At 67.6% G+C, this 110,893-nt stretch carries 113 protein-coding genes and 1 tRNA gene (1 of these 114 cut by a window edge); 55 read left to right on the top strand and 59 right to left on the bottom strand.

What is annotated here, in order from left to right:
* Positions 1-835, bottom strand: partial view of an MFS transporter gene (locus FFS08_RS01960; RefSeq protein WP_137862853.1) — the 5' portion only. It extends 341 nt beyond the left edge of the window; the window shows 835 of its 1,176 coding nt (coding positions 1-835); it begins with the start codon at positions 833-835; the stop codon falls past the left edge of the window.
* Here FFS08_RS01960 and FFS08_RS01965 point away from each other — a divergent pair.
* Both FFS08_RS01965 and FFS08_RS01970 read left to right on the top strand, forming a co-directional pair.
* Complete coding sequence (locus FFS08_RS01965) at positions 834-1,487, top strand: hypothetical protein (RefSeq protein ID WP_137862852.1); 654 nt, start codon at positions 834-836, stop codon at positions 1,485-1,487. The two genes, FFS08_RS01960 and FFS08_RS01965, sit on opposite strands and share 2 nt — an antisense overlap.
* Positions 1,484-2,761 (top strand): MFS transporter, encoded by a 1,278-nt coding sequence (locus FFS08_RS01970; protein WP_137862851.1) that lies wholly within the window; start codon positions 1,484-1,486, stop codon positions 2,759-2,761. The genes FFS08_RS01965 and FFS08_RS01970 overlap by 4 nt, the downstream gene beginning before the upstream one ends.
* 153 nt (positions 2,762-2,914) lie before the next feature.
* Here the strand turns inward: FFS08_RS01970 and FFS08_RS01975 are convergent, their stop codons facing one another.
* The 3 genes from FFS08_RS01975 to FFS08_RS01985 are packed head-to-tail and all read right to left on the bottom strand — an operon-like array spanning position 2,915 to position 5,243.
* Positions 2,915-3,562, bottom strand: coding sequence for a phytanoyl-CoA dioxygenase family protein (locus tag FFS08_RS01975; RefSeq protein ID WP_137862850.1), 648 nt, complete (start codon positions 3,560-3,562; stop codon positions 2,915-2,917).
* Between the two features lie 2 nt (positions 3,563-3,564).
* Positions 3,565-4,494: an electron transfer flavoprotein subunit alpha/FixB family protein gene (locus tag FFS08_RS01980; RefSeq protein ID WP_137862849.1), complete on the bottom strand. Its 930-nt coding sequence runs from the start codon at positions 4,492-4,494 to the stop codon at positions 3,565-3,567.
* Complete coding sequence (locus FFS08_RS01985) at positions 4,491-5,243, bottom strand: electron transfer flavoprotein subunit beta/FixA family protein (RefSeq protein ID WP_137862848.1); 753 nt, start codon at positions 5,241-5,243, stop codon at positions 4,491-4,493. Before FFS08_RS01985 ends, FFS08_RS01980 begins: the two co-directional genes overlap by 4 nt.
* A 44-nt stretch (positions 5,244-5,287) precedes the next feature.
* Between FFS08_RS01985 and FFS08_RS01990 the strand changes: the two genes are divergently transcribed.
* Entirely contained in the window at positions 5,288-5,866 is a 579-nt protein-coding gene (locus tag FFS08_RS01990; RefSeq protein WP_137871805.1) for a hypothetical protein, read from the top strand.
* A gap of 43 nt (positions 5,867-5,909) precedes the next feature.
* Here the strand turns inward: FFS08_RS01990 and sucC are convergent, their stop codons facing one another.
* Complete coding sequence (gene sucC / locus FFS08_RS01995) at positions 5,910-7,112, bottom strand: ADP-forming succinate--CoA ligase subunit beta (protein ID WP_086127765.1); 1,203 nt, start codon at positions 7,110-7,112, stop codon at positions 5,910-5,912.
* A 336-nt stretch (positions 7,113-7,448) separates the two neighbouring features.
* Here sucC and FFS08_RS02000 point away from each other — a divergent pair, with 336 nt between their 5' ends.
* Genes FFS08_RS02000 through FFS08_RS02010 form a run of 3 tightly spaced genes read left to right on the top strand, consistent with a single transcriptional unit; the run spans position 7,449 to position 10,593 of the window.
* On the top strand, positions 7,449-7,949 hold the full coding sequence (locus FFS08_RS02000; RefSeq protein WP_137862846.1) for a sterol desaturase family protein: 501 nt from the start codon (positions 7,449-7,451) through the stop codon (positions 7,947-7,949).
* 34 nt (positions 7,950-7,983) lie between these two features.
* Positions 7,984-8,418, top strand: coding sequence for a peptide-methionine (R)-S-oxide reductase MsrB (msrB, locus tag FFS08_RS02005; protein WP_137862912.1), 435 nt, complete (start codon positions 7,984-7,986; stop codon positions 8,416-8,418).
* 42 nt (positions 8,419-8,460) lie between these two features.
* Complete coding sequence (locus tag FFS08_RS02010; RefSeq protein ID WP_137862845.1) at positions 8,461-10,593, top strand: transglycosylase domain-containing protein; 2,133 nt, start codon at positions 8,461-8,463, stop codon at positions 10,591-10,593.
* A 105-nt stretch (positions 10,594-10,698) separates the two neighbouring features.
* Here FFS08_RS02010 and FFS08_RS02015 read toward each other — a convergent pair whose 3' ends face one another.
* From FFS08_RS02015 to FFS08_RS02025, 3 genes are read right to left on the bottom strand one after another with little or no spacing between them, the layout of a single operon-like run.
* Positions 10,699-11,373, bottom strand: coding sequence for a M48 family metallopeptidase (locus tag FFS08_RS02015; RefSeq protein ID WP_249341091.1), 675 nt, complete (start codon positions 11,371-11,373; stop codon positions 10,699-10,701).
* Positions 11,370-11,804 (bottom strand): YcgN family cysteine cluster protein, encoded by a 435-nt coding sequence (locus FFS08_RS02020; protein WP_171012443.1) that lies wholly within the window; start codon positions 11,802-11,804, stop codon positions 11,370-11,372. The genes FFS08_RS02015 and FFS08_RS02020 overlap by 4 nt, the downstream gene beginning before the upstream one ends.
* On the bottom strand, positions 11,801-12,382 hold the full coding sequence (locus tag FFS08_RS02025) for an SCO family protein (protein ID WP_249341321.1): 582 nt from the start codon (positions 12,380-12,382) through the stop codon (positions 11,801-11,803). Before FFS08_RS02025 ends, FFS08_RS02020 begins: the two co-directional genes overlap by 4 nt.
* 68 nt (positions 12,383-12,450) lie before the next feature.
* Between FFS08_RS02025 and FFS08_RS02030 the strand changes: the two genes are divergently transcribed.
* The gene (locus FFS08_RS02030; protein WP_137862842.1) at positions 12,451-13,065 is read left to right on the top strand and encodes an ankyrin repeat domain-containing protein; all 615 of its coding nucleotides are present in this window, start codon (positions 12,451-12,453) and stop codon (positions 13,063-13,065) included.
* Here FFS08_RS02030 and FFS08_RS02035 read toward each other — a convergent pair.
* The 11 genes from FFS08_RS02035 to FFS08_RS02085 all read right to left on the bottom strand — a co-directional run bounded on the left by FFS08_RS02035 (position 13,062) and on the right by FFS08_RS02085 (position 19,936).
* Positions 13,062-13,559, bottom strand: coding sequence for an MmcB family DNA repair protein (locus FFS08_RS02035; RefSeq protein WP_137862841.1), 498 nt, complete (start codon positions 13,557-13,559; stop codon positions 13,062-13,064). The two genes, FFS08_RS02030 and FFS08_RS02035, sit on opposite strands and share 4 nt — an antisense overlap.
* A 92-nt stretch (positions 13,560-13,651) precedes the next feature.
* A complete protein-coding gene (locus FFS08_RS02040; RefSeq protein ID WP_137862840.1) occupies positions 13,652-14,299 on the bottom strand; it encodes a cell wall hydrolase in 648 nt (215 codons plus the stop codon).
* 157 nt (positions 14,300-14,456) lie between these two features.
* Entirely contained in the window at positions 14,457-14,795 is a 339-nt protein-coding gene (locus FFS08_RS02045; protein ID WP_137862839.1) for a DUF1491 family protein, read from the bottom strand.
* Positions 14,795-15,259: a PaaI family thioesterase gene (locus tag FFS08_RS02050; RefSeq protein ID WP_249341090.1), complete on the bottom strand. Its 465-nt coding sequence runs from the start codon at positions 15,257-15,259 to the stop codon at positions 14,795-14,797. The genes FFS08_RS02045 and FFS08_RS02050 overlap by 1 nt, the downstream gene beginning before the upstream one ends.
* Positions 15,246-15,713, bottom strand: a complete 468-nt coding sequence (locus FFS08_RS02055) for a PTS sugar transporter subunit IIA (protein ID WP_137862838.1) — start codon at positions 15,711-15,713, stop codon at positions 15,246-15,248. The genes FFS08_RS02050 and FFS08_RS02055 overlap by 14 nt, the downstream gene beginning before the upstream one ends.
* A gap of 45 nt (positions 15,714-15,758) precedes the next feature.
* Positions 15,759-16,346: a ribosome hibernation-promoting factor, HPF/YfiA family gene (gene hpf, locus FFS08_RS02060; protein WP_086127777.1), complete on the bottom strand. Its 588-nt coding sequence runs from the start codon at positions 16,344-16,346 to the stop codon at positions 15,759-15,761.
* A gap of 76 nt (positions 16,347-16,422) precedes the next feature.
* The gene (gene dnaQ, locus FFS08_RS02065) at positions 16,423-17,115 is read right to left on the bottom strand and encodes a DNA polymerase III subunit epsilon (RefSeq protein WP_137862837.1); all 693 of its coding nucleotides are present in this window, start codon (positions 17,113-17,115) and stop codon (positions 16,423-16,425) included.
* Between the two features lie 7 nt (positions 17,116-17,122).
* The gene (gene coaE, locus FFS08_RS02070) at positions 17,123-17,716 is read right to left on the bottom strand and encodes a dephospho-CoA kinase (protein ID WP_137862836.1); all 594 of its coding nucleotides are present in this window, start codon (positions 17,714-17,716) and stop codon (positions 17,123-17,125) included.
* Positions 17,713-18,525 (bottom strand): shikimate dehydrogenase, encoded by an 813-nt coding sequence (aroE, locus tag FFS08_RS02075; protein ID WP_137862835.1) that lies wholly within the window; start codon positions 18,523-18,525, stop codon positions 17,713-17,715. The genes coaE and aroE overlap by 4 nt, the downstream gene beginning before the upstream one ends.
* Positions 18,522-19,118, bottom strand: coding sequence for a Maf family protein (locus FFS08_RS02080; RefSeq protein ID WP_137862834.1), 597 nt, complete (start codon positions 19,116-19,118; stop codon positions 18,522-18,524). The genes aroE and FFS08_RS02080 overlap by 4 nt, the downstream gene beginning before the upstream one ends.
* The gene (locus tag FFS08_RS02085; protein WP_137862833.1) at positions 19,115-19,936 is read right to left on the bottom strand and encodes a pyruvate, water dikinase regulatory protein; all 822 of its coding nucleotides are present in this window, start codon (positions 19,934-19,936) and stop codon (positions 19,115-19,117) included. Before FFS08_RS02085 ends, FFS08_RS02080 begins: the two co-directional genes overlap by 4 nt.
* Before the next feature lie 305 nt (positions 19,937-20,241).
* Here FFS08_RS02085 and hemE point away from each other — a divergent pair, with 305 nt between their 5' ends.
* The 4 genes from hemE (at position 20,242) to FFS08_RS02105 (ending at position 24,077) form a co-directional block, all read left to right on the top strand.
* The gene (gene hemE, locus FFS08_RS02090; RefSeq protein WP_137862832.1) at positions 20,242-21,267 is read left to right on the top strand and encodes a uroporphyrinogen decarboxylase; all 1,026 of its coding nucleotides are present in this window, start codon (positions 20,242-20,244) and stop codon (positions 21,265-21,267) included.
* Between the two features lie 25 nt (positions 21,268-21,292).
* The gene (locus FFS08_RS02095; protein WP_137862831.1) at positions 21,293-21,745 is read left to right on the top strand and encodes a CopD family protein; all 453 of its coding nucleotides are present in this window, start codon (positions 21,293-21,295) and stop codon (positions 21,743-21,745) included.
* Positions 21,746-21,972: 227 nt separating this feature from the next.
* On the top strand, positions 21,973-23,229 hold the full coding sequence (rho, locus tag FFS08_RS02100; RefSeq protein WP_137862830.1) for a transcription termination factor Rho: 1,257 nt from the start codon (positions 21,973-21,975) through the stop codon (positions 23,227-23,229).
* Between the two features lie 146 nt (positions 23,230-23,375).
* Complete coding sequence (locus tag FFS08_RS02105) at positions 23,376-24,077, top strand: TerC family protein (RefSeq protein WP_137862829.1); 702 nt, start codon at positions 23,376-23,378, stop codon at positions 24,075-24,077.
* Positions 24,078-24,249: 172 nt separating this feature from the next.
* On the opposite strand, the gene FFS08_RS02110 is transcribed toward FFS08_RS02105, so the two are convergent.
* Positions 24,250-24,951: a dienelactone hydrolase family protein gene (locus tag FFS08_RS02110; RefSeq protein ID WP_137862828.1), complete on the bottom strand. Its 702-nt coding sequence runs from the start codon at positions 24,949-24,951 to the stop codon at positions 24,250-24,252.
* Between the two features lie 259 nt (positions 24,952-25,210).
* Here FFS08_RS02110 and FFS08_RS02115 point away from each other — a divergent pair, with 259 nt between their 5' ends.
* The 6 genes from FFS08_RS02115 to FFS08_RS02140 are packed head-to-tail and all read left to right on the top strand — an operon-like array spanning position 25,211 to position 30,900.
* Positions 25,211-25,450, top strand: a complete 240-nt coding sequence (locus FFS08_RS02115; RefSeq protein WP_137862827.1) for a DUF6489 family protein — start codon at positions 25,211-25,213, stop codon at positions 25,448-25,450.
* Entirely contained in the window at positions 25,450-26,733 is a 1,284-nt protein-coding gene (gene mnmE / locus FFS08_RS02120; protein WP_137862826.1) for a tRNA uridine-5-carboxymethylaminomethyl(34) synthesis GTPase MnmE, read from the top strand. The genes FFS08_RS02115 and mnmE overlap by 1 nt, the downstream gene beginning before the upstream one ends.
* Before the next feature lie 57 nt (positions 26,734-26,790).
* Positions 26,791-28,623: a tRNA uridine-5-carboxymethylaminomethyl(34) synthesis enzyme MnmG gene (gene mnmG / locus FFS08_RS02125; protein WP_137862825.1), complete on the top strand. Its 1,833-nt coding sequence runs from the start codon at positions 26,791-26,793 to the stop codon at positions 28,621-28,623.
* The gene (rsmG, locus tag FFS08_RS02130; protein ID WP_137862824.1) at positions 28,620-29,243 is read left to right on the top strand and encodes a 16S rRNA (guanine(527)-N(7))-methyltransferase RsmG; all 624 of its coding nucleotides are present in this window, start codon (positions 28,620-28,622) and stop codon (positions 29,241-29,243) included. The genes mnmG and rsmG overlap by 4 nt, the downstream gene beginning before the upstream one ends.
* The gene (locus FFS08_RS02135; RefSeq protein ID WP_137862823.1) at positions 29,240-30,022 is read left to right on the top strand and encodes a ParA family protein; all 783 of its coding nucleotides are present in this window, start codon (positions 29,240-29,242) and stop codon (positions 30,020-30,022) included. Before rsmG ends, FFS08_RS02135 begins: the two co-directional genes overlap by 4 nt.
* On the top strand, positions 30,019-30,900 hold the full coding sequence (locus FFS08_RS02140) for a ParB/RepB/Spo0J family partition protein (protein ID WP_137862822.1): 882 nt from the start codon (positions 30,019-30,021) through the stop codon (positions 30,898-30,900). Before FFS08_RS02135 ends, FFS08_RS02140 begins: the two co-directional genes overlap by 4 nt.
* Positions 30,901-31,018: 118 nt before the next feature.
* On the opposite strand, the gene holA is transcribed toward FFS08_RS02140, so the two are convergent.
* The 4 genes from holA to FFS08_RS02160 all read right to left on the bottom strand — a co-directional run bounded on the left by holA (position 31,019) and on the right by FFS08_RS02160 (position 35,552).
* A complete protein-coding gene (holA, locus tag FFS08_RS02145) occupies positions 31,019-32,035 on the bottom strand; it encodes a DNA polymerase III subunit delta (protein WP_137862821.1) in 1,017 nt (338 codons plus the stop codon).
* The gene (gene lptE / locus FFS08_RS02150) at positions 32,032-32,535 is read right to left on the bottom strand and encodes an LPS assembly lipoprotein LptE (RefSeq protein ID WP_137862820.1); all 504 of its coding nucleotides are present in this window, start codon (positions 32,533-32,535) and stop codon (positions 32,032-32,034) included. The genes holA and lptE overlap by 4 nt, the downstream gene beginning before the upstream one ends.
* Complete coding sequence (gene leuS / locus FFS08_RS02155) at positions 32,532-35,024, bottom strand: leucine--tRNA ligase (RefSeq protein ID WP_502701997.1); 2,493 nt, start codon at positions 35,022-35,024, stop codon at positions 32,532-32,534. Before leuS ends, lptE begins: the two co-directional genes overlap by 4 nt.
* Before the next feature lie 90 nt (positions 35,025-35,114).
* Positions 35,115-35,552 (bottom strand): DUF3576 domain-containing protein, encoded by a 438-nt coding sequence (locus tag FFS08_RS02160; protein WP_137862818.1) that lies wholly within the window; start codon positions 35,550-35,552, stop codon positions 35,115-35,117.
* A 220-nt stretch (positions 35,553-35,772) separates the two neighbouring features.
* On the opposite strand from FFS08_RS02160, the gene FFS08_RS02165 reads away from it, so the two are divergent.
* Positions 35,773-36,510 (top strand): hypothetical protein, encoded by a 738-nt coding sequence (locus tag FFS08_RS02165; RefSeq protein ID WP_171012426.1) that lies wholly within the window; start codon positions 35,773-35,775, stop codon positions 36,508-36,510.
* Between the two features lie 42 nt (positions 36,511-36,552).
* Here the strand turns inward: FFS08_RS02165 and FFS08_RS02170 are convergent, their stop codons facing one another.
* Entirely contained in the window at positions 36,553-37,044 is a 492-nt protein-coding gene (locus tag FFS08_RS02170; RefSeq protein WP_249341089.1) for a thiamine phosphate synthase, read from the bottom strand.
* Positions 37,045-37,102: 58 nt separating this feature from the next.
* Between FFS08_RS02170 and FFS08_RS02175 the strand changes: the two genes are divergently transcribed.
* Together FFS08_RS02175 and FFS08_RS02180 are read left to right on the top strand one after the other, a co-directional pair.
* A complete protein-coding gene (locus FFS08_RS02175) occupies positions 37,103-37,771 on the top strand; it encodes a YggS family pyridoxal phosphate-dependent enzyme (protein WP_137862816.1) in 669 nt (222 codons plus the stop codon).
* Positions 37,768-38,430: an HAD family hydrolase gene (locus FFS08_RS02180; RefSeq protein WP_137862815.1), complete on the top strand. Its 663-nt coding sequence runs from the start codon at positions 37,768-37,770 to the stop codon at positions 38,428-38,430. Before FFS08_RS02175 ends, FFS08_RS02180 begins: the two co-directional genes overlap by 4 nt.
* Before the next feature lie 25 nt (positions 38,431-38,455).
* Here the strand turns inward: FFS08_RS02180 and FFS08_RS02185 are convergent, their stop codons facing one another.
* The 6 genes from FFS08_RS02185 to FFS08_RS02210 all read right to left on the bottom strand — a co-directional run bounded on the left by FFS08_RS02185 (position 38,456) and on the right by FFS08_RS02210 (position 44,709).
* A complete protein-coding gene (locus FFS08_RS02185) occupies positions 38,456-38,896 on the bottom strand; it encodes a 3'-5' exoribonuclease (protein ID WP_137862814.1) in 441 nt (146 codons plus the stop codon).
* Entirely contained in the window at positions 38,896-39,687 is a 792-nt protein-coding gene (locus tag FFS08_RS02190) for a hypothetical protein (RefSeq protein WP_137862813.1), read from the bottom strand. Before FFS08_RS02190 ends, FFS08_RS02185 begins: the two co-directional genes overlap by 1 nt.
* Positions 39,638-40,681 carry a GTP cyclohydrolase II gene (gene ribA / locus FFS08_RS02195; protein WP_137862812.1) on the bottom strand — a complete coding sequence of 348 codons (1,044 nt, stop codon included), beginning with the start codon at positions 40,679-40,681 and terminating at the stop codon, positions 39,638-39,640. Before ribA ends, FFS08_RS02190 begins: the two co-directional genes overlap by 50 nt.
* On the bottom strand, positions 40,678-41,460 hold the full coding sequence (locus tag FFS08_RS02200; RefSeq protein WP_137862811.1) for an exodeoxyribonuclease III: 783 nt from the start codon (positions 41,458-41,460) through the stop codon (positions 40,678-40,680). Before FFS08_RS02200 ends, ribA begins: the two co-directional genes overlap by 4 nt.
* Before the next feature lie 224 nt (positions 41,461-41,684).
* Positions 41,685-42,299 (bottom strand): LolA family protein, encoded by a 615-nt coding sequence (locus tag FFS08_RS02205; protein ID WP_137862810.1) that lies wholly within the window; start codon positions 42,297-42,299, stop codon positions 41,685-41,687.
* Positions 42,300-42,387: 88 nt separating this feature from the next.
* Positions 42,388-44,709: a DNA translocase FtsK gene (locus FFS08_RS02210; protein WP_137862809.1), complete on the bottom strand. Its 2,322-nt coding sequence runs from the start codon at positions 44,707-44,709 to the stop codon at positions 42,388-42,390.
* A gap of 309 nt (positions 44,710-45,018) precedes the next feature.
* Here FFS08_RS02210 and FFS08_RS02215 point away from each other — a divergent pair, with 309 nt between their 5' ends.
* On the top strand, positions 45,019-46,236 hold the full coding sequence (locus FFS08_RS02215) for a UbiH/UbiF/VisC/COQ6 family ubiquinone biosynthesis hydroxylase (RefSeq protein WP_137862808.1): 1,218 nt from the start codon (positions 45,019-45,021) through the stop codon (positions 46,234-46,236).
* A 97-nt stretch (positions 46,237-46,333) separates the two neighbouring features.
* The gene (locus tag FFS08_RS02220; RefSeq protein WP_137862807.1) at positions 46,334-46,630 is read left to right on the top strand and encodes a GIY-YIG nuclease family protein; all 297 of its coding nucleotides are present in this window, start codon (positions 46,334-46,336) and stop codon (positions 46,628-46,630) included.
* 68 nt (positions 46,631-46,698) lie between these two features.
* Here FFS08_RS02220 and FFS08_RS02225 read toward each other — a convergent pair whose 3' ends face one another.
* Together FFS08_RS02225 and FFS08_RS02230 are read right to left on the bottom strand one after the other, a co-directional pair.
* Positions 46,699-47,322 (bottom strand): LON peptidase substrate-binding domain-containing protein, encoded by a 624-nt coding sequence (locus FFS08_RS02225; protein ID WP_137862908.1) that lies wholly within the window; start codon positions 47,320-47,322, stop codon positions 46,699-46,701.
* A complete protein-coding gene (locus FFS08_RS02230) occupies positions 47,319-48,221 on the bottom strand; it encodes a tetratricopeptide repeat protein (RefSeq protein WP_137862806.1) in 903 nt (300 codons plus the stop codon). Before FFS08_RS02230 ends, FFS08_RS02225 begins: the two co-directional genes overlap by 4 nt.
* 174 nt (positions 48,222-48,395) lie before the next feature.
* Between FFS08_RS02230 and FFS08_RS02235 the strand changes: the two genes are divergently transcribed.
* The 4 genes from FFS08_RS02235 (at position 48,396) to FFS08_RS02250 (ending at position 53,129) form a co-directional block, all read left to right on the top strand.
* Positions 48,396-48,470 (top strand) — tRNA-Gly (locus FFS08_RS02235).
* A gap of 135 nt (positions 48,471-48,605) precedes the next feature.
* Positions 48,606-49,031: a DUF2147 domain-containing protein gene (locus tag FFS08_RS02240; RefSeq protein ID WP_137862805.1), complete on the top strand. Its 426-nt coding sequence runs from the start codon at positions 48,606-48,608 to the stop codon at positions 49,029-49,031.
* 60 nt (positions 49,032-49,091) lie between these two features.
* The gene (locus FFS08_RS02245) at positions 49,092-49,889 is read left to right on the top strand and encodes a DUF72 domain-containing protein (protein WP_137862804.1); all 798 of its coding nucleotides are present in this window, start codon (positions 49,092-49,094) and stop codon (positions 49,887-49,889) included.
* A 282-nt stretch (positions 49,890-50,171) separates the two neighbouring features.
* The gene (locus FFS08_RS02250; protein ID WP_137862803.1) at positions 50,172-53,129 is read left to right on the top strand and encodes a TonB-dependent receptor domain-containing protein; all 2,958 of its coding nucleotides are present in this window, start codon (positions 50,172-50,174) and stop codon (positions 53,127-53,129) included.
* Positions 53,130-53,190: 61 nt separating this feature from the next.
* Here FFS08_RS02250 and FFS08_RS02255 read toward each other — a convergent pair whose 3' ends face one another.
* The 6 genes from FFS08_RS02255 to hemC all read right to left on the bottom strand — a co-directional run bounded on the left by FFS08_RS02255 (position 53,191) and on the right by hemC (position 58,556).
* A complete protein-coding gene (locus FFS08_RS02255; protein ID WP_137862802.1) occupies positions 53,191-54,300 on the bottom strand; it encodes a CaiB/BaiF CoA transferase family protein in 1,110 nt (369 codons plus the stop codon).
* Entirely contained in the window at positions 54,297-54,815 is a 519-nt protein-coding gene (locus FFS08_RS02260) for a GNAT family N-acetyltransferase (protein ID WP_137862801.1), read from the bottom strand. Before FFS08_RS02260 ends, FFS08_RS02255 begins: the two co-directional genes overlap by 4 nt.
* Entirely contained in the window at positions 54,815-55,999 is a 1,185-nt protein-coding gene (locus tag FFS08_RS02265) for an acyl-CoA dehydrogenase (RefSeq protein ID WP_137862800.1), read from the bottom strand. Before FFS08_RS02265 ends, FFS08_RS02260 begins: the two co-directional genes overlap by 1 nt.
* A 114-nt stretch (positions 56,000-56,113) precedes the next feature.
* On the bottom strand, positions 56,114-56,944 hold the full coding sequence (locus tag FFS08_RS23355) for a hypothetical protein (protein ID WP_171012427.1): 831 nt from the start codon (positions 56,942-56,944) through the stop codon (positions 56,114-56,116).
* 32 nt (positions 56,945-56,976) lie between these two features.
* Positions 56,977-57,645: a uroporphyrinogen-III synthase gene (locus FFS08_RS02275; RefSeq protein ID WP_137862799.1), complete on the bottom strand. Its 669-nt coding sequence runs from the start codon at positions 57,643-57,645 to the stop codon at positions 56,977-56,979.
* Positions 57,642-58,556 (bottom strand): hydroxymethylbilane synthase, encoded by a 915-nt coding sequence (hemC, locus tag FFS08_RS02280; protein WP_137862798.1) that lies wholly within the window; start codon positions 58,554-58,556, stop codon positions 57,642-57,644. The genes FFS08_RS02275 and hemC overlap by 4 nt, the downstream gene beginning before the upstream one ends.
* 216 nt (positions 58,557-58,772) lie before the next feature.
* Between hemC and tsaD the strand changes: the two genes are divergently transcribed.
* The 3 genes from tsaD to FFS08_RS02295 are packed head-to-tail and all read left to right on the top strand — an operon-like array spanning position 58,773 to position 61,308.
* Positions 58,773-59,798 carry a tRNA (adenosine(37)-N6)-threonylcarbamoyltransferase complex transferase subunit TsaD gene (gene tsaD, locus FFS08_RS02285; RefSeq protein WP_137862797.1) on the top strand — a complete coding sequence of 342 codons (1,026 nt, stop codon included), beginning with the start codon at positions 58,773-58,775 and terminating at the stop codon, positions 59,796-59,798.
* A complete protein-coding gene (locus tag FFS08_RS02290) occupies positions 59,795-60,775 on the top strand; it encodes an NAD(P)H-dependent glycerol-3-phosphate dehydrogenase (RefSeq protein ID WP_137862796.1) in 981 nt (326 codons plus the stop codon). The genes tsaD and FFS08_RS02290 overlap by 4 nt, the downstream gene beginning before the upstream one ends.
* A complete protein-coding gene (locus tag FFS08_RS02295) occupies positions 60,772-61,308 on the top strand; it encodes a DUF1697 domain-containing protein (RefSeq protein ID WP_137862795.1) in 537 nt (178 codons plus the stop codon). Before FFS08_RS02290 ends, FFS08_RS02295 begins: the two co-directional genes overlap by 4 nt.
* Here the strand turns inward: FFS08_RS02295 and FFS08_RS02300 are convergent.
* Entirely contained in the window at positions 61,305-61,457 is a 153-nt protein-coding gene (locus tag FFS08_RS02300) for a DUF1674 domain-containing protein (RefSeq protein ID WP_137862794.1), read from the bottom strand. The genes FFS08_RS02295 and FFS08_RS02300 overlap by 4 nt on opposite strands.
* Positions 61,458-61,492: 35 nt before the next feature.
* Between FFS08_RS02300 and FFS08_RS02305 the strand changes: the two genes are divergently transcribed.
* The 5 genes from FFS08_RS02305 to purH all read left to right on the top strand — a co-directional run bounded on the left by FFS08_RS02305 (position 61,493) and on the right by purH (position 67,182).
* Positions 61,493-62,776, top strand: coding sequence for an RsmB/NOP family class I SAM-dependent RNA methyltransferase (locus FFS08_RS02305; RefSeq protein ID WP_249341088.1), 1,284 nt, complete (start codon positions 61,493-61,495; stop codon positions 62,774-62,776).
* A gap of 37 nt (positions 62,777-62,813) precedes the next feature.
* Positions 62,814-63,470, top strand: a complete 657-nt coding sequence (gene rpe, locus FFS08_RS02310) for a ribulose-phosphate 3-epimerase (RefSeq protein ID WP_137862793.1) — start codon at positions 62,814-62,816, stop codon at positions 63,468-63,470.
* Entirely contained in the window at positions 63,467-65,200 is a 1,734-nt protein-coding gene (locus FFS08_RS02315) for a heparinase II/III family protein (RefSeq protein WP_137862792.1), read from the top strand. The genes rpe and FFS08_RS02315 overlap by 4 nt, the downstream gene beginning before the upstream one ends.
* 35 nt (positions 65,201-65,235) lie before the next feature.
* Positions 65,236-65,442: a hypothetical protein gene (locus tag FFS08_RS02320; protein ID WP_137862791.1), complete on the top strand. Its 207-nt coding sequence runs from the start codon at positions 65,236-65,238 to the stop codon at positions 65,440-65,442.
* A 168-nt stretch (positions 65,443-65,610) separates the two neighbouring features.
* Entirely contained in the window at positions 65,611-67,182 is a 1,572-nt protein-coding gene (gene purH / locus FFS08_RS02325) for a bifunctional phosphoribosylaminoimidazolecarboxamide formyltransferase/IMP cyclohydrolase (RefSeq protein ID WP_137862790.1), read from the top strand.
* Between the two features lie 94 nt (positions 67,183-67,276).
* Here the strand turns inward: purH and FFS08_RS02330 are convergent, their stop codons facing one another.
* The 7 genes from FFS08_RS02330 to nadB all read right to left on the bottom strand — a co-directional run bounded on the left by FFS08_RS02330 (position 67,277) and on the right by nadB (position 77,351).
* Positions 67,277-68,806, bottom strand: a complete 1,530-nt coding sequence (locus FFS08_RS02330) for a lipopolysaccharide biosynthesis protein (protein WP_249341087.1) — start codon at positions 68,804-68,806, stop codon at positions 67,277-67,279.
* Positions 68,803-71,571, bottom strand: a complete 2,769-nt coding sequence (gene polA, locus FFS08_RS02335) for a DNA polymerase I (protein ID WP_137862789.1) — start codon at positions 71,569-71,571, stop codon at positions 68,803-68,805. The genes FFS08_RS02330 and polA overlap by 4 nt, the downstream gene beginning before the upstream one ends.
* A 43-nt stretch (positions 71,572-71,614) precedes the next feature.
* Positions 71,615-72,217, bottom strand: coding sequence for a hypothetical protein (locus FFS08_RS02340; RefSeq protein ID WP_137862788.1), 603 nt, complete (start codon positions 72,215-72,217; stop codon positions 71,615-71,617).
* Between the two features lie 63 nt (positions 72,218-72,280).
* The gene (locus FFS08_RS02345; protein WP_137862787.1) at positions 72,281-72,973 is read right to left on the bottom strand and encodes a 2OG-Fe(II) oxygenase; all 693 of its coding nucleotides are present in this window, start codon (positions 72,971-72,973) and stop codon (positions 72,281-72,283) included.
* A gap of 54 nt (positions 72,974-73,027) precedes the next feature.
* Positions 73,028-74,128, bottom strand: a complete 1,101-nt coding sequence (locus tag FFS08_RS02350) for a serine hydrolase (RefSeq protein WP_249341086.1) — start codon at positions 74,126-74,128, stop codon at positions 73,028-73,030.
* A 188-nt stretch (positions 74,129-74,316) separates the two neighbouring features.
* Positions 74,317-75,723 (bottom strand): glycosyltransferase family protein, encoded by a 1,407-nt coding sequence (locus FFS08_RS02355; protein ID WP_171012428.1) that lies wholly within the window; start codon positions 75,721-75,723, stop codon positions 74,317-74,319.
* Positions 75,724-75,746: 23 nt separating this feature from the next.
* A complete protein-coding gene (gene nadB, locus FFS08_RS02360; protein WP_137862785.1) occupies positions 75,747-77,351 on the bottom strand; it encodes an L-aspartate oxidase in 1,605 nt (534 codons plus the stop codon).
* A gap of 78 nt (positions 77,352-77,429) precedes the next feature.
* On the opposite strand from nadB, the gene FFS08_RS02365 reads away from it, so the two are divergent.
* A complete protein-coding gene (locus FFS08_RS02365) occupies positions 77,430-78,338 on the top strand; it encodes a CE1 family esterase (protein ID WP_249341085.1) in 909 nt (302 codons plus the stop codon).
* A gap of 159 nt (positions 78,339-78,497) precedes the next feature.
* Here FFS08_RS02365 and FFS08_RS02370 read toward each other — a convergent pair whose 3' ends face one another.
* Positions 78,498-79,421: an ABC transporter ATP-binding protein gene (locus FFS08_RS02370; RefSeq protein WP_137862784.1), complete on the bottom strand. Its 924-nt coding sequence runs from the start codon at positions 79,419-79,421 to the stop codon at positions 78,498-78,500.
* A gap of 48 nt (positions 79,422-79,469) precedes the next feature.
* On the bottom strand, positions 79,470-80,519 hold the full coding sequence (locus FFS08_RS02375; RefSeq protein ID WP_171012429.1) for a sensor histidine kinase: 1,050 nt from the start codon (positions 80,517-80,519) through the stop codon (positions 79,470-79,472).
* A gap of 142 nt (positions 80,520-80,661) precedes the next feature.
* Between FFS08_RS02375 and FFS08_RS02380 the strand changes: the two genes are divergently transcribed.
* The gene (locus FFS08_RS02380; RefSeq protein ID WP_137862782.1) at positions 80,662-80,895 is read left to right on the top strand and encodes a zinc-finger domain-containing protein; all 234 of its coding nucleotides are present in this window, start codon (positions 80,662-80,664) and stop codon (positions 80,893-80,895) included.
* On the opposite strand, the gene FFS08_RS02385 is transcribed toward FFS08_RS02380, so the two are convergent.
* Complete coding sequence (locus FFS08_RS02385) at positions 80,892-81,977, bottom strand: sensor histidine kinase (RefSeq protein ID WP_137862780.1); 1,086 nt, start codon at positions 81,975-81,977, stop codon at positions 80,892-80,894. The genes FFS08_RS02380 and FFS08_RS02385 overlap by 4 nt on opposite strands.
* A 74-nt stretch (positions 81,978-82,051) precedes the next feature.
* On the opposite strand from FFS08_RS02385, the gene tldD reads away from it, so the two are divergent.
* Both tldD and FFS08_RS02395 read left to right on the top strand, forming a co-directional pair.
* On the top strand, positions 82,052-83,473 hold the full coding sequence (tldD, locus tag FFS08_RS02390) for a metalloprotease TldD (protein WP_137862778.1): 1,422 nt from the start codon (positions 82,052-82,054) through the stop codon (positions 83,471-83,473).
* Between the two features lie 270 nt (positions 83,474-83,743).
* Positions 83,744-83,959 (top strand): hypothetical protein, encoded by a 216-nt coding sequence (locus tag FFS08_RS02395; RefSeq protein WP_137862776.1) that lies wholly within the window; start codon positions 83,744-83,746, stop codon positions 83,957-83,959.
* A 347-nt stretch (positions 83,960-84,306) separates the two neighbouring features.
* On the opposite strand, the gene FFS08_RS24180 is transcribed toward FFS08_RS02395, so the two are convergent.
* The 3 genes from FFS08_RS24180 to FFS08_RS23360 all read right to left on the bottom strand — a co-directional run bounded on the left by FFS08_RS24180 (position 84,307) and on the right by FFS08_RS23360 (position 90,143).
* Positions 84,307-84,549 carry a transposase gene (locus FFS08_RS24180; protein ID WP_137862774.1) on the bottom strand — a complete coding sequence of 81 codons (243 nt, stop codon included), beginning with the start codon at positions 84,547-84,549 and terminating at the stop codon, positions 84,307-84,309.
* A gap of 440 nt (positions 84,550-84,989) precedes the next feature.
* Positions 84,990-89,369, bottom strand: coding sequence for an RHS repeat-associated core domain-containing protein (locus FFS08_RS02405; RefSeq protein WP_137862773.1), 4,380 nt, complete (start codon positions 89,367-89,369; stop codon positions 84,990-84,992).
* 174 nt (positions 89,370-89,543) lie between these two features.
* A complete protein-coding gene (locus FFS08_RS23360; RefSeq protein WP_171012432.1) occupies positions 89,544-90,143 on the bottom strand; it encodes an Ig-like domain-containing protein in 600 nt (199 codons plus the stop codon).
* A gap of 353 nt (positions 90,144-90,496) precedes the next feature.
* Between FFS08_RS23360 and FFS08_RS02415 the strand changes: the two genes are divergently transcribed.
* The 3 genes from FFS08_RS02415 to FFS08_RS02425 all read left to right on the top strand — a co-directional run bounded on the left by FFS08_RS02415 (position 90,497) and on the right by FFS08_RS02425 (position 92,075).
* Complete coding sequence (locus tag FFS08_RS02415) at positions 90,497-90,811, top strand: CPBP family glutamic-type intramembrane protease (RefSeq protein WP_137871806.1); 315 nt, start codon at positions 90,497-90,499, stop codon at positions 90,809-90,811.
* A 9-nt stretch (positions 90,812-90,820) separates the two neighbouring features.
* Positions 90,821-91,756, top strand: coding sequence for a DUF5996 family protein (locus tag FFS08_RS02420; RefSeq protein WP_137865040.1), 936 nt, complete (start codon positions 90,821-90,823; stop codon positions 91,754-91,756).
* 118 nt (positions 91,757-91,874) lie between these two features.
* Positions 91,875-92,075 (top strand): putative signal transducing protein, encoded by a 201-nt coding sequence (locus tag FFS08_RS02425; protein ID WP_137865039.1) that lies wholly within the window; start codon positions 91,875-91,877, stop codon positions 92,073-92,075.
* A 1-nt stretch (position 92,076) separates the two neighbouring features.
* Here FFS08_RS02425 and FFS08_RS02430 read toward each other — a convergent pair whose 3' ends face one another.
* Positions 92,077-92,511, bottom strand: a complete 435-nt coding sequence (locus FFS08_RS02430; RefSeq protein WP_212741941.1) for a hypothetical protein — start codon at positions 92,509-92,511, stop codon at positions 92,077-92,079.
* Between the two features lie 188 nt (positions 92,512-92,699).
* Positions 92,700-93,299 (bottom strand): TetR/AcrR family transcriptional regulator, encoded by a 600-nt coding sequence (locus FFS08_RS02435; protein WP_137865037.1) that lies wholly within the window; start codon positions 93,297-93,299, stop codon positions 92,700-92,702.
* A 60-nt stretch (positions 93,300-93,359) separates the two neighbouring features.
* Here FFS08_RS02435 and FFS08_RS02440 point away from each other — a divergent pair, with 60 nt between their 5' ends.
* The 5 genes from FFS08_RS02440 (at position 93,360) to FFS08_RS02460 (ending at position 98,323) form a co-directional block, all read left to right on the top strand.
* Positions 93,360-93,974, top strand: coding sequence for a glutathione binding-like protein (locus FFS08_RS02440; protein ID WP_137865036.1), 615 nt, complete (start codon positions 93,360-93,362; stop codon positions 93,972-93,974).
* Between the two features lie 123 nt (positions 93,975-94,097).
* A complete protein-coding gene (gene crtY / locus FFS08_RS02445) occupies positions 94,098-95,261 on the top strand; it encodes a lycopene beta-cyclase CrtY (protein ID WP_137865035.1) in 1,164 nt (387 codons plus the stop codon).
* The gene (locus FFS08_RS02450; protein ID WP_171012433.1) at positions 95,258-96,736 is read left to right on the top strand and encodes a phytoene desaturase; all 1,479 of its coding nucleotides are present in this window, start codon (positions 95,258-95,260) and stop codon (positions 96,734-96,736) included. Before crtY ends, FFS08_RS02450 begins: the two co-directional genes overlap by 4 nt.
* A gap of 64 nt (positions 96,737-96,800) precedes the next feature.
* Positions 96,801-97,382, top strand: a complete 582-nt coding sequence (locus FFS08_RS02455) for an LOG family protein (RefSeq protein WP_137865033.1) — start codon at positions 96,801-96,803, stop codon at positions 97,380-97,382.
* Entirely contained in the window at positions 97,379-98,323 is a 945-nt protein-coding gene (locus FFS08_RS02460; RefSeq protein ID WP_137865032.1) for a phytoene/squalene synthase family protein, read from the top strand. The genes FFS08_RS02455 and FFS08_RS02460 overlap by 4 nt, the downstream gene beginning before the upstream one ends.
* Here FFS08_RS02460 and FFS08_RS02465 read toward each other — a convergent pair.
* On the bottom strand, positions 98,320-98,559 hold the full coding sequence (locus tag FFS08_RS02465) for a hypothetical protein (protein ID WP_137865031.1): 240 nt from the start codon (positions 98,557-98,559) through the stop codon (positions 98,320-98,322). The two genes, FFS08_RS02460 and FFS08_RS02465, sit on opposite strands and share 4 nt — an antisense overlap.
* A gap of 82 nt (positions 98,560-98,641) precedes the next feature.
* On the opposite strand from FFS08_RS02465, the gene FFS08_RS02470 reads away from it, so the two are divergent.
* Complete coding sequence (locus FFS08_RS02470; RefSeq protein WP_249341289.1) at positions 98,642-100,468, top strand: ABCB family ABC transporter ATP-binding protein/permease; 1,827 nt, start codon at positions 98,642-98,644, stop codon at positions 100,466-100,468.
* A gap of 5 nt (positions 100,469-100,473) precedes the next feature.
* Entirely contained in the window at positions 100,474-101,394 is a 921-nt protein-coding gene (locus FFS08_RS02475; RefSeq protein ID WP_137865030.1) for an alpha/beta fold hydrolase, read from the top strand.
* A 47-nt stretch (positions 101,395-101,441) separates the two neighbouring features.
* Here the strand turns inward: FFS08_RS02475 and FFS08_RS02480 are convergent, their stop codons facing one another.
* A complete protein-coding gene (locus FFS08_RS02480; protein WP_137871807.1) occupies positions 101,442-102,902 on the bottom strand; it encodes a helicase HerA domain-containing protein in 1,461 nt (486 codons plus the stop codon).
* 158 nt (positions 102,903-103,060) lie between these two features.
* On the opposite strand from FFS08_RS02480, the gene recQ reads away from it, so the two are divergent.
* Genes recQ through FFS08_RS02515 form a run of 7 tightly spaced genes read left to right on the top strand, consistent with a single transcriptional unit; the run spans position 103,061 to position 108,799 of the window.
* Positions 103,061-104,830: a DNA helicase RecQ gene (recQ, locus tag FFS08_RS02485; protein ID WP_137861931.1), complete on the top strand. Its 1,770-nt coding sequence runs from the start codon at positions 103,061-103,063 to the stop codon at positions 104,828-104,830.
* On the top strand, positions 104,827-105,315 hold the full coding sequence (locus FFS08_RS02490; RefSeq protein ID WP_137861930.1) for a hypothetical protein: 489 nt from the start codon (positions 104,827-104,829) through the stop codon (positions 105,313-105,315). The genes recQ and FFS08_RS02490 overlap by 4 nt, the downstream gene beginning before the upstream one ends.
* Positions 105,312-105,746, top strand: coding sequence for a protein tyrosine phosphatase family protein (locus FFS08_RS02495; protein ID WP_137861929.1), 435 nt, complete (start codon positions 105,312-105,314; stop codon positions 105,744-105,746). Before FFS08_RS02490 ends, FFS08_RS02495 begins: the two co-directional genes overlap by 4 nt.
* Positions 105,743-106,102, top strand: a complete 360-nt coding sequence (locus tag FFS08_RS02500; RefSeq protein ID WP_137861928.1) for a hypothetical protein — start codon at positions 105,743-105,745, stop codon at positions 106,100-106,102. The genes FFS08_RS02495 and FFS08_RS02500 overlap by 4 nt, the downstream gene beginning before the upstream one ends.
* A 20-nt stretch (positions 106,103-106,122) precedes the next feature.
* Positions 106,123-107,094 (top strand): sterol desaturase family protein, encoded by a 972-nt coding sequence (locus FFS08_RS02505; protein WP_137861927.1) that lies wholly within the window; start codon positions 106,123-106,125, stop codon positions 107,092-107,094.
* Complete coding sequence (locus FFS08_RS02510; protein WP_137861926.1) at positions 107,028-108,605, top strand: GMC family oxidoreductase; 1,578 nt, start codon at positions 107,028-107,030, stop codon at positions 108,603-108,605. The genes FFS08_RS02505 and FFS08_RS02510 overlap by 67 nt, the downstream gene beginning before the upstream one ends.
* A complete protein-coding gene (locus FFS08_RS02515; RefSeq protein ID WP_137861925.1) occupies positions 108,602-108,799 on the top strand; it encodes a hypothetical protein in 198 nt (65 codons plus the stop codon). The genes FFS08_RS02510 and FFS08_RS02515 overlap by 4 nt, the downstream gene beginning before the upstream one ends.
* Positions 108,800-108,899: 100 nt before the next feature.
* On the opposite strand, the gene FFS08_RS02520 is transcribed toward FFS08_RS02515, so the two are convergent.
* Both FFS08_RS02520 and FFS08_RS02525 read right to left on the bottom strand, forming a co-directional pair.
* A complete protein-coding gene (locus FFS08_RS02520; RefSeq protein WP_137861924.1) occupies positions 108,900-110,318 on the bottom strand; it encodes an ammonium transporter in 1,419 nt (472 codons plus the stop codon).
* A 14-nt stretch (positions 110,319-110,332) separates the two neighbouring features.
* Positions 110,333-110,671 (bottom strand): P-II family nitrogen regulator, encoded by a 339-nt coding sequence (locus FFS08_RS02525; RefSeq protein ID WP_086127851.1) that lies wholly within the window; start codon positions 110,669-110,671, stop codon positions 110,333-110,335.
* Positions 110,672-110,893: the final 222 nt, after the last annotated feature.

Genomic DNA, 110,893 nt, shown 5'->3' on the forward strand with positions numbered 1-110,893 from the left:
CGGCCGCGGTGGGCATCAGCGCGCGATCGGCGAACTTCGGCACGATGATGCTGCCGAGCGTCGCGCCCATGCCGAACACCGCGAGGACGAGGGGGATCATGCCCGCCGGCGCCCCGGTCACCTCGAGCATGGTCGAGGCGACATAGGTATAGACGCAGAACATGCCGCCAAAGCCGATCGCGCTGATGCCGAGCGTGAGCCACACCTGGCCATTGGCGAGCGCGCCGAGCTCCTTGAGCGGGCTCGCGCCATGTTGGGGCGAGTCGCGCGGCGCGAGCGCCGCGACCAGCGCCACCGTCGCCAGCGCAAGCGCGCCGACCACCACGAAGCCCCAGCGCCAGCCCAGCGCCTGGCCCAGCCAGTTGGCGAGCGGCACGCCGAGGATCGTCGCCACGGTGAGCCCCAGCATCATCCGCCCGACCGCCTGGGACCGCTTGTTGACCGGCACCAGCGAAGCGGCGACCAGCGCGGCGATGCCGAAATAGGCGCCATGCGGGAGCCCGGACAGGAAGCGGAACAGCAGCAACCAGTGATAGTCGGGCGCGAGCGCGCTCAGCGTGTTGAACAGCGCGAATCCAGTCATCAGCAGGATCAGCGTCAGCCGGCGCGAGAGCTTCGCTGCCGCCACCGCGATCAGCGGCGCCCCGACGACCACGCCGAGCGCATAGGCGCTGATGACATGGCCGGCGCTGGGCACGTCGATCTTCAGCCCCTCCGCCATGTACGGCACCAGGCTCATCGTCGCGAATTCGGTGGTGCCGATCGCGAAGCCGCCCATCGCCAGCGCGAAATGGACGAGGCCGACATTGTGGGTGCGGGGAGCGGGGCCGTGCATGCGCCTCAAGTGCGTATGCTGCACTGCAGCGTCAACCCCCGGCGCGCGCATCCCGGGTTGCGCCGCCCGCACGGCCACCGCCCTTCCCGGCGCCACGGCGATCGCCTATCCTGTCGCCATGCTCGCCGCCGCCATGTTCCTGCTCGCCGCGCCGGACGCCTGCCCTTCGGACTGGCGCCTGCTCTTCGTCAACGGCCCCCAGGGGGAGGATGTCGCGGGCAGCCGCGCGGCGCTGATCGCGGCGGCGCGCCGCGGCAGCCCGTTGCGGGTCGGCTGGGGCGAAGCGGCCAGGGACGGCAGCTGGTCGGTCGAGGAATTCTCCAATGTCGGCTTCACCAACATCATGGGCGGCCGCGACCTGGTCGTGCAGCTGGAGCCGGCGATGATCCAGAACGATTATCTCGACGCGAAACAGGCCACGCTTCGGGCCGAGCCGCTGGAATGGCGGGCGATCATGTCGACCGACGGGCGCTTCGACGCGCAGATGACCGTCCCCGCCACGGGCAAGCTGTTCCGCACGCTGCGCCAGCGCACGCGGATCCATTGGTACGCGCTTGCACCCGATCCGAAATGTGATGCACGCGAAGCAGTGAACTCGGCACCCCCCGGCCGCGCGAACATCCTGGTCGAAAGCATCAAGCCGGTCGAATGACCGGGCCCGATCCCGCTGGCCCGGAGGCCGGGCCGGAGAGCGCGCCGCATGCCGGATATGCGCGCGGCACCCCGGGCTATCGGCGGCTGACGCTCGCCATGTTGTTCGCGGGCTTCTCGACCTTCTCGCTCCTCTATTCCGCCCAACCGCTGCTGCCGCTGTTCGCCGCCGAGTTCCGCCTCAGCGCGGAAGCGGCGAGCCTCGCCATCTCGCTCGCCACCGGGCCGCTGGCCGTGGCGATCGTCATTGCCGGGATGCTTTCGGACAAGCTCGGCCGCCGCCCCTTGATGGTATTCGCGATGTTCGGCGCGGGGCTGCTCACCACGCTGACCGGGCTGGCGCCGGGCTGGGGCACGCTGCTGGCGTTGCGGCTGCTCACCGGCATCGCGCTGGCCGGAATGCCCGCCGTCGCCATGGCCTATGTCAGCGAGGAGGTGGAACCGCACTCCGTGGGGCCGGCAATGGGTCTCTACATCGCCGGCAGCGCGATCGGCGGCATGGCCGGGCGGCTGGGGGTGAGCCTGCTCACCGAGCTGATCGACTGGCGCTGGGGCCTGATCGGCGTCGGGCTGGTCGGCCTGGCGATGGCCGAGGGCTTTCGCCGCCTCGCCCCGCCCTCGCGCCGCTTCGTGCCGCAGGTCGTGCACCCGGGCGCGGTGCTGGCGGCAGGGCGTGACCTGTTCAGGGACCGGGCGATGCCCTTGCTCTATGCCGAAGCGTTCCTGCTGATGGGCGTGTTCGTCACCATCTACAATTATGTCGGCTTCCGCCTGGTCGCGCCGCCCTTCACCCTCGGCCATGCGGCGATCGGCGCGATCTTCCTGCTCTATCTGCTCGGGTCGGGGAGCTCGGCCTGGTTCGGGCATCTGGCCGAGAGGCGCGGACGGCGGCTGATCTTCTGGATCCCCACCGCAATGCTGCTGATCGGCACCGCGATGACTGCCTCGCTCTCGCTGGCGCTGGTGGTGGCCGGCATCGGCGTCGTCACCATCGGCTTTTTCGGCGCCCACTCGATCGCGTCCAGCTGGGTCGGAAGGCGAGCGCGGGCGAGCCGGGGGCAGGCGGCGGCCTTCTACCTGTTCTTCTATTATCTCGGGTCGAGCGTGCTCGGATCGGCGGGCGGAATCGCCTGGACCGGCTGGGGCTGGAACGGGGTGGCGCTCTTTTGCGGGGTGCTGACGCTGGCGGCGCTGGCGATCGCCGCGAAGCTGGCGACGGTGCCGCCGCTGCCGATCCCCGAAGCGACTCCGCCACGGGCGATGGGCGCGGATTGAGCCCGGCCGATCAGCGGAAATGCGACCAGGCGACCAGCACGCAGAGGAACGCGAGCAGCACCAACAGGACCCGGAAGGGAAGCAGGAGCAGCAGATCGGACCGATCGAACATCGCGCGAGGATGCGGCGATCCTCGCGAGCACACAATACGCCTTACAGGCCGAGCCATTCCAGCCCCGGGGGCAGGGCCTGCGCCGAGAAATCCACTTGCAGCACCCGCCGATGCCCCGCGCCGCCGCTTGCGGCGGAAGCATGGACGATCGGCGTGGCGTAGAGCCAGACATCGCCCGCATCGGCGAGGCAGCACGCGGTGCCGCAGCGTTCGACCACTGCCGCGAGCTCGCTCTCCGGGATGCGGCCCAGCCGGTGCGAGCCCGGCGCGATCAGCAGCGGCGCATTGTCCCGGGGCACCGGATCGAGATGGATCCGCATCGTCCGCATCGCCTCGATCAGCGCGAAGGGCGGTTCCACGTGGAGCAGCCCCTGCTTGACCGACCAGGGGCCGAAGCCGGGGATATCGGCGCGCGCCCGCACCGCGATCGTCCGGTCCTGATGCCAGCCAAGCGCCCAGTTGGCGCCCGGGCTCTTGTCGAACAGGATCGCGCGGACCGGCCGCATGCCGCGAACCGGCGCCCCGAGCGTCGCGGTGCCGAGCAGTTCGGCCAGGCCCGGCACGCCGTGCAGCCGGATTCCCGCGCGGTCGGCGGGCTGGTTCACGGCCAGCGCCGACAGCGCATCGAGAAAAGGGGCGGCCGCACCGGCAAGGTGCACCGCCCCCTCTTCGTCCAGCGAAAGCGCCAAGATCAGAGCTTCTCGGTCAGCTCCGGCACGATCTTGAACAGGTCGCCGACCAGGCCGATGTCCGCCACCTGGAAGATCGGGGCGTCCTCATCCTTGTTGATCGCGATGATCGTCTTCGAGTCCTTCATGCCGGCGAGGTGCTGGATCGCACCCGAGATGCCGATCGCGACATAGACTTCGGGAGCGACGATCTTGCCGGTCTGGCCGACCTGATAGTCGTTCGGGGCATAGCCCGCGTCGACGGCGGCGCGCGAGGCGCCGACCGCGGCGCCGAGCTTGTCCGCCAGCGGATCGATCTGCGCGTGGAACTGCTCCGACGAGCCGAGCGCGCGGCCGCCCGAGACGATGACCTTGGCACTGGTCAGCTCCGGGCGCTCCGACTTGGCGATCTCCGCGCCCGCGAAGGTGGAGAGACCCTTGTCGCCCTCGCCCGCCACGGCCTCGATCGTGCCGGAGCCGCCGGTAGCCGCCGCCTTGGGGAAGGCCGTGCCGCGCACGGTGATCACCAGCTTCTTGTCGCTGGTCTGCACGGTGGCGATCGCGTTGCCGGCATAGATCGGGCGCGTAAAGGTGTCCGCGCCTTCGACCGAGAGGATGTCCGAGATCTGCATCACGTCAAGCGCGGCAGCCACACGCGGCGCGATGTTCTTGCCCGTGGTGGTTGCCGGGAACAGGACCGCATCATGCGTGTCCATCAGCTTGACGATCAGCGGCGCGACATTCTCGGCCAGGAAATGCGCATAGGCGGCGTCATCGGCGACATGGACCTTGCCCACGCCCTCGATCGCCGCCGCCGCCTGGGCGACGCCGCCGACGCCCTGGCCGGCGACGAGGAGATGGACCTCGCCCAGCTTCGCCGCGGCGGTCACTGCCGAAAGCGTGGCGTCCTTGAGGTTCTGATTGTCGTGCTCGACCCAAACCAGCGTCTTCATTTCGCCACTCCCAGCGCCTTGAGCTTCTCGACCAGCTCGTCGACCGAGCCCACCTTGATGCCCGCCGAGCGCTTGGCCGGCTCGACGACCTTCAGCGTCTTGAGGCGCGGCGCGGCGTCGACGCCGTAATCCGCAACGGTCTTCTTCGCGACCGGCTTGGACTTGGCCTTCATGATGTTCGGCAGCGTGGCATAGCGCGGCTCGTTGAGACGCAGATCGGTGGTGACGATCGCCGGCAGCTTGAGGTCCACCGTCTCGAGGCCGCCATCGACTTCGCGCGTGACCTGCACGCCGCTGCCGCCCAGCTCGACCTTCGAGGCGAAGGTACCCTGGGGCCAGCCGAGCAGCGCACCCAGCATCTGGCCGGTCTGGTTCGAATCGTCGTCGATCGCCTGCTTGCCCAGGATGATCAATCCGGGCTGCTCTTCCTCGGCGACCTTGGCCAGCAGCTTGGCCACGGCCAGGGGCTCGATCTCGTCATCGGTCTGGATCAGGATCGCCCGGTCGGCGCCCATGGCGCGCGCGGTGAGCAGCACGTCCGACTCCGCCTTGGCGACGCCGATGGTCACCACCACCACCTCGGTCGCCGCACCCTTTTCCTTCAGGCGCACGGCTTCCTCGATCGCGATCTCGTCGAACGGGTTCATGCTCATCTTGACGTTGGCGAGGTCGACCCCCGTCCCGTCCGCCTTCACCCGCGGCTTTACGTTGTAGTCAAGCACGCGCTTGACCGGCACCAGCACTTTCATCGAAATCCTCTCCGTCGCTGGAAGATCGGCAATGCTGATCGCTAATGCCCGAGAATCAATTCAAGTCCAGCCCCAAAGCGCTTTCAGCATACCCGATCATCGAAAATGCCGCGCATATCGCCTTGTTACGGAGGCGCGACGAGTTCACCACGAATTCAGGAAGGAACCTGCAATTTCGTGAAGGAAGGAGAGGAGATATGGGGAAATATGCTTTTGCGATAGCGATGCTGGTGACCGGCGGCATTGCGATGCCGGCTATCGCGCAAGAGGCGCCCATGACGGCCAAGGAAAAGGCGGCCAAGCCCAAGACCGGTACGATTTCCGGAATGCCGGGCGCCGCATCGGCGAGCTATGCACGTTGCGGCTCGGGCACCGGAGCGGCGAAGCCGACCGCCGGGCCCGAGGGGGCCTGCCCGGCCACGGATGCCGTGGCGGACGAGCATCGGACCTATACCGGCGACCGCCGCAACGACGGCGCCCCGACCGCGGCAGTCGAAGCTGCACCGGCGGCGGGGGCAACCATGCCCTCGCGCTTGTCGATGACGCCGACCACGATCAAGGCGGTCGCGCCGGCAGCGCCGCAGTTGCTCAAGAAGAGCATCAACGAGAAGGGCGTCAAGTAAACCGACGAGCGGGCCGCATCCGCGGCCCGCTTGCCGATCGGCGTCAGGCGGCGACCTTCTGCACTTCGGCGACGATCTTCTTCGCCGCATCGCCCAGGTCGTTCGCGGGAACGATGGCCAGGCCCGAATTGGCGAGGATGTCCTTGCCCTGCTGCACGTTGGTGCCCTCGAGGCGGACGACCAGCGGCACCGAGAGATTCACTTCCTTCGCCGCGGCGACGATGCCCTCGGCGATGATGTCGCAGCGCATGATGCCGCCGAAGATGTTGACCAGGATGCCCTTCACGGCCGGATCGCTCAGGATGATCTTGAACGCCGCGGTCACCTTCTCCTTGTTGGCGCCGCCGCCGACGTCGAGGAAATTGGCCGGGAACATGCCGTTGAGCTTGATGATGTCCATCGTCGCCATCGCCAGTCCGGCGCCGTTGACCATGCAGCCGATGTCGCCGTCGAGCTTGATATAGGCGAGGTCATACTTCGAGGCCTCGAGCTCCATCGGATCCTCTTCGCTCTCGTCGCGCAGCTCGGCCAGGTCCTTGTGGCGGAACATCGCGTTCGAATCGAAGCCGACCTTGGCGTCGAGGACGAGCAGGTTGCCCTGCTCGGTCAGCGCGAGCGGGTTGACTTCGATCTGGGCGGCGTCGGTGCCCTGGAAGGCGGCGAAGAGCGACGCAGCGACCTTGGCGGCCTGCTTGCCCTGGTCGCCGGTCAGGCCCAGCGCGGCGGCGACGGCGCGGCCGTGGTGCGGCATGAAGCCGGTCGCCGGATCGACGTCGAAGGTATGGATCTTCTCGGGAGTCGAATGCGCGACTTCCTCGATGTCCATGCCGCCCTCGGTCGAGACGACGAAGGCGATGCGGCCGGTCACGCGGTCGACGAGGAGCGCCAGGTAGAATTCCTTGGCGATGTCGGCGCCGTCGGTGATGTAGAGGCGGTTGACCTGCTTGCCATGCTCGCCGGTCTGGATCGTCACCAGCGTGTTGCCGAGCATCTCGTGCGCGGCTTCGCGGACCTCGGCCTCGCTGCGGGCGAGGCGGACGCCGCCCTTGGCCTCGGGCGGGAGTTCCTTGAACTTGCCCTTGCCGCGGCCACCGGCGTGGATCTGCGCCTTCACGACATAGAGCGGCCCGGGCAGCTTGTTCATCGCCTCGACCGCCTGCTCGACGGTGAAGGCTGCATAGCCGGCGGCGATCGGCGCACCGAACTTCGCGAGCAGTTCCTTGGCCTGATATTCGTGGATGTTCATGGGGAGCGCGCCCTCGTCATTTGTGGCGGGAAGGGGTTTGCGCGAGCCTTAAGCACGGCGCGCGCGCGAATCCAAATCTTTTCGGCGTAAATGCGATTGAGACGTAATCGCAATATGCCGATGGCGGGCCTTTGATGAGCAAGCCATTGTCCTTCCTGGGCACTCCGATTCCATGCCGTCGGGCGGCGAGCATCGGAAAGGGGCGCCAGCGCTGCGCGTGCGGCACGGCAGGCCCTGGACGAGGCCGGGGCGACCGGACGAGAGCGCGCCCGCCGAGTCGACATCCGACTCGCATCCCGGGCTGACGGAACGGTCGCGAGCGCCTATCTAACCGCCATGTCCCCCTGGATCGGCCTTGTCCTGTTCCTCGCCGCCATTGCCGCGATGGAGGGATTCGCCTGGGCGATGCACCGCTGGGTCATGCACGGGCCCGGCTGGTTCCTCCATCGGAGCCACCACCGGGCACGCACCGGCTGGTTCGAGCTCAACGACCTTTATGCCATACTCTTCGCGGTTCCTTCGATCGTGCTCCTCTATGGCGGGGTGCAGGGAGGATGGTGGCCGGGCTTCGCCTGGATCGGCGCCGGAATCGCCGGCTATGGCGCGATCTATTTCGGCTTCCACGACGTGATCGTCCACCAGCGGGTGCGCCATCGCTACGTCCCGCGATCCCGCTACATGAAGCGGATCGTCCAGGCACACCGGCTGCACCATGCAGTGGAATCCAGACATGGCGCGGTCAGCTTCGGCTTTCTCTGGGCGCCGCCCGCCGAAGAATTGAAGCGCCGGCTCAAGGCCGACGCTGGTTTGACCCGCTTCCGCGCCAACCCGGATTGACGCGGCCCCCGGCGCCGGACACATGCTTCGCACCATGGAGCATCTGAACCTCTCCGAGTCCGAGTGGCGCAAGCGCCTGACCCCGGAACAGTTTCACGTGCTGCGCGAAGCCGGCACCGAGCGGGCCTTTTCCGGCCGCTACACCGACAACAAGGCCGACGGCCTGTATCTGTGCGCCGGCTGCAAGCTCGAGCTGTTCGACAGCGCCGACAAGTTCGACTCGGGATCGGGCTGGCCGAGCTTCACGCGCCCGATCGATCCGGAAAACGTCACCGAGCATGCCGATACCAGCCATGGCATGCGCCGCGTCGAGCTGCGGTGCGCGCGCTGCGACGGCCATCAGGGCCATGTCTTTCCCGACGGGCCGCCGCCGACGGGCCTGCGCTACTGCATCAACTCCGCCGGCCTCGATTTCCGTTCACGTGGTGGCAACCAGAATGCCGCTACGAGCGAACCGAGCGGCGCCTGATCCTTGTGAGCAGGCCGAATAGGGCTTAATCGCACTCCCCCGATGCCATCGAAGAACCTGCCAGCCGTGATCCGCACGCCCAAATGGCGTGACCTCTCCTTTTGGAAGCGAATCGCTTTCTGGTTGCTGGTGAGCGGCGGCAGCCTCGCGCTGCTCGCCTTCATCGCACTCCTCATCGCAGTCTATTCGACCAAGTCGACGCTGCCGAGCTTCGACGAGCTCAAATCCTCGCCCAACGGCCAGATGATCCGCGTCCATGCGGCGGACGGCACCGTGCTGGTGTCGCTCGGGCCGAGCTATGGCGAATGGATCAAGTCCGACAAGATCCCGCAGGTGATGAAGGACGCGATCATCGCCACCGAGGATCGCCGCTTCGAATCGCACTGGGGCGTCGATCCCGTCGGCGTCGCCCGCATATTCTGGCGCGCCAAGCAGCTGCACGACGAGGGCCGGCGCCTGCAGGGCGGCTCGACCATCACCCAGCAGGTGGCGCGCACCATCTTCCTGTCGAACAAGTACGACCTGGGCCGCAAGGTGCGCGAAGGCGTGATCGCGCTGGCGATGGAGCGGAAATTCTCGAAGGACGAGATCCTCGAGCTCTATCTCAACAAGGTCTATTTCGGCGGCGGCGCCTATGGCATCGATGCCGCGAGCCGAAAGTTCTTCGGCCATCCCGCCACCAATCTGAGCCTGGCCGAGGCGGCGGTGATCGCCGGCCTGGTCAAGGCGCCTTCGCATTATTCGCCCACCGCCGATGCCGAGGCCGCGATCGGCCGTGCCAGCGTGGTGCTCGACCTGATGGCGGAGACCGGCAAGATCACGCAGAGCCAGGCCAAGGCCACCGATCCGCGCACCGTGGCGCTCGCCCCCGAGCCCCAGCAGAACAGCGTGCGCTATTTCACCGATTGGGCGCTGCCCCAGCTCGAGGTGCTGATCGACGAGACCGAGGCGCCGCTCGAAGTGTGGACCACGCTCGACCTGTCGATGCAGCGCGCCGCCGACGATGCGATCCGCGCCAATGCGCCCAAGAATGCCCAGGGCGCGCTGGTCAGCCTCGATCGCGACGGCGCCGTGCGCGCGATGGTGGGCGGCAAGGACTATGTGGCGTCGATCTACAATCGCGCGACTCAGGCGACCCGGCAGCCGGGCTCGGCGTTCAAGCTGTTCGTCTACCTGACCGCACTGGAAGCCGGCCACAAGCCCGACGACATGGTCGTCGACGAGCCGGTGACGATCGCCGGCTGGAGTCCCCGCAACAGCTCGGGCGCGTTCCGCGGCGAGATGAACCTGCGCACCGCCTTCGCCTATTCGGTCAACACGATCGCGGCGAAGCTGGGCCAGGAAGTCGGCTTCGGCGCGATCGCCGACATGGCCCGTCGCTTCGGCATCACCACCCCGGTCGACACGCATCCGGCAATGGTGCTCGGCACGTCGGACGTGCGGCTGATCGACATGACCCGCGCCTTCGCCTCGGTGGCGAACAAGGGCGTGGCGGTGACGCCCTATGGCATCACGCGCGTGACGGCGAACGGCGCGGTGATCTACCAGCACGAAGTGGATACCAGCCACGTCCTGGTCGCGCCCTATGTCGCGGCGCAGATGACCGACCTGATGCAGACTGCGGTGGCCACCGGTACCGGCCGCGCCGCGCAGATCGGCCGCCCGGTCGCGGGCAAGACCGGCACCACCACGTCGAACAAGGACGGCTGGTTCGTCGGCTTCTCCTCCGGCCTCACCACCGGCGTGTGGATGGGCCGCGACGACGCCAAGGTCGTCCCCGGCCTGCAGGGCGGCACCGCCCCGGCGCGCGCCTTTCACGACTTCATGGTCAAGGCAGTGGCCAAGCGCCCGGTCGAGCAGTTCGACACGCAGGTGACGCTGCCCGAATATCAGCTCGACGAAGAGAATGCGGCCTATGCCGAGCCCGACAACGGCCTGTTCGTCGATCCGGACGGCAATCCGCTGCCCGAAGACCAGCAGCCGCGCGGCGACGGCACCGAGCAGGCCCAGCCCCCGCATGGCCAGGACGAGCAGCTCGACCAGGACTGGATCGACCGGATGACCGGCCGCAGGCCTGCCCCCGCACAGCGCGATCAGCGCGATGCGCCGCGCGACGTCCCGCGGCAGCCAAGCCCGCCGCCAAGGGGCGACGCGCCACGCGGGGAACCGCAATAGGCGCCTGCTGAAGCCCCTCCCGGAAAGGGAGGGGGTGGGGGGATGCACGCGCTGCGGCCTCGACGCGCCGGCGCTTCGATATCGGCTGGACGATCAGGAGAAGCGTTACCGGCCGTACCAGTGCAGCGCCGCGCCGTTGCGCCTGAGCCAGGCGCGTGCCCGCTCCGGATCGCCTTCGTAAAGCTCCGCCACCACGCGGTGAAACGCCGGCGAATGGTTCATGTGAATCCGGTGCGCCACTTCATGCGCCACGGTCGAGCGCCGCACATGGCTCGGCGCCAGCAGCAGCCGCCAGCTGTAGCGGATCTGGCCCGAGGAAGCGCAGCTTCCCCAGCGCCCGCGCGGATCGCCGATCGAGACCTTGGTTACCGTCACCCCCGCGCGCTCGGCATATTCCGCCGTCTCCTCGCTCAGCAGGTCGAGCGCCGCCTGGCGCAGCCAGCGTTCGATGCGCCGCTCCAGCCCCTCGCGCGGGCCACCGCAGAGCAGCCGGTCGCCCGCCAGCCGCGGCGTTCGGCCGGCGCCGGGCGCGGGCCACATGATCTCCACCTCGGCATCGCCGAGCGGGATGCGCTCCCCCGGTGCGAAGGGCCGCGCCTCGGGCATCTTCGCCTGTTGCGCCGCGATCCAGCCCTGCTGCGTGCGGGCCCAGTCCATGCCCTTCTTGAGCGAAGCGCGCGGCGGCAGCGTGAGCTTCACCTTGCCCGAACGCGGATCGACCGAGAGCCGCATCCGCCGCGCCCGGGCGTGACGGACCACCTCGATCTCCGGTTCGCTCAAAGCTCGCGGTCCACCAGGTGATGCTCGAAATCCACCACGTCGTCCTCGCTCACCGTCCAGCCGCGAGTCGACTGACCGGCCGCATGGACCGCTTCCGGATCACCGCTCACCAGATAATGCCAGTCGGGCAGGGGCTTGCCCTCGCCGCGCAGGCGATAGGCGCAGGTGGAGGGCAGCCATTCGATGTCGCGGACGTTGCGCGCAGTCAGCCGCACGCATTCGGGGACATAGGCATGGCGGTGCTTATAGTCGGAGCAGCGCCCCATCCGCCGGTCGAGCAGGCGGCAGGCGACATTGGTCGCCATCAGCTCGCCGGTCTCCTCGTCCTCGAGCTTGTGGATGCAGCATTTGCCGCAGCCGTCGCAAAGGGCTTCCCATTGCGCCCGGTCGAGCTTTTCCAGCGGCAGGTCTTCCCAGAATTTCCCGGTCATCTCACCCAATGGTCGAGCTGCTCCACCACGGCCGCAGCATCCTTTTCGATCGGCAGCGACGTGATCGGCTTGCCGTCCTTGCCCATCAGATAGGCAATCTGGCTGTGCCCTACCAGATAGGCACCGTTCGGGCCGGGCGCTTCCTTCTTCGCATAGACCGCATATTGCTTCTCCACCGCCGCAATCGCCGCCGGGCTGCCGGTGAGGCCGACGATGCGATCGTCGAAGTTGCGCACGAACTCGCCCACCACCCCGGGCGTGTCGCGCTCGGGATCGACGGTGATGAAGATCGGCACGATCTGCGCGGCCTTGGCCGGCGCCTGCTTGTCGAGCGTCTTCATCGCCTGGCCGATCTTGAGCATGTCGTTCGGGCAGATGTCCGGACAATAGGTGTAGCCGAAATAGACGATGCGATACTTGCCGGCGAAATCGCCGTCGCGCACGGGCTTGCCGTTCGGATCGGTCAGCGTGAAGGGGCCGCCGATCCGGGCGCCGGCGAGCGGCGGCTCGCCCGGGGCGCCGCTGCAGCCCGAGACGATCAGTAGCAAAGGCACAAGGGCCTGAAATATCCTGCTCATGGTATCCCCAGCCATGATCTGATAGTCCGGGGGTTGCAAGCACTGCCGCTATGGGGTTTGGGCAAGACATGACCGTTCGCGTATTGGGTGCCGCCGGCGCCGCCCTGCTGATGCTCGCCGCCGTGCCGGCATCGGCCCAGCAATTCTCCGACAGCTATAATTTCCTCCAGGCCATCCGCGAGACGGACGGCGCGAAGGTGAACAAGTATCTGGAGAACAAGGCGCTCCGCATCGTCAACACCAAGGACCGCTCAACCGGCGAGGGCGCGCTCCACATCGTGGTGAAGCGCAGCGATTCGACCTATTTGCGCGTGCTGCTCCAACAGGACGACATCAATCCGAACCTGCAGGACGGTCGCGGCAACACGCCGCTGATCATCGCGGCCGAGCGTGGCTGGGGCGAAGGCGTGGGGATCCTGCTCAAATATGGTGCCAATGTGAACACGGCCAACGCCAGCGGCGAAACGCCGCTGATCCGCGCCGTCCAGGTCCATGACATCGAAGTCGTCCGCCAGCTCCTTACCGCGGGCGCCAATCCGGACCGCACCGACAACGTCACCGGCAAGTCGGCCCGCGATTATGCCCGGGACGAAACCCGCTACCCGCAGATCGCCAAGCTGCTGGCCGAAGCGCCCAAGGGCGGCAAGTCGAGCGGCGCGGCTCCGGCGGGCCCGAAGCTCTAGAAAGCCGCTTCCGCGTCAGGATCGAGGATCTGGATGACTCGGCGCGCGGCGCGCCGGGCAAAGGCCAGCGTGCTCTTGCGGCGCGTCGGCGCGGGCAGGGGAAAGGTCGCCGCCTCGCGCATCACCGCGGCATCGTAGCGATCCGCGACGATCAGCCCGGCGCGCGCGGGCAGGAATCCTTCCTGCTCGAACGGCCTGAGATCGAACCCGGCGGGCACCGCCCAGAAGAAACGGTCGCAATGGGCGAGATAATCGGTCCATTTGCCGTCGCCGAGCAGATCGGCACGCGACACCTTGATCTCGACGATGACGATGTTGCCGCGCGAATCGATCGCCATCAGATCGGCACGGCGCCCGTTCTCCAGCGGCACCTCCGCAAGCGCGACGCAATCGTGGCGAAGCAGCAGCCGCGTGACGCCGCGGGCGACGTCGGCGGCGATCAGGGGCCCATCGGGCAGCGGGTCTTCCGGAATCGAAACGGCCGGGGAAGTCATCCCCGGCCGTCTAGAACATTAAGCGAACACTGGGAACCCCGCGACTCGCCTATTCTGGATTTCGGAACCGGGCCGGTGCCGCCAGTCCGCTATCAACGATAAAAGACATGGTTGCCCACGGAGCCCACACGCGCGCGCTTCCAGCTGGGCTTCACATAGCGGGCATGGAAATACAGCGCTTCGGGCACCGGCGAATCCCACTGGTCCTTCATCGCGACCTGGGCCACGGCGAGCGCCTTCTTCCACTGGCCATTGGCCGGCGGAGTCGGCAGCTTGCCGCCGCGAACGAAGGAGAACTGGCCGCGCTGCGTCACCACACCGCAGACCGAGCGCGGGAAGCGGCCCGATTCGGTGCGGTTGAGGATCACGTCCGCCACGGCGAGCTGGCCGGCAAGCGGCTCGCTCTTCGCTTCGTAATAGACGCTCACGGCAAGGCAGTTGAGCTCGCTGTCGAGCGACGCGGGCGCATCCTGCGCAGCCACGGCTTCGGAAAGCGAATCGAAATCTTCGTCGTCCGGATCCGCATTGGGGATCGGCTGGACGATCTCGGTCTTTTCCTGGATCGGAGTCGGCGCGGCCTGCGGGGCCGGCGCTGGAACCTGCTGGAGGTTCTGGACGTTGACCTGCTGAACCGGCGCATCCTGCGGGTTCATGGTCACATCGAGCGTGGCGGCATTCGCAAGTGCGCCAGCGCAAAAAGTCACGGCCGCGAAGCCCGCGGCGCGATGGATGAACTTCATTAGGCTTCGTTGCTGTGCGGTTGGTGCGCGGCCGGCCCGTTTTCTTTATTGGACCGCCGGGCTTCCCCCCCGACTGCGTAACCGACCGACTTCACACCCCGGTAGGCACAACGCGATTGATAATAGGCGCCGCCTTTCGCCGTCCATGTCCTACATGTCAATTCATCGCGATCGTTTCAGCGGCGAAGCGTTCCGCATCCGCGATGTCCAGTTCGACTACCCAGAGGTCGGAATCGCGCTCGCGGCGACGGCGCCAATAGGCGGTGACCTCGCCCTCATCGGCGAATTCGCGTGGGCACGACGCGACCAGCGCGGGCGTTCCGTCAGGCCCGAGACCACGCTCGGCGAAGCGCGGATTGCCGCCGCGCTCGACCAGCAGGAGCAGGATCGCACCGGCAGTCGCATCGCCCCTGGCCAGCACCATCGCGCCGCCGCCGGCGCCCTCGGCACGGCGGATCAGCGCATTGACCAGCACGCCGGTGGCGATCCGCGCCATCAGCCCTGACGATATCCGGGAAGCGAGGCGAGCGGGATGCGCGAGCGCATGAAGGTGCCCGTGCCGCGCGCCGCTTCCTCACCGGTCGCATCGATCAGCCGCGCCTCGGCGACGAACACGCGCCGCTGCCCGCTGACCCAGCGCCCCTCCGCCACCACCGGCCCGGGGCCGAGCGGCTTGGTGAGCAGCAGGTTGAACTGCGTGGTCAGCACGAAGCGATCGGTGACGAGGCTGTTCACCGCATAGAAGGCGGCATCGTCGAGCATCTTGAAATAGCTCGTGCCGTGCGCCGCGCCGGCGGCGTGGAAATAACGTTCGTCGATCGTGAAACGGATGCGCGCGACACCGGCTTCCGGAATCTCGAGCACGGACTCGAACAGCCGATTGATCGGCGCCGCGGCATAGAGGGATTCGAGCGCACGGAAATGCGCCTTCGCCCCGATGGGCTCCTCAGGCTGCGTCACGCGCCTCCACGCCCGCGAGCAGCGCATAGAGCGCATCGCGCGATCCGGCGCCGCGCAGCTTGGCGGCGATCGCCTTGTCGCGCAGGCAGCGCGAGACGCAGGCTAGCGCCTTCAGATGCTCGGCACCCGCGCCCACCGGCGAGAGCAGCATGAAGACGAGATCGACGGGCAACTCGTCCACCGCGCCGAAATCGACCGGCTTCTCCAGTCGCACGAACACGCCGCAGACGCGGCGGATCGCATCCAGCTTGCCGTGCGGAATGGCGATGCCGGCGCCGAAGCCGGTCGAACCCAGCTTCTCGCGCTCGGCGAGGGTTTCGGAAACGGCACGCGCGTCGAGGCCATAAGCCTCGGCCGCGGCGGCACCCAGCGCCGTGAAGAGCGCCTTCTTGCTGGCAGCGCTCACGCCGGAGAGCACTGCCTCCGGCACGAGCAAGTCACTGATGGTCGTCATCGATATTCCAGTTGAGGTCCGCCCCCCGGGGGCCTGCCTTAATACTCAGGCGGCGCGATTGGGTTCCACCCATCCGATCGTCCCGTCGCCGCGCCGATAGACCATGTTATGGGCCCCTGTCGCGCTATTTCGGAAGAGCAGCGCATTGGTATTCCGCAGGTCGAGCATCATGACTGCATCCGAAACCGTGGCATCGGGCACGTCGACTCGGGTCTCCGCGATGATCAGCGGCGCATCTACCGGCTCGTCTTCGTCCACTGTTTCCTGGAAGAGCGTGTAGCCGGCATTGTTGTCATAGGCGCCATTCTCGGCGAACGCGTTGACCACGCCGTTCTGGCGATCCTTCAGCCGGCGCGTATAGCGGCGCAGCTGCTTGTCGATCCGATCGGCCGCGCCGTCGAACGCGCCATGCGCCTCCATGCCCTTGTTCGTCGCCTTGAGGACGAGGCCCTGGGTGACGTGCATCACGATGTCGCAGGTGAACCCGTTGTCGTGCGGCCCCTTGCCGAAGGTCGCCTGGGACGAGATCGCGCGCGAGAAATATTTGCCCGCAATCCCCTGGAGCCGTTCGTTGACCTGCGCCTTGAGCGCGGCGCCGGTCTCGACCTGATGCCCAGAAACCCGGATGTCCATTGTTCACCTCCACTTTGTACCGAGGACCCTGGCTGGTGCGGGTCCGAACCGATCGACCGCCGGCAAATGCCGGGAGTCAACTGGCCGGGGCGACGCCCCAGAGCGGGTCCTCCATCTTAGAGAGAAAGGCCGCGTGGCGTTCGAGTTCCGCCGCGCTGGCCGTAAATTGGCGCGCCGGGCGCGCATGCACGCGCGCCGGCGCCTCGGCCGCGGTCTCGCGCGCCGCCGGCGCGTCCACGGCCAAGCCGAGCGTGATCTGCCGCCCGCCGGTGAGCTCGACATAGACCTGGGCCAGCAGCGAAGCGTCGATCAGCGCGCCGTGCAGCGTGCGCTGGGTGAGGTCGATGCCGTAGCGGGTGCAGAGCGCGTCAAGCGTATGCTTGGCGCCGGGATGCTTGACGCGGGCGATCGCCAGCGTGTCGACCATGCGGCCCAAGTCGACGATCGGCCGGCCGTTGCGCGTCAGCTCGCCATTGATGAAGCCGAAGTCGAAATTGGCGTTGTGCGCGATCATCGGGCTGTCGCCGATGAATTCCAGCATGTCCTCGACCACGTCCGCGAACAGCGGCTTGTCGGAGAGGAACACGTCCGACAGGCCGTGGACGTTGAACGCCTCGATCGGCATCGGGCGCTGGGGATTGATATAGGCGTGGTAGGTGCGGCCGGTCATCACCCGGTTGACCAGCTCGACGCACCCGATCTCGACCAGCCGGTCACCACCCGAGAAGCTGAGCCCGGTGGTTTCGGTGTCGAACACGATTTCACGCATGGGAACCTTATCCTCCCACGCGGCCCGCTAGGCAAGCGATGACATCACGGACCACCGCGCGCGTCTCCCCGATCGGCACGCCGGTGGGGATCACGAAATCGGCGCGCGCGCGCTTCTCCGAGTCGGGCAGCTGACGGGCGAGAATCGCTTCGAATCGCTCCGGGGTCATGCCGGGGCGGGCAAGCACGCGCTCGCGCTGCACCTCGGCGGGCGCTGAGACCACGGCAATCCTGTCGACATGGCGCCACCCGCCTGCCTCGAACAACAGGGGCACGTCGAGCACCACCAGCGGCGCATCGCGATTCGCCTGGAGAAACGCCTCCCGCTTCGTGGCCACGGCGGGGTGCAGGATCGCTTCCAGCCGGGCAAAGGCGGTGGGATCGGCCATCACGGCCTCGCGCAGCAGCGTGCGATTCACGCCGAGCTCGCTGGTGGTATCCGGGAACGCCGCCTCGATCGCCGCGACCGCCGCGCCGTCCGGCCCCTGGAGCTTGTGGACTTCGACATCGGCATCGAACACCGGCACGCCGCTTTCTGCGAACATCGCCGCCACGGTCGACTTGCCCATGCCGATCGACCCGGTGAGGCCCAAGGTGATCATGACGTCAACAGAAGCTCGCGCAGCTCCATGTCGCGGTCGCGCGGCGGCTCGGCGCCGAAGAACAGCTCAAAGGCGAGCGCAGCCTGGCCGACCAGCATCTCGAGCCCGTCCACCGTGTCAAGCTCGCGGTCGCGCGCCTGGGCGAGCAGGCCGGTCTCGAGCGGCGCATAGACTGCGTCATAGACCACCGCGTCCTCAGGCAATGGCGACAGGTCAATCGCGAGCGGCGGCTGGCCCACCATGCCGAGCGGGCTGGCATTCACCAGCAGCGCTGCCGGCGGCAGCTTGGCAGCGAGCGGCAGCGCCTCGCCCTTGATCCCGAAGCCCGACAACAGCGCCGCGCCCTTCAGCACGTTGCGGTTGAGCAGGGTCACGCGCCCGATTCCGACCTTGGACAGCGCGAACAGGATCGCCCGCGCCGCGCCGCCAGCACCGATCACCACTGCATGCTTGCCGTCGAGGTCCAGGCCGGCGATCGGAGCATAGAAGCCGCCGGCATCGGTGTTGGTGCCGACCAGCGCGCCGTCCTCCGCCCGCACCACCGTGTTGATCGCGCCGATCGACTGGCGGATGCCACCGCGATCCTCGACGAACTCGAGCGCGGCCTGTTTGTGAGGCAGGGTGATGTTGCAGCCGCGCCAGTCGGGATCCGCCCGGCGCGATTCGAAATAGCCGGCCAGTTCCTCGGGCTTCACGTGCGCGCGGCGATATTCGGCCGCGATGCCGAGCTGGGCCAGCCAGAAGCCATGGATCAGCGGCGACTTGGACTGGGCGATGGGGTCGCCGATCACTTCGGCATAGACTGTCATGACGTCAATATCCCCCGGATGCGCAGATAGTCGAGGATCGGCAGCAACGGCATGCCGAGGATGGTGAACTGGCTGCCCTCCGTCCGGTTGAACAGCTGGACGCCGGGCCCCTCGATCCGGAAACAGCCGACACAGCCGGCAATCGCCGGCCATTCGATGTCGAGATACTCCGCGATGAACGTCTCGGAGAGCGGGCGGACGTGCAGCCGCGCGCGATCGACATGGCGCCACACCGCGCGGCCGCCCTCGGCGATCACCGCGGCGCTGTAGATATCGTGGGTCCGGCCCGACATGCGGCGCAGATGATCCGCCGCCTGCTCACGGCTCTCCGGCTTGTCGAGCAGCGATCCGTCCCCAAGCGCAACCAGCGAGTCGCCGCCCAGCACCAGCGCCGCCGGTACCAGGCCCGAGACCTTCAATGCCTTGAGTTCGGCCAGTGCATCGGCAAGATCGCGCGGGGATATGCCGCCGGCGATCAGCGATTCCTTCGCCGAAGCCTCGTCGACCTGCGCCGCCACGGCCGCATGCGGCACGCCGGCGGCATCGAGCATCGCCCGGCGCGAGGCGCTTTGCGAAGCGAGTACGAACTTCATGGTTTTCCCTTTTCGAGCGTCCGCTCGTTGCAGAGCTGAATGATCGCCGCGGCAGTCTCCTCGATCGAGCGGCGCGTCACGTCGATTACCGGCCAGCCATTGTCGGCGAACATCCGCCGCGCATAGGCGACTTCGCGCGACACCGAGTCCTGGTCGACATAGCTCGTCTCGGGCGCCTGGTTCAGCGAGAGCAGCCGGTTGCGGCGGATCTGGATCAGCCGGTCGGCGCTGGTGGTGAGGCCGACGATCAGCGGATGCTTCAAGTCGAACAGCTCGGGCGGCGGCGGCGATTCGACCACGATCGGGATGTTCGCGGTCTTATAGCCGCGGTTCGCCAGATAGATCGATGTCGGCGTCTTGGACGAGCGGGAGACGCCGGCGAGGAGGATGTCGGCCTCCTCCCAATCCTCCGCGAGCAGCCCGTCGTCATGCGCGATCGTGAACTGGATCGCGTCGACGCGCGCGAAATAGGCGGCGTCCAGGGTATGCTGGCGGCCCGGCCGCGCCTTCGCTTCCTGGCCGAGCAGGTTGGAGAGCGCGTGGTTGACCGGATCGAGCGGCGCGATCGCCGGCAGTCCCATGGCCCGGCAACGGCTCTCCAGCGTGCGGCGGATCTCCGGGTTCACCAGCGTGTAGAGCACCAGCCCGGGATTCTGCGCGATCTCCTGCAGGATCCGTTCGAGATGCGGCTCGCTGCGCACCATCGGCCAGAAATGGCGCAGCGTCTCCACATCGTCATATTGGGCGAGTGCCGCCTTGGCGATGTTCTCCAGCGTCTCGCCGGTGGAATCGGAAAGGAGGTGGAGGTGGAGCCGCATTCAGGCCGTGGGTGAATCTGTGGAGAACATGGCGCACAGCCACTAGCGCAACCCGCCGCACGAACCAATCGGGTCAGTTCGATGACTCCCGCTGGTGATTCGTCCACATGCCCGTCCCCAGCTTGTGATTCCGATCCACAGCCTGTTGAAAACGGGGACAGTGCCGGCGAATCCGGAGACTCCCGAGAGGCTGCCGGAGTCAATCTGTTGGCAAGTTGCGGACGAATGCATAAGCCCCGGTTTTCACGCGCCAACAGACTCCAACAATTCCTAGATTCTCTTTTAATAGTTTTAGGACCGAGGCCCTGACCGCTCCCCGAACCAAGAAGCTGCTCGAGACGCTGAAAGGCGTTCGACAGGAGATTCCGCCCGTGTGGCTCATGCGCCAGGCCGGCCGCTACCTCCCCGAATATCGCGCGCTCCGAGCCGAGAAGGGCGGCTTCCTCGAACTGGCGCTCGACCCGTACGCCGCCGCCGAGATCACGCTCCAGCCGATCCGCCGCTTCGGCATGGACGGTGCGATCCTGTTCTCCGACATATTGATGGTGCCGATGGCGCTGGGCCAGAAACTCTGGTTCGAAGCCGGCGAGGGACCACGCCTGGCGCCGACGATGACGACCCGCCAGGTCCTGGATGCCCTTGAATCGCGTCCTGAGGCCCTGGAGCCCATATATGAGACCGTCCGGCAGGTACGGGCCACCCTCGATCCCGGAGTGACCTTCCTGGGCTTCGCAGGCAGTCCCTGGACCGTCGCCACCTATATGATCGCCGGACAGGGGAGCCGCGAGCAGGCGGAGGCGCGCCGGCTCGCCCATGCGGATCCCGGACTCATGCAGGCGCTGGTCGATCGCATCGTCGATTGCACGATCGACTATCTGAAGGCGCAGATCGATGCCGGCGTCGAGGCCGTGCAATTGTTCGACAGCTGGGCGGGCAGCCTCTCGCCCGAACAGTTCGAGCGCTGGGTGATCGCGCCGACTGCCCGGATCGCGGCCGCGGTGAAGGGCCGGGCGCCGGTGATCGGCTTCCCCAAGGGCGCCGGCGGCAAGCTTCCCGCCTATGCGCGCGAGACCGGGGTCGATGCGATCGGGCTCGACGAGACGGTCGATCCCGCCTGGGCCGACGCCGTGCTGCCCGGCGGGTTGCCGGTGCAGGGCAATCTCGATCCGCTGGCGTTGATCGCCGGAGGCGAGACGCTCGACCGCGCGATCGACCGGATCCTTTTGGCCTTTCCAAGCCGGCCGCATGTGTTCAATCTCGGCCACGGGATCCAGCAGGACACGCCGATTGCGCATGTCGAGCAGTTGCTGGCACGGATCAGGAGGCGCTGATGGCGGCCCGCGAGCGGAGGCGAGCATGACTGGATTCCTGGGCGGCGCCTATCTCTGGGTCAAGGCGTTCCACATCATCTTCGTGATCTTCTGGATGGCCGGCCTGTTCCTGCTGCCGCGCTATCTCGTCCATCACCAGGAGGCGCTCGGCACGCCCGAAGCCGCGGCCTGGGCGAAGCGCGAGGTGCTGCTGCGCCGGATGATCCTCACGCCTTCGATCGTCGTCGTCTGGCTGCTCGGCCTGGCGCTCGCCGCCAATCTCGGGCTGTTCGAGGGCGGGTCCGGCCTGGGCTGGTTGCACGCCAAGCTACTGATCGTACTGCTGCTTTCCGGATTCCACGGGTGGGCGGTCGCCTATTCGAAGAAGCTCGCCAAGGGGCAGGGCGGCATCCCCGCGCGGCGGCTGCGCATGCTTGGCGAGTTGCCCGCGCTGGCGGTAATCCTGATCGTCATCCTCGCGGTCGTGAAGCCTTTCTGACACTTTGCGTAACATAGTTGCGCAAGCTATCCGCCTCCCGCAAGATGAGGCTTGCCGCAAAAGCGCATCCCAGACCGCGGAGACCGGTTGACTTGGGTCAGGGCCACACCTAATTCGGCGTTGTGGCCTGGGTCACCGGACCATCCCTCCTCCAAGCATCGTTATTCGCGCGCGACCGTACCGCCGACCGACGCTCTCCCCAAGCAATCCAGACACCCGGACTCCAAATGCACCTCAAGGACCTCAAGAAGAAAGCCCCCGCCGAACTGGTCTCGATGGCCGAGGAGCTCGGTGTCGAGAGCGCTTCGACTTTGCGCAAGCAGGATCTGCTCTTCGCGATCCTCAAGGCACAGGCCGAGCAGGGCGACCAGATCATGGGCGAGGGCACGATCGAAGTGCTGCCCGACGGCTTCGGCTTCCTGCGTAGCCCCGAGGCGAACTATCTCGCCGGCCCCGACGACATCTATGTCTCGCCCAACCAGGTGCGCAAGTTCGGCCTGCGCACCGGCGACACGGTGGAAGGCGAGATTCGCGCGCCGAAGGACGGCGAGCGCTATTTCGCCCTGACCCGGCTGGTCTCGGTCAATTTCGACGATCCCGATGCGGTTCGCCACCGCGTCAATTTCGACAATCTCACCCCGCTCTATCCCGAGCAGAAGCTGACGCTCGACAGCCTCGATCCGACGATCAAGGACAAGTCGGCGCGCGTGATCGACATCGTCGCACCCCAGGGCAAGGGCCAGCGCGCGCTGATCGTCGCGCCGCCTCGCGTCGGCAAGACCGTGCTGCTCCAGAACATCGCCAAGGCGATCACCGACAATCATCCCGAGGTCTTCCTCATCGTGCTGCTCATCGACGAGCGTCCCGAGGAAGTCACCGACATGCAGCGCTCGGTGAAGGGCGAAGTGATCAGCTCGACTTTCGACGAGCCGGCCCAGCGCCACGTCCAGGTCTCCGAAATGGTGATCGAGAAGGCCAAGCGCCTGGTCGAGCACAAGAAGGACGTGGTGATCCTGCTCGATTCGATCACGCGCCTCGGCCGTGCCTACAACACCGTGGTTCCATCCTCGGGCAAAGTGCTGACCGGCGGTGTCGATGCCAATGCGCTGCAGCGCCCCAAGCGCTTCTTCGGCGCCGCACGCAACATCGAAGAGGGCGGCTCGCTCTCGATCATCGCCACGGCGCTGATCGACACCGGCAGCCGCATGGACGAAGTCATCTTCGAAGAGTTCAAGGGCACCGGCAACTCGGAAATCGTCCTCGACCGGAAGGTGGCCGACAAGCGCATCTTCCCGGCGCTCGATGTCGGCAAGTCGGGCACTCGCAAGGAAGAATTGCTCGTCGACAAGTCCAAGCTCACCAAGATGTGGGTGCTGCGCCGGATCCTGATGCAGATGGGCACCGTCGATGCGATGGAGTTCCTGCTCGACAAGATGAAGGATTCGAAGACCAACGAGGACTTCTTCGACTCGATGAATCAGTAATCTCTGCCTTTCCCTTGCGGGGAAGGGATCGGAATCGGGTGAAGGCCTGGCGATATCGCCGGGCCTTTTCCATGTCGCCTGAACGTCATCGCTCCCGCGGAATACATGCATCTTGCATGCGGCTCCGGGCACGCTAGGGCTTAACCATGCTCGACATGCTCCTTAGCGCCGCCGCAACGGGTCTCGGTTCTCCGGCCGATATCTGGCAGCACATCCTGGCCGATTTCTCGAACCTGGGCGATCCGTCCGCGCTCGCTGCCTTCGGCTCTGTGCTGATGATCGACCTGGTGCTGGCGGGCGACAATGCGATCGTCGTCGGCGCGCTCGCCGCGGGCTTGCCGGCGGACCAGCGCAAGAAAGTGATCCTGATCGGTATCGGCGCGGCGCTCCTCCTGCGCATCCTGTTCGCGCTGATCGTCAGCTGGCTGATGGGAATCGTCGGGCTGATCTTCGCGGGTGGGCTGTTGCTGCTCTGGGTGAGCTGGAAGTTCTGGCGCGAGATCCGCGAAGGCGGGCCGCATGCCGACGAAGTCGAATCGGGCCTGAAGCCGGCCAGGAGCTTCGCCGCCGCCGCCTGGGCAGTCGCGGTCGCCGATGTCTCGATGAGCCTCGACAATGTCCTCGCCGTTGCAGGCGCGGCGCGCCAGCATCCTGGTATCCTGGTCGTCGGCCTGCTGCTCTCGGTGGCGCTGATGGGTATCGCTGCCAACCTGATCGCCAAGCTGATCAACCGCTATCCGTGGATCGCCTATCTCGGCCTCATCGTCATCGTCTTCGTCGCCTTCCGGATGATCTATGAGGGCTGGGTGGGGACGCATGAGACGCCGGGGATCGTCAGCTTCTTCTAAGGGGTTCGGGGGATCGGCCTCGATGTCGATGGCGTCCCCCTGACGGACCAGCCATGGCATGCTTGTCTGTTCGAGCCGCAGGAAGCATGGGTTCATTCGAGACGAGGGCAGGCACCTCCCCAATGTGCCGAGGAAGACATGTAGCCTTCCTCAGCACATGTATTTCAAGTCGTTACCCCAGATTCTTCGCAAAGAACTCTGCTGTCCGGCCATCCGCCAGCTTGGCTGATTCGTCCGAGCGGCGCTTGCCGAAGGTGTCGGCAAAGCCGTGATCCTCGCCGGGATAGTCGAACAGCGTCACCTTGGGGTGATCGTCCAGCCCGGCGTGCATCGCCGCCTGTGTTTCCGGGCCGACGAAATGATCGGCCTGCGGGATGTGGAGAAGTACCGGGTGGGCGATGCCGTGCTTCTCGCCGAGCAGATTGTCGATGCCCACGCCGTAATAGCCGACGCTTGCATCGCTGTCGGTGCGCGTCGCGGTCATGAATGCCAGGCGGCCGCCCAGGCAGAAGCCGACCACGCCGACCTTGCCGCCATCGCCGAGCAGCGCCCGGGCGCGCCTGATCGTTGCTTCGATGTCGCGGATGCCGGCGTCCTGGTTGAATTTGCCCATCAGTCCGAGCGCCTGCTGGAATTGTTCGGGCACGTCTGGATCGAGCTGGATGCCGGGCTCCAATCGCCAGAACAGGTCGGGTGCGAGGCTGAGATAGCCCTTGGCTGCCCAGTCGTCGCACTTCCGGCGGATGCCGGGGTTCACTCCGAAAATCTCCTGGATCACGATAATTGCAGCGCGCGGCGCGCCTTCGGGATGGGCGACATAGGCCTGGAAGCTGCCGCTCCCGTCGATCGTCTCGATGTTGATCATCTCGCTCATGACAATGTCCTTCCGGCATGGCGCCGCTCGTGATCGAGCAGCCAGGATTTGGTCTTGGGTCCGTCAGTTCCCGGTCCACGTGGCATGAGCGGGGACGGCTCCCCGTCGAACCAGGCGTGCCCGGATCCGGATCGCGATCGGCACGGCTTCGTCGCCTTCGATCCGAACGGGGCGATGGGCGTTGCGATCACGGCATGGTCGCGCGCATACATGGATTCGAACTAGCAGCCGCAGTGCTGCCCGCGCAACGGAGACGGCCATGAAGATCAATGTCGAGGTGGATTGCACCCCCGAGGAAGCGCGTCGCGCCATGGGGCTGCCGGACCTCGCCCCGGTGCACGAGCGCTATGTCGCGATGATGGTGGATGCGATCGACAAGCAGGGTAGCCCCGAAGCGTTCAGGGCGATGCTGCAAAGCTGGGCGCCGATGAGCGAGGCCGGCATGGGCTTCTGGCGCGCGATGTTCGATGCCGGAACCGGGGGCAAGACCGAGAAGTAATGGATACGATCTACGCGGTATCGAGCGGCGCGCTTCCCGCCGCGATCGCCGTGCTGCGCGTGAGCGGATCGCGGGCCTTCGAACTGGTGCGCGATCTCGCCGGCGACGTTCCGGAGCCGCGCCGGGCCGCGGTGCGGGCGCTCCGCGATCCTGCCGACGGCAATTTGCTCGATCGCGCGATCATACTCTGCTTCCCGGGCCCGCGGAGCGCGACGGGGGAGGATCTTGCCGAATTTCACCTCCATGGCGGCCGCGCCGTGGTCCGGGCAGTCGAGGCGGTCCTGGCTGCCCGGCCGGGCCTCCGATCGGCCGAGCCCGGCGAGTTCACCCGCCGCGCGCTGTTGCACGGCCGGATCGATCTGAGCGAGGCGGAGGGGCTGGGCGACCTGCTGATGGCCGAGACCGAGGCGCAGCGCCGGTCCGCGATCCGATCCGCCGAAGGGGCGGTGCGCCGGGCGGTGCAAGGCTGGACGGATCGGCTGCTGATGCTTGCCGCACGCGTCGAGGCCGAGCTCGATCATAGCGATGAGGACGACGTGGCCGATGCCGCACTGCTTCCGGCGATCCGGTCGGACGCCGCGGCGCTGGCGACGGATATCGAGATAGTGGCGGATCGACCGCCGGTAGAGCGGTTGCGGGACGGGATCCGCGTGGTGCTTGCCGGCCCGCCCAATGCGGGCAAGTCGTCGTTGCTCAACGTGCTGGCCGGGCGGGACGCCGCCATCGTCTCCCCGATTTCCGGCACCACGCGCGACCGGATCGAAGCGCCGATCGTGCGCGGCGGAATCGCCTGGCTGCTGATCGATACGGCCGGTTTGGCGGCATCGCCAGGCGACGAGATCGAAGCGATCGGCATCGCTCGCGCCCAGGCGGCGCAGGCCGAGGCAGATATTCTGCTCTGGCTCGGAGACGAGACGCCGCCGAAACACGATCGCCTCCTTTGGCTCAATCCACGCGCCGACTTGCCGGAGCGCGCAGCCGGCGCCGACCGGGTGTCGCTATCATCGCTTACCGGCGAGGGGGTGGAGGTGCTGTGGGGTGCGATGGCCGCGCTTGCCGCCGGCATGCTTCCGCCGCCCGATCAGATGGCGCTCAACACCCGTCAGCGCGTGCTCTCGCAAGGCGCAGCTGCTGCGTTGCGCGCTGCCGCGCAGGAGAGCGACTTGCTCCTGATCGCGGAGCAGCTGCGCAGCGCCATGCGTGCCTTTGATGCGATCACGGGGCGCGCAGATGTCGAGGCGATGCTGGACGCGCTGTTCGGTCGCTTCTGCATCGGCAAATAGCCTGTTCCACGTGGAACGCTTTTGACGTGGCGGCGTGCTTTCTGTAGCGCGCGGTCAATGGATTTCGACGTCATCGTCATCGGCGGCGGGCATGCCGGCACCGAAGCGGCTGCCGCTTCGGCCCGCCGCGGCGCGCGAACGGCGCTGCTCAGCTTCGATCTCACGAAGCTGGGGGCGATGTCGTGCAACCCGGCGATCGGTGGGCTGGGCAAGGGCCATCTGGTGCGCGAAGTCGACGCTTTCGATGGGCTGATGGGCCGTGCCACCGACGCGGCGGGCATCCATTATCGCATGCTCAACCGGTCGAAGGGCACCGCGGTGCAGGGCCCGCGCGTCCAGGCGGATCGAGTCCGCTATGCGTCCGCGATCCAGAAGATGCTGGCCCAGCAGCCTGACCTCCAGCTTGTGGCAGGGGAAGCCGAAGCATTAGAGCTGGCGAACGGAGCGGTTGCCGGCGTCCGCCTCGCCGATGGTACGCTGCTGTCCTGCCATGCGGTGGTGCTTGCCACCGGCACGTTCCTGGGCGGCCGCATCTTCCGTGGCGAGGAGCGGGAGACCGGCGGCCGCGTGGGGGAGGGCTCCGCAATCCGCCTCGCCGAGCAGTTGCGCGCGCTCGACCTGCCCATGGCGCGGCTCAAGACCGGCACGCCGCCGCGCCTCGATGGCCGGACAATCGACTGGGCCCGGATCGAAGAGCAGCCTTCGGACGCCGATCCCTGGACCATGTCGCCGCTCACGCCGCGCCGGACGCTGCCCCAGCTCCATTGCGGCGTCACGCGTACCACCCATGCCACGCATGACGCGATCCGCGCGGGGCTGGATCGGTCGCCATTGTTTACCGGTGCGATCGATGCGCAGGGCCCGCGCTATTGCCCCTCGATCGAGGACAAGATCCACCGCTTCGGCGATCGCGACGGCCATCAGATCTTCCTCGAGCCCGAGGGTCTCGATACGCACCTGATCTACCCGAACGGCATGTCGACTTCGCTGCCGGTCGATGTGCAGGTCGCGATGGTCACTTCGATCCCCGGGCTCGAACGCGCCGTGATCGTTACCCCGGGTTACGCCGTCGAATATGACCATATCGATCCACGCGTGCTCGACGCCGGGCTGGGGTTGCCGGCGATTCCGGGCCTGTGGTGCGCCGGACAGATCAACGGCACCACCGGCTATGAGGAAGCGGCGGGGCAGGGCCTTGTCGCCGGGCTCAACGCCGCCGCGCACGCGTGCGGGCTCGCGCCGCTGATCCTTGATCGCGCTACCTCCTACCTGGGCGTCATGGTCGACGATCTCGTCCTGCAGGGCGTCACCGAGCCGTATCGTATGCTTACGGCCCGCGCCGAGTTCCGGCTGCGGTTGCGCGCCGACAATGCCGGCACGCGCCTCGGAGCGATTGCCGCCGGTCTGGGATGCCTGAGCGCCCAGCGGCTTGCCTGGCTCGCTGCGCGCGAACGGGGCCGGGCGGCGCTCGATCGGGCGTTCGCCGCGGAGCGAACGGCCAGCATGCTGCGCAGCCGCGGTGCGCCCGTCGCGCAGGATGGCGCTCGCCGTCCGGCGCGCGAATGGCTGCGCTTCCCCGGCGTCGAGCTCGAGCATCTCGGTGTCCAGCCCGAAGCCGATCCGACGCTGCTCGCCGAATATGTCGAGGATGCCCGCTATGCCCCCTATCTCGAGCGCCAGGAGGCCGAAGTGGCCCAGCTGCGCGCCAATGATGCCGTGAAGCTACCCTTGGACCTGGATTTTGCCGCCATTGCCGGGCTCTCGAACGAAATGGTCGAGAAGCTCGCGGCTTCGCGCCCGCCCACCATCGGCGCGGCGGCGCGTATCCGCGGCATTACGCCTGCGGCGCTCTCAGCGATCCTCCTGCACGCGAAACGGCGCGCCGCATGACCGAAGACGACGCCCGAGACTGGATCGAGAATCGCTTCGGTGTTCCACGTGGAACGCTGCTGGAGCGCTTCGGGGCGATCCTGCGCGAAGAATCAGCCCGGCAGAACCTGATCTCCGCTGCGTCCTTCGAGGCGCTCTGGACGCGCCACTTCGTCGATTCGGCCCAACTCATCCCGCTCGCCGAGGAAGCCGGGGAGGGCGTCTGGCTCGACATCGGCACGGGCGCCGGCATGCCGGGCCTGGTCGTCGCATTGCTGATCGATCGCCCGGTGGTGATGGTGGAGCCTCGCATTCGCCGCGTCGAGTTTCTCCGCGCTGCCGCCCAGGCGCTCGGTATTGCCGACCGGGCCATTGTCGAGCATTGCAAGGTCGAGACCTGCAAGCCGAAGCACAGGGCCGCGATCATTTCCGCTCGCGCCGTCGCGGCGCTGCCCGATTTGTTCCGCTCTGCGGCCCATTGCGCCGAATCATCCACAATCTGGTTGCTGCCAAAGGGGCGAAGCGCGCAATCGGAGGTGGAAGCGGCGCGTGCGAAATGGCAGGGTGCGTTTCACGTGGAACCCAGCATCACGCAGCCGGAATCGGGTATCGTGGTCGCGCGAAAGGTACGCCCCAGATGATCTGCATCGCAATCGCCAACCAGAAGGGTGGAGTGGGTAAGACCACCACGGCGATCAATGTCGGCACGGCGCTCGCCGCGACCGGTCAGCGCGTGCTGCTGATCGACTTCGATCCGCAGGGCAATGCCTCGACCGGCCTGGGGATCACCCGTGCCGAGCGCGAGCATTCGAGCTATGATCTGCTCGTCAGCGACGTGAACCTGGAGGACGTCGCCACCTCCACCAAGGTGCCGGGGCTCGATATCGTCCCGGCGACGCAGGACCTGTCGGGCGCCGAGATCGAATTGATCGAGTTCGAGGCGCGCACCCATCGGCTCGACGCGGCGATCGCGCGCCACCATGCCAATCGCTGGGACGTGATCCTGATCGATTGCCCGCCCTCGCTCGGCCTGTTGACGATCAACGCGATGGTGGCCGCGCACGCACTGCTGGTGCCGCTGCAGTGCGAGTTCTTCGCGCTCGAGGGGCTAAGCCAGCTGCTCAGCACGGTCGAGCGGATCCGCAGCCGCTTCAATCCCGGCCTGTCGATTCTCGGCGTGGTTCTGACCATGTATGATCGCCGCAACCGCCTGACCGATCAGGTTTCGGACGATGTCCGCGCGGTGCTCGGCCGTGTCGTGTTCGACACGGTGATTCCGCGCAACGTCCGCCTGTCCGAAGCACCGAGCCACGGTCTGCCGGCGCTGATCTACGATCACCGCTGCCCTGGTTCGGAAGCCTATATCGCGCTCGCCCGCGAAGTGATTGATCGCCTGCCCAAGCTCAAGAAGGCCGCATGACCGACGCCAATCGCAAGCCCCGCCCCGGCCTTGGCCGCGGGCTCTCCGCCCTGCTGGGCGATGCCGTTCCCGAATCGCCGGTGACGGGAACGCCCGAAGCGGGATCGGGCGTGCGGATGCTGCCGGTCAGCTCGCTGGTGCCGCACCCGGACCAGCCGCGCCGCCATTTCGACGAGGATGCGCTCGAGGAGCTGGCCCAGTCGCTCAAGCAGCGTGGCCTGATCCAGCCGATCGTCGTTCGCCCGACGGGCCATAATTACCAGATCGTCGCCGGGGAGCGCCGCTGGCGCGCGGCGCAGCGCGCGCGGCTTCACGAAGTTCCGGTCATTGTCCGCGATTTCGACGATGCCCAGACCATGGAAATCGCGCTGGTCGAGAATATCCAGCGCCAGGATCTCAACGCGATCGAAGAGGCTGAGGCCTATGCCCGACTGATCCGCGAGTTCGGGCACAGCCAGGAGGCGCTGGGCAAGCTTGTCCACAAGTCGCGCAGCCATATCGCGAATTTGCTCCGCCTGCTGGACCTGCCCGAGGGCGTGCGCCAGATGGTGCTGGTCGGCGATATCGACATGGGCCATGCCCGCGCGCTGATCGGCGCGCCCGACGCGGAGAAGCTTGCCCGCGACGTCGCGACCAAGGGCCTGTCGGTGCGCGAGACCGAGAAGCTCGCGCGGCATGCCAAGCCGGGATCGAAGCGCAAGGCCGATCCCAAGATCCGCGATGCCGATATCATGGCGCTCGAGCACCAGCTGGGCGACGTACTCGGCCTCAACGTGAAGATTGCGCACAGTGCCAAGGGGGGCACGCTGACGCTCTCCTATTCGACGCTCGACCAGCTCGACATGGTATGCCAGCGGCTGAGCGGCGAGCGGATCTGAGCCGATCTTCCTCCCGGGAAAGGGAGGGGCCTGGCGATACCGCCGGTATCGGGCCCGGCCAGCATCGACACTCTCCCGGCATTTGCTTCGGGGCCGCCATTTGCTTTGGGGAAGGTGGCTAGCTCTTCGCGCGTGCCGCCTGGCGGGCAATCGTCACCGCTTCGGCTTCGGCGAGCACTTCACCGGCGCTGCCGGAATGCATCATCGCGCGTTCGGCCTCGCGCACCCGATCGATCGCACGCGCGAGCTGCACACCGTTCCAGCGGCGCAGCGCGCGGCCGGTCGCGGCTTTTTCTCGGAAGAAAACACGATGTTTCTCAAGAACTTCGTCCATATCGCCGCCGCGATCCAGGTCGATCCGCATCTCGGCCATGGCTTGCAGTCGCCGGGCGAGCTGGCGCATCAGCGGCACGCCGATGCCTTCGCCCAGCCGGGCGAGCTCGGTGCCGATATCGCCGACGCGCCCGTCGACCACGGCCGTGATCGCATCGCTCAGGTCGGAATCGCCGAGGTCGGCGCCGATCGCATCAAGTGCCGCGCCATCGGCGTCCTTGGGCCGATCCGGCGCGGCGTCGAGATAGAGCGCCAGCTTCTCGACCTCGCGTGCCAGGATCGCGCGGTCGCCTCCGGTGGCGAGCGCGAGCCGTTGCGGCACGTCGCCGGTGAGCCGGAGGCCATGCTCGCGCGCGACATTGGCGGCGAGGCGGGTCGCGTCGATGCCCTCGGGCACGTAACAGGCATGGGCATAGGCATTCTGTGCGGCGATCACCGATTTGACGAGCTTGCCGCTTGCCTTGAGCCCGGGGCCGATCGCCACCACCGGATTGCCGGCGCGCTCCGCGTTCAGCAGCAGCCCGATCGCTTCCGCGGCGCCTTCCTCCACGCCGAGCACGCGCACGAAGCGCACGCCGCCGAACAGCGAGAGCGATGCCGCCTCGTCGGCGAGCCGGCCGGGCTGCTCGCGCAGGGCCTTCATGTCCAGGTCGATCCGCTCGGCATCGGGGCCGAGCGCCTGGCCCAGCCTGGCGGAGAGATCTGCGGCGCCGGCTTCGTCGGGGCCATGGAACAGATAGAGCCGCGTGTCGGGGTTGAGCTTCTCGATCGCGGCGCGAATCTGCGTCGCGTTGGCCTTCACTGGCTGCCCGTCCCGGGCGCGGCCTGCGCATAGCGGGCGACGCGGGCGACGATCTGGTCGGCGACGATGCCCGAAAGCCGTTCGAGTGCGCTCTTTTCGGCCGCGATCGTGGCATATTCACTGCCGACCACGTCGATGCCGGCGTCGGAGCCGGCGGTGGCGTCGAGCACGACATTGCCGTTGCTCAGGTCGATCAGCCGGTAGCGTGCCCGCAGCGTCCGCCGCTCGCGCGCAACCGAATCGTCGCGCCCCACACCCAGGCCCGCAATCTGATCGTCCAGCGTCACTTCGAGCCGGAAGCGGGCAGGGGCGTCGTTATGGTCGAGCCGGTCCTTGAGTGCATTGGCCACCAGCCAGCCCGACTGGCCCTGGATCGGCGCCACCTCGACGGCGGAAAGCGTGGAGCGCACCGGGCCGTCGGGCCCGCCGCCATAGAGAGGGCGGAGGCCGCAGCCAGAAAGGGCGAGCGCGGCGGCGGCGAGGAGCGCTATCCGCTTCATGCGACGATATTCACCAGACGATCGGGCACGACGATCACCTTCCTCGGTTGCTTGCCTTCGAGCGATCGAACGATCTTGTCGCTGGCAAGTGCCGCGGCTTCGATCACATCCTTGGCCGCGCCCTTCGGCATTAGCAGCGTATCGCGCAGCTTGCCATTCACCTGGACGGCGATCGTCACTTCGTCGTCGACGAGCAGCGCCGGATCCACGGCGGGCCATTCGGCATCGGCGATCAGGCCCGGATTGCCCATGGCGGCCCAGGCTTCCTCGGCGATGTGCGGCACCATCGGCGCGACGATGCGTGCAAGCGTACGGATCGCATGCGTTCTGGACGCCGAAGGTTGCGCCTTCTCGATCGCGCCGACCAGCTCATAGAGCTTGGCGACCGATTTGTTGAACGCCAGCGCCTCCACATCCTCGGCCACGCCAGCGATGGTGCGGTGCAGGCGCTTGTCGAGTTCCTTGTCCTCGCCCGCGCCGGCTTCGCCGTCCGAAAGGCTCTCGAACAGCCGCCAGAGACGATTCACGAAGCGCCAGGCGCCTTCGATGCCGCTCTCGCTCCACTCAAGATCGCGCTCGGGCGGGCTGTCGGAGAGCATGAACCAGCGCGTGGCGTCGGCGCCATATTGGTCGACGATCTCGGTCGGATCGACGGTGTTCTTCTTCGACTTCGACATCTTCTCGATGCGGCCGACGATCACGTCCGCGCCCGTCTCGGTCAGATAGGCCGTGCCGTCGCCGCGGCGCGAGATCTGGGAGGGCTCGAAATAGGCCTTCCGCTCCAGCCCGTCATGCTCTTCCATCTGATAGTAGCTGGCGTGCGTCACCATGCCCTGGGTGAACAGCCCGGCGAACGGCTCGGCCACGTCGAGCTTGCCGATATGGCGCAGCGCCCGGGTGAAGAAGCGCGCATAGAGCAGGTGCAGGATCGCGTGCTCGACGCCGCCGATATACTGGCCGACCGGCAGCCATTGTTCGGCAATGGTCTTGTCGAACGGCCGGTCGGCGGGCTGGCTGGCGAAGCGGATGAAATACCAGGAGGAATCGACGAAGGTGTCGAGCGTGTCGGTCTCGCGCCGGGCGGGGGCGCCGCATTTCGGGCAGTCGACATGCTTCCAGCTCGGGTGCCGGTCGAGCGGGTTGCCGGGGATGTCGAACGACACGTCCTCGGGCAGGGTGATCGGGAGCGATTCGCGCGGGGCGGGGACCACGCCGCAGCCCTCGCAATGGATGATCGGGATCGGCGTGCCCCAATAACGCTGGCGGCTCACGCCCCAGTCGCGCAGGCGCCATACCGTCTGGCCCTTGCCCCAGCCGCCATCCTCGGCGCGCTGGATCACCGCGCGCTTGGCGTCGGCGACGTCCATCCCGTCGAGGAAGTGCGAGTTCACCAGCGTGCCCGGGCCGGTATAGGCCTCGGCATCGTGGAATTCGGGCGCGGTCTTGTCGCCTTCCGAGACGACGCGACGGATCGGGAGCGCATATTTGCTCGCGAACTCGAAGTCGCGCTGGTCGTGCGCGGGCACGCCGAACACGGCGCCGGTGCCATAGTCCATCAGCACGAAATTGGCGATGTAGACCGGGACTTTCCAAGTAGAATCAAAGGGATGCGTGGCGGTGAGGCCGGTATCGAAGCCCAGCTTCTCCTGCGTCTCCAGCTCGGCCGCGGTGGTGCCGCCCTGTTTGCACCGCTCGATGAACGTGCGAACTTCGGGGTTCGAAGCGGCCAGTTTCTGCGCGATCGGATGGTCCGCGGCCACCGCGATGAAGCTCGCCCCGAAAATGGTGTCGGGCCGAGTCGTGTAGACTTCGATGCTGTCGCCGTCCGAAAGCGTCCAGTCGAACTGCAGGCCCTCGGACTTGCCGATCCAGTTCTCCTGCATCAGCTTCACCTTGTCCGGCCAATGCTCGAGCGCCTGGACGCCGGTCAGCAGGTCGTCGGCGAATTCGGTGATCTTGAGGAACCATTGGCTGAGCTTGCGCCGCTCGACCAACGCGCCCGAACGCCAGCCGCGCCCGTCGATCACTTGCTCGTTGGCGAGCACGGTCATGTCGACCGGGTCCCAGTTGACTGCCGATTCCTTGCGATAGACCAGGCCATTCTCGAAGAAATCGAGGAAGATGGCCTGTTCGTGGCCATAATAGTCCGGCTCGCAGGTGGCGAGCTCGCGGGTCCAGTCGAGCGCGAAGCCCAGGCGCTTCAGCTGTGCCTTCATCGTCGCGATATTGGCGCGGGTCCAGCTGCCGGGATGGACCTTCTTCTCCATCGCGGCATTCTCGGCGGGCATGCCGAACGCGTCCCAGCCCATCGGGTGGAGCACTTCCATGCCCCGCATCCGCCGGAAGCGCGCAAGCACGTCGCCCATCGTGTAGTTGCGGACATGGCCCATATGGATGCGCCCCGAAGGATAGGGGAACATCTCGAGGACAAAGCTTTTGGGCTTGGGCGAATCGTCACGCGCGGCGAAGGTGCGGTTCTCTTCCCACACTTTCTGCCACGCAGCGTCCGCCTTCAACGGGTTGAAGCGCGACAAGTCAGTTCCTGCAAGTTTGGCGCGGTGCTGGACCGCGGCTTGGCATCAATCGGTGGCGACCGCGGCGCGGCGCAGGTCGCGGGCGCGGGTGAGGATGATGTCCTCGAGCTTCTGCACCGTCGCGGCCTGGACCGGCGCAGCGACCCAGGCGCCGCCCCGGTTGACTTCACGCAGTGCCGCGACGCGGAGCGCATCGGCGCGCAGATCCTGGTCGAGGATCGTCACGGTCACCTTCATCCGCTCGGTCTGGACATTGGGGTTGACGTACCAGTCGGTCACGATCACGCCGCCGTTCGAGTCCGTCTGGAGCAGCGGCATGAAGCTCAGCGTGTCGAGGCTGGCGCGCCACAGATAGGAATTGACGCCGATCGTGGTGATCTTCGAAGCGGCGAGATCGGCCCCGGGGCGCTTGTTATGACCGCCGCACGCGGTGATCGAAAGAGCGAGCGACCCCAGGATCGCGGTGCGCAACAGGCGGTTCATCGTCACATTCCTACCAGGCGAGAAAAGTCGGGGAGCATCTATAGTGGCGCATGTGGCGGGAGCAAGGCGGGAAGCATGAGCCGATTCGCGCGGTGCGAATGCGGATGGTTAACGGCTTCGCAAGCGGATTCTGTGGGTCTGGTGCAACACCGTCACGAAATTTGTGCCACCGGTGGAACCTTGGTTCCGAATCATGGTAGGCGACATCATCTAAGGATGCATGACGATGCGAGTCGGACGGACGAGAACGGGAATTGCACTGGGAGCGCTCTGCGCTGCCGGTCTCCTGCTCGCGCCGGCGATTCAGGCGCAGACCAATAGAGCCGATCGCATCGTTCCGGCCAAGCGTGCGGCGGTGCCGGCACGCGCCGGCATCGGCATCTTCACGCCCGCCGCGGCGGATCCCAAGCTCGCCGCGGTACTCGCCCGTTCGGGCCTGCCCGAGGGCAGCTTCCGTTTCACGCCGGCCGAAGCGCGCGGTACCAGCCGCGGCGTCACTGTCGCGGTCCGTGCGAGCTCGAGCCGTGCGATGCGCAGCCGCGATGTGACGCACGAAGCCGTTGCGACGGCCGCGCCGTTCAATCTGGCGCCGATCTCGTACAATCTCGGCGTCTCGGTCGGCTGGAAGCGTCTCGCCGTCTCGGGTGACGTCACGCGCGTCGAGCTGGTCGATCAGCCGGGCAGCCGCGAGCGCGCCGATATCGGGATCAGCTACACGGGCAAGCGCCTTACCGGCCGGCTGAGCGCGTCGGCGGATCGGCCGCTGGCCAACACGCCGGTGCTGATCGGCGACAAGCCGAGCTATTCCATCGACGTGGGCGGCAGCTATTCGCTCACGCGCAATCTCGATGTGACGGCGGGCGTCCGCTATCGCAGCGAGGAAGATCGCCTGCCCAAGCTCAACGAGAGCCGCCGCGACAGCCAGGCTGTCTATGTGGGCACTGCCTTCCGCTTCTGACGCCGCGAGCGTCGATCCGATGCGCGCCGGCATTTCCGGCGACTAGCCTTTCGCCTTCGTCCAGGCGTCTATCGCTGCCCAGCCGTGAATCCCGAGCCGTTCGAGGCTCCTGGCCTTGCGCGCGTCCATCCCGCCCAGTGCGATCATCGGCACGTCGAGCCCGCGTATCAGGGATCCGAAGCGCGCCCGGCCAAGCGCCGGCGCGCCGGGATGCGAGCGCGTCGGGAAGACCGGAGAGACGAACAGTGCCTGGGCGCCCGCTCGCAATGCCGCGATCGCCTCGCGGCGGTCATGCGCGGGGGCGGTGCGGATTCCCCGGCCGCGCCGCCCGTGCACGCCCGATTCGCCGCGCATCGGCTGCCCGCCGGCACGCACCAGCACCAGCCCGCGCCGCCGTGCCACCTTCAGCACCTGTGCGAAAAGGGCCCGGCGCTCGGTCGGAGTCAGGCCATGGTGCCGGAACACCACGCCGCCGCCGCGCGGCAGCCGTTCCAGCGCGTCCCACAGCGCGTCGCCCATGCGTTCGTCGGTCATCAGCCAAAGGCGCGGGAGGGGGTGGCGGTGGCGCATCGCCCTGCCTATAGCGCGAGCCATGCCGATAGACGAAGCCAGCCAGCGCCTTGCCGATGTGCGCGCCCGAATCGTGCGGGCCGCGAAGACCGCCGGACGCGCCGCCGACGCGGTGACGCTGATCGCCATCTCGAAGACGCACGATGCCGGGACGATCGCGCCGCTGATCGCCGCCGGCCAGCGCGTGTTCGGCGAGAATCGCGTGCAGGAAGCCGAAGGCAAATGGCCGAAGTTGCGCGAGGCGACTTCCGGCATCGCGCTCCACCTGGTCGGCCAGCTCCAGTCGAACAAGGCCGAGGACGCCGTCGCGCTGTTCGATGCGATTCATTCGGTCGACCGCCCGTCGCTGGTCCAGGCGCTCGCCAGGGCGATGGACAAGGCGGGCAAGCGCCCGGCCTGCTTCCTCCAGGTCAATATCGGCGACGAGGAGCAGAAGGGCGGCTGTGCCGTGGCTGAGCTTCCTGCGCTGCTGGCCGAGGCGCGTGCCGCCGATCTCCCCGTCCAGGGGCTGATGTGCGTGCCCCCGCTCGATCTCGAGGCCGCTCCCTATTTCGCGCTGCTCGCCAAGATCGCGCGCGACCATGGCCTGGGCGGGCTCTCCATGGGCATGTCGGGCGATTTCGAGACGGCAGTGACGATCGGCGCGACGCATGTCCGCGTCGGCACGGCCCTGTTCGGAGCGCGCGCGTGAAGTACGATGCCATATTGTTCGATTTCGACGGCGTGCTGCTGGAAAGCGAAGCGGCGGGCAACCGGCAGATCGCGGCCTATCTGACCAGCATCGGCCATCCGACCACGCCCGAGGATTCGATGGCGAACTTCATGGGGCTGTCGGGGACGGACTTTCTCGGTGCGATCGAGCGCTGGATCGGCCGTGCGATCCCCGAGGGCTTCCACGCCGCCCGTGCCGAAGAGGATGCGCGCGTGCTGGCGGAGGGCCTCCCCGCGGTTGCCGGCGCGATCCGCTTCGTCGAGGAACTGCCCGCCGACCTCGCGCGCGCGATCGCCTCTTCCAGCAGCACCGAATGGATCGACCGGCATTTGCGGCATCTTGGCGTCCGCGCCGCGTTCGGCGACCATATCTATAGCGGCCGCGAGCATGTGACGCGCGGCAAGCCGGCGCCCGATCTCTATCTCCATGCCGCCGCGGCGATCGGCGTGCCGATCGAACGCTGCGTGATCCTGGAGGATTCCCCGGTCGGCGTCACCGGCGCAGTCGCTTCGGGAGCGGAGGTGATCGGCCTGTGCGCCGGCTCGCACTGTGCGCCCGATCATGCCGAGCGCCTGCGCGCGCTGGGGGTGCAGCTGATCGCGCATGATTTCGACGAAGTCGCCCGGCTGATCGCCTGACTCCGCACCGGCAGCGCGATTCGCCCTAGAGTTCCTTCGCTTCCCGGGCGAGCAGATAGTTCCGCAACGCTATCGCATCGGCGAGCGCATTGTGCGGGCGGCTGCTCGCCGCCGCGCTGTCGAAGCCCAGGGGGTCGCACAGCTCGAAGCGGATGCGGTCGATCGGATGGCGGTGTCCCGGCGTCGCGATCAGCAAAGTCGCGGCATGGGCGATGTCCTCGGGCCAGTCGGCGACCAGCACCGGATCGGGATCGTCGCCCAGATAGGCGGCGAACGCCCGGCTCATCTCCGCGCGCGGGATCGGCACGGTATCGAGCGCGGGCAGGACATGCTCGGCCACCCAGGGAGTCGGATCGGGGCAGCGGAGCGCCTGGTAGAAGGGCGCCCCGCCATCCTCGGGCACCAGCGCCAGCGAAATCAGCGGCCCGCCAAAGCCGTTGAACTCGGTATCGAGGAAGTAGCGCATCAGAATTTCCGCTCGAGTTCGGCCAGCGCGGTGCCAAGGAGCCATCGATCTTCCCCGGCGACTCGCGCCAGGGCGGATTCCAGAAGCGCCCTCGTCTCTCCGGACCGTAGCAGCTGGGCGAGCGCCCGCCGCTCGATCACGTCCACGCCATTCCAGAATGGTCCGCGCACCTCGCCGTGCCGATGAAGCTGCCTTCCCTCCCGCTGGATGAACAGTGCGAGCTGAAGCGCGGCATTGGGCGAAGCTTCGGTGCACCAGGCCTCGAACAGCGGCGCTAGCGGCTCACCCAGGGTGATGAGCGCCGCCAGCCACAGGTTCGCTTGCTCGTCTTCTTCCGGATGCCGGGCCCGCGAGACCATGAACGCCGCGTGGAAGAAGCCCAGGACGGTGCGCTGCTGATCGGCCGGCCAGTCGCGCCAGCCCGCCATGGCGAGCTTGTCGGCCATGATCACGGGTTCCGCGCCCAGCCAGCCGGCGCGCGCAACCGAAAGCTCCAGGATCCGCGGCAGGAAATGGCGATATGCGCGCGCGTCGCCCATCGTGGTCATCGCCCAGCCCGAATAGGGACCGATCTGCTCGTCGCCGAGCCGCCGCAAGGGGGAGGCGGTCAGCGTGCGCAGGGTCGCGTCGGCGTCCCGCAGCGGCGATGCCTCCAGCTTTTGTGGAGCCGGAACATCCGCAAAGGCACGATACGCTTCCTCGATGGCATTGCGGAGGGCGGCTTCGGCTGCGGACATGCGCCTAGAACTGGTGCCCCGTCCGGTCGCGCTTGGTGGCGAGATAGCGGGCATTGTGCGGATTGGGCGGCAGGAAGTGCTGCACGCGCTCGGCCACCCCGATCCCCGCCGCTTCCAGCGACGCCACCTTGTCCGGATTGTTGGTCAGCAGGCGCACCCGGTGCTGGCCGAGCAGCGACAGCATCTTCGCCGCCGTGGCGAAGTTGCGTGCGTCCACTGCGAAACCGAGCCGGGTATTGGCATCGACCGTGTCGAAGCCCTGGTCCTGCAGCGCATAGGCGCGCAGCTTGTTGATCAGCCCGATCCCGCGCCCTTCCTGGCGGAGATAGAGCAGGATTCCCCAGCCGCTTTCCCGAATCGCGCGAATCGCCGCCTGAAGCTGCGGCCCGCAATCGCATTTGAGGCTGCCCAGCACGTCGCCGGTCAGGCATTCGCTGTGCAGGCGGACGAGCGGCGGCTGGCCGTTCGGCTCGCCGATCAGCAGCGCGACATGCTCGCCGGGCATCTCGTCGGTGCGGAAGGCGACGATCTCGCTGTCCTCGGCGTCCGCCACCGGCAGCCGCGCACGCGCGACGATGCGCAGGCGATCGGCATCCTCGTGCGCATCGATATCGGCGGGCGAGATCGCTTCCTCGCCGGCGGCACGGCGGACGAAGAAGGCCGGCAGCAGCCCGGCGATCCGGGCGAGGCGCAGGGCTGCGGCGGCCAGCCCGGGCTCGGCCAGCGGAAGTGCGCGGAACGGGCCCTTCAACGGCGTGGCGAGATCGAATTGCGGATCGGCCAGCGCCGTGGCGGTGTCGAAATCGAGCCAGGGCGCACGCTCGACCAGCACCGGGGCGTCCGGCGTGGCGGCATCGCGCTGGTTGGCGAGCTTGAGCGTGGCGGCGCGCCCGGCGGAAAGCAGCAGGTCGGCCCGGCCGGCCTGGTCGAACGCCGCCAGCCGCGGCGCATCGGCGGTCTCCACCGCGAGCAGGGCGAGATCGCCGATCGCGATCGGCCAGCCCCGGCGCAGCGCGTCGACGGCGCGGGCGGCGGCCTGCGCACTCAAAGGTCGAACTCGGTGATGATGGGGACGTGATCGGAAGGCTTGAGCCAGGAGCGGCAGGGTTCGCACACCTTGTGGCTGGTCGCCTTGGCGGCGACGTCGCGGCTTGCCCACATGTGATCGAGGCGGCGTCCGCGATCCGATGCCGCCCAGTCCTTCGCCCGGTAGCTCCACCAGCTGTAATAGCGCGCCGGGGCGGGGATGAAATGGCGGCCGAGATCGATCCAGTCGTTCGCCGCCTGCAACCGGGCGAGTGTCTCCACTTCGATCGGTGTGTGGCTGACCACGTCCAGCAGTTGCTTGTGGCTCCACACGTCGCTCTCCAGCGGCGCGACGTTGAAATCGCCGGTCAGGATCGAAGGGACGTCCAGTTCCTGGGACCAGCGGATCATCCGCTCGAGGAAATCGAGCTTCTGGCCGAATTTCGGGTTCACCTCCCGATCGGGAACATCGCCGCCGGCGGGGACGTAGACATTCTCCAGCCGCACGCCGCCCGGCAGCCGCACGCCAACGTGCCGGGCCTCGCCATTTGCCTGCCAGTCGAACCGGTCGTCCTCCACCACCGGCACGCGGGCGATGATCGCCACGCCGTGATGCATGCGCTGGCCGTGCTTGATGACATGGTCATAGCCCAGGGCGCGGAAGGGCGCCTCGGGGAAATCCCCGTCGATCACCTTGGTTTCCTGGAGGCAGAGGATGTCCGGCGCTTCCTCGCGCAGGAACTGCTCGACGATCTCGATGCGGAAGCGGACGGAGTTGATGTTCCAGGAAGCGATCTTCATCGGGCGGGATTTAGGGGGTGTTTCGCCTCCGCACCAGTGGGGGGCGCCAGACAAGGAAAGGCCCTCGCTCCGGGGGCAATGGAACGAGGGCCGACCTAGCGTTCGTCACGCAGGCGGGGTGTGAAGATCCCGAGCAACAGGGGGAAAATCCCGGGTACGCCCTCACATCCGCAAGACAGGTTCTAGGCTGGTCAACCTGTCGCCAGCATGAACGATGTTCAGCTTCAGCGGGGGCCCTGGCGGCGCGGATCGTTCCAGCGGAACGCTCCGTCGCTGATGTTGGTGTTGAACTGCTGGTTCGACAGGCGGATCGTCGTGCGGTTGTTCTGCGAATCGAGTGCCACCCAGCCCTGGAGCATCAGCCCGCCCGGCGCGGCGGCGTTCTTCTGGAAGACCAGCGTGATGCGGCCATATTCGGGGTGATCCGAATCATGCACTTCCACCGAGACGAGCTGGTCGCTCCCGGTGGGGATCACCTTGGCAAACCTGGCGATGTCCTTCTTGGGATTGAGCAGCACGGCGAGCGGCGAGTTGCCGATCGGCCAGCGCTCGACTTGGCGCACCTGATAGTCGATGAAATAGAGGCTGCGGCCGTCCGCCACGATCAGCTGGGGCACGCCCTTCTGATATTGGAAGCGGATCTTGCCGGGGCGCTTCAGCGTCATCGTGCCGGTGAGCGTGCGGTCGTTGCGATCGGTCTGCGCGAAGTCGGCAGTCATCGAGCTTACCGCTTCGAGATGCTGCTGCACCTGGGCGAGCACATCGGCCGGCGCAGGTGCCGCCGAGACCAGGGCCGGCGCTGCAAGGGCGAGGCTGAGGGCGAGGGGCCGTGCAAACACGTGTGATTCTCCGAAATTGCGGCCGAATGCCCTGGCGGGGCGGGCTTGAATGTCCCCTGAACCCGCCAGATGCAGTTTCCGATCCCGTCTAGAGCTGTCGGCCGTCGGTATCCATCAGCACTTCGCGCCGGCCGACATGATCGGGGCGCGAGACGAGTTCGTCCTTTTCCATGCGCTCGATCAGCCGGGCGGCGCTGTTGTAGCCGACGCGCAGCTGGCGCTGCAGCCAGGAGGTCGAGGCCTTCTGGCTCTCCGCCACCAGCTGGATCGCGCGGCGATAGAGCTGATCCTCCGGCGAATCGTCGCCCTCCGGCGCGCCGTCGAGGCTGAACCCGCCATCCTCGGGCTCCTCGGTGACGGCGGAGATGTATTCGGGCGTCCCCTGCGATCGCCAATGATCGGCCACTGCCTGCACTTCGTCGTCGCTGACGAAGGGGCCGTGGACGCGGACGATCTGCTTGCCGCCGGGCATGTAGAGCATGTCGCCCTTGCCCAGCAGCTGCTCGGCGCCCTGCTCGCCCAGGATGGTGCGCGAATCGATCTTGCTGGCGACGTAGAAGGAGAGGCGGGTCGGCAGGTTCGCCTTGATCACGCCGGTGATGACGTCGACCGAGGGGCGCTGCGTCGCCATGATCAGGTGGATGCCCGCCGCGCGCGCCTTCTGCGCCAGGCGCTGGATCAGGAATTCCACTTCCTTGCCGGCGGTCATCATCAGGTCGGCGAGCTCGTCGACGATCACCACGATCTGCGGCAGCGGATTGAGGTCGAGCGCCTCCTCCTCGTAGATCGGCTTGCCGGTGTCGGGGTCGTAGCCGACCTGCACCTTGCGGCCGAGCTTCTGGCCCTTCGCTTTCGCCTGACGCACCTTGTCGTTGAACGAAGCGAGGCTGCGGACATTGGCGTGCGCCATCATCCGGTAGCGGTCCTCCATCTGCTCGACTGCCCATTTGAGCGCGCGCACCGCCTTGGCCGGCTCGGTCACCACGTCGGCGAGCAGATGGGGGATGTCCTTGTACATGCTCAGCTCGAGCATCTTGGGATCGATCATGATCATCCGGCACTGCTCGGGCGTGAGCCGGTAGAGCAGCGAGAGGATCATGCAGTTGAGGCCCACCGACTTGCCCGAGCCGGTGGTGCCGGCGACGAGCAGGTGCGGCATCGGCGCCAGGTCGGCGATCACCGGATCGCCGGCGATGTTCTTGCCCAGCACCAGCGGCAGCGTCGCGCCCTGGTCCTCGAAGGCCTGGCTGGCGACCAGTTCGTGCAGGTTGACCGATTCGCGCGCCGCATTGGGCAGCTCGATGCCGATCACGCTGCGCCCGGGGATGGTCGCGATGCGTGCCGAAGTGGCGGACATGTTGCGCGCCACGTCGTCGGCGAGCTGGATCACCCGGCTCGCCTTGATGCCCGCGGCGGGCTCGAGCTCGTACATGGTGACGACCGGCCCCGGCCGCACTTCGACGATCTGGCCCTTCACGTTGAAATCGTCGAGCACGCTTTCGAGCAGCCGGGCGTTGCGCTCCAGCGCCGCCTTGTCGATCCCGGCATTCTTGTTGACCGGCGGTGCCTTGAGCAGCTCGATCGAGGGCAGCTGATAGCTGTCCTTGAAGTCGAGGCTGGTCTGGGTCGGCGGCTTGGTCCGCGCAGGCGAGGGGGTGAGGTTGCGGTCGGCGATCACCGGGCCGGGGCGGTTGTCGGGCACCACCGTCTTGCGCGGCTCCCGGCCCTCGCGGATCTTCGGCTCGGCGAAGTCGCGGCTTTCCTTCTCGGGCGCGCCGAGCAGCGGCGCCTTGGCCGGTCCCTTGAGGCTGGGGATGCTCGGCAGGCTCACGCGCTCGGGCAGGGAGAAATCGAGGCTGCGCCACCAGATGAACAGGCCGATCAGCCCGCAGACCAGGCCCAGGCCGCGCCCCGCCCACCAGCCGATCGCCGGATCGCCCGCAAGGCCGATCAGCCAGTTGAACAGCCCGGCGATGCTCAGGCCCGCCACGCCGCCCCAGCCGCCGGTGAGCGAGAGCACCGCGTCCGACGAGAAGAAGGCGAGCGCCGTGGCGACGAAGATCACGCCGATGCCGACGCCGCGGAACATCGTTCCCCAATTGCCCGTCGGCCGATCCTTGAGCAGGCGATAGGCGACGATCAGCCCGATCGGCAGGAACAGCCACACGGCGGGGCCGAGCAGCGCATAGAGCAGGTCGGCGATCCACGCGCCGGGCTCGCCCATCCAGTTGCGCGCGGGGCCGGCCGCCGCCGTGTTGAGCGACGGATCGGTCGGTCGATAGCTGCCCAGCGCCACGCCGAGCGCCAGTACGCCCAGGAACAGGGCGGCTCCGCCGATCACCGCGCCGCTGCGGCGCGCGCCGGCCTTCATCGTCTCGCGCCAAAGCGGCGCCTGTGCCCGGGACGCCATGCCCAGCCTCCAGATTTTCAGGGGTGCGGCCCGGTTAATCGCGCGGCGGGACTCCGCCGTCAAGCGTTCCCGCCACGTTCCACCGCATTGCCGCCAATCCTTCCCAATCGCCTCGACATGGGCCTTTCGGTTCCCCGGCGCAGACCGGGGCCCGGTCTCGACGCAATTGGTTGGGACGGTCAAACCTCTCGAACGGCATCGCAGCTGGGCCCCGGCCTGCGCCGGAACCGTGGGAATGTCGGCGCGGGCGTTGGGCGATCGTGGCTTGGTGGGGATGACGGAGCCTGTTCCACGCGCTACGGCACGCACATGGATCGCGCAGATGTCCTCATCCTCGGCGGCGGGCTGGTCGGCTCGGCGCTGGCCACCGCGCTCGCTGCGCACGGCATTTCCTCGATTGTGGTCGATCCCGCCGATCCGGCGGAGATCCTCGCCGCCCGGCACGACGGCCGCGCCTCGGCGATCGCCAGCGCGCCGATGCGCATGTTCGAGGCGATCGGCGTCGCGTCGCGCCTGGCGGGCAAGGGCTGCCCGATCGCCGGCATCCGCGTCTCGGACGGGCTCGATCCCGGCAAGCTCGATTTCGCACCCGGCGAAGGCGAGGGTGCGCTCGGCCACATGTTCGAGAACCGCATCCTGCGCACCGCCCTGTACGAAGCGGCGGTCGCCGCGCCGCTGGCGGACGTGCGGATGCAGACCCGCGCGCTGCGCGTGGAGCGGGGCGAATTCGGCGTCTCCGCCCTGCTCGACGATGGCACCACCGTCCACGCCCAGTTGCTGGTGGGGGCCGAGGGCCGCAATTCCCCGACTCGCGAAGCCGCCGGGCTCAACACCGCGCGCTGGAGCTACGACCATGCCGCGATGGTCGCCACGCTCGGCCATGCGCGCAGCCACGAGAACATCGCCTTCGAGATCTTCTATCCCACCGGCCCCTTCGCGATCCTGCCGCTGCCCGACGACGAGAATGGCCATCGCTCGGCGGTGGTGTGGACGGTTCATGCCCGCGATGCCGCCGGCATGATGAAGATCTCCGAGCGCGCCTATCTGGCCGAGGCGGAGAAGCGCATGGGCGGGTTCCTGGGCAAGCTCGGTCCGCTCACCGCGCGCTTCAGCCATCCGCTGGGCTTCCATCATGCCGCCTGGATCACCGCCGACCGGCTCGCGCTGGTCGGCGATGCGGCGCATGGCATCCATCCGATCGCCGGGCAGGGCGTGAACGTCGGCTTTCGCGACGTCGCCACGCTGGTCGAGGTGCTGGTCGACGGCAGGCGGCTGGGGCTCGACATGGGCGATCCGCAGCTGCTCGCGCGCTACCAGCGCTGGCGCGGGCTCGACACTTTCATGGTCGCCGCCGCCACCGACGGGCTCACGCGCCTGTTCGGCATCCCCGGCAAGACCGCGAGCGCGGTCCGTCGCTTCGGCCTTTCGGCGGTGGACAGGCTGCCGCCGCTCAAGCACTGGTTCATGGCCGAGGCGCGGGGCGAGAGCGGCGACGTGCCGAAGCTGCTCCAGGGGATGACGGCTTAAGTTGAGAACGCACCAAATATCTGATTTCCATGAGCCCCCAACCTAGCCCTCCGGGTTCCCCGGCGAAGGCCGGGGCCCAGTTGCGGAGGAGCCTGAAATGGAAAGACGCGGCTTCCTCTACATCATGGCGAATCGCCGTAACGGCACAATTTATCTGGGCGTCACGTCCGATCTGCCGAAGCGTGCTTGGGAACATCGCAACGGTGCCGTTCCCGGGTTCGCTCGCGAACATGGCTGCAAGTTGCTGGTCTGGTACCAGGCCTATGAAAGCCTCGACGCGGCGCGCCACCGCGAGCTGCAGATGAAGAAGTGGCAACGAGCGTGGAAGTTGCGCGAGATCGAGGGGCTCAACCCCGAATGGGAGGACCTGTTCGAGCACCTCGCGCCGTCTTGACTGGGTTGCGACTGGGCCCCGGCCTTCGCCGGGGAACACGTAGCGACTCCATGGCTGTTGCCGCGCCCCTATTGCAGCGTGCCCGCCTCATCCCCGTCGTGGCGGCCGAAGAACTGCATCAGCTGGACGATCAGCTCCGATCGCTCGGCGAGCGTGTCGGCTTCCAGCAGCGCCTGTTTCGAAGCCACGTCGAACGGCGCGATCTGGGCGATGCCGTTGACCAGCGATTCGTCGTCGAGCCGGCTCACCGCCTCCCAGTCGACCGCATAGCCCAGCCCTTCGGCGAAGCGCCGCGATTCGATCTCCAGCGCGGCGCGCTCGGCCATGGCGAGCACTTCGATGTCGCCGGCCTGCTCCAGCGCGGCCTCGACCTGGCGGAACGGCGTCGTGACGTCGAGCTCGCGCACCACGGTGAAGCGCGCCAGCCCCTCCAGCACGATGTCGAAGCGCCCGTCGTCCAGCGCCTCGACCTCGGCGATGCGGCCGACACAGCCGATCGCGAACAGCGGCGGCGAATCGCCCGAGGCGCGGGGCTGGATCATCCCGATCCGCCGGTCGCGCACGAGCGCGTCCGAGACCATCGCCCGGTAGCGCGGCTCGAAGATGTGCAGCGGCAGATGCATGCGCGGGAAAAGCAACGCGCCGCCCAGCGGAAACACCGAGAGGCGCGTTATCGGCCCGCCCGGAATCATCCGAACAGGATCGCCGAAAGCCTGCGGCGCTGCATGGCGACCCATGGGTCTTCCAGGCCCACTGCCTCGAACAGCTTGAGCAGGCGCTGGCGTGCCGCGCCTTCGTTCCAGTCGCGATCGTCGCGAATCATGCCGAGCAGCGTCGCGGCCGCGGCTTCATGGTCGCCCTTCGCCATCTGGCCGCCCGCCAGCTCGTAGCGCGCGTCCATGTCGCCGGTCGCCGCCAGCGCCTCGATGCGGCTCAGATCGTCCACCGGCCTGGCTTCCCTGGCCAGCGCGATCGCGGCGCGGGCCTGCTCTATCTCGGCGCCCTTGGCGTCCTCGGGCAGCGTGGCGAGCATCGCCTCGGCTTCGTCGACCCGTCCCAGCGCCAGGAGCGCCCGCGCGCGGCCGGCGATGATCTGGGAGTGGTCGGGCGCCAGATCGGCGATCTGCTCGAAAAGCGCGAGCGCGTGCTCGGCTTCGCCTTCGGCCAGCGCCTGCTCGGCCATCGCGATCAACGGGGCGAGCTCGGCCTCCGCCTGCGATTCGGCGCTCTGCACCGGAATCTGGCGGAGGATCTGGTCGAGCATCGTGCGCAGCTGCGATTCGGTGCGTGCCGAGGAAAGGTCGGCGACCAGCTGGCCCTGGAACATGGCATAGACGGTCGGGATCGAGCGGACCTGGAACTGGTTCGCGATGAACTGGTTCGCGTCGACATCGACCTTGGCGAGAATCACGCCCTTGCCGGCATAGTCGGCGGCGACCTTCTCGAGGATCGGTGCCAGCGCCTTGCAGGGGCCGCACCATTCCGCCCAGAAATCGATGATGACCAGGCTGGTCATCGAGGGCTCGACGACGTCGCGGCGGAATGCGTCGACGGCTTCCTTCTCCGCGGGGGTGAGTCCTAGCGTGGCCAAGGCGGGTGCTCCTGAAAAGATGCTTCGTGGTTCGCGGCGATATGTGGGCTTTCGCGCGTCAGGCGCCAAGCCTTTAAAAAAGTTGCGCGCATGGGGTTGCCGACCCCCAAAGCCGGTGCTAGTGGCCGCGCCTCACCCGCCCGGTGCGCTGATCGCCCGGGCCAAAACGCCAGAGCGGGCGTAGCTCAGGGGTAGAGCACGACCTTGCCAAGGTCGGGGTCGAGGGTTCGAATCCCTTCGCCCGCTCCAGCGTTTCCTGCCGGATTTCCGGCACTCTCCAGGAAACCGGGACCGCCTCGGCCATCGCCGATTAAGCAGGTTCGCGCCCGCCCGCCGGCGCTCACTTCAGCGCGGGTACAGGTTTCAACTCCGACAAGCGGCACCATGTTCGGTAGGTTCCTCGGGGCGATTCTGCCCGCGCTCGCATTTTCTTCGGCGTTCGCCGTGCCTGCATCGGCGGCCGCCTCATCGGACGTGCCGATCGCCAGCGTGTGGCGCAATCCCGACAACAGCGTCCATGTCCGCATCGATCAATGCGGCGGCGCGATCTGCGGGACGGTCACCTGGGCAAACGAAGAGGCGATCGCCGACGCCCGGAGCGGCGGCACCGAACAACTGGTCGGCACCCGCCTGTTCCGCGATCTCAAGCCCGCCGGCCCCGGCAAGTGGAGCGGCAAGGTCTTCGTGCCGGATCTCCGCCAGACCTTCTCGGGCACGCTCCAGTTCCAGGACGGCGACAAGATGGTCGGCAGGGGCTGCGTGCTGTTCGGGATCATCTGCAAGTCGCAGACCTGGTCACGGGTGCGCTGACCCGTTTTGGCCGCAGCCTTCGGACTGGCGGTGCGGCACGGAGCCGCTAGGGTCGGGCGCATGAGCACGGCACCCATTCGAGTCGGCATCGGCGGCTGGACCTTCGAGCCCTGGCGCGGGACTTTCTATCCGCAGGGACTCAGCCAGAAGAAGGAGTTGGAATACGCCTCGCGCCAGCTGACTGCGATCGAGATCAACGGCACCTATTATTCCAGCTTCAAGCCGGCGACGTTCGAGGGCTGGGCGAAGACCGTGCCCGACGGCTTCGTCTTTGCAGTGAAAGGCTCGCGCTTCTGCACCAATCGCAAGGTGCTGGCCGATGCCGGCGAATCGGTGGCGAAGTTCGTCGGCCAGGGCGTGGTGGCGCTGGGGGACCGGCTGGGGCCGCTGATGTGGCAGTTCATGGCCACCAAGAAATTCGATGCCGTCGATTTCGGCGCCTTTCTCGATCTGCTGCCGCGCACGCACGAGGGCGTGACGCTGCGCCACGCCGTGCAGGTCCGCCACGAGAGCTTCGCGGTTCCGGAATTCGTCGCGCTGTGCCGCAAGGCCGGCGTCGCGATCGTCTATGCCGATTCGCCGCAATATCCCGCGATCGCCGACGTGACTGGCGACTTCGTCTATGCCCGGCTCGAGGCGGGCGAGGACGACAATCCCTTCTGCTATCCCGAAGCCGCGCTTCCGCGCTGGACCGCGGCGGCCAGGACCTGGGCCTCGGGCGGGCGGCCGGAGGGCCTGCCCTATGTCGAGGACCAGGACCCGCCGACGGTGCTACGCGAAACCTTCCTATTCTTCATCCATGGCGGCAAGGTGCGGGCACCCGCCGCGGCGCGGGAACTGATCCGTCGAATCGGTTAGCGCATCCGGACGCGCACCACCGATCCGGTGGCGAGATCCTCCGAATCGGACGTAATCTGAGAGGTTCCGACACAAGTTTGCAGTCTTGCAACTTGGCAGACACATATCAGTAAAGATGCGTGCCTTTCGGGATACAGACCCAAATCAAAAGCTGATCCCGTATCTTCGGTGCTTTACGCGCGAATCCGCCGCTCTCATCCCGATGCAAGCACTTGCTGTTCAGGCATGTGCCGGCTCACACCCTGCGCAATATTTGCGCGGGGCAGGTAGGAAAAGGGTATCATGTTCACGCGTAACATCGCTCGCACGCTTCGTGCGGGGACCGCGCTCTCGGCGCTGTCCCTGGCCACCAGCCTCCTCGCCGTCCCCGCCTTCGCGCAGGACACCGCCCCCACCTCCACGCCCACTCCCAGCCAGGGCCAGGCCGCGCCGGCCGAGGACGCCGAGATCGTCGTCACCGGTTCGCTGTTCGCGACCCGCGTCACAACGTCGCCGGTGACCACCGTCACCGCGGAATCGCTCGACCAGCGCGGCATCAGCACCGTTCAGGATGGTCTGCAGCGCCTTGCCGCCAATAACGGGCCCACGCTCACCAACAGCTTCTCCGCCAATGGCGCGTTCGCCGGCGGCGCGTCGGGCATCTCGCTGCGCGGCCTGACGACCAATTCGACGCTGGTGCTGTTCGACGGCCTGCGCGCGGCCTATTATCCGCTCGCCGACGACGCGACCCGCAACTTCGTCGATCTCAACACCATTCCCGACGACATCGTCGACCGAGTCGAAGTGCTGAAGGACGGTGCGTCGTCGAGCTACGGCGCCGATGCGATCGCGGGCGTGGTGAACATCATCACCAAGCGCAGCTTCACCGGCCTCTCCGCCCGGGCCGAGGCCGGCGTCTCGCAGGACGGCATCGCGGCGACCCAGCGCCTCTCGGTCACCGCCGGTACCGGCGACCTCGATCGCGACGGGTTCAACGCCTATATCAGCGGCTTCTACTATCACGCCGATGCAGTCAGCACCCGCGACCTGCCCTATCCGTTCAACTCGGACGACCAGACCGGGATCGGCGGGCCGAACAACCTGATCAACGGCGACAATTTCGGGACGACTTCCGCCGGCTCGAACCTCTATGTCGCGCCGGGCTCGGGCGGCCGCTACCAGCTGCTCGGCGGCGGCTGCGCCAATGGCACGCTGATCCAGACCACGGCGGCGCAGCAGGCGGCCAGTGGCCTGGTGCCCACGTCGATGTGCCAGCAGGACATGACCAATCGCTACGGCGTGGTCGCGCCGCAGATCGACCGTTTCGGCGTGACGGCACATGTCGCCAAGACGTTCGGCGATTCGACCGAGGCCTATCTGGAGCTCAACTTCCAGCAGTCGCGCAGCCAATATTCGGGGCTGCCGTCGTCGATCTACGCCAATGCGCCGGCGGGCATCTATTATCCGCCCTATTCGACCCGCGGCAGCGGCCCGAGCTTCGCGCCGGGTTCGGGGGCGCTGACGCTCCCGGTCTATGTCTGCGCCGCGCGCGTGAATTGCACCGCGGCCAACGGCACGCTCAACCCGAACAATCCGTTCGCGGCTTCGGGCCAGACGGCGCTGCTGATCGGCGGCATGCCCAACATCACCCGCTATGACGAGACGCGCAGCCGCGTGTATCGCGCCGCCGCGGGCATCAAGGGCAGCTTCGGCGACGACTGGAACTACAAGATCGACGCGACGGCGATGCACACGGATCTGCGCCGTACGTCCAGCGGCTATATCTATATCCAGCACCTGCTCGACGTGATCGCCGACGGTACGTATAATTTCGTCAATCCCTCGGCCAACAGCGCGGCGATACAGAACTATCTGGCGCCGACGCTCAACACCGATGCGTCGTCGGATCTCTATCAGGTCCAGGCGAGCGTGAGCAAAGCGCTGTTCCAGCTTCCGGGCGGTCCGGTCCAGCTCGCGGTGGGCGGCTCGCTCTTCTACGAAGCGGTCGATTCGCCCTCGGCGAACAGCGACATCAACGGGCCGACCCAGCGTTACTTCACGATCAACGCGTTCGGCACCGAGGGGCACCGCACGGTCACCTCGGCGTTCGGCGAGCTGAGCGTGCCGGTGTTCGAGTTCCTCGAGCTCAACGCGTCGGGCCGCTACGACCATTATTCGACCGGCCAGAGCAATTTCTCGCCGAAGGTCGGCGCGAAGATCAAGCCCTTCGAGATGCTGACGCTGCGCGGCAACTGGTCCCGCGGTTTCCGCATCCCCAGCTTCGGCGAGGCGAACGCGTTGCCGACCACGGGCTATGTCACCAACTCGGCCGGCCTGTTCAACGATGCGTATCTGGCGCAATATGGTTGCTCGGTCGCGACCTTCAGCACCGCCTGCCCGCAATATCTGCGCACGGCGAGCTATGGCCAGACCACGCTCGCCTCGCCCGACCTGAAGCCGGAGAAGTCGCGCAGCATCACGCTGGGCGCCGTCTTCCAGCCGATCCGCAACGTCTCGCTGAGCGTCGACTATTTCAACATCAAGAAGACCGACGCGATCACGTCGCTTTCCTCCGGGCTGGCGCTTCAGGCCTATTATGCCGGCAATCCGATCCCGGCCGGCTACACGATCATCCCCGACGCGGCGGATCCGGCCCACCCGGGGGCGCTGCCGCGCGTGGCCTATGTCCAGTCGCACTATGTCAACGCCAACACGCAAAAGGCGGAAGGCATCGACTTCGCCGCGAACGGACGTTTCCGCTTCGGTGACGTGACCTGGACGAGCAATCTCGACGCGACGCTCATGCTCGAGCTCAGCACCACGCTGCCCGACGGCACGCGCCAGACCTATGTCGATACGCTCGGCAACTTCAACCTGACGGCGGGCACCGGCACGTTCCGCTGGCGGGGCAGCTGGATGAACAGCTTCGCGATCGGCGACTATGCCCTTACCGGCACGGTCAACTACACGTCGGGCTATAATCTCTCGGCGATGGACCAGGGCAATGCGTATGAGGATTGCGGCCTGGCGCCGTCGCCCGCGTACACGGGCTGCCGAGTGAAGAGCTACATCACGTTCGACCTGAACGCGACCGCCAAGGTCGCGGACCGGTTCACCATCTATGCGAACGTGCTCAACCTGTTCGATCGCCTGCCAGGCGTCGATCCGGTCACCTATGGCGCGTATCTCTACAATCCGGTCCAGGCCGGCGACAATATCTATGGCCGCCGCTTCACCGTGGGTGCCAAGGTCAACTTCTGATCCTGCCGGGGATCAGCAAGGGGGCGGTTCCGCGAGGAGCCGCCCCTTTTCCGTGGCGCGCCTATCGCGGGCGCCGGGGGCTCGCCTTGTCGGCGGCCATGCGCTCGCCGTCGATCATGATCGGCGCGGCGATGCCCGGCACGCCCTCCGGCGCGATCCGCATCCCGCGCGCCACCACCTGCGGATCCGCGAAGACTTCGTCGACCCGGTTGATCGGCCCCGCCGGCACGCCCTCGGCCTCCAGCGCCTCGTAGAGGTCCGCCTTCGCCCATTGCCGGATCGCCGCCTCGAGCGGCGGGATCAGCGCCGCGCGGTTGACCACGCGCTGGGGATTGGTCGCGAAGCGCGGATCGGCGCAATAGTCGAGCCCCAGCACCCCGCACAGCTTGCGGAACTGCGAATCATTGCCCACCGCGATGATCAGCTCGCCGTCCCGCGCCTGGAACGCCTGATAGGGCACCAGATTGGCGTGGCCGTTGCCCATCCGGTGCGGCACCTTGCCCGATGCCATCCAATTGAGCGCCTGGTTGGCGAGCACGCCCACCTGGGTGTCGAGCAGCGCCATGTCGATATGCGCGCCCGCGCCGGTCACGTCGCGCCGCCGCAGCGCCGCGAGGATCGCCACCGCCGAATAGACGCCGGTGAAGATGTCGGCATAGGCGATGCCGGCCTTTTGCGGCGCACCGTCGGGCTCGCCGGTCAGCGACATGAAGCCGCCCATGCCCTGGATGATGAAGTCATAGCCGGCGCGCGGCGCATAGGGCCCGGTCTGGCCGAAGCCGGTGATCGAGCAGACGATCAGCCGGGGATGGCGCGCCCGCAGCGACGCCGCGTCGAGCCCGTATTTCACCAGCCCGCCGACCTTGTAGTTCTCGATCACCACATCGGCGTCCGCCACCAGCGCATGCACCGCCGCCTGTCCCTCGGGCGTGGCGATGTCGATCGCCCGGCTCTCCTTGCCGCGATTGCAGGCGTGGAAATAGGCAGCGTCGCGATTTTCGCCCTCGGCATCGTGGAGGAAGGGCGGCCCCCAATGCCGGGTGTCGTCGCCTTCGCCCGGCCGTTCGATCTTCACCACTTCGGCGCCCAGATCGGCGAGCAGCTGCCCGCACCAGGGCCCGGCGAGGATCCGCGCCAGCTCAACGACCCTGATTCCGGCCAGCGGCTTCATGGACGATGGATCTCGTAGATCAGATGCGGCTTCATCTCGCCCGCCATCATCCGGTCGACCGTGCCTGGCCGCGCCACGCCGCCGATCTTCTCCATTGCCCGGCGCGAGCGCAGATTCCCCACGCCCACGGTGAACACTGCGGTGCGCACGAACCGATGGATGTGCGCCAGCATCAGCCGCTTGATCTCGCGATTATAGACGCCGCCCCAATAGGCGCGGGCCAGATAGGTCCAGCCGATCTCGATCTCGTCGGCCGCTTCGTCCCAATTGTCGAAGCGCGACGAGCCGATCACCGTGCCGGTCGCCCGGTCGAGGATGGTCAGCGCCCCGCCGCTGGCGATGCCGGCGTCGAAATAGGCGCGGAACACCGGTTCCTGCCACCGGTCATGCGCCGGATGCACTTCCCAGACGAGCGGATCGGAGGCGACTGCGTACAGCGCCTCCCAGTCCGCCGGCGTGCTGGGGCGCAGCACCACCAGCGCGCTTTCCAGCACCGGCTGCCGTTCGGGCGCCATCAGAACGCCGCGATCCCGGTGATCGCGCGGCCCAGGATCAGGCCATGGACGTCATGGGTGCCTTCATAGGTGTTGACGGTCTCGAGGTTGATCGCGTGGCGCATCACATGGAATTCGGCCGAGATGCCGTTGCCGCCATGCATGTCGCGCGCGACCCGGGCGATGTCGAGCGCCTTGCCGCAATTGTTGCGCTTGATGATGCTGATCGCTTCCGGAGCGAGTATCCCCTCGTCGAACATCCGGCCCGCGCGCAGCGCCGCCTGGAGCCCGAGCGCGATCTCGGTCTGCATGTTGGCGAGCTTGAGCTGCACCAGCTGGTTCGCCGCCAGCGGCTTGCCGAACTGGGCGCGGTCGAGCGTATATTGCCGGGCGGCGTGCATGCAGGCCTCGGCCGCGCCCATGCTGCCCCAGGCGATGCCGTAGCGCGCGCGGTTGAGGCAGCCGAACGGCCCCTTCAGTCCCTGCACCTCGGGCAGCAGCGCATCCTCGCTCACTTCCACCCCGTCCATCACGATCTCGCCGGTGATGCTGGCGCGCAGCGAGAGCTTGCCCTCGATCTTCGGCGCCGACAGTCCCTTCATGCCCTTTTCCAGCACGAAGCCCTTGATGCCGCCGCCATGCGCCTCGCTCTTCGCCCAGACGACGAACACGTCGGCGATCGGCGAATTGGTGATCCACATCTTGGAGCCGGTCAGGCGATAGCCGCCGTCGATCTTCGCCGCGCGGGTGCGCATGCCGCCGGGATCGGAGCCGGCATCGGGCTCGGTCAGGCCGAAACAGCCCACCCATTCGCCGGTGGCGAGCCTGGGGAGATATTTCCGCTTCTGCGCCTCGGTGCCATAGGCGTTGATCGGGTGCATCACGAGCGAGCTCTGCACCGACATCGCCGAGCGATAGCCCGAATCGACGCGCTCCACTTCGCGCGCGACCAGCCCGTAGGAGACATAGCCCAGCCCGGCACCGCCATAGGCTTCGGGGATCGTCGCGCCGAGCAGGCCCAGCGCGCCCATCTCGGCCATGATCTCGCGGTCGAACCGCTCCTCCAGATAGGCGCTGGTGACGCGCGGCAGCAGCTCGCCCTGCGCATAGTCGCGCGCGGCGCTCTGGACCATCCGCTCCTCGTCGGTCAGCTGCGCATCGAGCCCGAAGGGGTCCGACCAGTCGAACCGGCCCATCTCTGCCATTTCCTCGTCCTTCTCTCGTCGGCCCGGCCAGGGCCGGGCGTTGCTCCGCCGTCCCGCTTAACGGCTCCGGTTCCGGGCGCGCGTCGGGATGGCGGCATGGGGTATGCGGTGCGGCTATCCCGTCTGCCGGGCGGCCGGCGGCACGTCCATCGCGGCGCGCTCGATCTCGGCGAGCCCGGCACGGGCTGCGACATAGCGGCGGGCGGCGCCGGTCCAGCTCTCGGCGACCGCGACGCCGGGCATATGGGCGACTTCGGCGAGCGCCGCCTCGACATCGCCGCGGTCGAGCGCGCGGCGGGCGCGGCGCAGCCGCTCGGCGGGCAGCGGGCTCGGCGTGTCGGCCTGGCGCAGGACCACCAGGTCGCCCAGCATCCGGCGCACCCGGTTCCACAGGCTGTCGTTCGGATCGCTGGCAAGGCGCGGGCCCAGCGTGTCGAGCGCCAGCCGCAGGTCCTCGAGCGTAACCGGCTGGGCGGCGGCGCGCAGGATCGCGGCGACGGCGTCGCCGTCATGCTCGCCGAAACGCTGCTTGAGCTGGCCCTCGAGCGGCCCCAGCGGCTGGCCGCGCTCGAGCGCACGGCGCGTCGCGAGGACGATCATCATCCGCTCCGCCCGCGTCGCATAGGAAGCGGCGTTGCGCGCGCTGCCATCGGCGTCGCGCAGGCGCAGCTCGATCTGATCGAGCTTGCCGGCCAGCTGCGTCTCGCGGGCGCTGAGCGTGGCGAGGTCGGTGCCAGGCGGCAGCGCCGGGATCGCCGGCTGCGCGCTGGCGCTGGGAGAGGGCAGGGGCACCGGCGCGGGCGCGCGCGGCGAAAGGCCGCCGGCCAGCCCGACGGCAGCGATGGTCACGCCGATGCCGCCGGCGAAGGCGATCGTGCCGATCAGGCTGGCGCTGCGCCACCAGGGCACGCGCGGCGCCGCGGGCGCGAAGGTCTCGTCGCTCATGGGGCCCTTAATCGCCGCGCGGCCCGGCCCGGTCAATCGGCGAGCTGCACGGCGAGGGCGATCAGCGTGTCCGCCTGCATGTCCGCGGCGATCTCGACGCGGCGCCAGCCCGGGCCGGCCGCGGCGGCCGCGCGGGCGCTGATCGCGGCGATGCCGATGGTCGCGCGGCGCTCGGGCGGCACCAGCTCGGCGAGCCGGGCGCCGGCCCGGGCGGACTGGACGAGCGCGATCGCGCCGTCCAGTCGCGCCGCCTGTCCGGGGGCGACAGCCAGTGGCTCGCTGGCATAGACAGTGATCGCCTGGGTGACGATGCCGCCGGCGTCGAGCATCCGCGCACGGCCGCCGAGCAGCAGCGCCCGGTGCACGCCCATGGCTTCGGCGGCGGCCAACAGCGCGGCTGCGTCCCCGGTGCCGGCATGGGCGATGGCGAAGCCGGCGCGCCGCGCCGCCTCGGCGGTCACGCCGCCCACCGCATGCACCGGCAGGCCGCGCAGCGCCGCCAGCTGCGGCCCGCCATGGCGCAGGGCATTGGCGCTGGTCAGCAGCAGCGCGTCGAATGCCAGGGGATCGGGCGCGCGCCAGGCGACCGGCCCGGCGGCGAACAGGGGCAGGCGGATCGCCGTCCGCCCGGCCGCTTCGATCGCCGCGGCGGTCGCGCCGTTGCCGGGCTCGGGCCGGAGCACGGCGATCGGGCGGCTCACCCCTCGAACAATCGGCGCACCGCCGCCGGCGCGCGCGCCAGCAGGTCGCGGGCGAGCGCGGCGGGCAGCGCATGGTCGAGCGGCGCGCCTTCGATCGCGCCATGGACATGGGCGGCGCCGTCTTCCGAAAGCAGCTCGGCCTCGAGCGTCAGGATGCCGCCCGCGATCGTCGCCAGCGCGGCGACGGGCGAGTGGCAGCCGGCCTTGAGCGCCGCCAGCAGCGCGCGCTCGGCGGCGATGCAGCCATGGGTCTCGACATGGTCGATCGCGCGCAGCAGCTCGCGGGCACGGGCATCGTCGGCGCGGACCTCGATGCCCACGGCGCCCTGGGCTGGTGCGGGCAGGAGGATGTTGGTGGGGATCGGCGCGCCGACGTCATGACGGCCGAGCCGGATCAGCCCGGCGGCGGCGAGCAGGGTCGCATCGGCCTCGCCCTGCGCCAGCCTGGCCAGCCGGGTGTCGACATTGCCGCGGAACAGCACGGTCGACAGGTCGGGGCGCAGCCGCCGGATCTGCGCGGCCCGGCGCGGCGAACTGGTGCCCAGCACGCCGCCCTGCGGGATCGCCGCGATCGACGGGGCGCCGACCAGCCGGTCGCGCACATCGGCGCGGGGCAGCATCGCGGCGATGGCGATCATATCGGGACGCAAGGTCTCGACATCCTTCATCGAATGGACCGAAGCGTCGATCTCGCCGGCGAGCAGCGCGCGGTCGAGCTCCTTGGTCCACAGCGCCTTGCCGCCGATCTCGGCGAGCGGGCGGTCCTGCACCTTGTCGCCGGTGGTGCGGATCACGACGATCTCGAAGTCGGTCGCGGGCCGCTTGTGCGCGGCGGCGAGCGCGTCGCGCACCATCTCCGCCTGTGTCAGCGCGAGCGGCGAGCCCCGGGTACCCAGTTTGAAAACGGCCATGTCCGCTGCCTTACCGGCTTGGTCGCCGCTTGTCGAAGCGGACGCCGATGTTCGCACGGAGGCGCGGAGATGGGGCAACCGGCGGCGCAGTGGCCCTATCTCCCTCTTTTCTTCTCCGCGCCTCCGCGTCTCCGCGTGAACCAAAAGCCGCCCGAACTTCGACAATCGTCGCCCGACACCCTAGATGCGCACACAACGGAGTATGAAACGAACGACATGGCCCTGATCCTCGGCCTCGAATCGAGTTGCGACGAAACTGCCGCCGCGCTGGTCACCACCGACCGGCGGGTGCTGGCGCACAAGCTGGCGCGCCAGGAAGCTGCGCACCGGCCCTATGGCGGCGTGGTGCCCGAGATCGCGGCGCGCGCGCATGTCGAAGCGATCGGCCCGCTGATCGAAGGCGCCTTTGCCGAAGCCGGCGTGACGCTCGCCGATGTCGACGCCGTCGCCGCTACTGCCGGGCCGGGGCTGATCGGCGGCGTGATGGTCGGCCTGGTCGCCGGCAAGGCGCTGGCGCTGGCGGGGGGCAAGCCGCTGGTGGCGGTCAATCATCTCGAGGGGCATGCGCTGTCGCCGCGGCTCACCGATCCGGATCTCGCCTTTCCCTATCTGCTGCTGCTGGTCTCGGGCGGCCATTGCCAGCTGCTGCTCGTCGAGGGGGTGGGCCGCTACCGGCGCCTCGCCACCACGATCGACGATGCCGCGGGCGAAGCGTTCGACAAGACCGCCAAGATGCTGGGCCTCGGCTTTCCCGGTGGTCCCGCGGTGGAGGAAGCGGCGGCGCGCGGCGATCCCCGGGCGGTGCCGCTGCCGCGCCCGCTGCTCGGCTCGGCGGAACCGCATTTCTCCTTCGCGGGACTGAAGAGCGACGTGGCGCGCAAGGCCGGGCTCTTCGGCGTCGAGGATATCGCGGCGTCCTTCCAGCAGGCGGTGGTCGATTGCCTGGTCGATCGCACCCGCCGGGCGATGGCGAAGGTGGAGGCGACGGCGCTGGTGGTGGCGGGCGGCGTCGCCGCGAACCGGTCGGTGCGCGGTGCTCTGGAACGATTGGCCGCGGAAGCAGGCATGCGCTTCGTCGCGCCGCCGCTCTGGCTCTGCACTGACAATGCGGCGATGATCGGCTGGGCGGGGGCCGAGCGGTTCCTGGCGGGGTTCAGCGATCCGCTCGACACGCCGGCGCGGGCGCGCTGGCCGCTCGATCCGGATGCGGAGAAGGTTCGCGGCGCGGGAGTGAAGGCATGAGGATAGGGGTGATCGGCGGCGGCGCCTGGGGCACGGCCCTGGCCCAGGTCGCGGCGCGGGGCGGCAGCGAGGAGGTGCTGCTCTGGGCGCGCGAGGCGCAGGTGGTGGAGAGCGTGAACCTCCGCCACCGGAACGATATATTCCTCCCGCAGGTATCGCTCAGCCCGAGTATCCGCGCCACGCGTGACCTTCGTGACCTTGCGGATATGGAAGCGTTGCTCGTGGTGGCCCCGGCCCAGCATGTCCGCGCCGTCCTGTCCGAGACGCCGGTCGGCGACATGCCGCTGGTCCTCTGCGCCAAGGGGATCGAGGCCGGCACCAAGCTGCTGGTGGGAGAAGTGGCGCACCAGGTCGCCCCCCGGGCGCCGCTCGCAGTGCTCTCAGGTCCCACCTTTGCCCATGAAGTCGCGGCCGGCAAACCCACCGCCGTCACCCTGGCCTGCGGGGACGAGGGGCTGCGGGCACGCCTGGCCGAGCGGCTGGCGGGGCCTGCCTTCCGCACCTATGGCTCGGCCGACCTGGTGGGGGCGGAGATCGGCGGGGCGGTCAAGAACGTCCTCGCCATCGCCTGCGGGGTGGTGGAGGGTGCCGGCCTGGGCCTCAACGCCCGCGCCGCGCTGATCGCCCGGGGCTTTGCCGAGATGACGCGCTTCGGCCTGGCCCGCGGCGCCCAGGCGGAGACGCTCACCGGCCTGTCGGGCCTGGGCGACCTGGTCCTCACCTGTTCCTCCACCAATTCGCGCAACTTCTCTCTTGGCCTGGGGCTCGGCCAGGGGAAGCCGGCCGCGGCGCTGATGGCCGACCGCAAGACGGTGGCGGAAGGCGCCTTCACTGCGCCTGTCCTGCGCGAAGCCGCGCGCGACGCCGGCGTGGACATGCCCGTCACCCGCGCGGTCAACGCGCTGCTCGAGGGCGCGCCCGTCGCCCGGGTGATCGAGGAACTGCTCAGCCGCCCCCTGCGGGAGGAACTGCAATGAAGTGGGCGGCGATGCTCCGGGGCATCAACCTGGGCAAGCGCCAGCTCAAGTCGGCGGAGCTCAAGGCCGTGGTCGAGGGCATGGGCTTTACTGCGGTCAGGCCGATCCTCGCCTCGGGCAATGTCGTGTTCGAGGCCGGCGACGCGGCGCCCGAGGCCATCGAGCGCGATCTCCACGCGGCGCTGGAGCGGGCCACCGGCCTCAAGTCTGAAGTGTTCGTGCGCAACTGCGCCGATCTCGAAACGCTGGTCGAGGCCAATCCCTTTCCCGAGGAAGCGAAGGCGCGGCCCAGTTTTCTCCTCGTCACCTTCCACCGCGCGGCGCCGGACCAAGCGGCGATCGACCGGCTGGCGGAGAGCCATGACGGCCCCGAGCGCATGGCGGTGGTCGGCCGCGAGCTGTTCACCGATTTCCCCGAGGGCCAGGGCCGCTCGACCCTGGTTCCCGCGATGCAGAAGGCCAGGCTGGCCCAGGGCAATACCGGGCGCAACTGGAACACGGTGCTCAAGCTGCTCGCGGCGTTGCGGGACTAGAAATCGACGGCGATGCCCTTGCGCTCCCAATCGCCATAGCGAGTCGGGTCGAGCGCATCGGGCTTTCCCCGGGCCGGCTCGGGCTTCGGCAGCGGCGGGCTCGGCGTCAGATACGCGGGCGGTTTCACATTTGCGGGGCGCTGGGCCATAGGCAGCAGATCGTCCTTCCCATCGCCGAGGTCAAGTGAAGCCGCCGCGCCGCCATTCCCCCCGCCAGACGCCCGATGCTCCCGGCGTGCCCACGCGCCGTGCCGCGCTCAAGCTGCTCGATGCGGTGCTCCGCCGCGGGCTGGCACTGGAACAGGCGCTCGACTCCGCCGCGCAGGGCCTTGCGCCCAATGATCGCGGCCTCGCCCATGCCATCGCCGCCGAAGTGCTGCGCCGGCTCCCCGATCTTGACGCGCTGATCGATTCGGCGACGAAGCAGCGCCTGCCCGACGACGCCAAGGCGCGCTTCGCCCTGCGCATCGCGCTCGTCCAGGCGCTCGCGCTCGGCACGCCGGGCCATGCCGCGATCGCCACCGTGCTGCCGCTCGTCGACGGCGGGCCGCGCAAGCTGGTCCATGGCGTGTTCGGCACGCTGGTCCGCCAGGGCGCGACGCTGCCCGAGCCGCCGACCCTGCCCGACGCAGTGGCGCTGCGCTGGCATGCCGCCTGGGGCGACCAGGTGATCGAGGATGCCGAGCGCGCCATCGCGGTGCCGCCGCCGCTCGACCTGACGCTGCGCGATCCCGCGATCGCGCCCGACCTGCCCGGCGCCAGCCTGATCGCCGGGCACCTCCGCCTGGACGAGAAGGGCGCGGTGGCGATGCTCCCCGGCTATGCCGAGGGCGATTGGTGGGTGCAGGATCTCGCCGCCTCGCTGCCCGCCCGGCTGGTCGGCAGGGGCGACGGCACCGTGCTCGACCTGTGCGCCGCGCCCGGGGGCAAGACGCTCCAGCTCGCCGCCGCCGGCTGGCGGGTGACTGCGGTCGACATCTCGGAAAGTCGTCTCGCGCGACTTCACGAGAATCTGGAGCGCACCGGGCTGCGCGCCGAAGTGGTCGCCGCCGACCTGCTCGGCTGGGCTCCCGATGCGCCGGTCGATGCGGTCCTGCTCGATGCGCCGTGCAGTGCCACCGGCATCTTCCGCCGCCATCCCGACGTGCTCCACCGCGTCCGGCCGCGCCTGATCGCCGAGATGGCCGAGCTGCAGGGCCGGCTGCTCGCTCGCGCGGCGGACTGGGTGCGGCCGGGCGGCACGCTCGTCTTCTCGACCTGCTCGCTCGAGCCCGAGGAAGGCGAGATGCAGCTGGCGGCGTTCCTCGCTGCGCGGCGCGACTATGCCCTCGCCCCCGTCCGGCCGGAGGAGCTGCCGCGCGGCGTCGCCCCCCGCGACGACGGGAGTCTCCGCCTGCTCCCCGGAACGCTCGGCGATGCCGGCGGGTTGGACGGGTTCTTCATCGCGAGGCTCGCCCGCAAAGCCTGAGGTTGCGCGCGAATCCCGGGGTGCCTAAGGATTCGTCATGGCCATCCGCATCGCACCTTCGATCCTCTCCGCCGATTTCGCCAGGCTGGGCGAGGAAATCCGCGCCATCGACGCGGCGGGCGCCGACTGGATCCATGTCGATGTGATGGACGGGCATTTCGTGCCCAACATCACGATCGGCCCGGGCGTGATCAAGGCGCTGCGCCCGCACACCGCCAAGCCGTTCGACGTGCACCTGATGATCGCGCCGGTCGACCCGCTGCTCGAGGCCTTTGCCGATGCCGGTGCCGACTGCATCTCGGTGCACCCGGAATCGGGCCCGCACCTCCATCGCACGCTCCAGACGATCAAGGGGCTGGGCAAGCGTGCCGGCGTGGTGCTCAATCCCTCCACGCCGGTGGATGCCGTCGACTATGTCATGGACATGGTCGATCTGATCCTGGTGATGAGCGTGAACCCGGGTTTCGGCGGGCAGAAGTTCATCGAGAGCCAGCTCGGCAAGATCGCCGAGCTGCGCAGGCGGATCGATGCCAGCGGCCGCGCGATCGACCTGGAAGTGGATGGCGGCATCGATCGCGAGACCGCGCCGCGCGCCATTGCCGCGGGTGCCGACGCGCTGGTCGCCGGCACCGCCACCTTCACCGGCGGCCCGAGCCGATATGCGGCGAACATCGCCGCGCTGCGAGGCGGGTGAGCAATGACGGCATCGACTCCGGAGCCGACGGAGTCGAGCAGGGCAAGCGGCTCATCCGCACCGGCGGAGAACGCGGCCTCAGCCTTGCCGAGCGCATCTCCGAGCGCTTCCAGCGCCTCGCCTGGCGCACGCCGCTCCACAACATGCGCCTGAAGGGCCGGCACCCGCTCAAGCTGATCGCAGTCGGCGAGGACCCGTTCTTCGGCGATGTCGAGCGCGGCAATGCGCTGCTCGACGGCTATGTGCTGTTCCGCGGCGAGCAGCGCTCGGTCACCGGGCTCGACTTTGCCCGGCCCGACTGGTCCGTGGCGATGGGCGAGTATCTCCACGGTTTCGGCTGGCTGCGCGATCTCTCCAGCGTCACCACGCGAGTAACCGCGGCGCCGATCGCCGAGGCGCTGATGCAGCGCTGGCTGGCCGTGCATGGCGACAAGGTTTCCGATCCCGCCTGGCGCGCCGATCTGGTCGGCCGGCGCATCCTGGCCTGGACGGCCCATGCGCCGCTGATCCTGTCGGCCAACGACCTGGTCTATCGCTCCTCGGTGCTCCATGCGCTGGCCAAGGGCGCGCGCCATCTCGATCGTGCCGCCGATCGCGTCCCGCTCGGCACGCCGCGTATCGCCGCCTGGTGCGGCGTGCTGGCCGCCGGGCTGATGATCCCGGGCGGCGATCCGCGCCGTTCCTTCGGCGAGACCGGGCTGCGCCGGGCGCTCGAACAGTCGATGTTCGACGATGGCGGCACGGTCGGCCGCTCGCCCTGGGGCCAGCTCGACGCGATGCAGCTGCTGACGATCCTGGCCAACGCCTATGAGGCGCGCCGGCTCGAGCCGCCGGCCTTCGTCGCCTCCGCGCTGGGCAGGATGGTCACCGCGCTGCTCGGCGTCTGCCATGGCGACAAGGGCCTGGGCAGCTGGCAGGGCAGCGCTCCCGTGCCCGGCGCACTGATCGAGCAGGCGGTGGAGGCCACCGGCGTGCGCACCCGCCCGCTCAAGCAGGCGCGCGAATGGGGCTATCAGCGGCTGAACGCGGGCGGCACGGTGCTGATCGTCGACGCGGCACCGCCGCCGCTGGCCCGGCTGGCGGCGGGCGGCTGCGCCTCGACGCTCGCTTTCGAGCTTTCGGACGGGCCGCACCGGATCGTCGTCAATTGCGGCGGCTCGAACATGGCCAATGCCGCGATGCCTGCCGCGCTGGGCGAAGGCCTGCGCACCACCGCAGCGCATTCCACGCTCGTGCTGGCCGACAGCAACTCGACGGCGATCCATCCCGACGGATCGCTCGGCCGCGGCGTCGTCGAAGTCGAGCTGGCGCGCACCGAGAGCGAGAATGGCAGCCGGATCGAAGCAAGCCATGACGGCTATGTCCGCCGCCTGGGCTTCGTCCATCGCCGGCTGATCGCGCTCGGCGGCGACGGGCGCGACGTGCGCGGCGAGGACATGCTGCTCCCCGCCGACAAGCGCAAGCGCAAGGCGAACACGCCGTTCGCGATTCGCTTCCACCTCGCTCCCCAGGTCGAGATCTCGCCCACCGCCGACGGCCAGGCGGCGATCCTGCGCCTGCCGAGCGGGCATCTCTGGCAGTTCCGCTGCAAGGGCGGGGCGCTCGCCTTCGAGGATTCGCTGTGGATCGACGGCACGGGCAGGCCGGTGCCGACCAGGCAGCTGGTGATCACCGGCGAATCGCTCGCAGGTGGTGCAAACGTCAGCTGGCTGTTCCACCGCGCGAAGTGATAGGGCTCGCCCGCCGATTCGGGGGAGGAAGCGAGATGGCGCAGGTCGAAGTGTTCGATGAGGAGGATGCGCGCGAGCCGCTGTTCGTCGGTGAGTTCGGCTTTCTGCCGCGCGCCGGTGAAAGCCTGTCGATCGAAGTCGACGGCGTCTTCAGCTATTACCGGGTGACGGAGACATGGTTCCGCCACGACGAGGAGAGCGACGCGTTCCTGCCCTGCCTGCGCGTCGAGCTCGAAGACTAGAATCGTTTTCGGTAGGGCGGCACCGGCCCGCTCCCCCACCCGGCCACCCATAGAATATACTTCCGCGGGGTGGCCGGGTGGGGGAGCGGGCCCGTGCCGACGCAGCGAAGCTGAAAAACGACTCTAGGGGTTGCGCCGGGCGCTCCGATCCGTAGAGGGGCTTGCCGCATGGATCAGGTGAAAATCAGGCGCGCACTCCTCTCGGTCTCCGACAAGACCGGGATCGTCGAACTCGCACGGGCGCTGGCGGCGCAGGGAGCCGAACTGGTCTCGACCGGAGGCACCGCCACCGCGCTCCGCGACGCCGGGCTGGAGGTGCGCGACATCTCCGACCTCACCGGCTTTCCCGAGATGATGGACGGGCGCGTGAAGACGCTTCACCCCAAGGTGCATGGCGGCCTGCTCGCGATCCGCGGCAACGATGACCATGAGGCTTCGATGGCCGAGCACGAGATCGCCCCGATCGATCTCGTCGTGGTCAATCTCTATCCCTTCGCCGAAACGGTGGCGCGGGGGGCGAGCCGCGACACGATCATCGAGAATATCGATATCGGCGGCCCCTCGATGGTGCGCTCGGCCGCGAAGAACCACGAGAGCGTCGCGATCCTGACCGATCCCGCCGACTATGCGCTGGTCCTGGGCGGCGAGACCACGCTGGCCCAGCGCCGCAAGTTCGCCGCCAAGGCCTATGCCGCCACCGCCGCCTATGACGCGATGATCGCCAGCTGGTTCGCCCTGGTCGACCAGGCCGAGGCGTTTCCCGAGACGATGCACCTCGCGCTCAAGCGCGGCCAGGAACTGCGCTATGGCGAGAACCCGCACCAGAAGGCGGCCTTCTACATCCATGGCGGCCCGCATGTGCAGGGTATCGGCCAGGCCCGGCAGGTCCAGGGCAAGGAACTGAGCTACAACAACTACAACGACGCCGACGCCGCGCTCGAACTGGTCAGCGAGTTCCGCGACGGCCCGCCGAGCGTGGTGATCGTCAAGCACGCCAATCCCTGCGGCGTGGCGAGCGCGGAGACGCTTGCGGATGCCTATGCCGCTGCCTTTGCCTGCGACACCGTCTCGGCGTTCGGCGGCATCATTGCCGTGAACCGGCCGCTGGATCGCGCCACGGCCGAGCAGATCACCTCGATCTTCACCGAAGTCGTGGTCGCCCCCGGGGCCGATGAAGAGGCGCTCGCGCTGTTCGCGGCCAAGAAGAATCTCCGCCTGCTGCTGACCGAGGGGCTGCCCGACCCGGCGCGCGGGGGGCTGGCCGCCAAGTCCTTTGCGGGCGGCTGGCTGATCCAGAGCCGCGACAACGGCATCACCGCGTGGGAGGACCTGAAGGTAGTGACGAAGCGCGCGCCGACCGAACAGGAACTGGCGGACTGCCTGTTCGCCTGGACGGTGGCGAAGCACGTCAAGTCGAACGCGATCGTCTATGCCAAGGACGGCAGCACCGCCGGCATCGGCGCGGGCCAGATGAACCGCCTGGAGAGCGCGCGCATCGCCGCCTGGAAGGCGAAGGACGCCGCCGACAAGGCCGGCTGGCCGCAGCCGCGCACGATCGGCTCGGCAGTCGCGTCCGACGCCTTCTTCCCCTTTGCCGACGGCCTGCTCGCCGCGGTGGAGGCCGGGGCGACGGCAGTGATCCAGCCCGGCGGCTCGATCCGTGACGACGAAGTGATCGCGGCGGCCGACGCGGCCGGCCTGGCGATGGTCTTCACCGGCATGCGGCACTTCCGGCACTAGGCCGAGAACGCGAGCGGATAGCTGATTTCCCTTCGTCATCCGGGCCTCGAGCCGGGACGACGAAGGAAGAATGGGCGCCGCGCAAGGGCGAGGGCTAGAGCGTCCCGTCCATCGGCAGCGTCGCCTCGCCTGCCCTGGGCATCTTGCGGAACAGCGCGCGGTCCTCCGGGCCGAAGCCGAACTTGATGATCACGAACAGATAGGTGACCAGGATCGCCGGCATGCCGATGCTGAGCTCGGCCCATTCATATTGCTTGGGCAGGCTGGTGAACGCCCCCCCGACCAGGCTGGCGATCGCGATCGCGGCGAAGAAGCTCGGCCGGATCGAGACGACCGACGCGCCGGTCAGGCGATAGAGAAGGGCGGCCTTCACTGCCGATCCGATGGTCAGCGACAGGGCGAGCGCCAGGGCCGGCCCGGCGGCCTGGACCGGCTGGGGCCAGCCCTGGGCCCGCGCGACGAAGACGAACACGAAGCTCAGCACGATCTGCAGCAGCAGCACGCATACCGAGATCGCCAGATTCTTGTGACGAGCGATATAGACCAGGCCGGTCTCGCAGACCGCGCCGGTCGAGGCGAGCACTTCGGCGACGAGCAGGATGCACAGCGCGCCGGCGCCGATCACGAACTCCTTGCCGATCAGCCCCATCACGCCTTCGGCCGGCAGCGAGAACATCACTGCCAGCGCGGCCTGGGCGCTCGTCACCCAGAAGCCGACCTGGCGCACCTGCTTGGCGACCGCGGCCCGGTCGTTCTCGGCGAGCGCCTTGGTGACGACGGGCCCCAGGATGGGATCGAAGCTCGACTTGAGCCGCTGCGGCACCGAGGCGACTTGCTGCGCCATGTAATAGATACCCACCACCGCGGGGCTGAACAGCAGGGCCAGGATGAAGCGGTCGACGTTGCGCGTCGCCCATTCGATCGCGTCGGCGCCGGCGAGCGGCGCGTTGGCGCGGGCGAGCCACCAGATCGAGCTGGGCCGCGGCCGCCAGCCATGCGGCAGGCCATATTCCTTGACGAACGGCACGATCGAAGCGGCCAGGGCGGCGATCATCGACAGCGCATAGGCGAAGATCAGCCCGTCGCGCGCCGAGACATAGGAGAAGCCCCAGGCGGCGATGCTGATCGTCCAGGGCTCGATGATCGCGCGCGCTGTCACTGCCGCGCCGATATTGTGGCGATAGGCGCAGGCGGAGAGCGCGACGTCGGACAGCGCCGGGCACAGCACCACCAGCGCGACCAGCGGCTCGAGCCCGGTCACCTGGCTGTTGGGGAACATCGCCTGGGGGAAGAGCACCAGCACGCCGCTGGCGATCAGCGAGGCGATCAGCGCCACCACCATCGCGTCCCACACGACATGCGCATGCGGCCGGTCGGTGCCCGCCAACGCCTGGGCCAGCCCGCGCTTGAGGCCGAGCGTGGCGAGCAGCGCCGCCACTTCGATCACCAGCACCGCGATCGCATAGCGGCCGACAATGTCGGGGCCATAGGCGCGGCCGGCGATGAACAGGAAGGGCAGCCGCGCGGCGAGGCGCAGGACGAAGCCCAGGATATTGGTCCGCCCGCCCTTGGCGAGCGCGTTGATGTCCTCGCCCCCCGAAGGCGCGGTCACGGTCTCGCTCAATGCGCCGCGCCCCAGCTCGGACCCACGCCAATCTCGACGCCGAGCGGCACGGTGAGCTTCACTGCCGGCTCGGCGGCGGTCGCCATCACCCGCTGGATGACCGGCCTGGCGGCCTCCACATCGGCTTCGGGCAGCTCGAACACCAGCTCGTCGTGCACCTGGAGCAGCATCTTGACGCCGGGCAGCCCGGCTTCGGCCAGCGCCGGGCCCATCCGCGCCATCGCCCGCTTGATGATGTCGGCGCTGGTGCCCTGGATCGGTGCGTTGATCGCTGCGCGCTCGCTGCCGGCGCGCTCGTTCGGGTTCGACGACTTGAGCCGTGGGAAATGCGTCTTCCGGCCGAACAGGGTGGTGGTGTAGCCGCGCTCCTTGGCCAGGTTGAGCGTGTCGGCGATATAGCGGTTGATGCCGGGGAAGCGCTCGAAATAGCGGTTGATCATCGCCTGTGCCTCGTCGGGTGTGACGTCGAGGCGGCCGGCCAGGCCCCAGCGCGAGATGCCGTAGAGGATCGCGAAATTGATCGTCTTGGCGCGGCCGCGCGTTTCGCGGTTGACTTCGCCGAACAGCTCCATCGCGGTGCGGTTGTGGATGTCCTCGCCCTGTTCGAAGGCCTCGCGCAGGGCAGGCACGTCGGCGATGTGCGCGGCCAGGCGCAGCTCGATCTGCGAATAGTCGGCCGAGAGGATCACATTGCCGGGTTCCGCCACGAACGCGTCCCGGATTTGTCTGCCGGTCTCGGTGCGGATCGGAATGTTCTGGAGATTGGGGTCGGTCGAGCTCAGCCGCCCGGTCTGCGCGCCGGTCAGGCTGTAGCTGGTGTGGACGCGGCCGGTCGCCGGGTTGATCTGCGCCTGGAGCGCATCGGTGTAAGTGGATTTGAGCTTGGTGAGCTGGCGCCAGTCGAGCACCTTCAGCACCATCTCGCGGCCCCGTTCGTTTTCGGGCGAATCCTTGTCGGCCGCGATTCGCTCCAGCTCGTTGACGTCGGTGGAATAGACGCCGGACTTGCCCTTGCGGCCGCCCTTGATCCCCATCTTGTCGAACAGCACGTCGCCCAGCTGCTTGGGGCTGCCGATGGTGAACTTGAAGCCGGCCAGCCCGTGGATCTCCTCCTCCAGCGCGGCGATCTGGTGCGAGAAGTCGGTCGAGAGCTTGTGGAGGACTTGCGCATCCACCTTGATGCCCGCGCGCTCCATGTCGGCGATCACCTTGACGAGCGGCCGGTCGACCATCTCATAGACGCGAGTCGAGCCTTCATAGGCGAGCCGCGGCTTGAAGCGGCGCCACAGCCGCAGCGTCACATCGGCATCCTCGGCGGCGTAGCGCGTGGCCGCCTTGAGATCGACTTCGCCGAAGCCGAGCTGGTTCTTGCCGGTGCCGACCACGTCCTTGTACGCGATGCAGCTGTGCGAGAGGTGGGTGGCGGCCAGCTCGTCCATGCCGTGGCCGTGCAGGCCGGCGTCGAGATCGAAGCTCATCACGATCGTGTCGTCATAAGGGACGACTTCGATGCCGCAGCCGCCGAGCACGATCAGGTCGTATTTGAGATTGTGGCCGATCTTGAGGACGGCGGGGTCCTCGAGCAGCGGCTTCAGCTTCGCGATCGCCACCGCGCGATCGATCTGCAGCGGCTTCTCGGCGAACATGTCGGTGCCGCCATGGCCGATCGGAATGTAGCAGGCCTTGTTGGGCGCCAGCGCCATCGAGACGCCGACCAGTTCGGCGCGCGTCGCGTCTACGCCGGTGGTCTCGGTGTCGACCGCCACCCAGCCCTGGTGCCGCGCCTGCGCGATCCATTGATCGAGCGCCGCTTCGTCGACGACCGTCTCGTATCCGTCATGGTCGCAGGGCGGGTCTTCCTCCAGCCCGGGCGTGTCGTGCGTCTCGACCGGCGCATCCGCCACCGCCGAAAGCCGGTTGAGCAGGGTGCGGAAGCCGTGATGCTCCAGGAACGCGCGCAGCGGCGCGTCCGGAATGCCCTTGAGCTCGAATTCCTCCAGCGGTTCGGGCAGCGGGACGTCGCTCGCCAGCTGGACCAGCTTGTGCGAGAGCCGCGCCATCTCGGCATGCTCGATCAGATTGTCGCGCATCTTCGAAGGCTTCATCGAAGGCGCCGCTTCCAGCACGCCCTCGACCGTGCCGAATTCCTGGATCAGCTTGGCGGCGGTCTTGGGGCCGACGCCCTTCACGCCCGGAACATTGTCGACGCTGTCGCCCATCAGGGCCAGCACTTCGCCCAGTTTCTCGGGGAGCACCCCGAACTTCTCTTCGGTGTCCTTGGGGCCCAGGCGGCGGTTGTTCATCGTGTCGAGCATGTCGACCGACGGATCGGTCATCAGCTGCATCAGGTCCTTGTCGGAGCTGACGATGGTCACCTGCCAGCCCTGGGCCAGCGCCGCCTTGGTATAGCTCGCGATCAGGTCGTCGGCTTCCCAGCCCGCTTCCTCGATGCAGGGCAGCGAGAAGGCGCGAGTCGCGTCGCGGATCATCGGGAACTGGGGAACCAGGTCCTCGGGCGCGGGCGGGCGGTGCGCCTTGTACTGGTCGTACAGCTCGTTGCGGAAGGTGTGCTCGCTCTTGTCGAGCACCACGGCCATGTGAGTCGGGCCATCGGCCTTGTTCAGCTCGTCGACCAGCTTCCAGAGCATGGTCGTATAGCCATAGACCGCGCCCACCGGCTCACCATGTTTGTTGGTGAGCGGCGGCAGCCGGTGATAGGCGCGGAAGATATAGCCGGAGCCGTCGACGAGATAGAGATGGGGCATCGCCGCGCCGAGATAGCCGAGCCGGTGCGCCGAACAAAGCCCCTCAGGCCATTACGACATTTTGCAGAGTGAAGCGGAAGGGATCGGGGTCGCCGCCGGTCATCACGATATCGGCGCTGGCGATGCCGAGCAGCGAGATCTCGCTATTGTCCTGCCCCATGGTGATGGAGACCGGGGAGTCCTCCGCGCTTCGTTGCGAGAGGGTGCCGATCCAGATGCTGGGCTCGAGCACGAACTCCGCCAGGCCGCCGGGGGCGATGGCGGGTGCGCTCGCATAGAGCCGGCCGTCCTTGAAGAGCTGCGCGGTGATCGTGCCTTCCCGCAGCGTGTTGGCCAGTTCGATCGCCCGCGGTGTCGCCGCGGTCCCCTTGGCCTGGATCGCGTCGCCCGCATTAGTGAAGACCGCCTCGAAGCGCTGGCCGGGCTCGGCGGGCAGGCGCTGCGTATAATTGCCGTAGCTGTCGAGATAGCCGATCATCGTCGCCATCGGATAGACGAAGGGATGGTTGCTGCCCGGCGCGCAGTTCCGGATCACCGTCCAGGCCGATGCGTCGCCAGGGCCGGGCGTCACATTCTGCGAGAAGATCAGCACCTGGGTGTTGTGGGTGTCGTTCGAGTCGTTGATGAAGTTGAGCCGGATATCCATCGAAACCCTCCCCTGAATTCGCGGCGGAGTATCCGGCGCTTTCGTTGCGTCGGCGAGTCGAGATTACACCGAATCGTGGAATATCACGCCGAGCACATGGCGTTGCCCGCTACGGACTTCGCTGACGCCGTGGCGCATCGTCACGCGATAGTCGCCGCGGCTGCCGCGCACCGGGCGCTGGTTGACCGCGAACACCACGGCATCGCCCTGGCGCAGCGGCACCACCGCCACGCGCGACTGCATGCGCGGGCGCTGCTCGGTCAGCACGAAAGCGCCGCCGGTGAAGTCCCGCTCCGGCTCGGAGAGCAGCACCGCGAGCTGGAGGGGGAAGACGTGCTCGCCGTACAGGTCCTGATGCAGGCAGTTATAGTCGCCGGGCCCGTAGCGGAGCAGCAGCGGGGTCGGGCGCAGCTGGCCCGCGGCATGGCAGCGGGCGAGGAAGTCCGCATGCGCTGGCGGGAAGCGTCGGTCGATGCCCATGCGATGGTTCCAGAGATTGGCGATGGCGGCGAGCGGCGGGTAGAGGCCGGTGCGGAGCGCGGCGACCGGCTCGGGCTGAGGATAGGCGAAATAGCGATATTCGCCGCGGCCGAACCCGTGGCGCGCCATCACCACCCGGCTGCGGAACCGCGCCTCGTCGTCATAGAGCGCGGCCGTCGCGGCGCATTGTTCGGAAGAGAGCAGGCCGGGCAGCACGGCCCATCCCTGGCTGTCGAGTGCCGCCGTGATCGCGGTCCAGTCCTGTCGGTGTGGCATGGCGACGGGCTAGCGCGCGCCATCGGCACGCGCATTCCGCCGCTTGCTCCCGAACTAGTTGCGATGGGTGACGATCGCCTGCGCCACCTGCTGCATCAGCATCTGGCGCTCGCGCACCGGGCGGTGCGTGTCGCCGATCATGATCGCCAGCGCATAGGATTTGCCGTCGGGTGCGGTGAGGATGCCGACATCGTTGAAGCCGGCCGTGCGCGCGCCCAGATCCTGGCCGGTGCCGGTCTTGTGGCCATAGGTCCAGCCCGGCGGCACTGCGCCGTGCACGCGGGCACGGCCGGTCCTGGCGCCGTCCATGGTCTGGAGCAGCCAGGCCGTTGTGGTAGCCGACAGCAGTTCGCCGCGCTTCAGCCGGGCGAGCGCCACCGAGATACCGGCGGCGGCAGCGCCGTCGGGCGGGTCCTTCACATAGGATTCGAACGCCGCGAGACGGACGGCGGGCGAGAGGCGCGACCGGGCGATGGCGAAGCTGTTGCCCATCGAATATTCGGGCTTCCACGCCAGGCCCGCGGTGCCGGCCTGGAGCAGCTTCTCGCCGGGGCCGAAGCGCACGCCGGTGATGCCCTTGCGCGCGAGAAAGGCGCGGACGGCGTCGGGCCCGCCGACCAGCCGCAGCAGCTTGTCGTTGCAGGTATTGTCGCTCATCTGCATCGCGCGGCGGATGATCTCGCCGATACTGGCGGTATAGCCGGCATCGCCCTTCACCAGCGCGGCGACCGGCTGGTGGAACAAGGTGAAATCGGCCCTGGTGATCGTGATCGGGTCTTCGAGGCGAAGCTTGCCCTGATCGACCTGGTCGAGCACCGTCATCGTCACCCAGAGCTTGGAAACGCTCTGCTGGGGCATCGGCCGCTCGCCGTTCGAGGCGACGATCCAGCCATCGTCGACGCTGGTCACCGCGACGCCGACAAGGCCGTCGAAGCTGCCGGTGATGCCGCGGATCGCCTGGTCGAGCGCGCGCGGTGCCGGCGCAGTCGGCTTCCATGTCGGCGTCGCGGCCTTGGCCGTGTCGGCCCAGGGAAAGGCGAAGCTCACGCCATAGGCGGCGGGCGCATAGGCAGCGAGCGACGGATCGCCATGCACGGTGCAGCCGACCAGCATCGCCGGGCCGAGGCCCGCGATCGTCACTGCCCGCTGAAACATCGAGAAATCCTCGAACTTAAACACTTAACACGACCCCTTGCCCGCCTCCGACCATGCGGCGGATGTGTTTCGCGGGAAAGTCCGCGCCATGCCGGGTTGCGACGAATACCCGTCTTGTAGCGGTGAAGCGTGAACGCAGCGGAAACGCGCTGCGATTTTCCCGCAGAACGCAGGGAAAGTCCGGAGGTTCAGTTGTTCGTGTCGCGCAGCCGGTCGTTGAGCGTGGGCAGCGCCGGATCGGGTGCGCAGCTGCCGGTCCGGCGCAGCACGCAGCCGGGCGCGCCGGTGAGGCCGGGCGCCGCGCAGGCCTCCAGGCGATAAGGCTTCGGCAATTCGGCGATCCGCGCACGGGGCGCCACCACCACGTCGAAGGCGCCCGCATGGCGCGCGGCTTCCTCGGGCGTCCCCAGCACATAGATCGGCGTATCGCGGCGATAGAGCGCATAGGCGCCCGCGACGGTATCGCGTGGCCGGTAGAGCGCGAGGCCGCAGGTGGCGGCCGGCCGGCCGGCCCGTTCGAGCGCGGCGGCGAGATCGGCCTCCAGCGACCAGTTGGAGCGGAAATGCCCGGCCGCCAGCGCCGCGGAGACCGTGCCCCACAGGACGAGCGTGCCCACCGTCGCCAGTGCCAGCCGCCGGTGCGGCAGCCGGCGGAGCAGCTCGGCGCTGCCGATCGCGGCGAGGATCACCAGCAGCGCGGTGCTCGCCAGCACGAAGCGATATTCCTTGTGCGCGATCAGCGAATGGAAGCCGAGATGCGCCAGTGCCACCCAGAGCAGCACCGGATAGCGTTTCGCGCCGATCCAGGCGAGCAGCAGGATCGGCGCCGTCGCCAGATACCAATACCAGGCGATCAGCGAGAGATAGCCGGTGAGCGGCATCGTGCCATAGGCATTGGCGCGCCCTTCGATCAGGTTGATCCGCGCCGCCTCGATCATCCAGCGGAAGGGCAGGGCGCCCATGGCGAGGTTGGCGGCGGCGTCGATCGCCAATGCCGCGCCGCCGCCCGCGATCATCGGCAGCCAGGCGCCGCGGCAGTCCCGCCGTGCCGTGAAGATGGCAAGGGTCAGCAGCGCGGGGGCATATTGGATGCGCGCGACGAAACAGAGCCCCATCAGCAGCCCGGCGATGGCGAATTGCCGCGGCCCCGGCCGCGCGCGCGCGCACAGCAGCCAGATCGCGCCCATCAGCAGCGCCAGCCCGATCGGCTCGGAAAGCGCGCGCGGGGCGAAATAGACAAGCTCGAACCAGGTCGCGGCGACGAATCCCGCCACGATCCCGTGCAGGCGTGATAGCCGGAGCCCCAGCGACACCGCCGCGCCCACGATTACCAGCGACAGCGCGGCCAGCGCCAGCCGCGCCAGCAGCAGGTGGAGCGTGGTATCGGGCGAAAGCGCATGGCCGAGCCCCATCGGCACGGCGAGCAGCTCGGGGATCAGCCAGCTGCGCAGGCCCGCGCGATAGTCCCAGGTTTGCACCCAGGGCCCGGCGACCAGATGCCAGGCCGGTTCCAGATATTGCCAGATCTCGTCGAACCAGCCGACCGTAAAGGGAATCGAAGCGGCGATGCGCAGCGTTGCCGCCAGGGCGATCACGCCCCAGAAGATCCGTCGGGCGCTCAGGGCACCAGCACCGTGTCGACCGCCACCGGCAGCGTCTCGGGATAGTCGAGCGTGTAGTGGAGCCCGCGGCTCTCCTTGCGGTGGAGCGCGGAGCGGACGATGAGGTCGGCGCTCTCGAGCAGGTTGCGCAGCTCGATCAGGTCGGGCGTCACGCGGAAATGGCCGTAATAGTCCGCCACTTCGTCGCGCAGCATCTTGATCCGGTGCGCCGCCCGCTCGAGCCGCTTGGTCGTGCGCACGATGCCGACATAGTTCCACATGAAGCGGCGGATCTCGGTCCAGTTCTGCTTGATCACCACTTCCTCGTCGGAATCGGCGACGCGGCTCTCGTCCCAGGGGCGGATGGCGGGGGGCGGAGCGAGCTCGCCCCAATGCGCGGTGATGTGGCGGGCCACTGCCTCGCCGAACACGAAGCATTCGAGCAGCGAGTTGGACGCCAGGCGATTGGCGCCGTGCAATCCCGATTGGCTCACTTCCCCGGCGGCATAGAGATTGGGCAGGTCGGTGCGCCCGTCGCGATCGATCACCACGCCGCCGCACGTGTAATGCTGGGCAGGAACCACGGGGATCGGCTCGCGGGTCATGTCGATGTCGAGGTCGAGCAGCCGGGCATGGATGGTCGGGAAGTGATGCTTCACGAACGCCGCGCCCATATGGCTGATGTCGAGATGGACATAGTCGAGGCCGAGCCGCTTGATCTCATGGTCGATCGCGCGCGCCACGATGTCGCGCGGCGCCAGCTCGGCCCGGGGGTCGAGATCGGGCATGAAGCGGCGGCCCGCCTCGTCGCCTGCATCCGGCGGCAGCAGCAGCCGACCGCCTTCGCCGCGCACCGCCTCGGTGATCAGGAAGTTCTTGACCTCGAGATTGTAGAGGCAGGTGGGGTGGAACTGCATCATCTCCATGTTCGAGATGCGGCAGCCGGCCCGCCATGCCATGGCGATGCCGTCGCCGGTCGCGCCGCGCGGCGCGGTGGAGAAGAGATAGGTGCGTCCCGCGCCGCCGGTTGCCAGCACGGTGGCGCGCGCGGTGAACAGCTCCACGCGGTTGGTCCGCCGGTTGAAGGCATAGACGCCCCAGACATTGCCCGCGCCCGAATAGCGTTCCTCATGCCGGCTGGTGGCGAGGTCGATCACCACCATGTCGGGCACCAGCGTGATGTTGGGATTGGCCTGGGCCGCCTTGAGCAGCGCGGTCTGCACCGCCAGGCCGGTCGCGTCGTCGACATGGACGATGCGGCGATGGCTGTGCCCGCCTTCGCGGGTGAGGTGGAGCGCGCCGCCCTCGGTGTTGAAGGGTACGCCGATCTCCGCCAGCCGGGCGATCGCGGCGGGGGCGTTCTCCACCACCCTCTCCACCGTGGCGCGGTCGTTGAGCCCGGCGCCGGCGATCATCGTGTCCTCGATATGGCTCTCGAACGTGTCGCCCGGCTCAAGCACCGCGGCGATGCCGCCCTGCGCCCAGGCGGTCGACCCCTCCGCGAAGCCCCCCTTGGCGAGCACCGTCACCTTGAAGCGCTGGGCGAGGTTGAGCGCCGCGGTCAGCCCCGCCGCGCCCGATCCGATGACGAGGATGTCGCTGCTATGGGGATCGTGCGCCATGTCTTCGCTGGATGTCTCTTCCGCTGGTTCCCGTCCGGACTAGGCGCTAGGCAGGGGTGCTGGCAACGGGAGAGAGATATGCGCCGCCAAAGCCTGGGTTTCGCAATGGCTGCGCTCGCGGCGCTCTGGGCCGCTCCCGCCGCCGCGGCCGGCTGTACGCTGGGCGCGCGCGGCGAAACGGTGCGCGTGGCAGTTGGCGCGACGGGGCGTTTCGCGATGCTGCACCTGCCCGCCGGCTTTGCGCGCGCGCGCCCCGCCCCCCTCGTCCTGCTGCTCCACGGCAGCGGCGGCTCCGGGGCGGCCATTCTCGAAAACTCGAAGCTCGCTTCGGCCGCCGATCGGCACGGCTTCATCGTCGTCGCGCCGGATGCCGGCATCCCGGTGCAGATGGGCTTTGTATGGAACATACCGGGCGTTCCCACCGTCACCGGCAAGGTGCCCACCGCGGAGGATGCCGATGACGTCGCATTCCTGAAGACCGCGATCGACTGGCTCGCGGCCAATCGCTGCGTCGACCGGACGCGCGTCTATGCCACCGGCCTTTCCGGCGGCGGGCGGATGAGCAGCTGGCTTGGCTGCGTCGCCGCCGATCGCTTCGCCGCGATCGCGCCGGTGGTCGGGCTGCGCGCCGGCAATCCGCTGGCGAGCGATCCGCGCCTGCCCGATCCCGCCACCTGCCGGCCGGACCGGCCGATGCCGGTGATCGCCTTTGCCGGCGATGCGGACAGGACCAACCCCATCCAGGGCGGCGGCGCGGGCTATTGGCAATATACCATGGCGGCGGCGCTCGCCCGCTGGGCCGATCTCGACTTGTGCCGGGCGGGGCCGGTGCAGCGCGACATCGACGCCAAACTCTACGAAGTCCGTTATTCGGACTGCCGCGCCGGCACCGAGGTGACCGGCCGGATCACTCGCGGCGCCGGCCATGTCTGGGCGGCCGACAATGACGCGATGTGGGCGTTCTTCGCCCGCCATCGGCGGCGCTAGCATCCGAGTATCCGACTGCGTGCAATATAGGGTTTGGGCGGCTTGGCTGTTTTGGCCGCGCCCCGGCGTGGCCGCTCTTTCAATGCCGCCCAGGAAGGCGGCAAAGCGAAATGATTTGCCCCGCTCCCTTCACTTTGCGGGGAGCCGCCGCCGCGTGCGTCAGCCGTTCGCCGCCCGGGTGAGGTTGAGGAACACGTCCTCCAGGTCCGCCTCGCGCGTTGAGACGTCGACGATGCCCAGGCCGGCGCCCTGCACCGCGCCCAGCACTTCGCCGGCATTGGCCTGGTCCTTGCGATAGGTGATGACCAGCGTGCGCTCGCCCTTCATCTCCACCTTCTGGAAACAGGGATTGGCCGGCGGCGTCGCCACGTCGCGATCGACGGTAACCTCGACCACCTTTTCCTGCGCCATCCCCACCAGCTCGCGCGTCGGCTTGTTGGCGATCAGCTTGCCATGGTTGATGATCGCGATCCGGTCGCACAATTGCTCGGCTTCCTCGAGATAATGAGTGGTCAGCACCACCGTCACCCCGCGCTGGTTGAGCTGGCGCACATAGGCCCAGAGCTGCTGGCGCAGCTCGACGTCCACGCCCGCGGTCGGCTCGTCGAGCACCAGCACCGGCGGCGAATGCACCATCGCCTTGGCCACCATCAGCCGGCGCTTCATGCCGCCCGAGAGCGTGCGTGAATAGGCATCGGCCTTGTCCTCCAGATGGACTGCGCGCAGCAGCTCCATCGCGTCGAACCGGTCCCTGGCCACGCCGTAGAGCCCGGCCTGGATCTCCAGCGTCTCCTTGGGCGTGAAGAAGGGATCGAAGATGATCTCCTGGTTGACGATGCCGATGCTCGCCTTGGCGTTGCGCGGATGCGCGTCGATGTCGAAGCCCCAGATCGAAACCTTGCCGCCGGTCTTGTTGACCAGCCCCGCCAGGATGTTGATCAGCGTCGACTTGCCGGCGCCGTTCGGGCCGAGCAGCCCGAAGATCTGCCCGCGCGGCACGTCGAAGGTCACCCCGTCGAGCGCGCGCTTGCCGCCCTGATAGGTCTTGGAGAGATCTTGGATCGCGATGGCAGCCTGAGTCATGCGCCCGCGCATATCGCGTTGCGGCGGTCCGGCAAAGGCCCGGCGGCATCAGGCGGCGTCGCGCAGCCCGTCGGCGGGGGAGATGGGCAGCCGGATCGTCGCGCGATAGCCCCGGTCGATCGGCCCCCCTTCCAGCGAGGCGGCATCGGCATAGACCATCTCGAGCCGGCTGCGCGTGTTGGCCAGGCCGATGCCATGGCCGTCGCGCGGGCCATGGGGCGCATTCTGCCCCTCCCAGCGATTCTCGACCGTCAGCACGAGCATGTCGTCCTCGCGCCGGGCGCGTATCGCGATCGCGCTTTCGCCCGACACGGCCTCCACGCCGTGCTTGATCGCATTCTCGACCAGGGGCTGGAGCAGGAAGCTCGGGACCGGCACGGTGCCGAGCCCCGCGGCGACGTCGATCGTGATCTCCAGCCGTTCGCCGAAGCGCGCGCCTTCGATCTCGAGATAGCGTTCCACCGTCTCCAGCTCCTCGGCAAGCGGCAGGCTCTGGGTCTCGATGTCCATCGATGCCTGGAGGAAATTGGCGAGCCCCTCGGCCATCTGGTTGGCTTCGGTGGTTCGCCCGGTCACGATCAGGCCAGAGACGACGTTGAGCGAATTGCACAGGAAATGGGGGTTGAGCTGCAGGCGCAGCATGGTGAGTTCGGTCTCCAGCCGTGCCACCCTGGCCTCGGCCAGTTCGCGCTCGCGCTCGCGGATCTTGCGGATCGTGCCGGTGATGACGAACAGCGAGAGATTGCAGGCGTCGATCATCATATAGATGGTGGTGACGACGAGCAGCGCCTGGCCGGAATGATCGGGAATGCGCGTCGGCAGGAATTCGTGCGCGGCGAACTGGCCGCCATAGTCCACCGCCATCTGGAGCGCGGCGGTGCCGATCAATACCGCCAGACCGACTGGAATGGCGACCCGCAATCGCTTGCCGACTGCCCAGCGCAGCATCGCATAGGGCAGCGCGACCAGCAGGATCGCCGTGCTGGTTCCCCAGATCAGAGTAATCCATTCGCCCAGGCCCACCACTTGGCCGGAGAGAATTTCCGCCGGCATGATCACCGACATCACCGCGCCCCACAGCACTGCGGTCAGCTGCACGGCTTGCCTGGGGGCGGGCGGAACGATGTCGAACCGGTTCGTCATGGCGCGGCAGGATACGGATACAGGGCCTGGATAAGCAAGTGTCGCGGAATCCCTCGCACGCGTTGCGGGACGCTGCCGCCCTTGCTATCGGCGACTCATGACCGCGCCCCTGCCCGAGACCATCCGCACCGCCTCCGCCCGCGTCGCCTGCGACGGCACCGGCCCCGGCCTGCCCGCTGCGCTGGGCCATCCGCGCGTGTTCCTGCAGATCGACGAGCATGGCTATGTCGATTGCGGCTATTGCGACCGCCGCTTCGTGCTGATCGGCGGCCCGGCCGACGGCGCCGACCAGGGCCGGCTGCCCGATCATCCGGCCGGCGCGAGCGTCTAGGGCCCGTCTTCGGCCAGCTTGAGCGGGAGCCGCACCGCCGCGCGGAAACCGCCCGCGACCGGGCCGGTCTCCAGCGAGGCTTCACCGGCGAACAACATCTCGAGCCGTGTGCGGGTGTTGGCCAGGCCGATGCCCAGGCCCGGCCGGGCCGGCGCCGCGACCGCCGCCGCCGCCGATCGGTTCTCCACCGTCAGCACCAGCTCCGTGCCCGCCCTGGCCGCCGCGATGTGCAGGCTCGCCGCGCCGGCACTCGTCTCGACACCGTGCTTGATCGCATTCTCGACCAGCGGCTGGAGGAGGAAGCCCGGTATCAGCGCGGCATGCAGCGCGCCGGGCGCATCGGTCGCCACCGTCAGCCGTTCGCCGAAGCGCGCCTGCTCCAGATCGAGATAGCATTCGATCAGTTCCAGCTCGCGCGCCAGCGGCACCTCGGATCCGTCCAGGTCCATCGCGGCGTGGAGAAACTCGGCCAGGCCCTCTGCCAGCCGGTTCGCCTCGTCCGCCCGGCCGAGCGCGATCAGCCCCGAAAAGGCGTTGAGCGAATTGTACAGGAAATGCGGGTTGAGCTGGAGCCGCAGGACGGTGAGCTCGGTGCGGAGCCGAGCGATCTCGGCCGCGGCCAGGGCGCGCTCGCGGCTGCGGATCCGCTGGAGCACGCCCGTCACCACGAAGACGGCGCCGGCGCAGGCATAGATCAGGAAGTAGATGATCCGGACGATCAGCGTCTCTTCGGGCGAATGCGTGGAAAGGCGGGTGGGGAGCAGGTCGTGGATGAGCGCCTGGATGCCGAAGTCGTTCGCGGTCTGCATCACGGCGGCGCCGGCGAGCGCGATCAGGCAGATCGCGAAGCCCAGCCAGAGCGGCTTGCCGTTGCTCGCCCGCAGGCCGAGATAGACCGTCAAGGTCAGCGCCGCGCCCGAGAGCATCACCCCTGCCTGCGCCAGCCATTCGGCACCGCGGAGCTGGCCGGCGGCGGCCAGGCCCGGCAGCAGGATCGCCGCGATGCCGGCCCACAGGATCGCGCCGAGCCGGGCAGCCTGTCGCGGCGGGGGAATCTGGAAATCCAGTTCGGGCATGCGCATCGGCGGCGGATGCTAGCCCCGGTATCCGCGCAAAGCCATATGGCGTCCGCCAGCGGCGCGCCTATATCTGCGGCATGTACAGCGATCCACGCAACTTCCTCTATCGCGACGGCTTCGATCCCGAGGCCGCGGCAAAGCTCACGGCCGAGGCGCTTCGCAGCGCGGAGGATGGCGAGCTCTATCTTCAATATCGCAAGACCGAGGCGTTCGGCTTCGACGACGGCCGGCTGAAGACCGCCTCGTTCGACACGCAATCGGGCTTCGGCCTGCGCGCCGTGTCGGGCGAGACGACGGCATTCGCCCATGCGAACGAGATCTCGCCCGCGGCGATCCGCCGCGCCGCCGAGACGATGGCGCTGATCGACCCGTCGAAACAGGGCAAGGCGTCGCCGCCCCAGGGCAACAACCGCCATCTCTATACGCACGAGGATCCGCTCGACCTGGTTCCCTTTGCCGACAAGGTGAACCTCTGCCAGTCGATCGACGCCGCCGCGCGCGCCCGCGATCCGCGCGTCGTGCAGGTCTCGGTCGGGCTCACCGGATCGTGGAGCGTGGTGGAGATCGTCCGGCCCGACGGCTTCATCGCCACCGACGTCCGCCCGCTGGTCCGTCTCAACGTGTCGATCGTGGTCGAGCAGAACGGGCGGCGCGAGACCGGCAGCTTCGGCCTGGGCGGCCGGACTCTCTACGACAATCTCTTCCGACCCGAGACCTGGAACCGCGCGATCGATGAGGCGCTGGCCCAGGCGCTGGTCAATCTCGACGCAGTCGATGCGCCGGCCGGCGACATGACCGTGCTGTGCGGTCCCGGCTGGCCCGGCGTGCTGCTCCACGAAGCAGTCGGCCATGGCCTCGAAGGCGATTTCAACCGCAAGGGCACCTCGGCCTTTTCGGGCCGGATCGGCGAACGCGTCGCGGCGCCGGGAGTCACCGTGGTCGATGACGGCTCGATCATGGACCGGCGCGGTTCGCTCTCGATCGACGACGAGGGCACGCCCACGCGCGAGACCATCCTGATCGAGGACGGCATCCTCAAGGGCTATATGCAGGACCGGCTCAACGCCCGGCTGATGGGCGTCGCGCCCACCGGCAACGGCCGGCGCGAATCCTTCCAGCATGCGCCGATGCCGCGCATGACCAACACCTTCATGAAGGGCGGCCAGGACGATCCCGCCGAGCTGCTGAGCCGAGTGAAGAAGGGCATCTATGCCAAATCCTTCGGCGGCGGGCAGGTCGACATCGTGTCGGGCAAGTTCGTCTTCTCCTGCACCGAGGCGTACAGGATCGAGGACGGCAAGCTCGGGGCGCCGATCAAGGGCGCCACGCTGATCGGCGACGGCCCCTCGGTGCTCACGCGCGTCACTGGTATCGGCAACGACTTCGCGCTCGACGAGGGCGTCGGCATGTGCGGCAAGGGCGGGCAGAGCGTGCCGGCCGGAGTCGGCCAGCCGACCCTGCTGGTCGAAGGGCTGACGGTGGGCGGCACCGCGGCGTGATCCGGGCCGGGCGCCGTCTCCGCGCGGCGCTCGGCACCTGACCGGGCGCGCGCGGCCGGGGGCGGGCCGCATTCGAACTCCTTTGGGGTTTGCCCCTGGTCGCGCTGCTTGCCTTCGCGGCCGGGCTCGCCAGGTTCGATCCGATGGCATTCGGCCCGCGCAATGGCTGGCATTGTTCCTACCCAGTTAGGACCGCCGCATATCCAAGATAGGCATGCCTCAGAGGGGGCCTTCGGTGACCGGACGGCTCGATTGGGTATCGAGTGATCCTTGCCGACTGTCGCGGGTTGCTGGGTCGGCCTGGCCCGAACCGAGGCGGATTCGGCGCGCCCGGACAGATCGTCGGGTGCGGCAGCTCTCAAGCGCAAGCTCAAGGAGTTCGAGCGCGTCGTCATGCGCGCCGACAAAGCCGATCACAGCTTCTCCGCCATGATCTACCTCACCGCCGCCGTCATCAATCGCGATGGATCCCCGCCACACCGTTGAGCGATGTCACTACTGCAGTCCGAGGCGGCTTGCCCCAGACTTTACCTGCCATCGGACGCCAAGCACGAATTAGGTTAATTCATGATCAAACATTCGATGCCTGGCCGATAATTTCATGACAATTCTTGCATTTCCTGGGAACATATAGAGGGTTTAACCAAGTTCCCAGAGTATCGCCTCTTTGAAAGAACAGAACACTACCGCAATTTTTGCAGGTATCAGTAAAAACCATTATAATAACCGGCATTGCCGACAGAATGGACAAATAGTAATTCGTTCTTAAGAAGGCGATGAAAATCATCCCGACAGCCAAGAGAACCAACGCCCGCCTGATCGAGACGGCCGATCTATATGAGATAATCATCATTTGCGCGGCGTCCCTGGGTTTCCAATTTTTGTGGCGCCTTCAGCGTTTGCTTCAAGCGGGGCAGCGTATGCCGTATCTCCATGCCGCCATGCGTCGCCTGCCACCTGTAGAACGTCGCACTGCTCACGCCGCGCTTGCGGTGCATATCTGCCATGGTTGCTCCGGCTTCCCGCTCCCGCAAAATCGCGATGATCTGTTCCTCGGTGAATCGGATCTTCGACAGGTCACAAGCCTTCTCGAAGCGGACTCTGCATCAAACCGGAGGATTCGCCGGGGAGCACATCACAGGCAGAGAAGCGCGTGCCCGGTGAGCCACGAGCATTCAGGGCAACGACGGAAGGGTCGCCCGCAAGGCTCAATTGGAGTTAGTTGCTATCCGTCCGGGGTCGAGGAAAGCGCAATGTAATGCAAAAGCACAAACATTACCTAATCAACAAAATCGCCATACACATATCGATTCAATAATCTATCGCTCACTTCTTCTTCCATTCCACACAACCCAAATAACTCCGAAGAAGAGTGGCGCGAATAATATTCTTGAAATAAACTCCTCATCCAATCCGAATATTTCCTTCTTGAAAAACCAAGAGTTTATTTGGCCAGCGATGGCAATCGCCATCAATACGGCCACAATAATTCTCTGCCTCAAAGGGTACATTTAAGTTACTCCGGGCAATCCACCTGACTGGGTGCCAGCCAGTTAGCCAATCCAATAAGGGCGCCGGCAACATTGCCTACCACAGTGTGAACATCTTCCGCCTTGCGCCTCGTTCCATTTTGCCATCCCCTGGGAATTGTCGCCTTCAAAGCCCGGCTGATCACAACACCGGTCGATAAGGAAGCAACCCCAGCCAGAGCATTGTGAAAATTCCCGCTACCGTACCCCTGCGCGAAGCCTCCAGCAATTTGCAAGCTCCCAGCCCCCAGGCCGAAGGCCGCACCAGTCTCAACTGTAGCCACTCCGGCTGTAATGAGCGCAGGATTGCCAATAATCACCCCAGCACCGGCCGCCATGGCACCATATTTCGTGAGACCATAGGACACATCGCCCACCTGACCCGAGAGCTTCACCACAGTGTTTCCAGCCCTGCAAACCTCCTTCTTGTACGGCCTGGCGTCGACAAATGCTTGCAGTTGAGTGATTAGCGCACGAGGGCGCAAAGCCCAGAGAGCATCCCTCCCTCCGAAGTCGTAGCGTACGCCGGAGTTCGAATCCGGGAACCGGTCACCATATTCTCGACCGCCGCCACCGCCATTCCCCGGCGTACCATGGCTATTGTAATTGCCGCAGAGCATGAAGGCCGGACAGTCTGAAGTACCTGTCGGATCGATATTGTTGATGGGATCGTTCGAAGCATAACGATACAAATTCAAGCCATCGCCATAGCCGATAGGATCCGACTGCATGAACCGCCCAAGCGTGGGCGAGTACATGCGCGCCTTGAAATCATACAGGCCGATGTTGGAAAACCACTTCTGCCCCGTGAATTGGAAGCGACCCTGATTGCCGTAACGCGGAATACCATATTCGTCGTAGCTATTCGTCGCGATGCTCGTGCCGCTGGCATCGGTTATCGCAATCACCGAACCGCGTTCATCCGTATGAAGCCAGCGAGGATTGGAAAGATCGCTTCCTTCATAGGAAATCAGCACCTCGTCACCGTTCGCATAACGACGCAGCAGCGTGCCGTTCGACTGATTTACCTCCGCGATCAGGTCGGTGCCATCATACAGAAGCGCGGTGTCCGGGCCGCCATAGTCGAGCACACCTCGATACAGTCGATCCAGCGGATCGTGCGCCAGCGGGGCCGCCGCGCCGACCATCTGATTCGCCACTGTATAGGTATATGCCTCCACTCCGGCAGGGCCGCTCGCCGAATTCAGATTGCCCCCGGCATTGTAGCCGTAGGAAGTGTATCCCGTGCTGGCGTTGCCGGCGCTGGTAATCTGATTGAGACTGTTCGCCGTATAGGTTCGGTCGATATTCGGGCTGGGGGCCGGGTACGAGGTCCAGGAATATTCCGAATTCGAAGCACGACGCTGGACTATCTGCCCCGCAGCATTGCGCGTCAGCCCGATCGTCAGATCCCTTGCGGTGCCGCCAAGGTCCTGCACCACCTCGCGAAGCTGCGACGCATCATCATAGGCATAGCCCGACTGGGTGCCGTTGGCGCGGCCGATGCCGATACGGCGTCCGAGATCATCATAAGTGAAGGACACCAGTGCGCTGCCGCCGCTGTTGCGGATCGCACTGATCTCGCCCGACGTCCGATATTCATAGCTCACGCTATTCCCATCGGCCCATGTCAGCCCGGTGCGCTGCCCGGCCGAATTATAAGCGAATGAGGCACTGCCCATCGCATAGGCATTGTCGGTCTGGCCGGTCTTCCGCCCCAAGGCATCATAGGCAAAGGTAAGCACGCGACCGGTGCTGTCTTCCGCGCGGGTCAGATTGCCGAAATTATCATAGGCATAGCCCTTGTCGGTTTCGCCACTGACCGAATTGGGCAGATCCTTGCTGACGACGCGATCGAGCGCGTCATAGCCGATCGCGGTCGTCTGGCCGTCGCGCGTGCGCTTGCTGGTGACATTGCCCGATGGGTCATATTGGAGGGATTCATAGCTTCCGTCGGGGAAGGTCGTGGTGGTGAGCCGATCGAACCCATCATAGCCATAGGCGGTGGTATTCCCCTTGGCATCGGTGACATGCGCGACCTTGCCGTTGTTGCCATAGTCCTGAGTGAGTTCGTCCACCTGCACCGAGGTGCCATATGCCGCGGTGACCTTCGTCAATCGGCCGGCGTCATCATAGGCATATTTGGTGATGCGATCCGGCCCTGCCGCGCCAGCCGTGCCCGACACGCAGGCCGATGCCGGAAGCGAGGCGAAGACGGCAGGGTTCATCCGCAGGGCAACGCAATCCAGATTGCCCGCCACATCATAGCTGTACTGCCTGACTTGCAGCGCGACGCCAGCGCCGAGTTCGGTCTCCTGAACCTTCTGGCCATTTGCATTGTAGATGGTCTGCGACGCCTGCGACGCAGTGAAGCTCGCGAGGTCGGTGGCCTGGGCCGGAACCGTGCCGAGTTCCACCTGCGTCAGCTTGCCATCCGCATCATAGCCGTAGCGCTTGGCCACCTTGCGCCGCGTACCTGTTCCGTCGGGATCGGCGCCGACCTCTCCCACGACCTTGCCGGCACGATCATATATCCACCGCGTCGTATCGGCAGCACCCGGGAGCGGACCGTCTTCGCTGGTGCGGTTGCCGAACGCATCATAGGTATTGGTAGTCGTCATCTGGATCGAGCCATCGCCCGATTGCAGGGTCGTCTGGGTCGGCTGCAGCACGTTGGCGCCGTAGCTGAGCGTCAGCCTCCGCTCGCTGGCGGTCCCCACACAGCCATGCCCACCCCCGGGGCAGGAGAATGCACGGATCGGGACCCAGGCGCCTGAAAGGAATGCATATGTAAAGTCCGTTCGAGGACCTCCCATCCCCGGCACAGCCTCGGGCCCCTCGACCGCGGCAATGCCGCCGCCGAAATTGCTATAGCTGTAGTTGGTGATCTTCCCACGCGCGTCGGTCGTCCAGAGTGGCTTGTAGCAAATCGCAATGTCCGTGCAGATGCCGCCGGGAAGCAAGCTGGTCCAATAGTCGGAGCGAGTGACGATATCCGGAGCCGGACTGGCGGGTGCTGCCTTGACCGTTACCGTTTCGAAGCGAGGACTGGCGCCACGATCCCATTTCGACGTGCTGTTCCATTGTGTGATGCCTCCGTTCGGACGGGTTTCCTGGGTCCTCCGGCCGATCGAATCATATTGCCACTGCACCTCCTTCAAATTCTCGTCGCGGAAGAGAATCAGGTTCTGCTTCGAGTCGAAGGTATACACCCGCGACTTCCCCAGCGGATTGGTGCGGGTGGTGACAAAGCCCGCAGCCACGCTGCCCGTACGCGTATAGTTCCAGTTATTACCGGCGGCATCCGTCAGCGTTACGTTGTTATATCCGCCGGTCGCGTATTGATACGTGCCAAAAGTGACCCTGACCGCATCGATGCCGGGGTTACTGGGCCGACGAACCGAAACCCAGCCGACACTCGTATTGAGCGGCATATTTCGAAGATACTGCGTGGTATTCCCAAGCGTATCCGTGAAGCTGCTCCTGTTGGTATAGGTAGCTCCACCGAGCGCATCGACATCATATGCCGGCGCCACATTGTAACCATAGGCGGCGGTTCGCGAACAAGTCACCTGGCCGCTGCACGCCCCCTGCTGGTCGGAAGAGGCGACCGCGGAGGTAACGTCATAGGACGGGGAACTGTAATGCCCGTTGTCCTTGAAGCGCGTATAGTTAAGCGCGAGCCTCAGCCCGATGCTGTTCGAGATGCTGGTGACATCGGATTCCTTGTAGCCGCCGATGAATTCGGACCGGGTAGTATAGGTAAAATTGGCATAGACGCCGCTCGCCGCCGTCCATTTGGAGATCTTCGTGCAGTTTATGTTGCCGACGGCGGCGACGCTGGCAGTGCGCCCGCAGGCCGTCGCGTTGGAGACAACGAATCGCAACTCGTCCCCGTCGCCGGAATAATAGGTGTAGACGGTAACACCGGATTCCGTTGTCTTGCGGATTTCGCCCCCGTAACCATCGGCGGCACCGTAGAATCCGTTGCCCGACCCCCCGAATCGACGCTTGATGTCGCCGAGCGTTAAGTCGAACTCATACGGGTCGCCGACAAGATTCTCCGAGCCCCCGCGCCAGGGATCAAAGAAAACCTTCAGCGACATTTCGACACTGAAACCGCGACCGCGCGACAGGCTGAGGCGCTCGGGGAACTTTCCGGTTCCGATCGACACATCCTCGGTTCGACTGACGTAATTCAGCGTCGCCATATCGATACCGTTCTCGTCGACGGTATCCACCGTGACCGGTTCCGTTGCAGTGGTTTGCGCGAGGCTCGGCGCTGCCAGTCCAGAGCAGAGTATGGTCGAGAGGATCAGCCGCGCGTGCAGAAGCCGGCGGGATTTTCTGTCGGGGCGATTGATCATCTTGATTTATCCCTGATTATCAATGCTTTAATGAATTTTCGCTGCCACATGCCCGCCAGATCCATATGTCTTTCGGGAAGCGAGGCTGGATGCGGAAAGGGCAGACCGAGCAGCGTGTGGAGGATGGGCGTCGATCGTCGCCTGCCAGACAAGGCGACGCCACGCCGCCGCCCATCAAAGCTCGCCGGACCTGATTTCACAAACCTTCTGGGTGCCGGTGACTGTCACCGTCACGGTCCCGGTCGCGGTGGCGCCAAGAGAGTCGGCAACGACGTAGGAAAAGATCAAATTACCTGGCCAGCCAGAATCAATCTGGACTGTCGTGCTGTTGACTATCGAGATACCGGGCCCTGAAACGCTCACGAGAGACAGCGGTACATTGCCGTCCGGATCATAGTCGTTCGCCAGAACGTCCAGCGTGGTGCTCATAAAGCACATCATCGATTTACTATCGGCAACTGCCACGGGCGGCGAATTCGTCGGGGTTGGCGTGGGTGTCGGGGTGGGGGTGGGTGTTGGGCTCACGGTGGGGATCGGCGTGGGCGTTGCACATGCCGGGATTGCCCCGGTTCCCTTGGCGTAATGCACCCGATTGCCTGCGGCATCGAAACAGGTGGCCATCACGACGCCCGTGTTCGGGCCGCCACCTGTCGCCGATCCCGTCAGGCGCCCCTGCGCATCATATTGATAATTGGTCGCTTCCTGCGCATGCGCAGGAAGCGTCGAGAACGCGATCGCAAGCAAGCTCGCACGCGCAAGCAAATCAAAGCGCATAGCCCATCCCCCGCTACTAGTTCCTGCGAACCATCAGCGACGCGGCCAGCCACCCCGGAACACCGGTGCGGAACGACGATTGCGACCTGAAAGCCCCCCAATGAGTTTCTAAGAAGTAAGATACATGTTTCTGAAATATTTCGAAAATCACAGATACAACCGAATCCGTGACAGCTTCTGATGCCAGATCTATTTTTTACGCCGCACCTTCGGGTGACTGCGATGCTTGATCGGGGAAATGATAACTGGCTGAATTAAATGGATTCCTTTGGCGGCAATTTCTGAGGCGGCGTTATCCGCGAAAATGCGACCTTGAGGCGCTCCTATCCGGTCCCGACATCTTCTTCGGCCTGATGCTGGTGCCGGTGCCGGGCGAGGAACTGGTATTCCGCGCGCTGTTCGTCCCTCTGCCCGATCGCCCTTTCGCGCCGTGGCAATGGGCGCTCGCGGTCAGCGCGTTCGTCCTTTGGCATCCCCTTCCGGCGCTGACCTACGGCCCGCCCTGGTCGGCGACCTTTCTCGAGCCGGGTTTCCTGGCCGTCGTGGCGGTGCTCGGCACCTTGCTCGTTCGCCTCTATCGCGCCACCGGGAGCATCTGGCCGCGCGTTCTCGTCCACTGGTCGGTCGTGGCCGGGTGGCAGCTGTTGTTCGTCGGACCGATCGGATAGAGTGGGAGCATGACCCAGGCGTTGCCCCAACTCGACTGGTCCGGCTGGCGCGAGACCGCGCAGCATCTGCACCTGATCACCCAGATGCTCGGCAAGATCCGCCTCGCGCGGACGCCCTGGCTCAACCATGGCTGGCACGTGGCGCTCTATCCGACGGCGCGCGGCCTCACCACCGGCCCGGTGCCCTGCACCGAGGCGATGCTCCAGCTCGATCTCGATCTGCAGGCCGGCGAGCTCCGCCTCTCGACGGACAGCGGCGGCGAGGCCGTTCTGCCGCTCGGCCCGGGGAGCATCGCCGATTTCCACGCGGCGCTGGTCGGCGCGCTCGTCGCGCTTGGCGTACCCGTGAAGTTCGACGGCACGCCGAGCGAGCTTCCCGATGCCGTCGCCTTTGTGCGGGACATCGCTCCCCGGCCCTGGGATGCCGAGGCGGTACGCGACTTCCACCGCGCGCTGCTCTGGGTGGACCGGGTCTTCCAGCAGTTCCGCACCGGCTTTCTCGGCAAGGCCAGCCCGGTGCATTTCTTCTGGGGCAGTTTCGATCTGGCGGTGACGCGCTTTTCCGGCCGGACGGCGCCGCTGCATCCCGGGGGCATCCCGGGACTTCCCGATGCCGTGACCTGCGAAGCCTATAGCCATGAAGAGGCGAGCGCCGGCTTCTGGCCCGGCAGCGATGCGTTCCCGAAGGCGGCCTTCTACGCCTATGGCTATCCCGCGCCCGCCGGCTATGGGGAGGCGAAGCTCCCGGCGCCCGCCTATTACGACGCCGGTCTCGGCGAATGGCTGCTCGAATATGATGCGGTGCGCGCGGCGGAAGACCCCGGGGCGTTGCTGCTGGATTTCCTCCAGGCGAGCTATGATGCCGTCGCGGACCTCGGCCATTGGGACCGCGCCCATCTCGAATGCGTGCCGGGTGTCCCCCGCCGCCCACGGCAGGTGCAATAGCCGGCATGCTCGCGCGTTCCGGCGATCGACGCGCGCCCGTCGGGCGCCGGTACCCCTTCCCGCCGACGCTTGGCAGCCACGGGCTGCCCGCTCGCAATCTCATCCGGGAGCTTCACTGATGCCGCTCGTCGAACTCGGCCGCTACGATCGGCAGGAAGCCTTCATCGTCCAGGGGCGGCTGGAGGATGAAGACATCCCCAGCTTCGTGTTCGACGCCGGGACCAGCATCGCCGATGGCTCGTACCTGCTGATCCCGGTGCGCGTGATGGTGGACGACGAGGATCTGGCGCGGGCGCGCGCGATCCTCGCCGCCGCCTAGCTCAGGTCACGATCTTGACGGGTATCGTCGCGATCGCCTTCTTGCCGCAGAGGATCACGACTTCCTTGTACTTCGGGAGCGCGCGCTTGATCTCGGCCTTCACTTCCTGCGTCGTCACGACCTGTGGAGCCGGGCCGGTCGGCGCAAATGCGACAAAGTCGAAATACTGGGTCGGCGGAAGGTTCTTGGTGGTGGCGCCCCGGTTGAGCATCAGTTTCCAGCCGCCCGTCGGCGTGGTCGCCTGCCCGGTGACGTGAAGCGTCGGTGTCATGTGGGGTCCCGGCATCTTGTCGAGCCACGCCTTCCAGCCGGCCGTCTTGACCTTCTCGCAGGCATTGACCGGTGCGGCCGCGATCTTGGCCGATGTCCCCGAAACGTTCGCCGTGGCGGCATTCGATGCCGCGTAGCCGGTGGTGAGTGTCGCAATGACGGCCAAGCAAGGCCAGGCTATGCGCTGCATGTTTCCATTCTCCCCATGAGTCGTGGTTGGGGAATGCTGCGCTCGTTGGGATAGAAGTCAAACGGGTTCGCCGCCGAAATGGACATGAACTGCAGGACGTTCGATTGCAGCTTGATAATAAAGCTATTTGACGCCTTCGCCGATGATCGCGGGGAAGTATTTGATCATGCCAGCAGCAGCGAAGTCGCTTTCTTCGCGATGGCAATCAGTTCGGCGCGCGGAGTGCCGGCGCGGGCCCGGGTGCTCAGCGAATGGATCACCGAGGATGCGATTTGCGCGTCGCCGCGCGGATCGGCGCTGCCGGCCTGTTCCATCAGCTTCTCGATCCATTCGTCCTGCAATTGCACGAAGCCGGCCAGCGCCGCGCGGATATCGGCATCGGCCACTGCCTCGGCCGCCGCGGTGTTCACCGCGATGCAGCCCGAAGGGCCGTACTCGCCGGTCAGAAAGCCTTCGATCGCGCCGAGGAACAGCGCCTTGAGCATCTTCTCCGGCGGATAGTGAACATCGTGGAGCGCGGCGAAGGTCGAATCGACAATGGCGTGCGTACGCGCGAGGCCGGCAAGGTACAGCGCCTTCTTGTCTCCGAACGTCGCATAGAGGCTCGGCCGGTTCACGCCTGTCGCCGCGGCCAGTTCGTCGAGCGAGGTATTGGCATAGCCGAGCGTGCGGAAGCGCTGGAGCGCGGCGCGCAACGCCGCCTCCTGGTCGAACTTGCGCGGCCGACCCCGCCCGCGCGGCGCTATTTTTGTATCGTTTCGCATTATATTCCTTGACGCCCCGATTTTTGTGCGAGATCGTACAAAAATCAAGGGAGACTCGTCATGAAGCTCTATTTCACGCCTTTCGCCTGTTCGCTCGCGGCGCGCATCGCGCTTGAGGAGGCCGGGCTCGACGCCGAATATGTCCAGGTGCCCAGCGACCTGCGCCTGCCGGACGGGCGCGATTTCACCGAGATCTCGCCGATGGGCTATGTTCCGGCGATCGAGACCGGTGCGGGCTTCGTCCTTACCGAAGGGCCGGCGGTGCTCACCTACATCGCCGAGCTGGCGCCCGAGGGTTCGCTCAGCTTCACCGGCTTTTCCGATGCGCATTACCGGATGCTCGCCTGGCTGAACTTCGTCAGCACCGAGCTGCACAAGGCAGTGTTCATGCCGATCCTCGGCAAGGGCTATGGTGCGGTCGAGCAGGATGCGGCGCGCGCCCGCCATGCCCGGCCCTTCGCGGTGCTGACCCGGCATCTCGAGGGTCGCGAATATCTCGACGATCGCTTCACCGTGGCCGACGCCTATCTGCTCGCGGTGCTCAACTGGTGCGAATATTCGAAGGTGCCGATCGCCGAATGGCCGGTGCTGGCGGCCTATCGCGAACGCGTGCGCGCCCGCCCGGCGGTGGCGCGCGCGATGGCCGCCGAATGGCCGTTGCTCAAGGCCGCCTGAACCTTCGTTCCGAGCTCGGGGCGTGACCGTATCGCGGTCGCTCCCGCCACGCCTGCCCCTTCCGCTCGCGCGGGAGGGGCATTTTTGTTGGAATCGCGCGAATCGCTGGGTTAGGCCTGTGCCATGCCCGCAACGATCAACTGCGACGTGGCGATTGTCGGCGGGGGTCTTGCCGGCGGGCTGATCGCGCTCGCGCTGCGCCGCAGGCGCCCGGATTGCGACGTGCGCATCGTCGAGGGCGGCAGCCGGATCGGCGGCAACCATCTCTGGTCCTTCTTCGCCACCGATGTCGCGCCGGCCGATCGCTGGCTCACCGCGCCGCTGATCGGCCATGGCTGGACGAGCTACGACGTCGCCTTCCCGGCGGTCTCACGGACCCTGCGCACCGGCTATTATTCGATCGAATCGCGCCGCCTCGACCAGGTCGTGCGTGCCGAGCTGCCCGCGCACGCAGTGATGACCCGGCGCAAGGTGCTAGCCGCCAGCCCGACCGCAGTCGTCCTTTCCGACGGCGACCGGATCGAGGCCAAGGGGGTGATCGATTGCCGCGGCCCCGCCGACCTCGCGGCGCTGCGCTGCGGCTGGCAGAAATTCCATGGCCGCGAGCTGGCGCTGGCCGAGGCACACGGGCTGGAGCGGCCGAAGCTGATGGACGCCACGGTCGAGCAGCTCGACGGCTATCGCTTCGTCTATGCGCTGCCGTTCAGCCCCACCTGCGCCTTTGTCGAGGATACTTATTACAGCGACACGCCGGAGTTCGACGCGGCGCTGCTCGGCAGGCGGATCGATGCCTATGCCGATGCGCAGGGCTGGCAAGTCGATCGCGTAGTGCGCGAGGAGGGCGGGGCGCTGCCGGTGGTGATGGGCGGCGATTTCGAAGCCTATTGGCAGGCGGGCGGCAACAAGGTGGCCAAGGCGGGCGCGCGCGCCGGCCTGTTCCACCCGCTCACCAGCTATGCGCTGCCCGATGCGGTGCGCACCGCCGTGCTCGTCGCCGCGGCGAGCGATCTCGGCGGCCCGGCGCTTCACCGCCTGCTGCACGATTTCGCCCGATCGACATGGCGCCGCCGCCATTTCTACCGCATGCTCGCCGCCATGTTGTTCAAGGCCGCCGAACCCATGGAGCGCTACCGCATCCTCCAGCGCTTCTACCGGCTCGATCCCCAGCTGATCGGGCGTTTCTATGCGGGGCATTCCACCCTGCTCGATCGCATGCGGCTGGTCTCGGGCAAGCCGCCGGTGCCGATCGGCCGCGCGCTCCTGGCGATACGGGAGTCGTTGCGGTGAAGCGCGCGGTGGTGGTCGGCGCCGGGATCGGCGGGCTCGCGCTCGCGATCCGGCTGCAATCGGCGGGCGTCGAGACAGTGGTGCTGGAGGCGCGCGACAAGCCGGGCGGGCGCGCCTATTTCTGGGAAAGGGACGGCTTCACCTTCGATGCCGGCCCCACGGTGATCACCGCGCCCGAGGCACTGCGCGAGCTCTGGCAGCTTTCCGGGCACGACATGGCCGCGGATGTGAAGCTGAAGCCGGTGACGCCCTTCTACCGCCTCTCCTGGCCCGACGGCACGCGTTTCGACTATTCGAACGACGACCATCAGCTCGCCGCCGAGATCGCGCGGCTGGAGCCGCAGGACGTCGCCGGCTATGGCCGGTTCCTCGAATATGCCGCCGGCGTGTACGAGGAAGGCTATGTGAAGCTCGGCCATGTCGCGTTCCAGGACGTCATGGCGATGGTCCGCGCCGCGCCCGCCCTCGCCAAATACGGCGCGTGGCGATCGGTCTATGCCAAGGTGGCGAGCTTCATCCGTAACGAGAAGCTGCGCCAGGCTTTCTCCTTCCACACGCTGCTGGTCGGCGGAAACCCGATGACGGCGAGCGCGATCTATGCGCTGATCCACCAGCTGGAGCGCCAGAGCGGAGTCTGGTGGGCCGAGGGCGGCACCAACCGGCTGGTCGCCGGGATGGTCCGCCATTTCGAGCGGCTGGGCGGCAGGTTGCGGCTCGGCGATCCGGTGACGGCCATCGACACGCTGGGCGATCTGGTCACCGGGGTGCGCACGGCGGGCGGCCATGAGCTGCAGGTCGATGCGGTCGCCTGCAATGCGGACGTGGTCCACAGCTATCGCGACCTGCTGAAGGGCTCGCGCTCCAGCCAGCGGGCGGCGCAGTCGCTGGTGCGCAAGCGCTTCTCGCCGTCGCTGTTCCTCGTCCATTTCGGCGTGCGCGGGACCTTTCCCGAGATCGCGCACCATTCGGTCCTGTTCGGCCCCCGCTATCAGGGGCTGCTCGCCGACATCTTCGATCATGGCGTGCTGAGCGAGGATTTCTCGCTCTATCTCCACCATCCCAGCGCCAGCGATGCCGCGATGGCGCCGGCCGGGCATGCGACCTTCTACGCGCTGGCGCCGGTGCCGCATCTCGGCAAGTTCCCGGCCGACTGGAACGAGATCGCCCCGGTGCTGGAGGCGCGCATCCTCGCCGAGATCCAGCGCCGGCTGATCCCGGACCTCCAGGATCGGATCGTGACGAAGTTCAGCTATGCCCCGCCCGATTTCCGCGACGATCTGGGCGCGCATCTGGGGTCTGCCTTCAGCCTCGAGCCGATCCTCTCCCAGAGCGCCTGGTTCCGCACCCACAATCGCGACGATGCGATCCACAACCTGTTCTTCGTCGGCGCGGGCACGCATCCCGGCGCCGGCATCCCCGGCGTGGTCGGCAGCGCGAAGGCGACCGCTGCGCTGATGCTCGGCGACGGCAAGTGAGCGGCTTGCCCCCGCGCGCATTCTGGCCGAAGGCGGGGGAAACCATGGCTATCGGGAAGATCCAATGAAGCGTGTCGCAGTCTATTGCGGTTCGGCCACGCCGGCCGACCCCATCTATATCGAGGCCGCGCGCCAGGTCGGGCGCACGCTGGCCGAGCAGGGCATCGGCGTCGTCTATGGCGGCGGCAAGCTCGGGCTGATGGGCGCGGTGGCCGATTCGGCGCTCGCCGCCGGCGGCGAAGTGATCGGCGTGATCCCCGAGCTGCTCGTCAACGCCGAAGTCGCGCATCGCGGCCTCACCGAGCTCCACGTCGTCGACACGATGCACGAGCGCAAGGCGCGCTTCACCGAACTGGCCGACGGCTTTCTCAACCTGCCCGGCGGCACCGGCACGATGGACGAATTGTGGGAGGCGCTGAGCTGGGCGCAGCTCGGCTATCACACCGATCCGGTCGGCCTGCTCAACATCGCCGGCTATTACGACCAGCTCGTCGCGTTCTGGGAGCATATGGGCAAGGTCGGCTTCGTCCGGCCGCAGCACCAGTCGATGCTGATCGTCGACACGACGCTGGACGGCCTGCTGGGCAAGATGAACGCCTATCAGCCGATCGTTCCGATCGTCCGCATGCAGCGCGACGATCTGTGAGTTCGCGCCTTCCTGGGCGTGCCGCGTTCGTCGCGACCGCGCAGGAAGCGATCGCGCGGGGCTCGGGAAGCTTCGCCGCCGCCAGCCGGCTGTTCGACCGGCGGACGCGCGAACGGGCCTGGCTGCTCTATGCCTGGTGCCGCGCCTGTGACGATCTTGCCGACGGGCAGGATCATGGCGGCGCGGCGCAGGCGGCGGATGCCCGGGCCGGCCTGGCCCGCATCCGGCTGCTCACCGAAGCGGCGCTTGCCGGGCAGCAGGTGGGCGATCCAGCCTTCGACGCGCTGCGCATCGTGGCGGCGGAGACCGGCCTGCCGCACCATTTGGTGTGGGATCTGGTCGAGGGTTTCGCGCTCGACGCGGCCGGCTGGCGTCCCCGGCACGCCGCGGATCTCCATCGCTATTGCTATCATGTCGCCGGCGCGGTCGGCTGCATGATGGCCGTGATCATGGGCATCCCGCCGGAAGATACGGCGACGCACGACCGTGCCTGCGATCTCGGCATTGCCTTCCAGCTCGCCAATATCGTCCGCGACATCGATGCGGACGACCGGATGGGCCGTTGCTACCTGCCCGACGACTGGCTGGCCGAGATGGACATCCCGCCCGGCCAGCACATGAAGCCACCCTTCCGCCAGCGGCTCACGGTTCTCGCCGGCAGGCTCGCCGGCAGCGCGGCCGACTATGCCGCGAGCGCGCGGGCCGGCACCCCGGCGCTCGGCTTTCGTTCTGCCTGGGCAGTGCTCGCCGCCGCGGGCATCTATGGCGATATCGCGCGGAAGGTTGCCGATCGCGGCGAACATGCATGGGATCGCCGCGCAGCCACTTCCGGCTTCGAGAAGATCGGCTGGATCGCCCGCGCGTGGTGGCAGGCGCTGCGCCGCCGGGACCTGTATCGCGCCGCCCCGCGCGATCCCGCGCTCTGGACGCGACCCCGCTAGCGGCCCTTGCCACCCGCCTTCGCGGCGCCCGCTCCCGCCATTTCCGGGGTCTGGCGCTGGCAGGCGCCGGCGATGACCGGGAAGTCCAGATCGGCGTTGCGCCGCAGCGCATCGGCCATCGCTTCCTGGCAGCTCGCATGGCTGGTGTAGCGCGCCGGCTCGACCCGCGCCTGCCGGCAGTCGAGATTGTCGTCGCTGCAGCCCAGGATCGCCAGCAGGTAGAAGACCTGGTCCATCGCACCTTCCTTCCGGGGCATGCAACGTGCGGGAGCGGTCGACCGTTGCATCCCGGCGCCGATCGCCCCAGATTTGGCGGCGATGGCTTCCAATCCCGATGCACCCGCCGGCGAGCGCCCGATGCTCGCCACGTTGCGGCGTTTCCTCCCCTATCTGTGGCCCAGGGATGCGCCCGGCCTGCGCGTGCGCATCGTCATCGCGCTCGGCCTGGTGGTCGTGTCCAAGCTGGTCCAGGTCTATGGCGCGCCCTTTGCCCTGCAGGGTGCGATCGACCGGATGGCGGGCGGTTCGCGCGACGCGGTGTGGCTGGTGGTCGCACTGGTCGCCGGCTATGCGCTGGCGCGCTTCGGCACCGTGCTGTTCGACAATCTCCGCAACGCCGTGTTCGAGCGGGTGGGGCAGGATGCGACGCGCCGCCTGGGGTCGGACGTGTTCCGCCACCTGCACCAGCTGAGCCTGCGCTTCCATCTCGAGCGGCGCACCGGCGCGATCACCAAGGTGGTCGAGCGCGGCACCAAGAGCATCGACACGATGCTCTATTTCCTGCTGTTCAACATCGCCCCGACGATCCTCGAGCTCGCCATGGTGCTGGGCATCTTCTGGACGCGCTACGGCGCGTGGCTGGTCGCCGGCACGATGGCGATGGTGGTGCTCTACATCGCCTTCACCCGCTGGGTGACCGACTGGCGATCGAAGCTGCGCCAGCAGATGAACGACCTCGATACCGGCGCCGTCGCGCACGCTGTCGATTCGCTGCTCAACTTCGAGACGGTGAAATATTTCAACGCCGAGGCGCGCGAGGCGCAGCGCTACGAGAATGCCGTCACCGCCTATGCCCGCGCGGCGACCGTCAGCGAGAACAGCCTGGCCTGGCTCAATATCGGCCAGGCGCTGATCACCAACTTCATGCTCGGCGCGGGCATGGCGCTGGTGGTGTTCGGCTGGAGCAGCGGCAAGTTCACAGCGGGCGACGTGGTACTCGTCTCGACGCTGCTGTCGCAGCTCTTCCGCCCGCTCGACCTGCTCGGCATGGTCTATCGCACCATCCGCCAGGGCGTGATCGACATGGGCAGCATGTTCGACCTGCTCGATACCGGCACCGAGGTGCGCGACGCGCCGGGGGCCGCCCCGCTCGTCATTGCCCAGGGCCATGTCCGGTTCGAAGGCGTGCATTTCGGCTATGATCCCGAGCGCGAGATACTGAAGGGCATCGATCTCGACATTCCGGCGGGCGCCACCGTCGCAGTGGTCGGCCCCTCCGGCGCGGGCAAGTCGACGCTGGCGCGGCTGATGTACCGCTTCTACGACGTCACCGGCGGCCGCATCACCATCGACGGGCAGGACATTCGCGACGTCACCCAGACGTCGCTGCGCGGAAGCATCGGCATCGTTCCGCAGGACACGGTGCTGTTCAACGATACGATCGGCTACAACATCGCCTATGGCCGCGAGGGCGCGAGCGACGACGAGATCGCGTCGGCGGCGCGCGGCGCGGCGATCGCCGGCTTCATCCAGTCGCTGCCCGATGGCTTCGAGACTCGGGTCGGCGAGCGCGGGCTCAAGCTTTCGGGCGGCGAGAAGCAGCGCGTCGCCATTGCGCGCACGCTGGTCAAGAACCCGCCGATCCTGATCCTCGACGAGGCGACGAGCGCGCTCGACAGCCGGACGGAGGCGGATATCCAGGCGACGCTGGAGGCGATCGAGCACGGCCGGACCACCATCGTGATCGCGCACCGGCTCTCGACGGTGGTCCATGCCGACCGGATCATCGTGCTGGAGGCCGGCCGCGTCGCCGAGCAGGGCACGCACGCCCGGCTCTTGCGCAAGAACGGTCTCTATGCCGAGATGTGGGCGCGGCAGGCGCAGGAGCGTGCGGCCGAGGGCGGAGAGGAAGTCCCCGCCGAATAGGAGGGATGATGCTCTGGTTCCTGGTGGCGCTGGCAGTGGTGGTCGGCGCGCTCGTGCTCTGGTCGGCCTGGGTCTCGCGCGGCGTCGAGCGCTGGGTGCCGATGGACGGCAGGCACGTCGAGGTGCCCGGCGTGCGGATCCACTATGTCGAGACGGGCCCTGCCGACGCGCCCGCGATCGTGATGATCCACGGCATCATGAGCCAGCTGCGTGCCTTCACCTATGCGCTGGCCGGGCGGCTGGCCACCGACCGCCGGGTGATCGTGATGGACCGCCCCGGCTGGGGCTATTCCAGGCTCACCGGCCTCCGGCTCGACATTCCCGGCCAGGCCGATGCGATTGCCGCCGCGATCCGCGCGCTGGGGCTGGAGAAGCCCTTGCTCGTCGGCCATTCGATGGGCGGTGCAGTGAGCCTGGCGCTGGCGCTGCGGCATCCCGATACGGTTCGCGGCCTGGGCCTGATCTCGCCGCTCACCCAGCCGATCGCGGAGGCGCCCGGGCCCCTCAAGGGGCTGGTCGTGCCCGCACTGCTGCGTCCGCTGATCGCCTGGACGATCGCGGTGCCGCTCGCGATGCGCAACGGCAAGGCCACGACCGTGCGGGTGTTCGCGCCCGATCCGGTGCCCGGCGATTTCCCGATCAAGGCCGGCGGCGCGCTTGCCATCCGGCCGCGGAGCTTTCTGATGGGCTGCTACGAGATCGAGATGGCGCCACAGGTGATGCAGGCCCAGGCGCCACGCTATGGCGAGATCGGCCTGCCCGTCTCGATTCTCTATGGCCGGCAGGATGCGCTGCTCGATCCCGCGCTCCATGGCGGCAAGACTGCCGCGGACATTCCGAACGGCGCGGTCGAGATGCTCGATGGCGGCCATATGCTCCCGGTGACGCATGTCGATGCCACCGCGGCCTGGCTGCGCGGGCTGTAGGGCGGTTTCAGCGTCGCCGAAGCGGCGCGGTTCCGCTTGGGGCGCCTCTAGCCGCCGATCTCCGCCGGCTGGGTCGTCCAGCCGAGCCGCGGTATCGTGATCGAGCGCTTGCCCGACAGATCGGTGCGCGTCACGAACAGCTCGCGGCTCTCGATATACTGGAGCAGCCGGCGCACTCGGCCCAGCGAGCTGGTGCCATAGGTGGCGGCGATCTCGGTGTCGCTGGGGCAGGGGGCGCCCTCGCGCGCGGCGCGGGCGACGAGCAGGAACGGTCCCAGCATGTCGTCGGGCAGCGCACGCGCCGCCTCCAGCGCCTGGGCCCAATCGTCGTCCGGATCGCCATGGATGCCCGCGCGCGCAGCCGAGAGCCGGCGGACAAAGGCGGAGAGGTCCAGCGGCGGCCGGGCCAGCCCGACCATCCGGCAGCGCACCAGGAAATCCTGATAGAGCACCGAAGGCGAGCGATAGGCGCTCTCCGCATCGGCGACGATGTCGCGCAGCACATCGGCGATCTTGGCGGCGGCTTCCTCGGGATCGACTTCGGGGACTTCCTCGCGCGCGGGCACCGAGCGGGCGAGCGCCTCGAGCAGCCGGTCGGAAGCGAGCTGCGGGGCCTGGGCCGGGGCCGGCGGGGCGGGCGGCGTCCATTCCGGCTCGGCGGGGGCGAGGAGCAGGTCCTTCAGCTCGGCCGAGGGGGCCTCGGGCAGCGGGGTGAGCTTCGGGCTGCCGCTGCGCGCACTGGTTTCCACCGGGCCGATCTGGACCGAGATCGGCCGGCGCGACACGGCGGGGCCGAGCGCGAGGAAATGGCCGCGCGCCAGGTCGCGGATCGCCTCGGCCTGGCGCCGCTCCATGCCGAGCAGATCGGCGGCGCGCGCCATGTCGATGTCGAGAAAGGTGCGCCCCATCAGGAAGTTCGAGGCCTCGGCCGCGACGTTCTTGGCCAGCTTGGCGAGGCGCTGGGTGGCGATCACCCCGGCCAGGCCGCGCTTGCGCCCGCGGCACATCAGGTTGGTCATCGCCGAGAGCGAGGCGCGGCGCACGTCCTCGGCCACTTCGCCGCCGCCCGAGGGCGCGAACAGCTGCGCCTCGTCGACCACGACGAGCGCCGGATACCAATGGTCGCGCGGCGCATCGAACATCGCGTTGAGAAAGGCTGCGGCGCATTTCATCTGCCCCTCGGCCTCCAGCCCTTCCAGGCTGAGGACCACCGAAGCCCTGTGTTCACGAATCCGAGTGGCGAAGCGCGCGATCTCGCGCTCCGAATAATCGGCCGCTTCGATGGCGATATGGCCATATCTGTCGCCGAGGGTGACGAAGTCGCCCTCGGGATCGATCACCACTTGCTGGACATGGCCGGCGCTCCGCTCGAGCAGCCGGCGCAGCAGGTGCGACTTGCCCGACCCCGAATTGCCCTGGACGAGCAATCGCGTCGCCAGCAGCTCCTCGAGATCCATGGCGACGGCATCACCCTTGCCGTCCACTCCCATGTCCACGCGCACCGTCATCGCCGCACGCTTTGGCCGATGGCGGGGGCGGGGGGAAGCTCGGTTCGCCGAAAAGCTGTGGGCGGCGGGGCCGGCGGGCCGGCCACCAGGAGTTGGAGGACGGCGTCCCCCCGCAAATGGTCTCGACTTCGCCGCCCCTCGGCCGCTAACCGGGCGCGATGGTTCCCGCGATCGAAACTCTCCGCCGCATATTCGGCTTCGACAGCTTTCGCGGCGTCCAGGCGGAAGTGGTGGATCGCGTCCTTGCCGGCCGGCGCACCCTGGCGGTGATGCCCACCGGGGCGGGCAAGTCGCTCACCTATCAGCTGCCCGCCGTGATGCTGGAGGGCACTTGCGTCGTCGTCTCGCCGCTGATCGCGCTCATGCACGATCAGCTGCGTGCCGCCGAGGCAGTCGGCATCCGCGCCGCGACGCTCACTTCGGTGGACGAGAATCGCGCCGAGACGATCGAGCGCTTCCGTGCGGGCCAGCTCGACCTGCTCTATGTCGCGCCCGAGCGCGCCTCGGGCGAAGGCTTTCGCAATCTGCTCGGCCAGGCGAAGCTGTCGCTGTTCGCGATCGACGAGGCGCATTGCGTTTCCGAATGGGGGCATGATTTCCGCCCCGATTACCGCCTGCTGCGCCCGCTGCTCGATCGCTTCCCCGACGTGCCGCGCCTCGCGCTCACCGCCACGGCGGACGCGCACACCCGCGCCGACATCCTCGAGCAGCTGGGGCTGCCGCAAGAAGGGCTGATCGTCGCCGGCTTCGACCGGCCCAATATCCGCTACGCGATCACCCCGCGCGAGAACACGACGCGGCAGGTGATCGACCTGATCGCAGAGACGCCGGGCCCCGGCATCGTCTATGCCCAGACCCGCGCCGGGGTGGAGAAGCTGGCCGAGAAGCTTGCCGCCGAGACCGGCCGGCCGGTGCTGCCCTATCATGCCGGGCTCGATCCCGAAGTCCGCCGCCGCAACCAGGCGGCGTTCGTCGCCTCGGAGGAGATGGTGATCGTCGCCACGGTCGCCTTCGGCATGGGGATCGACAAGCCCGACGTGCGCTTCGTCGCCCATGCCGGCCTCCCCAAGTCGATCGAGGCCTATTATCAGGAGACGGGCCGTGCGGGCCGCGACGGCGATCCGGCGGTGGCGCACCTCTTCTGGGGCGCCGACGATTTCGCCCGGGCGCGCCAGCGGATCGGCGAAGTCGAGCCCCAGCGCCAGCCCGGCGAGCGTGCCCGGCTGACCGCGCTCGGCGCGCTGGTCGAGACTGCGACTTGCCGGCGCCGCATCCTGCTGCGGCATTTCGGCGAGGAGCCCGCGGAGGCGTGCGGCAATTGCGACAATTGCCTGAGCCCGCCCGCCGCGATCGACGCCACGGTGACGGCGCAGAAATTCCTCTCGGCGGTGTTCCGCACCGGCATGATGTTCGGGACCGGCTATATCGAGAGCATCCTGCTGGGTCAGTCGAGCGAGCGCAGCCTGACGAATGGGCACGAGAGCCTCTCCGTCTTCGGCATCGTCGACGGCGAGGAGGCGGCGTTGATCAAGCCGGTCGCCCGCGCGCTGCTGCTGCGCGACGCGCTGCGTGCCAATGATCATGGCGGGCTGGAATTCGGGCCCGAGGCGCGCGCGATCCTGAAGGGCGGCGCCACGGTGGCGCTGGTGCTCCCGCCCAAGCGCGAGCGTCGGCGGCGCGGCGGCAAGTCGGGCGCCCCCAATCCCGTCGGCGATCCGCTGTTCGAGGCGCTGCGCGCCAAGCGCCGCGAGATCGCCCAGGAGACCGGCCTGCCGCCCTATGTGATCTTCCACGATTCGGTGCTGCGCGACATGGCCCTGCTCCGGCCCGGGAGCATCGCCGCGATGGGCAACATCTCGGGCGTTGGCGCGCGCAAGCTCGACGCCTATGGTGATGCCTTCCTGCAAGTGATCCGCGAGGCCGCATGAAGACGATCCTGCTCGCCGCCCTGGTCCTGCTCGCCGCCTGCGTGCCGCAGCGTGCACGCGTCGCGGCCCCGCCCGCGCCTTCGACCATCTCGATGGACCGCAACAGCTGGGGCCGCCTGGTCTCGCGCTGGACGATCGACGGGGCGGGCAAGGGCGAATTCACGGCCCCCGAACCCGATGTGTACAAGCCCGAGCGGCTGGTGACCCGGCGCTTCTCAGCCGGCAGCGCGGGCTTCGCCGAGATCCGCAAGCTGCTCGCCCTGGGCGAGGTGCAGGCCGGCGGCGAGCTCGACTGCGGCGATCGCATCACCGATCAATATTACGGGACGGTCCGCTGGGAGGATGCGAGCCTGACCTACGACATGGGCTGCCAGGACCCCGCCACCGAGGAAGTGCTCAAGGGCATCACTGCGGCCGAGCGCCAGGTCGCGGCCTGGGCCGCCAACCAGCCGATCACGAAAACCGAGAAAGTGGAAAAGCAATGACCAGTCCGCGCCGCGTTGACGACAGCATCTCGGTGGCCCCCCAGATCGCGGCCGAGGACATGGCCTTCCTCGCCGGGCAGGGCTTCACCTATGTGATCAACAACCGCCCCGACGAGGAGGAAGCCGGCCAGCCGGAGGGCGAGGCGATCCGCGCCGCCGCCGAGGCGGCGGGGCTCGGCTATGCCGCGATTCCCGTCACCCATGCCGGCTTCTCCTCCGCCCAGGTCGAGGCGATGGCAGCGGCGCTGGCGGAAGCGAAGGGGCCGGTGCTCGCTTATTGCCGTTCGGGCACGCGCTCGTGCAACCTCTGGGCGCTGGCCGAGGCGAGCCGCGGCGGCGACCCGGCGGAGATCACTGGCAAGGCTGCCCAGGCCGGCTATGACATCTCCGGCATCCGCCCGCTGCTCGATCAGCTTTCCGGGCGGGCGTGACGCAGCTCTACGTCTTCGGCGGCTCGATCGCCGCGGTGCTGGTGCTTGCCCTCATATCCCGGCTGCTTGGGCTGGGCGGGGGGCGCATCGCCGGCGCGGAGGAAGCGCGCGCGGCGGCGGAAGGGATGATCCCGGGTTTCGACGCCGGCGAGGCGCTGCTCGGCAGCGACGGCAAGGCCGCGCTGGTTCATGGCAAGCGGGGCGATGCCGCGCTGCTCAAGCTCCATGGCGCGCGTGTTGCGGCGCGGCATCTCCATGTTCCCCTCATCAGCGAAACGACTCCCGAAGGTCTCCGCATCGACAGCGGCGACAGGCGCTTCGGAACCGTGCTGCTGCGCGGCGTGACTCACTACTGACATTGGGGTAAGCAGGAGCCATGCCTCAGTTGCCGCTGCTCTTCGATCCGGTGAACTATGCCATTCCCGGCTTCGTGGCGCTGATCCTGGTCGAGATGCTGGTCGCCCGGTTGCGCGACCGCCACCGCTATTGTCCGCGCGACACGCTGACGTCGCTGATGCTCGGCTTCGGCAGCACGGTGGCCAGCGCGCTCACCGCCGGCGTGGTCTTCGCGCTGGCGATGTGGGTCTATCAGTACCGCCTCTTCACGATCGGCTTCGCCTGGTACTGGTTCGTCCTCGCCTTCGTGCTCGACGATTTCGCCTATTACGTCTTCCATCGCGCCGCGCATCGCGTCCGCTGGTTCTGGGCGAGCCATGTCATCCACCATTCGAGCCAGCATTATAACCTGACCACGGCGCTGCGGCAGACCTGGACCGGCTTCGTCAGCCTGGGCTTCCTGTTCCGCCTGCCGCTGTTCCTGATCGGCTTCCATCCGGCGATGGTCTTCTTCTGCGCGGGCCTGAACCTGATCTACCAGTTCTGGATCCATACCGAGGTGATCGGCCGCATGCCGCGCTGGTTCGAGGCAGTGATGAACACGCCGTCGCACCACCGCGTCCACCACGCGACCAACCCGCGCTATCTCGACAAGAACTATGCCGGGGTCTTCATCGTCTGGGACCGGATGCTCGGCACCTTCGAGCCCGAGCGCGACGACGAGCGCCCGCGCTACGGCATCGTCAAGGACCTGGGCAGCTTCAACCTGCTCTGGGCCGCCTTCCACGAATGGGTGGGCATCGCGAAGGACGTCTGGGCCGCGCCGGACCTGAAGTCCCGAATCCTGTACATGATCGCGCCGCCGGGCTGGAGCCACGACGGCAGCCGCGATACATCCGAAACCATCAAGGCGCGCTGGCAGGCGCGGCAGAACCGGGGGGTCGCGTGGAAGCAGCCGACATCGTCGTCATCGGTGGAGGATCGGGCGGGAGCGCCGTCGCAGGCCGCCTGAGCGAGGGCGGCCGGTACAGCGTCGCAGTGCTCGAGGCCGGCGGCCGCAACACCGGCATCAAGACGCGCATGCCCGGCATGCTGCCCTTTCAGGGGCCCGCGACCAACTGGGCGTTCGAGACGGTGCCGCAGCGTGGGCTGAACGGCCGGCGCGGCTATCAGCCCCGCGGCAAGGGGCTGGGCGGGTCGAGCGCGATCAACGCCATGCTCTATGTCCGCGGCCATGCCAGGGACTATGACGAATGGCGCGATCTCGGCTGCCTCGGCTGGGGCTGGGACGAGATGCTTCCCTGGTTCCGCCGTTCCGAACGCAATGTCCGCGGCGCCGATGCATATCATGGCGACAGCGGCCCGCTCTGGGTGAGCGACCAGCTCTACGCGCATGGCGGCAGCGAGGCGTTCATCGAAGCCGCAGGCGCGCTGCAGATCCCGCGCAACGACGATTTCAACGGCGCGCACCAATCGGGTGCCGGCCTCTACCAGGTGACTCAGCGCAAGGGCGAGCGCTGGACCGCCGCGCGCGCCTATCTGGAGCGCCGCGAGAGCCTCGAGATCATCACCGAGGCGAGCGTGGAGCGCGTGCTGTTCGAGGACGGCCGGGTCTGGGGCGTCGCCTATCAGCGCGATGGCGTGGCGCGCGAGATCCGGGCGCGCCGCGCGGTGGTGCTCGCCGCCGGCGCCTTCCAGACGCCGCAGCTGCTGATGCTCTCCGGCATCGGTCCGGGCGAGCATCTGCGCGAGATGGGCCTGTCGGTGCGGATCGACCGGCCGGCGGTGGGCGGCAATCTCCAGGACCATCTCGACTATGTCGCCGCTTTCGAGACGCCGGGCAGCTATTTCCTCGGCCGCTCGGGCATGGGCACGCTGAAATCGCTGGGATCGATGGCGCGCTGGATGGTCACCCGCAAGGGCGGCATGACCAGCCCCTATGCCGAGGCGGGCGCCTTTCTCCGCAGCGATCCCGCGCTGGAGCGGCCCGACATCCAGCTCCACTTCCTGATCGCCATCGTCGAGGATCATGGCCGCACGCCGGTGCAGGGGCACGGCTTCAGCTGCCATGCCTGCGTGCTGCGGCCCGAAAGCCGCGGCACCGTCCGCCTCCAGTCGCTGGACGCGCGCGTGGCGCCGCTGATCGACCCCGATTTCCTGAGCGACCCGCGCGACCTGGAGCGGCTCAAGCAGGGCGTGCGGATGATGTACCGCATCCTCGAGGCGCCGCAGCTGGCCCAGTACAAGGGCCGCGACCGCTATCCGATCGACCTGGCCGACGATGCGGCGCTCGAGCGGCTGATCCGCGCCCGGGCGGACACGATCTACCACCCTGTCGGCACTGCGCGCATGGGCTCGGACGAAGGTGCGGTGGTCACGCCGCGGCTCAAGGTGCGCGGAGTGGAGGGGCTCTACATCGCCGATGCCTCGATCATGCCGCGCCTGATCGGCGGCAACACCAACGCGCCGACCATCGTGATCGGCGAGCGCTGCGCGCAGTTCGTCCACGAAGATCCGGCGTGATCGAGACATCGAGCCAGCTCCTCTGGACCCTGCTGGCCCTGGGCCTGTTCTGCTCGGTCCAGGCGGTCCGCGATCTGCGGCGTCGCAACTATCCGATGGCCGCGCTGGCGGCACTCTGCGTGCTGCTCATCCTGCTCGTGCCGGTCCAGACCCATGCCGTGAAGGTCGATTTCCCGGCACCACCCAGCCGGTAAAAAAGGGGCCGGCGCTCTCGCACCGGCCCAAGTCGTCCGCAGGAGGAACCTCGGTTGGGTGCCGCGCGCGCAGGAGAGGCCCACGCGGCACCCGAGCTCGTCAGTAATTGTAGGCGCGCTCGCCATGGGCATTGATGTCGAGGCCCTCGACCTCGACTTCCTTGCTCGGGCGGATGCCGATCGTGAACTTGAGCAGCAGGAAGAGGACCAGCGACACGCCGCCCGACAGGACCAGCGTGGTCAGCACGCCCTGGGTCTGCACCCAGAGCTGGCTGGCCATGTCGTACTTGCCGGCGACCGCCGGGATCACGGTGAAGTCCATGAATCCCTGGCCGCCCAGCGCCGGATCGGCGACCACGCCGGTGCCGATCGCGCCGATGATGCCGCCGATGCAGTGCACGCCGAACACGTCGAGCGTGTCGTCATATTTCAGCGCGTTCTTGACGGTGGTGACGAAGAAGAAGCAGCCGGCCGAAGCGACCGCGCCGAGCACCACCGAAGTCATCGGCGCGGCGAAGCCCGCCGCCGGGGTGATCGCGACCAGGCCGGCGACCACGCCCGAGGCGGCGCCGAGCAGCGACGGCTTGCCATGGATCACCTGCTCGATGATCGCCCACATCGCGCCGGCCGCCGCGGTGGCGACCATGGTGTTGATGAAGGCGAGCGAGGCGAACTTGTTGGCTTCGAGGTTCGAGCCGGCGTTGAAGCCGAACCAGCCCACCCAGAGCAGGGAGGCGCCGATCATCGTCATGGTCAGCGAATGCGGCGGCATCGGCTCGCTCTTGTAGCCCACCCGCTTGCCGATCACGAGGCAGCCGACCAGGCCGGCGATGCCCGCATTGATGTGCACCACGGTGCCGCCTGCGAAATCGAGCGCGCCCTTGCCCCACAGATAGCCATGGTCGTCGGGCAGGCCGGCGGTGAAGTCCGGGCCCGGCCAGTACCAGACCATGTGCGCCATCGGATAATAGACCAGGATCGACCAGGCGACGACGAAGAGGATCAGCGGCGTGAACTTCACCCGCTCGGCAAAGGCGCCGACGATCAGCGCCGGCGTGATCATCGCGAAGGTCATCTGGAAGACGACGAAGGTCGTCTCGGGCAGATAGACGCCGTTCGAGAAAGTGGCGGCAAAGGTGTTGGCGTCGACGCCGTGCATCAGCGCCTTGGAGAAGCCGCCGACGAACAGGTTGAGGCTGCCGCCATTGGTGAAGGCCATCGAATAGCCGATGGTGACCCAGAGCAGCCCGGCGACGCAGACGATGGTGAGCACCTGCATCAGCACCGAGAGCATGTTCTTGGTGCGGACCAGGCCGCCATAGAAGAGCGCGAGCCCCGGCACCGACATCATCAGCACCAGCGCGGCCGAGACCAGCATCCAGCTGACATCGCCCTTGTTGACCATCGCGTCGGTCGGCACGACCGGGGCGGCTGCGGCCGGCGCCTGCGCCAGGGCCGGGATCGCGGCGAACAGGGCGCCGAGCCCCGCTCCCGCGGCAATCTTCATCGCTAGTTTCATCTGGACCCCCATCTTCACAGCGCCGTCTCGTCGGTCTCGCCCGTGCGGATGCGCACGGCCTGGCCGACATCGAGGACGAAAATCTTGCCGTCGCCGATCGCGCCGGTGCTGGCGGCGGCCTGGATCGCTTCGACGGCGCGGTCGGCCAGATCGGCCCCCACCACCACCTCGATTTTGATCTTGGGCACCATGTTGGTGCTGTATTCCGCGCCGCGATAGATTTCGGTCTGGCCCTTCTGGCGGCCGAACCCCTTGACTTCCGACACGGTCATGCCCGCGACACCCACGCCCGTGAGCGCTTCGCGGACCTCGTCCAGCTTGAACGGTTTTATGATGGCGATGATGAGTTTCATGTCGCCCCCTCGTTGGCGGTTATCCCGAGAGGTGCAGGAGCAAGGGGCGTGCCAGAGGCAAGAATCGCGCGATTCTGTGCGATTCCCGCGTAATCAAATGCTACGGTGCGGCAGATTTTTGTGCAGATGCGAAAGCATGCCTAAAAAACGGGCAGGATTCGTTGGGCAGCCGGTTCGGTTCTGCGAGCGGGCCGGCATGCGGGCGGCGCCGGATGCGGCGCA

This window comes from Sphingomonas sp. 1F27F7B (assembly GCF_005503355.1).
In the GTDB taxonomy this organism is placed as follows: Bacteria; Pseudomonadota; Alphaproteobacteria; order Sphingomonadales; family Sphingomonadaceae; genus Sphingomonas.

Bases quoted from the DNA above. Each gene is read 5' to 3' on its own strand.
- FFS08_RS01965 (WP_137862852.1), top strand. From the start codon at position 834: ATGCGCCTCAAGTGCGTATGCTGCACTGCAGCGTCAACCCCCGGCGCG.
- FFS08_RS01970 (WP_137862851.1), top strand. From the start codon at position 1,484: ATGACCGGGCCCGATCCCGCTGGCCCGGAGGCCGGGCCGGAGAGCGCG.
- FFS08_RS01980 (WP_137862849.1), bottom strand. From the start codon at position 4,494: ATGAAGACGCTGGTTTGGGTCGAGCACGACAATCAGAACCTCAAGGAC.
- FFS08_RS01985 (WP_137862848.1), bottom strand. From the start codon at position 5,243: ATGAAAGTGCTGGTGCCGGTCAAGCGCGTGCTTGACTACAACGTAAAG.
- FFS08_RS01990 (WP_137871805.1), top strand. From the start codon at position 5,288: ATGCCCGAGAATCAATTCAAGTCCAGCCCCAAAGCGCTTTCAGCATAC.
- sucC (WP_086127765.1), bottom strand. From the start codon at position 7,112: ATGAACATCCACGAATATCAGGCCAAGGAACTGCTCGCGAAGTTCGGT.
- FFS08_RS02000 (WP_137862846.1), top strand. From the start codon at position 7,449: ATGTCCCCCTGGATCGGCCTTGTCCTGTTCCTCGCCGCCATTGCCGCG.
- msrB (WP_137862912.1), top strand. From the start codon at position 7,984: ATGGAGCATCTGAACCTCTCCGAGTCCGAGTGGCGCAAGCGCCTGACC.
- FFS08_RS02010 (WP_137862845.1), top strand. From the start codon at position 8,461: ATGCCATCGAAGAACCTGCCAGCCGTGATCCGCACGCCCAAATGGCGT.
- FFS08_RS02020 (WP_171012443.1), bottom strand. From the start codon at position 11,804: ATGACCGGGAAATTCTGGGAAGACCTGCCGCTGGAAAAGCTCGACCGG.
- FFS08_RS02025 (WP_249341321.1), bottom strand. From the start codon at position 12,382: ATGAGCAGGATATTTCAGGCCCTTGTGCCTTTGCTACTGATCGTCTCG.
- FFS08_RS02030 (WP_137862842.1), top strand. From the start codon at position 12,451: ATGACCGTTCGCGTATTGGGTGCCGCCGGCGCCGCCCTGCTGATGCTC.
- FFS08_RS02035 (WP_137862841.1), bottom strand. From the start codon at position 13,559: ATGACTTCCCCGGCCGTTTCGATTCCGGAAGACCCGCTGCCCGATGGG.
- FFS08_RS02040 (WP_137862840.1), bottom strand. From the start codon at position 14,299: ATGAAGTTCATCCATCGCGCCGCGGGCTTCGCGGCCGTGACTTTTTGC.
- FFS08_RS02045 (WP_137862839.1), bottom strand. From the start codon at position 14,795: ATGGCGCGGATCGCCACCGGCGTGCTGGTCAATGCGCTGATCCGCCGT.
- FFS08_RS02055 (WP_137862838.1), bottom strand. From the start codon at position 15,713: ATGACGACCATCAGTGACTTGCTCGTGCCGGAGGCAGTGCTCTCCGGC.
- hpf (WP_086127777.1), bottom strand. From the start codon at position 16,346: ATGGACATCCGGGTTTCTGGGCATCAGGTCGAGACCGGCGCCGCGCTC.
- dnaQ (WP_137862837.1), bottom strand. From the start codon at position 17,115: ATGCGTGAAATCGTGTTCGACACCGAAACCACCGGGCTCAGCTTCTCG.
- coaE (WP_137862836.1), bottom strand. From the start codon at position 17,716: ATGATCACCTTGGGCCTCACCGGGTCGATCGGCATGGGCAAGTCGACC.
- aroE (WP_137862835.1), bottom strand. From the start codon at position 18,525: ATGACAGTCTATGCCGAAGTGATCGGCGACCCCATCGCCCAGTCCAAG.
- FFS08_RS02080 (WP_137862834.1), bottom strand. From the start codon at position 19,118: ATGAAGTTCGTACTCGCTTCGCAAAGCGCCTCGCGCCGGGCGATGCTC.
- FFS08_RS02085 (WP_137862833.1), bottom strand. From the start codon at position 19,936: ATGCGGCTCCACCTCCACCTCCTTTCCGATTCCACCGGCGAGACGCTG.
- FFS08_RS02095 (WP_137862831.1), top strand. From the start codon at position 21,293: ATGACTGGATTCCTGGGCGGCGCCTATCTCTGGGTCAAGGCGTTCCAC.
- rho (WP_137862830.1), top strand. From the start codon at position 21,973: ATGCACCTCAAGGACCTCAAGAAGAAAGCCCCCGCCGAACTGGTCTCG.
- FFS08_RS02105 (WP_137862829.1), top strand. From the start codon at position 23,376: ATGCTCGACATGCTCCTTAGCGCCGCCGCAACGGGTCTCGGTTCTCCG.
- FFS08_RS02110 (WP_137862828.1), bottom strand. From the start codon at position 24,951: ATGAGCGAGATGATCAACATCGAGACGATCGACGGGAGCGGCAGCTTC.
- FFS08_RS02115 (WP_137862827.1), top strand. From the start codon at position 25,211: ATGAAGATCAATGTCGAGGTGGATTGCACCCCCGAGGAAGCGCGTCGC.
- mnmE (WP_137862826.1), top strand. From the start codon at position 25,450: ATGGATACGATCTACGCGGTATCGAGCGGCGCGCTTCCCGCCGCGATC.
- mnmG (WP_137862825.1), top strand. From the start codon at position 26,791: ATGGATTTCGACGTCATCGTCATCGGCGGCGGGCATGCCGGCACCGAA.
- rsmG (WP_137862824.1), top strand. From the start codon at position 28,620: ATGACCGAAGACGACGCCCGAGACTGGATCGAGAATCGCTTCGGTGTT.
- FFS08_RS02135 (WP_137862823.1), top strand. From the start codon at position 29,240: ATGATCTGCATCGCAATCGCCAACCAGAAGGGTGGAGTGGGTAAGACC.
- FFS08_RS02140 (WP_137862822.1), top strand. From the start codon at position 30,019: ATGACCGACGCCAATCGCAAGCCCCGCCCCGGCCTTGGCCGCGGGCTC.
- lptE (WP_137862820.1), bottom strand. From the start codon at position 32,535: ATGAAGCGGATAGCGCTCCTCGCCGCCGCCGCGCTCGCCCTTTCTGGC.
- FFS08_RS02160 (WP_137862818.1), bottom strand. From the start codon at position 35,552: ATGAACCGCCTGTTGCGCACCGCGATCCTGGGGTCGCTCGCTCTTTCG.
- FFS08_RS02165 (WP_171012426.1), top strand. From the start codon at position 35,773: ATGACGATGCGAGTCGGACGGACGAGAACGGGAATTGCACTGGGAGCG.
- FFS08_RS02170 (WP_249341089.1), bottom strand. From the start codon at position 37,044: ATGACCGACGAACGCATGGGCGACGCGCTGTGGGACGCGCTGGAACGG.
- FFS08_RS02175 (WP_137862816.1), top strand. From the start codon at position 37,103: ATGCCGATAGACGAAGCCAGCCAGCGCCTTGCCGATGTGCGCGCCCGA.
- FFS08_RS02185 (WP_137862814.1), bottom strand. From the start codon at position 38,896: ATGCGCTACTTCCTCGATACCGAGTTCAACGGCTTTGGCGGGCCGCTG.
- FFS08_RS02190 (WP_137862813.1), bottom strand. From the start codon at position 39,687: ATGCCCGCTATCTCGCCACCAAGCGCGACCGGACGGGGCACCAGTTCT.
- FFS08_RS02200 (WP_137862811.1), bottom strand. From the start codon at position 41,460: ATGAAGATCGCTTCCTGGAACATCAACTCCGTCCGCTTCCGCATCGAG.
- FFS08_RS02210 (WP_137862809.1), bottom strand. From the start codon at position 44,709: ATGGCGTCCCGGGCACAGGCGCCGCTTTGGCGCGAGACGATGAAGGCC.
- FFS08_RS02215 (WP_137862808.1), top strand. From the start codon at position 45,019: ATGGATCGCGCAGATGTCCTCATCCTCGGCGGCGGGCTGGTCGGCTCG.
- FFS08_RS02220 (WP_137862807.1), top strand. From the start codon at position 46,334: ATGGAAAGACGCGGCTTCCTCTACATCATGGCGAATCGCCGTAACGGC.
- FFS08_RS02225 (WP_137862908.1), bottom strand. From the start codon at position 47,322: ATGATTCCGGGCGGGCCGATAACGCGCCTCTCGGTGTTTCCGCTGGGC.
- FFS08_RS02240 (WP_137862805.1), top strand. From the start codon at position 48,606: ATGTTCGGTAGGTTCCTCGGGGCGATTCTGCCCGCGCTCGCATTTTCT.
- FFS08_RS02245 (WP_137862804.1), top strand. From the start codon at position 49,092: ATGAGCACGGCACCCATTCGAGTCGGCATCGGCGGCTGGACCTTCGAG.
- FFS08_RS02250 (WP_137862803.1), top strand. From the start codon at position 50,172: ATGTTCACGCGTAACATCGCTCGCACGCTTCGTGCGGGGACCGCGCTC.
- FFS08_RS02255 (WP_137862802.1), bottom strand. From the start codon at position 54,300: ATGAAGCCGCTGGCCGGAATCAGGGTCGTTGAGCTGGCGCGGATCCTC.
- FFS08_RS02260 (WP_137862801.1), bottom strand. From the start codon at position 54,815: ATGGCGCCCGAACGGCAGCCGGTGCTGGAAAGCGCGCTGGTGGTGCTG.
- FFS08_RS02265 (WP_137862800.1), bottom strand. From the start codon at position 55,999: ATGGCAGAGATGGGCCGGTTCGACTGGTCGGACCCCTTCGGGCTCGAT.
- FFS08_RS23355 (WP_171012427.1), bottom strand. From the start codon at position 56,944: ATGAGCGACGAGACCTTCGCGCCCGCGGCGCCGCGCGTGCCCTGGTGG.
- hemC (WP_137862798.1), bottom strand. From the start codon at position 58,556: ATGGCCGTTTTCAAACTGGGTACCCGGGGCTCGCCGCTCGCGCTGACA.
- tsaD (WP_137862797.1), top strand. From the start codon at position 58,773: ATGGCCCTGATCCTCGGCCTCGAATCGAGTTGCGACGAAACTGCCGCC.
- FFS08_RS02290 (WP_137862796.1), top strand. From the start codon at position 59,795: ATGAGGATAGGGGTGATCGGCGGCGGCGCCTGGGGCACGGCCCTGGCC.
- FFS08_RS02295 (WP_137862795.1), top strand. From the start codon at position 60,772: ATGAAGTGGGCGGCGATGCTCCGGGGCATCAACCTGGGCAAGCGCCAG.
- FFS08_RS02300 (WP_137862794.1), bottom strand. From the start codon at position 61,457: ATGGCCCAGCGCCCCGCAAATGTGAAACCGCCCGCGTATCTGACGCCG.
- rpe (WP_137862793.1), top strand. From the start codon at position 62,814: ATGGCCATCCGCATCGCACCTTCGATCCTCTCCGCCGATTTCGCCAGG.
- FFS08_RS02320 (WP_137862791.1), top strand. From the start codon at position 65,236: ATGGCGCAGGTCGAAGTGTTCGATGAGGAGGATGCGCGCGAGCCGCTG.
- purH (WP_137862790.1), top strand. From the start codon at position 65,611: ATGGATCAGGTGAAAATCAGGCGCGCACTCCTCTCGGTCTCCGACAAG.
- polA (WP_137862789.1), bottom strand. From the start codon at position 71,571: ATGCCCCATCTCTATCTCGTCGACGGCTCCGGCTATATCTTCCGCGCC.
- FFS08_RS02340 (WP_137862788.1), bottom strand. From the start codon at position 72,217: ATGGATATCCGGCTCAACTTCATCAACGACTCGAACGACACCCACAAC.
- FFS08_RS02345 (WP_137862787.1), bottom strand. From the start codon at position 72,973: ATGCCACACCGACAGGACTGGACCGCGATCACGGCGGCACTCGACAGC.
- FFS08_RS02350 (WP_249341086.1), bottom strand. From the start codon at position 74,128: ATGTTTCAGCGGGCAGTGACGATCGCGGGCCTCGGCCCGGCGATGCTG.
- nadB (WP_137862785.1), bottom strand. From the start codon at position 77,351: ATGGCGCACGATCCCCATAGCAGCGACATCCTCGTCATCGGATCGGGC.
- FFS08_RS02365 (WP_249341085.1), top strand. From the start codon at position 77,430: ATGCGCCGCCAAAGCCTGGGTTTCGCAATGGCTGCGCTCGCGGCGCTC.
- FFS08_RS02370 (WP_137862784.1), bottom strand. From the start codon at position 79,421: ATGACTCAGGCTGCCATCGCGATCCAAGATCTCTCCAAGACCTATCAG.
- FFS08_RS02380 (WP_137862782.1), top strand. From the start codon at position 80,662: ATGACCGCGCCCCTGCCCGAGACCATCCGCACCGCCTCCGCCCGCGTC.
- FFS08_RS02385 (WP_137862780.1), bottom strand. From the start codon at position 81,977: ATGCGCATGCCCGAACTGGATTTCCAGATTCCCCCGCCGCGACAGGCT.
- tldD (WP_137862778.1), top strand. From the start codon at position 82,052: ATGTACAGCGATCCACGCAACTTCCTCTATCGCGACGGCTTCGATCCC.
- FFS08_RS02405 (WP_137862773.1), bottom strand. From the start codon at position 89,369: ATGATCAATCGCCCCGACAGAAAATCCCGCCGGCTTCTGCACGCGCGG.
- FFS08_RS23360 (WP_171012432.1), bottom strand. From the start codon at position 90,143: ATGCGCTTTGATTTGCTTGCGCGTGCGAGCTTGCTTGCGATCGCGTTC.
- FFS08_RS02415 (WP_137871806.1), top strand. From the start codon at position 90,497: ATGCTGGTGCCGGTGCCGGGCGAGGAACTGGTATTCCGCGCGCTGTTC.
- FFS08_RS02420 (WP_137865040.1), top strand. From the start codon at position 90,821: ATGACCCAGGCGTTGCCCCAACTCGACTGGTCCGGCTGGCGCGAGACC.
- FFS08_RS02425 (WP_137865039.1), top strand. From the start codon at position 91,875: ATGCCGCTCGTCGAACTCGGCCGCTACGATCGGCAGGAAGCCTTCATC.
- FFS08_RS02435 (WP_137865037.1), bottom strand. From the start codon at position 93,299: ATGCGAAACGATACAAAAATAGCGCCGCGCGGGCGGGGTCGGCCGCGC.
- FFS08_RS02440 (WP_137865036.1), top strand. From the start codon at position 93,360: ATGAAGCTCTATTTCACGCCTTTCGCCTGTTCGCTCGCGGCGCGCATC.
- crtY (WP_137865035.1), top strand. From the start codon at position 94,098: ATGCCCGCAACGATCAACTGCGACGTGGCGATTGTCGGCGGGGGTCTT.
- FFS08_RS02455 (WP_137865033.1), top strand. From the start codon at position 96,801: ATGAAGCGTGTCGCAGTCTATTGCGGTTCGGCCACGCCGGCCGACCCC.
- FFS08_RS02465 (WP_137865031.1), bottom strand. From the start codon at position 98,559: ATGGACCAGGTCTTCTACCTGCTGGCGATCCTGGGCTGCAGCGACGAC.
- FFS08_RS02470 (WP_249341289.1), top strand. From the start codon at position 98,642: ATGGCTTCCAATCCCGATGCACCCGCCGGCGAGCGCCCGATGCTCGCC.
- FFS08_RS02475 (WP_137865030.1), top strand. From the start codon at position 100,474: ATGATGCTCTGGTTCCTGGTGGCGCTGGCAGTGGTGGTCGGCGCGCTC.
- FFS08_RS02480 (WP_137871807.1), bottom strand. From the start codon at position 102,902: ATGACGGTGCGCGTGGACATGGGAGTGGACGGCAAGGGTGATGCCGTC.
- recQ (WP_137861931.1), top strand. From the start codon at position 103,061: ATGGTTCCCGCGATCGAAACTCTCCGCCGCATATTCGGCTTCGACAGC.
- FFS08_RS02490 (WP_137861930.1), top strand. From the start codon at position 104,827: ATGAAGACGATCCTGCTCGCCGCCCTGGTCCTGCTCGCCGCCTGCGTG.
- FFS08_RS02495 (WP_137861929.1), top strand. From the start codon at position 105,312: ATGACCAGTCCGCGCCGCGTTGACGACAGCATCTCGGTGGCCCCCCAG.
- FFS08_RS02505 (WP_137861927.1), top strand. From the start codon at position 106,123: ATGCCTCAGTTGCCGCTGCTCTTCGATCCGGTGAACTATGCCATTCCC.
- FFS08_RS02520 (WP_137861924.1), bottom strand. From the start codon at position 110,318: ATGAAACTAGCGATGAAGATTGCCGCGGGAGCGGGGCTCGGCGCCCTG.
- FFS08_RS02525 (WP_086127851.1), bottom strand. From the start codon at position 110,671: ATGAAACTCATCATCGCCATCATAAAACCGTTCAAGCTGGACGAGGTC.